Here is a 115343-nt window from a genome sequence, read left to right on the forward strand (position 1 = left end):
CGTCGTATCCGAAGATGCGACATCAACCGAGCTCGCTGCAAACGCATTTTTCTCCTCTGCATCCGGAAAATACAGCCTTGCCTCATCGCCGATCTCCGGCATGCAGTACCACCCGCTGCCGTCTGGCGACGAATACACGGTCGAATATGGGAACCATGTATCCGCTCCTCCGCCGTCGATTTTCAGCTTCAGCTTTACTTTGTCTTTTTCCACGCCAGCAATGGTCCCGAATAGCGAAATACCCGTAATCTCCTCCAGATAACGGGTGCCGCAGCGAAATCCTTCCCGCTCTCGAAGATCGTAATGGTAGACGAGCAGTCCCTGCTCCGTGCGCGCCTCCACTCGGTATACGAATAAGGAGCGACGCTGAAATTGAACGGCACTGCCCAGTTCAATAGCGGTATGGCTCGTCACCTCATAGATCATCCGGCCCTGCTCGGTAAAGCTCGCTTTGCTATTTTCAGCCAATTGCTTATAGACGCCCATTTCCTTACGGATTGAATAGTTCGTCTCTGTCAGCACGACCTCGCCGCCCGCCTCCGGCACGCCCGCATAAAAACGGATGCCCGGCATCGCGCTAATCGCCAGCAGCGGCATATTAAAATGCGAAGCCAGCCGTTTCGCAAATGCCCAGTCGGTTTCTAGATATTGCATGATTAGGCCGCCTATCGCCTTGCCTTGCGACGCTTCATCCACGACATTCGCTTTCGGATAATCCGACGCCAGCTGGTTCAAAATCTGCTCATACGTTTGCTGCCCGTTTTGGTAGGAGCGCGTTTCCTTTTTGAGATCCATCAGGAACGTGCGACTTTGTGCTTCGATCGTCAGCGTGCGCACGTTTTGCACCACTTGAATGCGGGCGTTCGTAATGATGCCGTGAAAAAGCGTCCGCTTGCCGCTTTCCTCCGTCTGCGTATAGACCTCAATCGGCTCATTGTCCGAGATGCGCTCGATATAGACATCCAGCTTGCTCTCCGGCACAATGCCGCTCAACGTCAGCTGAATATGCTCATTCACTTCTTTTACGATCGTCAAGGCGGTAATTTGCTCATAGGGGCTTTCGGTCATATAGATGTCTGCGAGGGTGTAAATCGGGTGGGCCGTTTGGCTGCTTGCACTCTCGCTTTGTATAGCGGTGGTGGTGGCTGCGGCTGGGTGAATCCTCATACTTTCCGGGCGCTCCGCTCGTCCCCCCGGTCTTTCTGCACGGCCCTTCGCACGCTCCATTAGACCTGACATACCGGTTGCCATGCTTCCCATGCGCGCCATTGCGCCTGCTGGGCGTACTTCTTGGTTCTCCATATGCTTGGCTTCACCTGATGGTCTTGCAGCACGACTCTCCGCACGCTCTGCATGGCCTGACGGCCTTGCCTCACGATGATCCGCACTCCCCATTTGAGCCGATGGTTTAGCTTCGTGTTTTTCCATCCCCTCCGCCTGTTCCTGAGGTCTAGCCGCTCTTCCTTCCACTAGCTCCTTGCGAGCCATCGGCCTTGCCGCAGCATGGCCTGCCATAAAATCCATGCCACCAGCTTCCTGCTTTGCTCCGCGTGCTTCCATACGTCCTACTCGCTCTGCCGGTCTTTCTGTACGTTCACTCATGCTTGCACCTCTTCCTCTGCTTCTTCGTATACCCGGATACTTTGCAGCATTTGGTAAGCAATCTCCCGCCAATCGGCATACAAGCTGTATGGGCATGTGAAAGACCCGATAACCGCCTGGCCGTCCAGCGCGAGGAAGAACATTATCGTATACAGGTAACCGTCGAGCGCCGAGCTTTTGAAATCGAAGAAACCAATGCGTTTCCCATTGATTTCCTCCACCTCTGTCGTGTAGAAAACATTAGACGGATTCGCCCGTTTAACCATTCCCTTCATCCCATTAGTCAGCTCATCTACCCATGGGTCGCTTAAGGACTCATCCACATATTTCAGTGTAAAAGCAATGCTTCCATCCGCATTTGCCTTAATGATCTCAGGACGCTCCTCATACGGATATTTGGCTTTTCGAGATTGCTCATCCATATCCGTAAACTGGCTTGGCAGATGCACCGACAAACGCTCGTTGAAAAAGAAAACAGGCTCAAACACGTAGTTTTCTACCCCGATCCGAATGCTCTCGGCATGAATCGTTTTGGGGTGCTCCAATGTCTCCATCTCTTGCAGCAATTTCAGTATTTTCTCATCAGCATGTTCCAACTTGTCGTCCTCCTTCAAGTCATCTAGCCTATTCTTGGACTAACCTGCTTCTAAGCTTTTATTTTGTTAAAAAAGAGAATTCGTTCCGAAAAAGCATACTCACTCTTTCCCAAAAGGAGCCAACGGTGGCGGCTCTGGCGTATACGCAGGATATGTCGGATACTGCACAAACGGCGGCTGATGCACATCCAGACCAAACTGCTTCGCCAGAAGCAGAACTTTTTTATCCACCACACAGGTTTTTGCCATCTTGTCGTGCAGCCCTTGCTTTTTGCTTGTGAAGGGAATCATAAGAAAACCGATATACAAAATCATTCCAGATACGATTCGTCCAAAAAATCTTCCCGTCGCGCGGCCAAACGTGACACGTTCAAAACGTTCATCGGTCACAATGATGCCAAGGGCCATTTTCCCAAGCGTCCCTTGAGCAGGCGACATTTCCATCAAGGTGAAATAGAGCCAAGTTACGATCAGAATGAAAGGAATCAATAGAAATACCCCAATAAAAAAGCCATCCGTTTCATTGTTATCCGTAAATTCAGAGAACGACAGCCCATTTAAACCACTAAAAAAGAGCATTAAAGCTAGCACACTTATATAGCTAATGATTGTAATAATATAAGCATCAATGTAATACGCGCATAACCTTTTCCAAAAACCTGCATAAACCAAAATATGGCCTCCTGTGTCTGATCTCTCCTGTATTTGAACTTCCTTAATCCACTAGCATCCGCCGCATGCCGCCTGGGCGAAGATCGCCTTTCGCCGCTCCGCCGCGATGCACGCTGCCAAGTATTCGGCGCAAATTGCCATACAGCTGGTCCCGGTCTACTGGAGTCGGGTCATCGAATTTCCCCGTATCGCCCATCCGTTCTCGGCCAGCCGCTGAATGAGCTCCCCCGACCGAGCCGCCTTTCGCTCCCATATGAAAGCCCCGCTGCACGCCTCGGCGCTCCAGCCCCAGCCTTGCGGCTACATAATGCTCAATGACCGGCATCGCCACCGTTCCTTCATTCAGGCACAGCATCGCAAACGAAATGTCATGCGGATCAGAGCAGTTGCGCATCAGCAGCTCTTCTCCGTACAGGCGCATGACGATCGGGTCCATCGTGCTGCGCCCGTAAGCGGCATGCTCCACATGAATGAGCTGCACCGTGTTGTACTCGGTGATCAAATCATGGAACCCCTCATAGCTTTGGCGCAGCCTCGCGCCCGGCTTGAGCTTGTAACGTCCCAGCTCAAGCTCGTTCCCGCGTAGCTGGCCAGCGGGCTCCAGCACGATTTCCGTCTCATAGCTCGTAATATCACTGCGTACACTCGGCTCCGAGGGGAAACGGATTTTAATCAGCGTCTCATTTCCCGATGCCGAATAAGGCAGCTCATAATCCTGCTCCAGGCTGAACAGCCGCCCGTCATGCTTGACGATGCCGCGCTTGATCGTCAGCGTTTCCTCGCCCACCAGCACCTCGGCCCCGCAAATAATGCCATCCGAATAACTGCTGTACTGGATATCGAACATCTGCCGTGGGTAATCCCGCAGATTACTGAGCATCTCCGTCTTTAGAATTCGGCCCTTCTGAAAGCTGGGATAGCGGTCTGCAAACATATCCTCTCACTTCCTTCCTGTCTATTTCACCCTTCTAATCTCCTTGCACTTTCTTTTTATTTTTCTATCTCTATTTCTAGCTCTGTCTCTAGCTCTATCTTTATTTCTAGCTTTGTCTCTATCTCTTCATTGCTATCTATTTCAGCCCGTCAAAGAAATCCAGCTCCGACAGATCATCCTCGAATGTGAACAGCCGCTTCTCGCCCAGCAAGAGCTGCTCCTGCGTCCGTGCGACCGGAACGATGTGGAAGCCCCATTGATTTTCGCCCGTCACGACGAAAAATTTCACTTCCCCGTTCACGATTAAATCCGTTTCCTCCTGCGGAATTTGTTCGCCGTACAAGGCGGCGATTTCTTCATATAACGCGGCATTGTAAACGCTGCGGCTGTTATCATACACGTATTTGCGCTGCAGCTTGTCGTCCCCGCTCTTGAGATAAAAAGCGACCTCCGATACATGCATCGGCCGCGACACCGCGCCCCGCATCCGGCTAAGCTGCTCCATGCTGCTGATGAGCACTTTTTCGCCGCCTTGATGCGTATAGGCCGTCACCGTATACGGCACGACTGGCGCGCTCCGCGTCACCGTCGTCTGAATTTGGCCCAGCTTGCGTGCCGTCAAATACCGAATCGCCCCGCGCAGGCATGCCAGCTTCAGCTCCGGCACCTTGCCCGCCTCATCGGCTTTCAGCCCAAACTCAATGCTGCGCCCCGGCACAAATTCCTTCAGCGCCTCGCGGAACGCCTCGATCCGGCACGATTGCCCAGTCAGCTTAATCATCGCGTACTGCTGCAAACGGCCATCCTCATAAAAATCCTCCAAAAACGCCCGCACAATATTATAAATATCTGCCCTCAGCAGCTTGGACATTTCATTGACCGTGAACACCGCGTCCGGGCTGTCATGTCGATCGGTGAACCTGCCGCCTTCATTCAGCGACAAGCACCAGCCGGCAATCGGCATCACCTCAAGGTCATTGTCCCCGCGATCCATCCGCCCGGAGCGAGCCGTCTGCTCTGCAATTTCGAACTTTCTGCGGAATGTGCTCGTCCGACGGAAGAACGCAACCTTAAGCTCCTCTGCCAGCTCCCATAAAAAATAAAAATTGCGCCGCACCCGCCAATAATCGTCACGCGTCCGGTTCTCATACTGCTTGAAGCGCGTCGGCAGCACCCGCTCCGCTTCCCGATACCTTTGTTCCAGCGGCTCATATACCGCGGCAACGCCATATTCATCCACATGGCGGAACAAGTCCGCGCCGGGTATGCCGATCAGCTCATCGAGATCCGTCAAGACGCGGCCGCGGGCATAATAATCGGCAAAAACGATTTTGATATATTGCATCACCCGGTACGTGAGATTGTTGCCGCCAAAATTCGTGTCGCCATTCTCGTAGGCGGTGCGAATATCGATGTTGTAAGAGATTCGCCCTTCCTCAATGCGGAAGCGGCATGAGGACAGGTCGGTCGTTCCCCCGCCGCAATCGATAACGAGCGCTTCGAACGTCTCGCCTTCCATGTAGCGATCCTGCTCGATTTGGTCAGCTATCGTGTTGTACAGCACCGCCATGCCCTCATCGAGCGCATGCTCTGTTTCGATGACGTAATCATCTTGCAGCACTTCCTGGAACATCGCCATAAACGGTTCTTTCAGCTTCACCGGGCTTGTAAAATGCAAATGCTTGAAGCGGCATTTGAACTGATGCTCTGCCGTTTGAATGACATGCAGCAAATAAGCGCGTATGAGCTCGCTCCGTCTCAGCACGGCGGTATTGCCGCTTGCGTCGCTTACTTCCTCCATTTTGCCGATCCCATTCACCCAGCGCTTCATCCCGAGAAAAACGCTCGTTCTCCCCGCATGCGCATTATGCTTGAGCTGACGCATCGCTTCATATCCATAGGTGTATTTGATATCGCCCATGTCGGCGCAATCTGCCACGCCAATCGCCGTCGGCAGCATTTCGATCCAGCCAGCCGTGGACGCAACGCCCATTCCACTGCCGCCAGAATGGAGGAAGTCCCCGCCAGCCGCATCGCCTTCCGCCGTTTTGGCAAAGGATACATAATTAATCGTTCCCAGCCGCAGCTTGCCGTTCAAAATATCATGGCTGCTCGGCTCGGCAATAAAGCCATAATCGAGAAAAGCGCCAGCCGTCGTATTCGACGTGCCGAAGTCAATCGCGAGCACCGCCTGCGTCTGCTCCACCTCGCGAATGTCCAGCTCGGACACCGGCATGCGCCAGTAATGCAAATTGGCAGGCGGCATCAGCCGATTGCTGTAGTAGGCTTTGTATAAATATTCCGAATCCTGCTTGCGGAACAGCAGCAGGCTGTAATTGCGGTTCGCCGTTCGGCGGTACACCGTATTTTTATCTGCGCACAGCATAAAGACGCCTGGCTCTAATCCATCTTTTACCAGACGCAAAATTCCGCACACTTCCTCCTGCTCATTCACAATAAGCACATTCGATTCGCACACGCTCGGCACATGAGGCGCACGCACCTGATAGCCATCCCGCCGACCCAGCGGCAGGCCGTTGTAGATCGTAATTTTCGCCGGGATGTGGATGCTTGCCGCATCGCGCAGCGGCGTATTTAAATAATGATGCAAAGCATATTCGAGCCGCTCAAAGCCCTGCTCCTCATATTCATCAATAAACAGGCTTTCATCTGCACCGCGATATTTCAGCACAATGCGAACGAGCTCCTCGCGGCTCTGCGCCTCCACAACACCTTTGACGATGCGCTCCTGATGGCAAATGCTGCGCAGCTGATGCGTCGTCATTTGCTCCAGCTCAGCAAGCGAATAGCGTCTTGCTGCTGCACCACGGGCATTTTGCCCCGCTTGCGGGCCGAGACCTTTTGCTCCTGGCGGCGTATAATGCGTTCTCATGCCGGATGGCTGGCGCGATGCTCCCGAAGGTCCCCGCATATCGTCTCTCCCGCCTGCGCCGTTACTCGAATAACGGGCATTACTACTCCCATTTCCGCTCCCATTAGCAGTGTTAGCTGCATCCTCTTTATCCAAGTAGCTGCCGCCGAGCTTTGCCGCCGGACCATTGCCAGCCGCCCTTCCGTTACCGTTAACATTTCCGTTCCCATTTCCGTTCGCACTGCCATTGGCATTGCCATAGCCGCCATCATCCAAGCCGCCATTTCCATAACCGCCTGCTTGCCCACGGCTATTGCCTGCACCGCCTAGATCACGGCCGCCATCTGCCGCTCCACGGCCATAGCCATTTCCGCCTGCCGCCGCTTCATCCATATAGCGATCAGGGTTCCCGCCGCGGCCGCCTTGACCTTGATTTTGCCCGTTTCCACCGTACCCAGCGTTTCCGCCGTATCCACTGTTTCCACCACGATTGCCAGCACCTTGCCCGTTTCCATCCGGATAACCTTGGTTTTGGCTTTGGCTTTGACCATAACCATCGTTGTTTCCCGCGCCTTGACCATACCCGCCTTGATCGCCTTGGGCTGGGCCTTGCCCTTGCACTTTCCCTTGCCCGTAGCCTTTCGGGCCTCCAGCACTTTTGTCCCCGCCAGCCATTGCGGCTCCTTCATCGTAGCTGCCCCGGGACTGCTCCGCTTCGCGGGTCGCCGCCGCTTCGTCGTGGGGCCGTGCTCCTGCGTTATTTTCAGCACCGGGCTTCGTTAATTTATAGGTATAGCTGCGCATAATGACAGCCCTCCTCCTTCGTCTCTAATAGAGCGCAATGCGGTCGATTTGCATCGTCTCTTCCACATCAAGCAGGCCAAAATGATATTCCCAATAAATTTCGGTCACAAACCGTACAGGCAGAAATAGCCGCCGCACCAGCTCAATTCGCGCCTCGACTGCCTCCGTCCGCTTCTGCCCGACGTAAAACACCAGCTCGTCCTTCTCCTCGCAATTCACATATATCGTCGAGCGCTTGAACAGCTTGCGCATCGTATCCTTCAATAGATAAACCGCCTCGCCTGTCTCATAAAGCCGCAGCAGATTGGCCGCAATAACCTCCCGCTCGTCGCGGGTGAACAGCGTCAGCCCATGCTTCACCTCGTCGCCGAACAGGCCGTCCTCAATATCCCGCAAAATAAACCGGATATAATATTCCCTCAGGTTCATCCCCTGCGATAAATCCACATCGGCGAGAAAGTGCATCATAATATCGAACAGCGCCACTCTCAGCTCTGCGCATTCCTCGTAATCCAAATCAAACATGCCGTCAAAAATATCCGTAAAACGGTAATCCGCATTAACCTCAATGTCCCGATCCACAAGCGTCGCATTCAGATCGGGCAAGCTCAGCTCCATATAAGGCGAATACACTTTGGCCGGCGTAAAATAAAGCCCTTTCCGCGCAAGCCCCTTCTGCTCGGTTTTGATGACTAAATCCCATACGTAGTTCAAGCCCATTCTCCTTCACAGCTGTATTCCGGAAAATGCATTTGAATTTCAGATACCATAAAACTCATCACATCATTCAGCACAAAATCAGCTCCAGCCTGCGTCGCCCCGCGCCCCCGAAAGGTCAGCTTCAGCCGCTTCTTGCCCGATTCCGAGCGAATATTATCGCTGATGAAAGGATTCATCCCATACGTCTGCCCGCTGCGGCCGAGCGGCTTGCCATCTACCTCGGCGCTTGCCAGCTCCAGTGCATCCGCGGCCTCGAAGGAATGCACGAGACGCATCAGCTCGCTGACTGCGCGCACCGCCACCGACTGCTGGCGGGCATATTTTCCAATAAAGCCTTCACGCTTGCGGTTGGAGAACAGTGGATAATCAAGCTTGCCAACCTGCGACATAATAGGCTGGGTCAGCTTCCAGACACTCCATACGCCGGATGCCTCCTTCGGGCTGACGACCGTCAAATCCTCGGCGGAACGCTTGATGTAGCGGACATCCTGCTCATCGGCGTCTACCAGGTAGCCGTGACCCGCTCCAGTCTTGTGCAAGGACAGCACATGCTCGTAATTGATGCGGTCCGCAGCCGGAACCGGAAAGCCGCTGTTGCGAATTTCCAGACGCTCAATGTTCCATAGCGGCACAATATCCGGTTTTTTAAAGCGCTCATACTGCTCCAGATCGACGCTAATTTCTACAATCTCCTCGTCTTCCTCCGGAATGCGGTCGCTTCCGGTCAGCACGAGATCAATAAACTTATAGGCGTAAGGATGATTTAGTGTCTTCCACGCTATGCCATTTTTTTGAAAAACATCATACAGCCGCTCGATCTCGCCCGTATACGTCTGGCTCCGCTCCACGCGGGCGCTTATTGCATAGCTCCCCCGATTCGTTTCCATCTTCCCTTGAAAAATACGGCGCCGTGCCAGCAGCTCATTCAGCTCGGGATAGCTGCATTCCATAAACACCGTCAGCAGCTTGCACTCCTGCTTGCGGCTCAGGCCTGCAATAATGTCATGCAGCGGAATTTCCGGCTGTTTGGCGTCTCCTGGCAGCATCGGATACAAAAAATCATGGATCGGATCGATATCCTCCCGCGCGCAGACGGTGACGAAAATATCATTTTTGTCGTCACCCGCTCCCAGCTCTCCGAAGATGCGCTGCTCCAGCTCGCGGTTCATCTTCTCCTGATAATCGACGACCCCGTTGAACATGCTGGTCATGAGCTGCTTTAATATTTTTCGCTGCTCCAAATCCTCCATCCGGCTAAGCCGATCCTGTATGATATCCTTCATTCCGTTCTCCCTCCCTGCTGGCTGCTGTGCTTTGCTTTGGCTTAGCTATTGCAGCTAGCCCGTTGTATTCGCCTGCTCCGTTGCTTCCAGATCTGACGACACCGAAGTAGGCGTTGGCGTTGCCGCCGGGGTAGTTGCCACCGTACCGCCGCTCGTTCCCGCTCCGCTTCCGGCTGACGAACCCGCATCGGCAGTGCTATTCGCGGTGCCGCCTGCACCGCTAGCATCTGCGCCGCTGCCGCTTGCTCCGCTATTGTTGCCCGCGCTGCTGCTCGCATTGCCGCTGCCCGAGCTGCTTCCGCCAGCGTCACTATTCGCTTCGCTGCCGCTTCCCGTTCCGGCACTGCCCGCTCCGCTGCCGCTTCCCGTGCCGGCATCGCCGCCCGCTGCCGGGCTTGGCACCGGGTTCAGCTTATCCTCCGCCTTGCCGATGCTGCGCTCCAGCTTGAGCACCGGCTCCAGCACCGCGATTTCCTGATAAATCGCCTGTGCCTGCGTATAAGCGTCAATCGCCGCCTCATAATTGCCAGCGGCAAAGCTGCGGTCGCCGCGCTTCTCCAAATTCTCGGCCTTCAGCAGCTTCTGCTCCTTCACAAGCTCGGCAATTTTCGCCTCGGCTTCATCCAGCTTCGTCTTGATTTCCTTCTCGCCTTCCACAAACCCCACATTAAGCGCAGCCTTGCGCGCCTGCTTGTAGAGCAGCACCGCTGCCGAATAATCCTGCCCCTCGGCCTTCAAATCCGCCTCCTGCACAATCGCGGCGATGCGGACATATTCATCGATCTGGCTTATTTTCTGATCCAGCTCCTGCTGGTCATAGAGCCCGTCGTTTTTCGTCTCTTCCTTCGCCTTCTTGTATTGCGTCAGCGCCTTCTCGTAATCGCCCTCCTTCAGAAACCCGTCTCCGGCGACGATTAGATCGACCTTCTTGTATTTCACGCCATACAAGGCGATATGTACTTTATCCTTAAGCTTCTTCGCTTCGGCACGGGCTTCGCTGTACGATTTCAGCGCCTGCGCATAATTGCGCTCCTCGACGTAGGTGTCGCCCGTCTGCTCATATTCCAGCATATTGGCAAGGCTTTCCGCCATCCGCGCCGCAGTCCGGCTTTTATAATAAATAGCGAAGCCGGCCGCAATGATGACCGGAATCATCACCAGCGCAATCCGCTTCACCCATTTGCTCCATTTTTTCTTGTCTTCCTTGTACACTTTATCTACGTAGACAGCGGCCGCCGTATAATTGCCAATGACTGGCTGCTGCTTGCTGAGCAGCACTTCCTCAAGCGTATCGACGAGCGCGGTCGGGTCCTCGGTATCCTCCAGCGAATCCAGCATTTCAGGAACGTCCACGCTTTCCCACATGCCGGGCGTAACGAGCAGCAGCACATCGCCGTCATTTAGCGCCGTCTTTTTCGAAATAAACGGCTCTAAGCCCTCCGGCTTGCCGACGTATTGCAGCAAATTGTGGCGCTCCTCGTGACGATCCACCTTATAGGCGGAAATGCTTTCGCGATCGGCCATCGCCTGTGCTAAAGACAAATCCTTGCTTTGCCCAAGCAGCCGTCCCCCGCGAAAATGATAAAGCCGCGCATTGCCCGCTACCGCCCATACGATGCGGGTATAATCCGTAACGACCATAATTAAGCTCACCTTCAGCCGTACGCGCCGGCTTTCGAGGCGAAGCCAATCCTGCGCTTCCTGCAAATAAGACTCCAGCTTGCGCTTTGACATTGTCGGCCTATGCGTGAAATTTTCAAGCAGGCATTGCACTGCCATTTCGGCGCTGCGGACCTCGACATCGTTATCGCAGCCATCCGCGACAATCCAGCATGCTCTGTCATCCAGCTCAACGTAAGCAAAATAATCCCGATTTTCCATAAACGTCCCTGCCTCCGACAGGAAATCCGTTTTGAAGCTGCTGTTTTCCTTTCTCATCTGTACCTCCGCATCCTTGTCGCTTGCCGCCGATCACCAGACCTCCAGCACAATGACGGTGGCATTATCCTGATTGACCAAACGTTTTTTCTCGATCGCTTCAATCATGTATTCGGCTGCTTCATGGGGGCTCTGGCTTTTTTTCAGCGCCTCCTCCATTTCCACCTCCGACAAGGTATTGTATAGACCGTCGCTGCACAGCAGCACTTTATCGCCCTGCCGCAGCTCGAAAGGCTTCTCGCCGATTTCCATCTCCTGATAGCCCTCATAGCCTAAATAGTTAATGAGCTGCTTGCGCTGAGGATTCGCCAGTGCTTCCTCCTTGGAAATCTCGCCGGACAAATAACGTTCCTCCAGCAGCGTTGCATACGTATGCTTCTGGTTAACCGGGATGAAATCGCCATTTCGGTAGATGAGCAAAATGCTGTCGCCCACCGCGCCCCAATACAGCTTCAGGCCGCGCATAACCGCAACGACAAGCGTCGTCCCGCCGCTTGCACCGCCCAGCTGCCGCAAAATCTCACTATTGGCAAGCTTAGCTGCCTTAGAAATAAAAGGGACGATCTCCTTCTCAGCGGAGACATTCATAAATTGCCGCATAAAAGTTGTGACCGCCACCGTACTTGCCATCCGGCCGTTGGAAAGGCCGCTTATCCCATCGGCCAGCACCGCTACAACCCCTTGCGGCGTCTCGGCACTGGCAAAATAATCATCCTGTTCATTTCTTGCGCCAATCGTCTGGCCGTTGCCAATTGGCAGCTCCTGTACGGAATGCGCGGGCTCCGCTTCCGCCGGGCTGTTTACAAGCAGGCGCCGCCGAATGAGCAGCAGCGCTGCTATAACAGCCAGAAAAGCCAGCAATATAATGACCGGAGGAATATCCATCAGCCTCATCATAATCATCGGCTTAACCTGAACTGTCTTCCCATTCAAAATGGGCGCCGCACAGCGGAATGAAAATAAATTTGCTATGGCCAAGCTGGATGACATCGTAGGAGGTCAGCTCGACAGGGGAATAAACCGCTTCATTGTTGTGGTAGGCAAGACCGGAAGCATCGCCCGGAAGCAAATAAAAATTGCGTTTTTTCGGGTCGTAGACGATAACGGCATGATTGCGGCGGGAGACGGTGTTATCCCCAATAATGCGAATATGCATCTCTTCCGAGCGACCGATAAAATTTTTCTCCGCCATAATGCGGTAATCTTGGCCAAGCTGCGGACCTTCAATGCAGACAAGCCAGCCCGTTACCGGATGAATTCCCTTCGTTTCGCCCAAATAAGGCATCGTCTTATCATCCGTCTCTGGCAGCTGGGCCGCCTTGCGATCGCCGCCCTTGGCTGCCGCAGGCTCGACGCTAATACTGCAATAAGGGCATAAATTGCCATGCTTTCTGGTGCTGAACATGTGGCCGTTCGGGCATCTTGTCAAACTCATCTAAGCTCTTCCCCCGTCTATTTAATCGTAAACACACGCCGCTGCCGCTGCTTCCACAGCTGCTTGCACGCGCGTCTCGCGGTATGTTCTTCGTTATGTACAGCTGCCTTTCGTTATTTAACGAGCAGCCTCGTATTCGCAATGACAATCAGATCGCCGCTATCTATGCGGTATGATTGTTCATTGTCAATTCTCGTAATGACGCTATTGTTGTACTTGCGCAATCCCACGCCGTTTGTCGAATCCAAATCCTCCAAATACCAAATGCCTTTAGAGTGGTTCAGCACCGCATGCTGCAGGCTGATAATCGACGCATATTCGGCATCAGAGAGGTCTACATCCACATCGCTGCGGCTTGAGCTTTTGCCGATTAATAGCGAGGTTTCTCCATCTATGTACCATTCCTTCAAACGCTCGCCCTCCTCGTCTATCATGACGAGCCGGGTAATCACTGCTGCCTTGCTTGCACTTTTCCATTGCGGCCTCCATTTGAAAGCCAGCCATACAACGATTAAAATTCCTGCGATTACGCCGGTTGCCCCTTGCAGCATTTTGTCTTCATTGATGAAGAAGGCATAATATAAAGCTTCAATAGCCAGAATGGCGATAATGATATCCAGGGCTATAATGCCTGCCGATCTGCCGCTCGGGTTACGACCTGAAACAGCCGTCGCCTTCACCGTCATTCCTCCGTTCTCCCGCTTCCTTGAACACTTGGCACCGCTTTATTTTTTGCCGAAAAAGCGATTGAATAAATCCGTCGTATCCAGCGGATTGCTTGGTTTGCCGCCAGGCTTCTCCGTCATGCCTTCCTTGCCCTGCGGCTTAAAGCCGAAAAACTGCTCGAATTGCTTCGACAGCGGTGTTCCATCGCCGCCCCCGCCTGCCATGCCAGCCATGCCAGCCATGCCCGCTGCTCCGCCAGCCGATTTCTTGCCCGCATTTGCGCCCATGCCCGCAGCGCTGCCTTTCGCCCCGCTTGCATGCCCTCTGCCGGAAAGCGACTCATCGTAGCTGCTCCGTTTATCCGGATCACCCAGTGTTTCGTAGGCTTTCTGAATTTCTTTGAATTTGCGCTCCGCATCTAAGCTGCCGCCATTCGTATCAGGATGATAGCGCTTGGCGAGCTTGCGATAAGCCTCCTTGATCGCTGCTGCGTCTGCCTCTTTCGGGACGCCTAAAACGTCATAATAGTTGTTCATTCGGCTCCCTCATCACTTTTCAAAATATGGGAAATACCCCTTTAATCAAATTCAAGAGGCATATATGCCTCTTGAATTTGCTAGCCTGCTCTATAGGAAACGGGTCCCGCGAGCGGGCACTGCCGAATTCAGGCCTTATAGCGGGTAACCGCCGTCGATAGCTGTAAATTCGGTTTTGTCTTTCTTTTGCTTGATGTACAGTTCGAAAGTGCCGACGCCTTCTGTGTCGCCAAATCTTTCTGTGTAGTCAACAACGAATGCGTTCGGGAAGTGGATTTTGCGAACCACTTGGTCAGCAGAAATAACTTCCAGCGTTACTTTGCGGTAGCTGTCTGCTTTTTCAGCAGGAACGAGCGACCAGTTAGCAAGTTTGAGCGTGTCGTCAAAAGCGTCGCCGTCTGTTGCTGTAATGATTTTGCCGCTGATGCGAAGCGTTGCGCCTACATCAGTGGAGCGTGCATTGGAATCATCCGGTGTATCTGTGTCATACTTTACGGTTTGGATGTTGTCCAAGCCCAGCTCGATTTTTTCTGCGCCTTCAATCGTCAACTTAAATCCCATATTAAAATTCCTCCTTGAAATGGTGTACCCGCAGGTGCTAGCGCCTGACGAGTTCTATATATGTTGAAAGGGGAGCGCCCGAAGGCGTTCTCCTTTAACACCCGATTGGGGACTTGCTTTAGTGGAAGCGTTACGCCTTAACCGGCGTCGTTCCTTTTGTAATCATCACTTCAAGGTTCTTCACATTGCCGTTGAACACGAGATCAATGTGGCAAAGATTGCTCTTCTCATCAATGATGAAGCTCATATCATCGCCATCGTGAATAATCGAGTTCGTATAGCCGCGCGAACCAAGCCATTTGCTTTTTTGGCTGCTTGGATTGTTGCTGAAGAACTTCACGATATTTTCATGCTTGAAGTCGCCCGTCTGGAAGCGGAGAATACGCTCAACATAAGTACTGACAAGCGTCTTATAGATGGAGTCGAATCCGTCCTCCGAGGTGGCAAGGCTTCTCGCTTTGTATACCGTAATGCGTCTGATGTCCTTCGCTTGCAGCTGCGCGTTCTCCGAGGAGAAAATAAAGCCGAAGTTTTTGCGATTAATCGCATCCTTGATATTGTTGGTGAAGCCGGAAATTTCCTTCGCCATCGTCGTCGGAACGCGAAGCGCATTGTCGCCTGCTTCAATGTCGAAGCGGACGCCTGGATATTCGCGGCTGACCGTTTTGTATTGGTCGCGCAAATATTCCGGACACTGATAAGCGGAAACAAGGCCGGCGGCAACATAAGCTGCGCCTACATAAACGCCTTCAATCCACAGGCGCAAAATGTCTTCCTTCTCCTGCGACAGTTGGACGCCATATTCGGTTTGCAGCATGCGGCTGTCAATGACAACGCCTGACTTGTCTTTCGGAATAATGGTGAAGTTCGGTACGGTAGGAATAGCGAATTCGCTGTAGGATTTGCGGGTCAGCACGCTGCATTTGTCCAAATACTTGTCGATGCCCGCAGTGGCAATGTTGCTGAAGGTCGTCTCTTCGCCCGTCTCGAAGCTGAAGAAAACTTGAATTTTGTATTCGCCCAGCACTTGCAGCAAAGAAGAAAGCGACTCCATGCTGTTGCCATCCTGCTTCACTACCTGCTCGTTGCCTTTGAAGCGTTCACGCGATACTTTTACTTTTCCGGCTGTTTCCAGCTCGACGGAAGGCACGATGCCGAACCAAATCGTATCGGAAAAATCATTTTTCGCATTCACGGTGTTCAGGTACGTTTCCAGCCTTGTAATGCTGCTGCTTTTCACCGTCATGTCGAGCTTATTGTTCGTAATAAGCAGGGACGGCGCCATACCTTTGTTTTTGCTTGTGTATTGGTCGAAAAACATTTTCACGCCCAAAATTTTCTCCACAAGCGGCTTAACCGTTTTGACGAAATCATCCTTCGCCGTTTTGTAAAATTCCAGGTACGTGTTGTAGTTTCTCACTTCTGTCGCTGTATCCACATCTGCTTGAACAGCTGGCAGCGGCGAGAACGTACGCACAACCAAATCCTTTACATAGGCCGACGGCGAATCCGTCACCGAACCGTAATCATCCGCGAACACTTCGGAGAGTGCGCTGCCGCTGCTCTCATCAAGCAGCATCAGCTCCTGGCTGTCGCTTTTCGGTGCTTCAATGATCTTCAGCTCGCCGCTTTCGCCGATCGTAAGCAAGCCGATTTGCACCGCTTCGCTTGCATTTTCTTCCTGCGAGCCGCCAAGGAGCAGCCGCGTCTTAATATCCTCGATTGCAAGTGGAAGCATCGCCATAACATTGTTATAGTTCTTGCTTGCTTCCTCGAAGAGCACATTGAGCTTGTCGCCCATATCCAGCTGCTTCGGATCGCCATCGTCGAGCTTCTCGTACTGGCTGTACAAGTAATGGATTTCCTTACGCACTTGGCGAATATCGTCCATTACCTTCTTCGGGGAAATCATGTCGAGCAAATGCTCGAATTTGAAATCTACGTTGGAGATGCCTTGGCTGCGCTTCGCATCAATGAGCGTAAACAGCATTTTCAGAAAATCGTTGTGCTGGTCGATCTTGATTTCTGAAATTTGATCCTCGGCAAGCCCCTCCGGCTTCTTCAAGGAATAAACGACCTTCTGGTTCGCTGCGTTGAAAAAGGAATAGACGCTAGGCGAGAACTTGTCCAGAAACTCATCGAAGCTGCGAACGAGCAGGTTCGTATTCAGTTCCTTTACCTTGTCGTCGCTTAGGCTATCAATGCCTTTCACGTCGCCTACCAGCGTTATCAAGTCCAGTTTTTCGGGATTAATTTCCTCAAAAAGAATAGTTCGGTTCGTCTGATTAATAATGTCCATTAGGCATGGCGCTTAAGTTTAGGCTGAAACAAGCAAATGCTTGTATTTCTAGCAAAATCGGTGAAGATTCTACCTTTTTCAGCAAAAATAGCGCCCCTCCTTCCTGCAATAGGCTCGATCTTCATACAAATTATTACAAAGTTAGACTTTACACCAATAATACTAAACACTCCAATCCTTGTTTGTCAATAAATACAATTTAGGACTTTTATACTTATTTACAATAATAAATAGAACTAAAGTCTCTATTTTTCGAAATCTATTACTAATTTTTAGATGGATTCCGATAACATTCTTAGGGTAATGCCCAAACAATGTAAATCACTTCGTTTTTCCCATAAGCCGCCCGCCCTATAAGCGCCTCCGCGCCGCCCTGTTCTTCCATATTCGATCAATTATTCAACCCATAAATAACTAGAAAGAAAGGGATTATACATACAATTATGATAAAAAAACCATTTATACGTTCTTTGTTATTTTTATGCATAGGCAGCTTATTGCTAAGTCTCTCTGTTTCCCTCCCACCTTCCGCCGCCGCGGAAGCTGCTCCACCTGCCAACCAATTTGATGCGATGTTTGTTCTTGATACAAGCTACTCCATGACGGAAACCGACCCAGGCAATACGTCTGCGGAAGTTATCCATATGCTGATGGATATGAGCGAGGCCGAGCGTACGCGCATCGGATACGTCGCCTACAACCATTCGATTGTGGACAGCCAGCCGCTAACGGATATGTCGGTCAAGGAGAAGCGCACCCGTTTGAAAAGCTCGATCGAGTCGCTGAAGCGCAAAGGCTATACCGATATCGGACTTGGCCTGCTCAAGGGGACGAATATGCTCGCCGAGCAGCGCAAGGAAGACAGCCAAGCCTATGTTGTGCTTTTGTCAGACGGGGCTACAGATCTCGGCATCTACTCCAGCAATCGCACGGTGCAGGATTCAGGGGAGGATGTAACCGCAGCAATCAATCTTGCGAAAAAAAATGGCTTCCCGATTTATACGATTGGGCTTAATCATGACGGCACGGTCAATAAAGCGGAGCTTGCCCGCATTGCAAAAGAAACCGGCGGCAAATCGTTTATGACGAGCAGCGCCGAGGATTTGCCGGAAATTTTCAATCAAATTTATGCTGATCAGGTGCAGTCGATTTTGCTCCCCGTTGCCGCTCTAACAGCGAAAGGCAGCTTGCAGGAAGTTCCGGTCACGATAGCGAACGGGAGCATGAGCGAGGCCAACATTATTCTCATTTCGGAGAAACCGATCAATGAGACGCAGCTCTTTTATCAATCGAGCAACATTCGGATGTACAATTCGAGCAAATATACGATTTTGAAAATTACGTCGCCGCTCAAAGGCACCTTTAACTTGAAATTCCGCGGCGTCTCAGGCGACTTGGTTAAAATTTATGTTTTGGCCAACTATGAGCTGAATGGTGAGGCAAAGCTGTCTTCTGATAAAGATATTGTGAAGGGCCTGCCTACACCGTTCGAAACACAGCTGTTCCATCCAGACGGCTCGCCGCTGGCAGATGCCGATTTTTATGCAACGGTCAAAGCGGTGCTTACGATTACTAACAAAGATACGAAAAAATCAGAGGAAATTCCGATGACTTTGACAGAGGATAAGCTGGAGGCTGGCTATAGCTTTCCGATCTCGGGCAATTACAGCTGGCGCGTGCGAATGGAAGGACCGGATTTTTACCGCGTTATGCCGGGCGGTCCGTTAACCGTTACTAATTTGCCTCCTGTGGAAGCAGGCGATGGCCGCATCAAGCTCAGCAAGGAAGATGGCGGCTCTGACATTGCGATAAACACATTGTTCACGGATCCGAACAATGATCCCTTAACCTTCAAGCTTGCGTCTACTGCTGCTTCTAACCGTTATGATGCTGCTATTACAGCCGATGGCATTTTGCAGCTGGAGCCGCTCAAAACCGGAACGTCCGACTTGGTTATTGAAGCGGCAGATACGGAAGGCGGAACGCTGACGCGGACGATTAAAGTAGAAGTAACGTCCGTCTGGACGCTGTACCTTCAAATTGCAGTTAGTGTGCTGATACTCGCGATTATTGGAACGGTGCTTTATTTCGTCTTGCGTCCGAAGCCGCCTTTTGCCGGCAGACTGGAAGGCTTCTTCCTGAACACCGCGAGCGGCAATGAAATTCCGGTGACGTATTGGCCGCTGACTTCATTCCCGCAGCATTCCATTACGCTACAGCAGCTGTTCCATTCGCTTGATATTAATGAGCCGCTGCCTGAAGCAGCAGCAATTACCTTTTATGCAGGGAAAAAAGGAACGTTGTTCGTGAAGCATACGTCACGCTGCACGCTCGTACGCGGCAAAACCGCGCTGCGCAAAGACCGCAAAGAGCCGCTGCAATATGGCGACAAGCTGTATATTACGTTCGAGGACGGCATTACGGAGATTGAGCTGCGCTACAAGCCGATTAAGGCGAATACGAATATTTTTACAAGGCCGGATTGAGCTAGAGAATGAGGCTTTACCAATTGATTTTTATAATGAAGCTTATATAACAAGTTCCAAATGAAAAAGCGCCTAAGACAATTCGTTGTCGTAGACGCTTTTTCATGCTGCTGCTTTGCTAATTATAATAGAAGAAACGATGCTATTTTTGCCCGCTAAAGCTGCCTGTCCCGCTTCTTGCCAGCTGTTAACAGGCTTTCCCAGCGGAGTGCCATGGCGAACCAGCCGAGAGAGCGGCATCTTTTTTCCGGCGACATCGCAAGTCCCCAGTGGATCAGCTTATCGAAGGGAGCGCTAATGCGGCGATGGTTATACGATCTTACCGCAGCAAGGTTATCCTCGAACAGGCGCTGCCTGACATCCAGCGGCGCTTTCCCTGCAAAAATATAATAAAGCGTAGCCGCTAAACTATATATATCGGATACCGGCTCCTGCCGCGACGTTTCCGAATAAAACTCCAATGGCGAATAGCCGCTTGAAGTAAAAATAAGCTGCTTTCCAGGATGCCCATAAGGAATCGCCGAGCCAAAATCAATCAGCTTCACCCCGCCACCTTCGTCAATCATAATATTGCCCGGCTTTACATCGCGGTGAATGATGCCCTGATCATGCACATATTTCAGCGCGCCTACTACTCCACCAGCAATCGACAGCAGCTCTGGCTGCGCTCGGGTGACGTCCTCCTGCTGCAAATAATGCTCCAGCGTGAGGCCGCGGCAAAACTCCGTAACTAAATACGCCGTGCCATTTGCTTCTATATAATCCGTGTAGCCTACTATTTGCGGATGGCTCAGCTTCTTCAAAATAATCGCTTCCTGCGCAAAGACGCAAAGCAGCTCGCGAAATTTCTCGGCAAAGGCCGGGCCGCAGCCTACCGTTATATGATCCGCCTTTCGCCTCGCCAGCTGCTGGGGGAAAAACTCTTTAATGAGCTTCAGCTCGCCCGTCTCCGTCTGCCGCGCTTTATAGACAATGGAAAGCTCGCTTTGATGAATGGCCTGCTTCACCTGATAAACGTCGCCAATTCGCGTATTGCGAACTAACGCTTCCGTCGTTTTTTCCTGCTCCATAACCTCGTCCCCATCTTACAAAAGTTTTATTTCGCCTCTTATATATGTTATCGGCTGCGCATACAGTTATTGTCACAAGGAGAAGGAAATTTTCTATAAAAAAGAGCAGCCGATTAGCTGCTCCCTGTTTATCGCCTATAAGATGGCTTACTTCATTATTAATGAAGCTTTATTTCATTCATGATTTAAAAAATGGTTTAGCACTCGCCAGCTTCAGCAGGCTTGCCCGCGTCGGTCGCTGTGCGGAAGCTGCTTCCACAGCCGCATGTAGCGCTCGCATTCGGATTTTCGATCGTAAACCCTCCGCCCATAGCAGATTCCTTCCAATCGATCTCCAGGCCGTTCAGATAGCGCAGGCTGCTTTGGTCAACGACGACTCTCAGACCCGTCATATCCATTTCCTGATCGTCCGCGGACTGTTCATCATCAAAACCCATGCTGTAGGAAAAGCCGCTGCAGCCGCCTTCCTTCACACCGATGCGCAGGAACATTTCCGGAGTTCCCTCCGATTCCAGCATTTCTTTTATTTTATCAGTTGCCGATTCACTGATTGTAATCATCATTCATTACCTCCCTGCAAAATACGATTCTAATGCATGCTTATACGTCTAGTATACTCCTCTTCACGAAACAGCTCAAGAGTCCTTTGCCCGCTTTCATATATGGCAAAGCTATGACTTAATAGTTGCCGCTGCAACAATAGAGGTTTATAATAATGTCATCTCAAGCGTAAACGACTGATGCTATACTTAACCAGTAAAGCTTCGTTGCGCGTAGAAATATAAGCCTGACATAAACGAATCACTTATACCAGTCTTATATTTTTAACAAAATCGGATCAGCAAGTTATTTTTTTCACAATTAGCCCAATCAGTACCGACAGTGATGTCCTTATCTGAGGTTGACCCGATTGTGGCTGACGATCGCATTCGCCGGCCTTTATGTCTTTTTAATAGCAATACCACTTGGAAAAAATGAAGGAGGATGCCGATATGTTTATCGCGGTACCTACAGAACAGAAGCGCATGCAGGAAATTATTGACAAAGTTCGAAATGGGCAACGGCTGACGCTGGAGGATGGCGTATTTCTCTATGAGTCAGACGATTTGCTGACGATTGGCCAACTCGCGAACGAAGCGAATTTGCGCAAAAATGGCAATAAGGTTTATTTTATTGAAAATATGAGCCTTTATTTCACGAATGTATGTGAAGCGCATTGCGCATTTTGCAACTTCCGCAAAGATGAAGGCGAGCCTGGCTCCTACACGCTGACTGGGGAGCAAATGATTGAATACGTCGAGCAGCATATTCACCCGGGCGTACGCGAATTCCACATTGTTGGCGGTCATAACCAGCATGTGCCTTTTCAATATTATGTCGATTCTCTAAAAGCTTTGCATAAGAAATATCCAGATGTCACGCTGAAAGCTTATACAGCGGCGGAAATTGATTTTTTCTCGCGGATTAGCGGCTTGACGTATAAAGAAGTGCTGCAGGAATTGATGAATGCAGGACTGAAATCCCTGACAGGCGGCGGTGCCGAAATTTTATCTGACCAATACCGCAAAAAAATGCGCGTAACGAAAGCCGACGTGTCGCAGTATCTTGATGTTCACCGCACGGCGCACAACCTAGGGTTAAAAACACATACAACGATGCTGTACGGCTCCATTGAGAGCAAAGAGGACCGCGTAAGGCATATGATTCAAATCCGCGAGCTGCAGGATGAAACAAATGGCTTCTTGGTATTCATTCCTTTGTCCATGCAGCCGATAAATCCTAAAGCGGGCATTAGACGCCGCAACTCCGCTTTCGAGGATTTAAAGACGATCGCGATTAGCCGTCTCATGCTCGATAACTTCCAGCATATCAAAGCTTATTTTATAAATATTGGCACACAGCTGACGCAAGTCGCACTGACGATGGGCGCTTCCGATGCTCACGGTACAATTGTGAAGGAGCGCATTAGCCACGCCGCAGGCGCACTTACGCCAGAAGGCATTACTCGTGAGGATTTAATTTGGCTGATTAAAGGTGCAGGACGCGTTCCGGTTGAACGCGATACCTTCTACAACGAAGTTAAGGTTTATGAGTAATCATCTGACCAATCACATATATTAAGGCGTGTATGCATAGCGCAGGACTGGCTTCCGGTTTACATGCACACCCTTGCAGCATCCATGACTGATCAGATTAATAATAATGCGGGGTTGAGGCGTAAATGAGAAAATTAGTTATTTTAGGAGGCGGCTACGGCGGCCTCGCCATTGTTGAAGAACTGATCGAGAAGCATATTCCACTGGATGTGTCTATCGTTCTTATTGACCGCATGCCGTTCCAAGGCCTGAAGACAGAATATTATGCTCTAGCTGCCGGTACCGTGTCCGACCTTGAGCTGCGCGTCAAGTTCCCGGTGGACTCGCGAGTCAGTACCGTATATGGCGAAGTTGACAATCTTGATCTTGAAAATAAGCTGGTTTATCTGGAGCAGCAAGACCCGATCTCCTACGATTGGCTCGTCATTGGCCTTGGCTGTACGGACAAATACCATGGCATTGAAGGAGCAGAGACGTTCTCTACGAGCATTCAAACGTTTTCTGCGGCACGCAAAACGTATCAGCAGCTTAATGACGTCAAGCCTTACGGACAGGTGTCAATCGTAGGCGGCGGACTCAGCGGCGTTGAAGTAGCTGCCGAGCTGCGCGAGAGCCGTCCCGATTTGAACATTCGCATTATTGACCGCGGTGCAGGCGTCATGTCCGCTTTCCCAGGCAAGCTGCAATTGTTCGTCGCGGAATGGTTTAAAGGCCATGAAGTGGAAATGCTCGGCAATGTGTCCCTTTCCAAGCTTGAGCAGGGCGTCCTGCACGACCACAATTCCAGCAAGCCGCTGCTGAGCGATGTAACAGTATGGACAGCAGGCATTCAGCCGGTGCCGATCGTACAGCGCCTGGATTTGCCGAAGGATAATCAAGGAAGGCTGATTATCGATGAGCATCATCAGCTCCCTTCCCACAGCGGCGTATTCATTGTCGGAGATTGTGCTGCACTGCCCTTCTCCCCAAGCGGACAGGCGGCTGGCGCGCAAGGCAAACAAATTGCTGAAGTGATGCAGGCCATTTGGCATGACAAAACGCCCCGGCTTGGCAAAATCAAGCTCAAGGGCGTTCTCGGTTCGCTCGGCAAAAAGAGCGGCTTCGGCATTATGGGCGGCACACCGCTTATGGGCCGTGTACCACGCCTCGTAAAAAGCGGCATTTTATGGCGGTCCAAGCGGCACTTCGGTTAAAGATCGTCCAGCAGCTTGTCTAGTGCGTCACGATCGGTCTCTTGGCGAATAATAGCTTCATGAATTTTGCCATATAATTCATCAATGGTATCGGCGGCGACAATTTCCCCCTCGACGAGGGCAAACGGCTTTAAGTAGCATTCGCCGCAGTTGCCGAGACAGCCATATTCTGTAATTTCGTAGAGATCTTCTTGCTCAAATTTCTGCATAATGTCCACGGTTCCATGGTGGGCATTGCTTGTACAATATTCAATCATTGTCTTAAACATAAGCTTTACACCTTACCTTGCTGTAGGTATCCATTTTCAATTGCACGACTTTGTACTATAATAAGACAGAAAGGAGATGATTGCAATGAGTGAACAAGCACAAAGCACAATGTACGATGAAGTATTGGACGTACTGGATAAATTGCGTCCGTTCCTGCAGCGCGATGGAGGAGACGTTGAGCTCGTAGACGTTGAGGACGGCATCATTAAGCTTCGCCTGATGGGTGCATGCGGCAGCTGCCCAAGCTCCACCATCACGCTGAAAGCTGGTATTGAGCGCGCACTGCTTGAAGAGGTTGAGGGCGTAGTCGAAGTCGTTCAAGTATTCTAAGCGTACACTAAAGCAAAGCTATAGCGAAAGCCCGGTGTCCTCAGAGGACAACCGGGCTTTCGTTCTTTGCATGTACTATTCATGTTCTATTCAGCTGCGGGCAAGCACTTGCATCTATTTTATTCACAGTCCTTTAATATTAGGTCGAATCGGATCAAATCCGCCCGTCACATTAATAATATTCCCCGTTAAAAAATCCGACCGCCGTTCGCATAGAAAGGTGATCACCCGTGCAACATCTTCCCCTGTTCCGGGTCTGCCAAGCGGCGATTCCTCATCCTCCTGGCCTTCGACCTCTGCAATCGTCCGTTCCTTGTTCGCTCCGCGAATATCGCCAGGCCCAATCATGTTGACGGTAATGCCATGAGCAGCTTCTTCAACGGCAAGCGATTTCGTAAAGGAGACGAGTCCGGTTTTGGCTGCCGCATATACTGCTCGGTGGGGCCATGACCGTGCTTCACCCGCGTGTCCAAAGCCGAAATGAATGATCCTTCCCCAGCCACGGCTGCGCATGCCTGAAAGCAGCTTATGATCGAGCAGCATAACGCTGAGCAAATTGCTGTTAAGCATGTCCGATATAGCGGCAAAATCATAATCGGCAAACAGCCGCCGCTCCCTAACAAACGGTCCCGCATTGTTGACCAAAATATCAATGCCGCCTCTCCAGCTTGCCGCTTCATCGGCCAGCTTCGTCGCGCCTTCCGGCGTTGAAAGATCCGCCTGCACAATGGTAGCGCTTACGCCGAGTTGTTCGATCTCTTTTTTCGTTTGCTGGGCTTCCTGTTCGCTCTTAAAATAATTAATGACGATATGACTTCCCTGCTGCGCAAGCTGCAATGCGGTTCTTTTGCCAAGCCCTTTGGCGCTTCCTGTGACAAGCGCCGTTTTCCCGTTCAACTCCAATTGTGCTTCCTCCTTGCGATTACGAATCGACTATCTTTTTCGTATATAACCGCAAGCGTACTGGAACGTAAGATATAATGTGTCGGTCACCATTGCTACTCCAGCCGCCAGGTCCTGTGACTGCGCCATGATGTTTTCAAGCTTTACTTCGAGTCCATAGCCTTTATGGCTTTGAACAAGATCATCGAGCATTTCAGAATTCATATAATGGATTTCGGCATTGCGCCGTTTCCTCAGGCGGGCCATTGGCTCCTGCGTTAAGCCTTTGACCTCATCAAGTCCACCTGTCAGCGTCCGATGGACACCGCGATCCCGCATATTCCGCAGCACCGTAAAATAGGAAAAATGCGGTTTAATCCGCTCTGTCTTCATGGCGAGCAAATCGTTGAGCAAAATGCCTATTTTATCGAGCAAAGCAAATACGCGAATGAAAGCATTTTTGTCAAAATAAACATAACGCTGATACATAAGGTACTCATCAGATTGCATTTGGCTGACTGAGCTGGATTTGATTTTCTGCTTGAAGCGAATGGTTGCATAATGGCTTTGCTCCAGCTCATTCAAGGAAGAAATCAAACCGCGCGTCCATATCTCATACGTCCGAAGCTTATGATCCACATCCTTGCCCGCCTCTACCTTGCCCTGAAGCTGCGATATAAACTGCTCCATTAAACGCACCGTCTCACCGTGTCGTCCCTCTAATGCCCGCTCTGGCTCGTCAAACAGAAATCGCAACATCGTGTGCCTCCGTCCCTTCCCCTGGCTATCTAGCGCCTTCCCGCAGCCTCCAAGAACGCACCAACATATCCATTATAACGCCGAATAGTGCACTAACAATGAGATTATGCAATAAATTTGTAAAAACAAACCAGTTTGAATTTGTAATCGTCAATGTGAGCAGAGCCCCGCTTAACACTTGCGTCAGCACGAGAATGAGCGCAAGCTTAGCCATTGGTGCAAGTCCCTTATTTGCTCCGCTTTTCCTGCGAATGTGCACGAATACGCCAGCAATTGCAAGAGACAATATAACTGCACCTATCCGATGGATGAATACGATCGTCTCGGCACCTTCAAAATCAGGAATGACTTTCCCGTTGCAAAGCGGCCAGTCCAGACAGCCGCCACCGGAATCCGTATGACGAATATAAGCGCCTAAATAAATAACAACATAAATGTATACCGCTAGCCCCAAGAGCCGTGGAAAAAACGATCTTGGCACTGAAAACTCGACTGCTTGTCCATCACGATTGCGATATGCCCAAAAGACGAGCAGCAGCGTCGAGGCGAATGCCATAAGCGATATGCCAAAATGAATCGCCATTACCCATGGCGATTGCGGCCATTTGACAGCAGCAGCGCCCATCAAAGCTTGCAGGATGGTGAAAAACAAGGAGCTGCTTGCGAAAACGAGCGGCTGCTTGAAGGCGATTTTGTCGCGTTTAAACAAAAGAAACGATGCAATAAACATGCCCACGACCAAAATTCCTTCAATACCCGTTGTAAGCCTGTGCGTGTATTCGATAAGCGATTCTAATGTATAAGCAGGTATAAATTTCCCATGGCATAATGGCCAGTCATCTCCACAGCCTCTGCCAGCCTCCATGTTCGTCACCAGTGCACCGTTCAGCAGTATGATAAGCATGCCTACAGATGTTGCAACTGAAAATTTGCGAAAACGGCTTGAAACCATTCGTACAATCACCTTTTTTCGTTTGAATTACCACTCATTATAGCCATAAAATATGCCAAAAGCCATGTTGAAAATGTGACACTTGTCCATCAAAGCTCTAATTATGATGCTTCTGTGACCATAAAAAAATCCGTGCGACGGCGCCGCACGGACTTTGCAAATTGTGCTTATTGGTTTTCCGCCAAAGCATCGCTTACTTGCAAGGCGCGATCGACAAACTGTTCGATCTCCTCACGCGACTTCCGAAGCTTATTGACGAACCGCACAACTTCCTGGCCTTTGCGAAAAGCAAGGAAGCTTGGAATGCCGAGAATGTTCAGCTCGGAGGACAGATCCGGCAAATCATCGCGGTCGATTTCATAAAAAACAGCTTTGCCCGCATATTGCTGTTCAAGCTCCGGCATAAACGGCTCAATGTAATGGCAGTCTTTGCACCAAGTTGTTTTGAATACGATAACCGTCAATTCATCGGCCTGTACAGCTTCCCGAAAGGAAGCATCAGTCGTTAATTTAATCATTTGTTCCTTCCTCCTTCTTATCCAACTTCACGTTCAATGACTAAATATTTCTCTGTATCATAATAAGATTCCCATTTCAAAGATGCGCCAAGCGACTTTGCAAGGTTGCGGGCAGGAACATAAACCGCACCTCTTACCGTAGTTGCCGGATACGACCATTTCACCGACTTGCCATTCACAATGGCGGTATCGCTGCCATTTTTCACTGTAATCGTCGTATCAGTCGCCTTGTCAAATAGCGTCAGCTGCTTCGTCTTCTTGTTGTAAGAAATCGTAGCTCCAAGCTGCTCCGCCACATCGCGCAAAGGCACAAGCGTAATATTCGTAGGGGTTATGATCGGCGGATTGCCATAATCCTGTGTATATAACGTAGCCGTCTGGACACCTACATGGAACGTATTTTTGAGCAGATCATAAGCATATGAGCTTTTGTCAAACCATTGCAGCGTTTCGTAGCCGTTCAGGTCGTACATATCATCCAAATTAATGGCATTGTTGCTCACGACTGGAGCTTCCGCCTTCACCGCTTCGTTCACATTCCATTTTTGGCTTTCGGAGCGAATGACGATGCTCATTTGCGACTCAGGCTCGATATCGCCAAGCGTAATGGTTGCCTCGACTACTTGCTTGCGAATGTCCAGCTTGCTGTCCACATAAACATCTGTCTTGAGCGATGTATTCTTGTTGAAGAAAGATTCCAGGAAATAGCCGTCCTCCTCTTCCTCCAACGCTTGCAGCTCCTCCTGCAAGTATGCAAGCTCTTCTGCAAGGCTGTCTGCCATTTCTTTAATCGTATCCTCTTGTGTAGGGCCATCAAGCACAACCGGTTGGTCAAAAGGATTTACTTCTCCGATCGCTTCCCATACTTCTGGATGACTGGAAAGCACTTCAACGAAGCCTTTAACCATATTGTCCAGTCCCGCACGATCGTTTACGAGAACATCGACATATTTTTTAATCCAAGTCCAAATAGCCGGACCATCCAGCTCCGTATGAACTTTCATCAAGGATACCGATTGGCCATTAATCGATTCCTGCACCGCATTTACAGAAATTTGATCGGGATTAGGCAAATTATTAATAAAATAGCCGCTTATGGCATCGATCACTTCTTTGCCCAGCTCTACGAGCGAAGCGTCTGCCGGACCACCCGTTACGGACTGTCCAATCGCGCCGGAAACGCCCATTAACGAAGGCAAGCCGGCTTCACTCATATCCAGAGCAAAGGGCTGCTTCGCCCCTTCAATTTCTACGACCGCCGTTGTATCGGACATTTTGAGTGAAAAGCCAATGGAAATCGTGTCAGCCAGCAGAAGCTTACCGCTGTAAGATACATGTGTGTCGTCCTGTACCTTGATGTTTGTAAGCTCAAGCTTTGCGCTGTTGATCAATTTCATAATCGCCAATTCATCTTCGTCCATGTATTCAAGGTCTTCCTCGCTCAAATTCAATTGCAGAGACAACGTCTGCTCGCCCTCATAAGAAGTAACCTTAAGCGAGTTCGTAATCGCCTTATTTAGATCGACACCGCTAATAGCCTGACAGCCTGCGACAAACACAAGCACCAATGCCAGCAGCAGGGCGCCCCCTTTTTTTATGCTCCCCAGCTTTTTCAATGTACGTGACCCCTCTCGCCAACAAAATAAAAATGAATAAATTCCTCTTCATTGTACAGGAGCCTAGGACCCATGTAAATGTATGGAAACTTACGTTTTACACCGCAGCGCGGCCAGTCAGCCTGAACAGCTTGGCAAACAGCTTGCGAAGCGGTCCTGGGAATGTTTTCACATCTTCCGCTGTCACGACGCGCAGCAAGATAAGCAGACCCAAATACAAACCGCCAATTACGACGCCCGCCACAATGAGAGAAATCAGATAGGCCAGCCTAGCCGGCAGCTCAGAGCCTTCTAACAGCCATCTGAGTCCTTTGTCCACTCCCCAGCCTGCTGCCATGGAAAGGAGTACGGCAGCGATATAAGGCATCCAGCGGCGACCGAGCACGTTGAATTGCACATAGGTGCGAATCGATTGCAAATTAAACCAAGTAATAAAAATAAAACAAAGCGTTGATGCAGCAATAAGCCCGTAAATACCGAATATCGGAGCCAATACGAAGCTGGCCACCAGCTTGAGTCCAATGCCAATTAAGGTGTTATACATCGCTAACCGCGGCCTGCCAAGCCCCGACAATACCGAGTTGCTAATCATCATCGTCGCCTGGAAGATCGTACCCGCTGTCAATGCCGCCACAATGCCGCTGCCTTGCGGTCCTGTGAACAGCAGCCCTGTAACTGAATAGGCCAGAACCGCAAGCGTCAGCGCTGCTGGAATGCCGGTAAACAGCACAATACGCATAACGAGCGACGTTTGGCGATTCACCTCTGACATATTTCGCACGGAAAAGGCAGAAGATATAACCGGAATAATCGAAGTGCTTAGCGCTATCGCCAAAATCGGTGGAATGCCGGCAATGGATTGCGCTTTTCCCCCAAAATCCGCCAATATCTCGATTGCCTGATCATAGCTGTAAACTCCCGCTCTCAATTTCATGAGCAGGTAATTATCAACCATATAAATGAGTTGTACCGTTATAGCGGTAACGACAATCGGGATTGAAATTGAAAATATTTCCCGGTAAATGGCGCGAAAAGGAATACGGGACGCTTCCGCTTTTTGTAAAGCGATCGTTTTTGCAGCTTCGCTCTCCGCTGGCCATGTATCCATTTCCAGCTTGTCGGTCCGGCGCAGCTTGACTGCGTACCACACCATGACCAGAATAGCACCTATCGCACCAAAAAAGTTGCCGAAGGACGCTGCTGCTGCTGCCAGCTGATCTCCCCAGCCCCAGGCGAGTACGAGAATCGCCAGGCCGACGCCGACCACAACGCGCATAATTTGCTCCATAATTTGCGAGAGCCCGCCCGCCATCATCAGCTGCCGGCCTTGAAAATAACCACGCATCATGGCGATTAGAGGAAATAGGAGCAGCGTTGGCGCGATCGCCCGAATAGCAAATACCGCGTCAGGCAAATCTTGAGAAACGGCCAGCTGCTCTGCAAAAACATACAACAACGTAGACAAGATGAGTCCTGTTACCAAACCGAACAAAAGCGCCGCCTTATAAATGCGCTGCGCTTCCTGCTGGCGGCCGAGCGCGTAACGCTCGGATACCATTTTGCTAATGGCGCTTGGGATACCGCCTGTTGCTACAATAAGTAAAGTTAAATATAAATTGTTGGAGACGGTAAAGCTCGCCAAGCCTTCTTTGCTCAGCATATGCTCCAGCGGCACACGCTGGAAAATACCGAGCATACGGGCAACCAGCGCAGCCATAGCTAAAATCAGCGTTCCTTTAATAAGTGAATCTTTCTTCATAGCAGGTATGTCTCTCTTTCTTTCGAATGCAGGATTATGGTTTCACGATCGGTTCAAGCGGCTGGTGATTGCCACGGAATGGTACACCGGCGTTTGAGGGCTTCGCCCAATGAACCGCATTTTTGATCACTTGGAGCACTTGTTCATTGTAATACGTCGGATGCGTTTCATGACCGGGACGGAAGTAAAAAATCTTTCCTTGGCCGCGATAGAAGGTGCAGCCGCTGCGGAACACCTCGCCGCCCTCGAACCAGCTCAAGAAGATGAGCTCATCCGGTGCGGGAATATCGAAATGCTCGCCGTACATTTCCTCATGCTCGATGGTAATGTACTCAGGCAATCCAGCGGCAATCGGATGGGCTGGACTCACGGTCCAGATACGTTCTTTCTCGCCTGCTTCGCGCCATTTCAGATCACAGGTAGTGCCCATCAATTTTTTGAAAATTTTCGAAAAATGGCCGGAATGCAAAACAATGAGTCCCATGCCTTGCATGACCCGCCCATGCACACGTTCAACAATCGCATCATCGACTTGATCATGGCCCATATGTCCCCACCAGATCAGGACATCTGTGTTGTTCAGGCGTTCTTCGGTCAGCCCGTGTTCTGGCTGATCGAGTGTAGCCGTAGCGATTTCAAATGAATCGGTGGCGATGCCGGCTGCCAGAGCGTTATGTATCCCATCCGGATAAATGCGCTGCACCTCTTCGTGCACCTTCTCATGCAAAAACTCATTCCAGACCGTCACCTTAATCATTGATTGTCAGCTCCCCCAATTATAATAAAACGATTTCAAAACGTTGTTGACCATGTTTATCTTAATAGTTTATGGTTTTGTCTTTTGTACGATCTTTTAAAGTTTTTGATTTCCCCCTTAAAACAGCGAAGGATTGTCCGAGCTGTTTTGAGTGAAGGTTGTTGATGAAAAGGGCGGAGCGGAGTAAAAGGTTTGGATTTGAGAAGCGGAGCGTTCGCCTTTGCCCCAGAAATTATACCGCTGAGCGGATATATTCAAAATTTCTGGGGCAACAGCGATCGAAAACCAAATCTTTTACGCAGCGCAGCACTATTTTCATCAATCGCCCTTTAAACAACCAGCCAAACAATAAAGAGCACAATCATGATGAATTGCAAAATAACCTTCACCACAACGCTCGACAGCAGCCCGACCAGCGAGCCGATGCCGACCTTCGTTACATGCTTCCATTCCTGAACGACGAACAGCTCGCCGATAACCGCGCCCACGAACGGACCGATAATTAGACCGAATGCTGGAATAACGAATGGTCCCAAAATAAGGCCGATGGTGCTGCCGATTATAGAGGCTTTGGAGCCGCCATATCGCTTGACGCCCCAGGCGCTGACCGCATAATCCGCTACGAACAAGGCAACGACGATGAGCGTCTGCAGCGTCCAAAAGACCCAGCCGAACGGCTCAAACGTAATGCACAGCCCGTACGCAAAAAAAGCGGCGTAAATGGCAAGCGCCCCCGGCAAAATCGGATAAACCGTACCCGCCATGCCGACAATAAATAAAATAATAACGAGCGACCAGCCTAAGATGTCCAAGCTGTTTTCATCCCTTCAATACGTATTTCTTAATAATTTCGGCAACGCCATGCTCATTATTCGACAATGTAATGACGTCAGCTGCTTCCTTAACTGCATCTTGGGCATTGCCCATTGCCACGCCAAGACCAGCATCGCGAATAGCTGCGATGTCGTTCAAGCTGTCGCCAACCGCAACGACCTGTGACATTTCGATGCCCATAACTTCACAAAGCTCGCTCAGCGCGCTTGCTTTCGTAATGCCTTTCGGATTCATCTCCCAGTTGCTCGTGGAGGAGTTCGTAATTTCAAGCGCATCCCACTCGCTGACTTCCTCGTAAATCTTCTTAAGCACGACATCATCTTCGGTGTAGTAACCGAATTTGAGCCAATGATGAGCTTCATAATCATCCGCTGGCGTAATCCATTTTTCCAAATTATAAATGTCCTTCGTGCTGTACGCCCAAAACCAGGTGCCTGCGTGCTTTTGGGCAATTTTATGCAGCCTTTGCACATAATCTGGATCAAGCAGCGCTCTGCGGTGCAGCACATGCGGCTTCTTCCAGATCTCTCCACCATTTACCGTAATCATCGGCGTTTCAAGCTGTAATTGCTCAGCAAACGGCAAGGCGCTGCGGAAGCCGCGTCCCGTCGAGAAGCTGACCGTTATACCCGCATCAAGCGCCTTTCTAATCCACAAAGCATTTTCATCGCTAATTTCACTCAGTTCATTCAGCAGCGTCCCATCCATATCGAGTGCTACTAATTTATAATCTGCCATCGTTACCTCCTGCATTTGCTGCATAACATCATATCTTGATGCAATACAGCCATTTTATCATATTTTAAGCGTAAGCCAAACGATCCTGCTCCACTTCAAAAAAATAAAGGCCAACCGCAAAATTCCGGTTGACCTTCATCCCCGCTGCGTTTTTAAACGCAGCTTCAGAAAAGTTCGCATATCGCGTACTACTGTGCTAAACGGCGCAAACGCCATTTTTTCCAGATGACGCCATGGCTAGGCGAGAACAGCAGTGCCAAGATGAACAGCACACCGGCAGCACTAACGATACAGCCTGCAATCGAGGCATCGAGCACAGTCGCCACGCCATATCCAATGAACGTGCTGGCAATGCCCACACCTGCGCTCATGGCGATCATGACGCTCAGCCGTTCCGTTAATAAATAAGCGGTCGCAGCAGGAATAACCAGCAGCCCGACAACGAGGATAGCCCCTACGCTCTCGAAGGAGCTGACCGTCGCCATCGACACGAGTCCCATCAATAAATAATGGAACAAGGCAACGGGAATGCCGCAAGCTGCCGCAAGCGCAGGATCAAAGGCGCATAATTTGAACTGCTTATAGAACAGCCCAATGACGACTAAAATGACCGTTAACGTAATGCCAAGCAGCCATACTGCTATCGGCCCCATACTGACGCCGTTCAGCGTCCACGTATTCCAATGCACATAGGCAATTTCACCATATAAAATCGCATCCTGATCGAGATGCACCTGGCGGGCATACAAGCTCACCAGCAGCACCCCGGTAGCAAACATCGCGGTAAATACAACACCAATGGAGGCATCCGATTGAATGCCGCTTTGCTGAAACAGCTGAATAAGGAACACAGCGAGCAAGCCGCAGGCCATAGCAGCCAGCATCATGACGAGCGAATCCCGTGAGCCGCTGATCAGAAAAGCAATAACGATACCCGGCATAACCGAGTGGCTAATCGCATCGCCGATCATCGCCATTTTTCGCAAAACGAGAAAAGCCCCCAATATGCCGCAGCAGCTGGCGACAAGCGAGCCCGTTAGCAGTATCCAAAAATCGCTCATAGCGTCGCTCCCCCTTCTAGCTGCCGCTCCTTATGTCCCTGCTCCTCATGGATGCTCCGTGCAACCTTGAGCCGCAGCATCCGTTTCGCGAGCAATCCTCTACGAGGGCCAAACAAAATCGAAATAAGAAATAATGCCGTTGCCGCAAGCACCGTCAGCGGGCCCGTTGGCAAATTCGAGCCAAGCGAGCTAATAATCGTGCCGATTCCGCCGCTTAAAGCGCCGAACACGCCAGAGATGACAACCATGAAGCCAAGCTTATCCGTCCAATAACGAGCCGACACCGCCGGTGTAATAATCAGCGCGGCCACTAGCACAACACCGACCGCTTGAATGCCCACTACTACAGCCACGACCATCAAAAACATAAGCAATTGCTCGATTAAAGCAACCGGATAGCCAAGTCCGCGCGCAAAGCCGGGATCGAATGATACAAGCTTGAATTGCTTGAAAAATAACGTACAGACCGCGATGAGCGATAAGCTCACAATCGACATCGTAAGTACATCGGAGCCAACCATCGCGGCCGCCTGACCAAATAAAAACTTATCCAGTCCTGATTGATTGCCATATTCGCCATGCTGAATAATCGTTAATAATACGATACCGAAGCCGAAAAAGCTGGATAGCACAATCCCCATTGCCGCATCATGCTTAATCCGCGAATTTCGCGTAATCCAGCCGATGCCGAACGTCGCGACAAGGCCAGCTGCCCCTGCTCCAAGCAGAAAAAACAGCAGTGATTTTGTGCCTGTCAGCATAAAAGCAATACAAATGCCGGGCAGTGCCGCATGGGCAAGCGTATCGCCCATCAAGCTTTGCTTGCGCAAATAAGAGAAGCAGCCGATGACGCCACTGCTTAAGCCAAGCAGCGTACAGCTTAGAAAAATCCACTGCATATTCGGATCTTGAATCAGTCTCCACAACGTTTCCATCTCAGCCTCACCCTTTCGTGACAGCAAGCCGGGCATTTCCGCCACGCTCAAGAAAGGCAAGCCGCCCGCCATAGGTTTGCTGGAGCATTTGCTGTGTAAATACTTGCTCGGTTTTGCCGTATGCCTGAAGCTCTACATTAAGCAGCAGCACGGAGTCAAAATATTCCTCGACCGTCGCCAAATCATGATGAACGACGATAACGGTCTTGCCCTGCCGTTTCAGCTCTTGGAGCAAAGTAATAATCGCTTTCTCGGTTGCAGCATCGACGCCTGCAAATGGCTCATCCATGAAATACAGCTTGGCGTCCTGCACAAGCGCCCGCGCCAGAAATACCCGCTGCTGCTGGCCGCCGGACAGCTGGCTGATTTGCCTTGTGGCGAAATCCGCCATGCCGACCTTCGCCAAACATTCCATCGCAAGCCTGCGCTCCTTCACTCCAGGGCGGCCGAACAGGCCCAGATGGCCGTAACGGCCCATCATGACCACATCCAGCGCATTCGTCGGGAAATCCCAATCGACCGACTCGCGCTGCGGCACATATCCGATCAGCCTGCGCTGCTGGCGGTACGGCTTGCCATAGATCAGCACTTCCCCGCTGAGGCGAGGAATGAGGCCGAGCGCCGCTTTCATGAGCGTGGACTTGCCCGCTCCGTTCGGCCCGATTACGCCAATCAGCTCTCCTTCCTCTATGGAGAAAGATACGCCGCGCAGCACCGGTTTTTTCTGGTAAGCTACGCTTAAGCCTTCAATGGTCAAAGGAGCTGCCGTTTTCAAATGATTTTTCATAGTAGCCATCGCCTCTCACTGCGTCTTGTTATTTGAGTGCATTTACAATTGTATCTACGTTATGTTTGACCATACCGATATAAGTACCTTCTTCCGTTCCCGGATCGCCCATGGCGTCGGAGAACAATTCGCCGCCAATCGTCACTTCATGTCCCAATTGACGAGCACCCTCGATAACGGAATCGATGGATTTGCGCGGAACGCTGGATTCGATGAAGACCGCTTTGATTTGTTTCTCAACGAGAAAATCCCTCAGCTCGCTCACATCTTTCGACCCATACTCAGACATCGTATTCATTCCCTGTAGGCCTGTGACCTCTAGGCCATAAGCTGCGCCGAAATATCCGAAGGCGTCATGCGCCGTTACGAGAATTCTTCCCTTTTCAGGAATCGTTGCGATTTGCTCACGGGCATATTGGTCAAGCTCCTCAAGCTTCGCCAGGTAAGCCTCCGCCCGTTCCTTGTAGGCCGCCTCGTTCGCTGGGTCCTTCTCCACTAGCGTATCGCGCATAACCTCGGTTGCAGACATCCACAGCTTTACATTAAACCAGATATGCGGATCATGCGATGTCGAATCGCCGCTTGGATTGCCATGCAGCTCCGACTCTGGAATTTGCGAGGATACCGCAACCGTTGGCTTTTGCTTCTCCAGCTTCTCGAACATCTCTCCCATTTTCCCCTCCAAGTGCAAGCCGTTATAAAAAATAATATCCGCTTCATCCAGCTTCTTCACATCGCCTTGGGATGCTTTGTATAAATGCGGGTCAATGCCTGACCCCATAAGTCCTGTTACAACTACGTCGTCTCCTCCAACCTCTGCCGCCACATTAGCGATCATTCCGGTCGTCGCCGTGATTTTTAATTTCCCATCTCCACTTGCCGTCTCGCTGCCACCGCCGCTTGCGCACCCTGCCAGTACAACTGCCGATAAAGCCAAAAACATTAACGTCATAATTAACCTCTTTAATGCCGAATTCATTTTACGCTGCTTCTTCATGCTTTCAATCTCCTATCCATCTAATTGTTTTAATTGATTTGATTTTATTTTGCCTATGCGAATGTAAGTTAGCTAAGCGCCTCTTTGTTTATATTATACAAAAAAGTTTCTCTAGTGCAACATTTTTTTTTAAAAAAAGACCTTTTCCCCAGCAGCGCTGTTGAAAAAGTCTTTTAAAATAAGCTATTAATCTCGATTATTGCACCGTTGTTTCCGTTCCGGCAGCATCTGTCTCGGTCGAAGCCGCGACATCCTTTGCCTTTCCAGGAGTGCCGTTCAGACCAACTTCATAATCATAGGCATCAAAAATTTTACGGGCAACCGGCGCTGCTGACCAGCCTCCAAAGCCGCCATCTGGCATAACAACCGCTACCGCAAGCTTAGGCTTATCTGCTGGAGCATAAGCGATAAATATACCGTTATCTGCTCTTCTGCCTTTTACATCAGACTGGGCAGTACCTGTTTTCCGATTAAACGTGTAACTTACCCCATCAAATCCCTGAACGCCTACTTTCCCCATACCAGTCTCGATCTCTTTCCAATATTCTTCTGGAAAATCTACTGTGTTCAAAACTTCAGGAGTGAAGGATTGAACAACGTTTCCAGCAGAATCTTTGATCTCATTGACAAATTGCGGTTTCAACCGTTTTCCGTGATTAGCAAGCATAGAAGCATACACAGCTAATTGTAAAGTCGTATAGCGTGCCTGTTGTCCAAATGATGCACGAATAAGAGCAGATTGCGCACTCGCTGTTTCCAGTTCATGATAGTAGTCGACAACACCTTTTTTCTCCATGTAAAGTCCGCTCTCAGTAGAAACCCCAAGACCAAATTCTTTCATATATTTATCCCAGATATCTACACCTTCAGCTCCTGGATATTTCTGATTCAACCTGCTACCAACCATAGCTGCCATAAATGGATTTGAAGATTTCTCAATTGCTCTTGCTGGATCAAGGGCCCCATAGACGTGACCACCAGCATTTATAATAGGCACTTCATGACCAGCTTTACCAAACTTAAAAACACCTGTATCGTTATAAACATCTGTCGTCTTAAACAAGCCTTCATTCAACCCAATTAGAACTGAGAGTGGTTTCATAGTAGAACCAAGAGGAACAAGAGAAGAAGGATGTTTGGCTCGTTCTTCATCAGAATCATACTTCGGATATACTTCAGTAATCGTACCGTTATTTACAACATTTTTTATATTGTCATAATCCTCTTGATTTATTCTTCCTCCTGACCAAATGTTCGGATCATAATCGGGCATACTGGCCATTGCAATAACTTTACCTGTATCGACTTCAATAGCAACTGCAAAACCTATTTTTGCATACGACGCCCGTTCAGCGGATAAGGAAGATGTACTGATCTTTTTGATTTGATCTGTAATCGCCTGCTCCGTCGTCTGCTGAACACCACGATTAATCGTCAGATATAGGTCATCGCCTTTCTGCGGATTGGTAATTTGTACAGGACCTACAATAACCTCCTGATTATTGACCGGATAGCTTTTTAATCCGTTTTTACCACGGAGCGCATCCTGATACAGCATTTCCAATCCGTCCACGCCAACCTCTTCGTCTTCCAAATACTGCAATTCTGGCTCTGTTTCTTTGGCCTTATCTGCATAGAAGCTAAAGTTCTCTCGCACACCGCCCTTAAATTTCTTTAAGTAACCAACAAGCTGTACGGCTGTCGTGTCTTGGCTATAATGACGCACGCTTTCTTCCATAATGTCGATTCCAACAAATTTGCTTCGATTACCAAGAAAATAAGCAATTTCGTCATTTGTAAGACCAGATTTGATCCTTCTCGGTGTTGAAATATTATTAAGCTTAAACCCTAAATCCATCTGTTTGATGACATCATCAACCGTCATCTTAAGCTCAGGATCTCCATACTTATCAAAAATTTCAACGAGATTTGCCGCTTCTTCTCTAGCCATCTTCTCCAAGTCAGCCGTTTTATAATTCGGCGGAATGCTGAAATAAAGCGACTGCGTCGAAGTCGAATACGCAATGGCTTTCCCTTCGGAGTCATAAATATTGCCGCGAATCGGCGCGATTTTCACATTGCGTGTGCTTTTCTTGCTGCCCGCCGCACTAAGCGTCGGTCCTTCAACAAACTGCAAAATAGCCAATTGAATAATCAATACGCTGAACAAACCGAAGACGATAAAGAAAAATAAGTTCAGGCGAAAGGAGAAATGGCGTTTATTATTAATTTCCCTTTTCTGTGGATCATCCGTCAACATGCTCACCTCAATTATGAATTAAATACTCAGCTGCTTATCCCGAATATGCGTCTGGTCAAAATCCGGCGAATTAAACCAATCGCGCGAAGAAGCCCAAGTGGCATCCAGCGGCAGCCATTTCCCGTTGATCAACACTTCATTCCATGCATGGGGGCCGAAGCCGCCCTTCCCATCTGCGCCAAGCCCCGTTACGACCCGTACCTCGACGTCTACCGCTCGCGCCATCATGTCATACAATCTCGCAACATCAATGCAAACACCTTTTCTCGTATCAAATGTGTTTTGCGGAGATTGCTCCTGCCAAATGCCCTGTTCCTCGTAATTGCGGGCCTTGTCCCAATCATAAGCAATTCGCGTACCTAGCCACGCATACAGCGCTCTTGCCTTCTCCTCATCGGTCGCTGCATCCTTGACGACCTGTACCGCCGCCTGCTCAATGTCTGCAGGAATGGCATAATCGATCACTTCGTATTTTCGCTGTAAAATATTTTGGAATTCCGCCTGCATCGCCTCGGCTAAAACAGGCCCGCGTCCAGCTAGCATATCGCCCGCCACCGGCTCAAGCAGCACTGCTGCCTGCGTATACAGAGGCGATTGCTTAATCGTCTGTGCGCCAACGCCATTAGGCAGCAAGGACACATACACGAACAGGACGCCAATGATTATGAAGGCACGGCCTGCGCCATGGATGCCTCCTAACACAGCTCCAAAAACGCGGCTTGCCGCCCGCTGCCTAGGAAGCGCCATTCGCCGCTCCTGCTGCTGCCCGTCCCCGTCTAGGTGAACCCTTCGCCTAAACATGAGCTCAAACAACGGGTTCAGCCCGGAGGCAGCTACTCGCAGCAGCAAATAAATGAACAAAAACAGCACGACATAACGCAGCAGCGCAAAATCCCTTATACTCGTTATCAACGTGTACCAAACCTGCTCAATTGACCCCATCGCTCTGCTAGGGACGATGACATGCTTCCTCAGCATATCAGCTGCGACTGGAGAAAGCTTTCCCGCCCAATGCGACGCGAGGACAAGACAAGCCACGATGACGATGCTTTCCCACACAAAAAAGAAAAGACGCCTCGCCGATCCCGATGCGCCTCTAATCAAACCCTGAATGAGCGAGACGAGAAGCACCAGGAGAACGGCAGCAGTGACAGGCTCCATCATGATTTTGCCGCCTGTCTGAATCCATTCCGTCATTCCGATAATCCCCCTCATTCATTGCTCAAAAACTTTATTTATAGTAAAAGTGCTTATTGTTTGTTTTGTTTGGCTTGATCAATAATCGATTGAATCGTCTCGTCAATTTGCAGTTTAAACAAGTCATTACCGCGGTAAGATACGGAAACCTCATTCGTTCCCGGCACGCCAGTCAGTGCTACGCTATCTGTAGCGACCGCATAGGAGCCGTCTTCATTTGTCGTAAACTTGGCGTTCTTCGCTTCGCCGATCATAGCCGAAATCGCTTCCTGCTTAAGGCTTCCCGTTGTTTCCTCCAGCTTTGTGCCAAATGCCTTCAAATCCTCCATCGTATACCCGCTGTAGACGATAACGCCAAACACAATGACGGCGACTAAAGCCCATTTCACAACGGTTTTGACGATACGGATAACAAGCAGCAGCACAACAAGGGCAATAGCAAGCACAAACCAATGGTCCTTCAGAAAATCGCTCCAAGTATTCCAATCATAACTTGAAAAATCCAAAAACTCCAACCTGACCCCTCCTATTATAACGTGCGGACACTGCTATTATCAAACATTATACCCCAGCTGCAATCCAGCGTAAACGCTAGACGCCTTGCTTTATGCAGACATATCCTGTCCGACCTTGGCGTACAAGTAAATTATATGGCTCAGGGGCATGGCCTATGAATGGAACGAGCGTGACCGTCATCGATGCACTCCCTGCTAAGCTGATAACAATCTGGAGGTGAAGCCTGATGAAAACCGCCATCTGGCTCTATTTTTTTCTGTTCGTCGCCTTTTTTGATTTGCATGCTCAATATCCGATTTTGACGCCCTTCGCCATCTCGCTTGGCGCAGCGCCTTCGTTCATTGGGCTGATGATGGGCATGTATTCCATTACGCATCTGCCTGGCAATCTCATTGCCGGCTATGGCGTGGACCGCTTTGGCAGCAGGCTGTTTATCGTCTTCAGCTTGCTTGGAGCCGGCGTCATCCTCTTGTTTCAAGCCCAAGTGACGAATCCTTGGCAGCTGCTTGTCCTTCGGTCCATTAGCGGCTTCGTGCTCGCCTTCCTTTCGCCAGCATGCCTTGCCCTGCTCGCCCGCATGACTAGCAATCGCACCGAGCAGGGCAAGCTCATGGCCGGCAACGGGCTCGTGCATACGCTGGCAACCGTCGTTTCCCCAGCAGCAGGCGCTTATATGGTGGCCAAAATCGGCTTCGCCACCGCATTTTATATGCTGGGCTGGATATTAATCGTTACTGCGATATGCGCGCTGTTTTTCATTCGCGACATCCCGGCTGCTGCCGTTCCTGTCACTTCTGCCGGAGCACAGCATCAGAAGCTGCCGTCCCCAGCGGCCGCCGATTCAAAGTCGGTTTCTTGGCTGATTTATGTATTGCCGGTTGGCATCAGCTGCGCGCAGGGCATCCTGTCCTTTGAGCTGCCGCTCATGGCGACAACGACCGCTGGCATGATGACAACAGGCTTGCTTTTTTCCGTGGTCAGCATCGGCGCATTGATTACGCTCAGCATGCTGTTTCTCAACCGTCTCTCCGCCTATCGCCGTACTTTATGGGGGGCGCTCGCGCTGGCTTTAATTTATTTCACAATAGCCGCTGATTCGCCGCTGCCCTTCGCCGTTATGCTGCTGCTGGTAGGCATGGCAAAAGGCATCGTCATTCCCGCCATCTCAATATTGCTTATTGAGCTAAGTGGCGGAGCACGCTACGGCCGCACCTTCTCTACTCTGTCCATTGCCTATTCGATTGGAGCCTTTCTCGGCCCGATGCTTGCTGGTCAGCTGCGCAACTATATGTCGCCGTACTATATCGCATTTCTAGTCCTGATGCTTGCTGTGTCGATTCTCCCTTTCCACCGCCGCAGCCCGCTCGTCACACGAACCCATTTTTCATCATGACCGCTGCAAGCTTTTCCCCTTGTAATTTGATACACTGGATGCAAGGTGAAACGGCTGTCGCCGTCTTTTGGCGGCGCGGCGCGTTTCAGTCCGAGAAATATAAGCCTAATTATAAAGGGGAAACTTATAAATTCTTATATTTCAAGCGTAAACGGCTGAAGCCTTCCTTTGGTGGTAAAGCTGCCGTTTCGCGTTGAAATATAAACCCATTTATAGTGTGAAGCTTATAAATTGTTATATTTTAAAAAAACAAGGTGATCAGCATGATAGACATTGCGATTATTGTGGAAGGCAAAAATGATAAAAGCCGCGTCAGGCGCGTGCTTGACGAAAGCATTCCGATCTATTGTACCTACGGCACCCCGGGAACGGAGCAGCTTGAGAAGCTGCGCAAGCAAATCGCTGAGCGTCACGTTTATATTTTCACAGACAATGATTCCTCAGGAAAACGCATTCGGGGCATGCTGCGCGATGTGTTCCCTGATGCCGAACATATGTATACGCGGCGCGGCTATTCAGGCGTTGAGCATACACCCGAGGAATACGTTATCGCCCAATTGGAAAAAGCGGGATTAGAGGAACATATTCTGTATCCTCCTCCCGCTCCTGCCCCGCAAGATTAAATATGAAGTATAAAAATAACGAATGATACCGTCACAATACTGAACACCGTTGACAAAAATACCGCCTGTGAAGCAAATTCCGGCTCATTGTCGAATTCCACCGCCAGCAGCACGCTGCTCAGCGAGGTCGGCACCGAGGCCGAAACGATTAGCGCCGCTGTCGTCAGCCTGTCGAATACGAACAGTCCTGTGGCGCTGATCAACCAAATAGCAAGTGCTGCCAGCAGCGGGCCTCCTATTAGACGAAGCCCGTTCGACAGCAGCACATTGCCAAGCAGGCGCTTGTCAAACCGCCACTTCATGCTGCCCAGCTGGACGCCGAGCGTAATGAGCGCTGTTCCAATAAAACCGTTTGCCAAATATTCAATCGGCGTTTGCAGCGGCTGCGGCATCTCTACGTCCAGCCCTTTTAATAAAAAAGCGAGCGGAATGACATAAATAATCGGCATCGAAAAAATCGTCTTCAGCGTATCGCGCCATGACAGCTTATGAGCATTCACGCTGTAAATGCCGAACGTATTCGGCAAAAAGGACTGCGTCGTCATGACCAATATTTGCACCGCCAGCGTCACCGGGTTCCCCGCAAACGCCAGCTGATTGAGCGGTATGCCGTAATTGGCACTATTGTAGAACAGTACGCTGTTGCGCATGGAGCCGCGCATGCCACCTTGCAGCCCTCGCATTTTCACAACGACCTCTACCGCTAAAGCCTGCAGCAGCATGAAAATAACGACAAACAGCAGCACCTTCCATATTAGACTCATTTCTAGCTCCGTCGTACGCAGCAGCTGAAAAATGACCGCCGGCGAAAAAACATAAAAATTCAGCTTGGATAAGGTTTTGATGTCCAAAGAAAAAAGCCGCTGCATTGAGAAGCCAATAGCTATCATCAATGTAAGCGGCGCAACATTACTCCATAAAATATGATAAAAGATAGCCATCGCTATTCCTTCGCAAGCCGCTTCATATCCGCAACGATGCTTTCCGGCGTCAAATCCTCATTGCTTCCAGCAATCCATTTGCGAATTTGGCCTGTTTTGTCCACCAGAGTAATGACATTCATATGCGTAAAGCCGGTTCCTTCTTTGTCCTTAATGGCACTGGCGCCAAAATCCTGGGCGAGCTTGATGGCCGCCTGCGGATCATCCCCACGCAAAAACGTCCAGCCTTCATTGAGCTTGGCATAATTGCGCTCCGCGAACGCCTTAATAACCTCTGTTGTATCACGCTCGGGATCGAACGTAATCGAGATCATTTCGGCATCTGTGCCAAGTATGCCCTCCTTCTCCAAACCTTCCTGCACCTGTGACAACAGAAACGTCGTTGGCGGACATACATCCGGGCAATTGGCAAAATAAAAATAAACCAATCTCGCTTTGCCATTCGTCGATTCCTTCGACACGATGTTGCCGTCCAAATCCGTAAGCTCAAAGGCCGGCGCTTCTTGCAGAACCGGCATCGGCGCTTCCGGCTTAAATACATTGGTCATTAATAAATAAATGCCCATCCCCAGGCAAAGTGCCAGCACAGCGATTTTGAAGCTATGCTTTTTCAAAAAATCCATGATCCCCATCCTCCCATGAAGCTTGTCCAGAAATGATGCGCTATTTCACCGTATTAACAATCATGACGATGAAAATAACCATTAGATAATTAACCGAAATGAGAAAATTCGTTTTCGCCCATTTCTCCGTATCCTTCGCCTTCAAGCCGCGAATCGTATGTACGGCCCACAGTACACTGCCTGCAATGGACAGGATTAGAAAGACATATCCAGTGTATCCATAATAAAACATGAGAAAGCAAGTAGGTATAAGCAGTGCCACATAAGGAATCATCTGCAGCTTTGTCCGTCTAATCCCTTTCACAACCGGCAGCAGCGGGAAGCCAGCTGTGCGGTATTCCTCCACCCGTCTAATGCCAAGCGACCAGAAATGAGCGGGCTGCCATAAAAATAATAAAGCGAACATGAGCCAAGCTCCTGCATCTACTTCATTCGTTACTGCGCAATAACCGATAACTGGAGGCATCGCACCGGAAATTCCGCCAACCGACGTGCTCCATGTGGAGCTGCGCTTCAACCAAATCGTATAAATCACGATATATACGAACCATCCTAAAAGTCCAAGCCAGCCTGTAAGCGGATTGACCGCTATAAACAGCACCAATTCCCCTATGATGCCAAGCACAAGGCCATAACCAAGCACAAACATCGGGCTCATTCTGCCTGTTGGCAAGGCGCGTCCTTTCGTTCTTTCCATCTTCTGATCCAGCTCACGATCCCAATAATTATTAATGACGCATGCAGACGCCATTGTGAGCGTGGAGCCAATCAGCATCCAAAGCAGATCAAACCAGGCAATATGCCATTTGGAAGCTACCCAAAAGCCGCCAACAGCTGCAAACATATTGAGCCGGAGCAACCCTGGTTTTGTCAATGCTATCAAGTCTTTAAACACGAAGCGAGCCTCCCAGGTATGTGACACGGCGCACGTTGCGCCCATACATTCATTGGTCAATCGTTCTTAATCATACAGAAAAAACCACGTTATGACAACGCTCAAGCTTATAATTCATCAATTTGCCACTCAAAATGTGACAATAATTTTGGAACCCTTTCTCTGGGCTCACAATACACTAAGTATGTAGTTTAACGCCCATGATCATTCGCCTATCGATCGGCGGAGCGTCATTGAGGGTTGAAAGGAGCCTGCCTGTGGCAGTCATCAAGACAAATGCAGAGGATACGAAAATGCTGGCTAGGCTGATGCGCGCAGAAGCGGAAGGGGAAGGCGAGCTTGGCATGCTGATGGTAGGCAACGTTGGCGTCAACCGCGTTCTGGGCAACTGTCTCGACTTTAGAAATATTCGTTCCATTCCGCAGATGGTGTTTCAAAGCCCCGGAGGCTTTGAGGCTACACAGAAGGGATATTTCTATCAAAAAGCGCGCGATCGCGACATCCGGCTCGCCGAGCGCGTCATTGGCGGGGAACGGCAGCATCCGGCGTCGAATGCGCTGTGGTTTTTTAGGCCGGCCGCAGGCTGTCCTGGCACCTGGTACAATCAATCGAACAGCGGCCGCTTCAAAGCCCACTGCTTCTTCGTACCTACAGCAGCTGATTGTCCAAGTGTGTATTAGCATCATCGCAAATGCAGCAACTGATTTTTTATTTGGAGAGCGAGGAATTTCACATGACGAATGGTTATGGTTACAAAACAGCGGTTAGTCCGGCAAACACAGGGGGCTACGGCTACCCTTATCAGATGGGCGCGCAGCCGATGCCAATGCCAACGCCGATGCCAACACCGATGCCGGCAATGATGGGTGGCCAAATGCCTGCCATGCAGCAGGTAGCGGGCATGCAGGCGATGCAGCCAATGCCGGTTAACGTTCCTAGCGGTTCCTTCGTAACACCATCCGGAGGCAATGTGGTTACTGTTCCGATCGTAGAGGAATCATACGTAGAAAATATTTTACGGCTTAACCGCGGCAAAATGGCTACCTTCTATATGACATATGAGAACAACCGCGAGTGGAACGCCAAAACGTTCCGCGGCATTATAGAGGCAGCTGGCCGTGACCATATTATTATTAGCGATCCAACAACAGGCATGCGTTATCTGCTGCTTTCCATTAATCTTGATTATGTCACCTTTGATGGCCCAATCAATTATGAATATCCATTCCAAGGCGGCAAAATTACAAACACTACACCGCTGAGCACCAGCCGCGAATAAGGCTAACAAGCCGCCGCTAATGGCAGTCATCTATTATCACGCTTCTTTTATTGCGGCGCAGCGACTGGCTTAAACGTCCACACATGCACCTTCGCTGCGCCTCCCGGCACCCAATCGGCCATCTGGCCCCAAGAAGAACGCTCATTCAGGCGTTCTTTTTTTATTTGCTCCGCCTCCTCTGCGCTTTCTGCCTGCCATACCTCAACGAATAAATCAGGCTGATCTGTTCCTTCATAAACACGGAGTTCGGCATTTGCTGCTTTCATTTGCTCTATATAATGTAAATACTCGATTTTGTTTTCGGATTTTATGCGATATTCCGCAAAGCAAATATACATCGTTACGTCCCCTTTTCATTTCCTAAACTCTCCTTCATAAATCAGCTTTCAGCCGTCGATACTACCGTATACGGACGCTTGAATGAAGATACAGGAGGTTGCTACCGTGGATACAGGAACACATCTAGTTATAGGCATTGGCCTTGCGGGCCTTGCCACCATTGACCCCGTTATTGCAGCTGATCAAACGCTGCATACGGCAGTCTTGATTGGAACGGTTGTTGGGTCGCAAGCACCTGACTCCGATACGCTGCTGCGGCTGAAGGGCAATGCCAGCTATATCCGCAATCATCGCGGCCTTTCCCACTCGATTCCAGCCATAGCCATTTGGACTGTCGTTATTACCGGATTATTGGAGCTATTTTATCGTGGCAGCCTGCCATGGCTCCATGTAGGAGGCTGGGTACTGCTTGCCGTATGCGTCCATGTGCTAAGCGATCTATTTAATGCATATGGCACACAAGCGATGCGGCCATTCACGGAAAAATGGATTTCATGGAACATTATACACATTTTTGACCCCGTAATCTTCATTACCCACATCATTGCTATTTTATTATGGGCAATCGGGGCCTTCAGCCCAACCATCATTTTTCCGATTCTTTATTTATTTACGGCCGCTTATTTTGTATGGCGGACGCTTGCCCAGCGGACAATCATGCGGAAGCTGCCTACGCTGGATAAAGAAAATCTTTCGGCAGACGGATATTTGCTCATTCCGACCGTATCGCTCAGCATATGGAATGTGGTCAAGCTGATGAAGGATGGCAGCTTCGCAGTTGGCGATTTGCGTAATAGCTCGCTCCGCTGGGTCGATCGGGTCAAATGCTCGGATCATCCCGCAGCTGCCAGGTCCAAAAGCGATCCCGCCATTCGCTCCTTCCTTTATTTAACCAAGTTTGCCTGTGCCGATGTTACTGAGCATGAGTGGGGCTATGAGGTGCGCTGGTCCGATGTCCGCTACAGGCATCGCAAGCAATACCCTTTTCTCGGCGTCTTATTAATGGACAAGGAGTACAAAACCTTAGGCTCTTACGTTGGCTGGCTAAGCGACGAACGGCTAATGAAGCGGCTGCGAATGAATACTTATTAACAGCCCAGTCTTTATGGGTTGACGGCGGAAAGCTCCTTCCTTCACAATAGAAGGAAAGAGCTTTTCTTTGTTTTGTGCCCGCTTGTCAAATGGACGAAGAAGAAGCCCAGGGTTTCCCCTGAGCTCCTGTTTGTATTGCTTTGTGTATAGAAAAAACGATTAACGGTAACCGCCAGACAATTGTTGTTCGGCAATTTGAACTAGTTTTTTCGTAATATATCCACCCAACGAACCTGCATCGCGAGTAGAAATATTGCCGTAGTAACCGTCTGCCGGAAGTTGTACACCAAGCTCTTGAGCTGCTTCTAGTTTCAATTGATTCAGAGCTTGCGTTGCTTGTGGTACCACCAATGTGTTACTTGACATGAGGAATTTCTCCTTTCAGTATGGGCACTGTGATATGTTGCAAGCTTGCAAGCTTATTATGTGCACGAGTCAAGAAACTATTCGGATTTTCAAAAAAATATTATCGGGCGGTTACTGCCCTAGAGGAGACCCTCATTATGTCCAAGCCTTTATCGCTGCTTTTTGCCGTCGTTGCTGTACTTTTGATGAGCGCTACCGCCATTTCCATGAGCTATAATGCTTGGCTAGCCCTGCTATTTGCTGTCCTTACGTTATTTTCAATCGGCGCAGGCTTCATTGTGAAAGCGAGACTTAGACGGCTCAAGCAGCAAAACAACTAGCGCTTCGGCGCTAGGAAGCCCATTCTTTCTTTTACATCGGCTAGTGTACGATCTGCAATTTCCGCTGCTCGTTCAGCACCCTGCTTCAAAATATCATGGATTTCGCCCGAAGCGCGAATTTCTTGGTATCTCGTTTGCAGCGGCTCCAGCACGGAGACAACTTGCTCGGCCAACGCTTTTTTGAACGGTCCATAGCCTTGCCCTTCGTAACGCGCCTCAACCTCTTCAATCGTCAAGCCTGCACAATTGGCATAGATGCTCATGAGATTGCTGATTTCAGGCTTGCTGGCTACATCATATTTCACTTCTCGGCCAGAATCCGTTGTCGCACGGCTGATTTTTTTGCGAACGACATCTGGCGGATCAAGCAGGGCAATGAAGCTTCCGGCATTCGGATTGCTCTTGCTCATTTTTTTGCTGCCGTCGTCCAGTGACATAATGCGCGAGCCATGCTTCGGCATGTAAGGCTCTGGAATGGTGAAATATTCGCCGAAACGGTTATTGAATCTGCCCGCAAGATCGCGCGTCAGCTCCAAATGCTGCTTCTGATCGTCACCTACTGGAACTAGATCAGCGTTATACAGCAAAATATCCGCAGCCATCAAGGATGGGTATACGAACAGCCCTGCCGGAATCGACTCCTTGCCTTGGGACTTATCTTTAAACTGCGTCATGCGCTCCAGCTCGCCCATATAAGAAAGCGTTGTGAAAATCCATCCCAGCTCAGCATGTGACCGCACATGCGACTGGACGAAGATGCTCGCTTTCGCCGGATCGATGCCGGCAGCAATATAACAAGCGGCTACCGCTTCTGTCTGCTCGCGCAGCGCGGCTGGATCTGGCAGCTGCGTAGCAGCATGCAGGTCAACAATCATGAAGAAACATTGCTCGGAATGCTGCAATTTGACGAAGTTTTTCATCGCGCCAATGTAATTGCCCAGTGTCAGCTGACCGCTTGGCTGAATGCCTGATAATACTTTTTTCATCTTCAATCTTCCTCTCCAATTTAAAAATCAACGCAAAAAATCCCCCGCCGCAAGGGACGAGGGACCGTGGTGCCACCCTAATTCGCTATCCGCAGCCGCCATTATAGGGCGACTTAACAATCGGACTAGCCTTCAATATTCCATAACGGGGAATTTCCGGAGAAGCATCGGCAGCGCGAGTCGCTACGTTCCGCTTTCGGCTCGGGGGCCCATTCGGCTTCAGGCTTGCACCGGTTCACACCAACCACCGGCTCTCTGGACGCAATTTACCTGCACGTACTTGTTCCCGTCATCGCATTTACAATGATTATACAGCCCTAACAGCCAATGTCAAGCTGCAGGGCATCCGCTTTTGGCTCATAAAGTTGTCCTATTCTGCTTTTCGGGCGCATAAACTGTGATATAATCGTAATTATTACTATAAGAAAAGCGGGTGTGGTTTTTTTATGCCGATTATTAGATTTCGCTACATAACCGTGCTATTGGCGCTTGGCTGTGCCGGAATATTCGCCGTCCTTGCTTTTAATCGCCCATCAGCTTTCACCTTTCTCGATTATGCCCATGCCCAGTCGTTCAAAATTACATTTCTGAGCATTATTTTAGAGGCGATACCGTTTATTCTGCTTGGCGTGCTGTTCTCCGGTCTGCTTCAAGTATTCGTGACAGATGAGATGATTCGTAAATTTACGCCTAAAAATCCCATTGCCGGTGTGCTGTTCGGCGGCTTGCTCGGGCTTGCTTTTCCGCTGTGCGAATGCGGCATGATTCCCGTCGTCAGGCGGCTTATCCGCAAAGGCATGCCCGCTTACATTGGCATTGTTTATTTGCTTGCCGGACCCGTCGTCAACCCGATTGTGTTCACGGCTACCTTTACCGCTTTTCGCTCAGCTCCGGAAATGGCCTATGCCCGCCTTATTCTTGCGTTTGCGGTAGCAGTCATTATTGGGCTGATTATGCATTTATTTATGCGCAAAAGCCCTCTTCGCGACGAACACACGCCGCAGCTTGCTGTACATTCCAGTCATGGAGATCATCACGGGCATCACACACATAAGCATGATCACAGCCACTCTCACGAACATCATCATCAGGAGCAACGAGGCAGTCTCGGCAGCCGATTGTCCGCCATGCTTGGACATGCTTCGGATGAATTTTTTGAGATGGGAAAATATTTAATTTTCGGCGCTCTGATTACTGCGGCAATTCAAACCATTATGGACAGAAGCGTACTTGCTTCTGTAGCTGATCAGCCTATGCTTTCTTATATAGCTATGATGGCCTTTGCCTTTATTTTATCAATTTGCTCTACATCGGATGCCTTTATCGCCGCTTCCTTCGGCAATGTGTTTACAAGCGGCCCGCTGCTTGCCTTTCTCGTATTTGGCCCGATGATTGATTTCAAAAATATGCTCATGCTGCTATCCGCTTTTCGGCTCAAAATTGTACTGGCGCTCGCCCTTCTCTGCTTCATTTTAATTGGGCTTGGCTCCTGGATTATGGAGGTATCGTTATGAAGCATCACCTGCTTAGAGCTTTCATTTTGACTGCATTTGCTCTACTTATCGTTTATTTATCCCGTTCCAATCAGCTCTCCTTGTATATTGCGCCAAGGATGGAGCTCTATGTAAAGCTGTCTGCTCTCGGATTGTATGCTGCAGCCATCCATCAGCTGTTTCTAGCCTTGAAAATACGGCGCCAGCAGCATCAGCATACGGCTGAATGCGGCTGTGTGCACGCTCCATCGCCATCCGTATTCAAAAACACGGTCATCTACAGCCTTTTTATTTTGCCGCTAGCGCTCGGCTTCCTCTCTCCTGCTGGTGCTTTGGGCAGTACGGCCGCATCGAAAAAGGGCGTAAGCTTTGCCGCTTCTACTACGGTTCAGCCGCTCGGCACCGAGCCTAGTCAGCTCGCCGTCTCCTTGCCTGAACCGCCTTCTTCCCTTGCACCGAAGCCGCTGACTTTGGAGGAGCGTTTCCCTTACGATGAATACACGAAGGCTCACGCCGAATACGGCATGAAGCTGTATCAGAAGCAGAAAATTGCCGTCCCGGAAACGACCTACATCGAGACGCTGACAACACTCGATTTGTATCGCGATAATTTTATGGACAAAACAATTGACATTAGCGGGTTTATTTACAAAGAGGATGACATGGGAGAACAGCGTTTTGCCGTTAGCCGTTTCGCCATGACCTGCTGCTCGGCGGATGCCGTGCCGTATGGATTAATGGTTCAAGTCAGCCATGCAGACGATTATAAGGATTTTGCCGCGGATGATTGGGTAAGCGTCTCGGGCAAGCTGATGACCTCCATGTATAACGGCAACGAAATATTGACCTTAAAGCTGAACACGATTAAACGTATTGAAGCGCCCGAGTCGCCTTATGTCTATGCGAATTTTGATTTTTAGCCATCCAGCATGCGAATAATATCAAAAGAAGCCTCCGGCTCATTCCGCTACACGAACAGCGGTTCCGGAGGCTTCTTCAAGCTATCGCCATCAGCTGCTTCAATTTCAGCGCTACACCCTGCTTTATTCGGCACCTGGGTACAGCTCGCGCAAATTCGATTGGCGCGGCTGCTTGTAGCGGTAGCTCCAGTTCGACGTATTGTAATTTGACTCATAGCAGACGCTTGCCGACCATGATCCCGCCCCTTGCTTTACGGCAAAATCGTACATAATCTCGCCATGCGTCCAATTGCGTCTATATTTAAGGCCTTCGATCGCCATCTTTCTGAAATCCTGCACCTGCTTAGCGGTCATGCCTGAGTTCAACTTTTCAAATTGGCCGTTTCTCGTCTCTAGAGGATTATGCCTCATGCCAAATTTCCCAACCGCATTGTTGCGGATATGTATACATACCGTTCCTGCAATCGCATTCATTAATTCCTCTTCCAATTGCCGAAATACAAAATCAACTTGTCTTGCTAGTGACATTGATTCCAATTCCATACCCATACTCCTCCTGGTTGTAAAATAGTCATTATATATAAGCGTTTCCCTAAATATCTCTATATGTGTAGTTCTTGGGACTCATTATAGTTCAAAAATCATGAAGTTACAATAAGAAAATTCGCAATTTTCAGTTAATTAAATTTAACCAAAAAGATCATTGCGGGCCCTTTATGAAAGGGCAGCAATGATCCTTCAAAATCAAATTGTTCGATTCAGCTTTGCCCGATGCTCCATGCGGCGCTGAACCCGCTCCGTCTCGCTGCTGCGCGGACACGTATAGCAATAACGGCCGCCTTCAACTTTATAATAGTGGCAGCAGGCATATTTAATGCGCATCTGTTTCTCTGGGTCATCAATAGCTTCCGTATATTGGAATTTAACATCCAAAGGATTTCTTTTGCGATGAAAAATCGCAGGATCAAGCGCCTTCGCCGTTTTATACAGCGAGTCAATGGATTCCTTCACCGCTTCGCTTTCCGAGGAAGCCATGATGACGCCATACTCATATTCCAGCGAAGTGGGCAGCTGCCCCCATAACAAGCTTGCTTTGGCCGATCCAGCACGCTCTATGCTATGAAAAAACGGAGCGATCGTCTCATGAAAAAACGTTTCAAGCTGTGCGCGCACCCATTCGCCAGCCGCCTCCTCCGTAGACGGAGATTGGAGCAGCTCAGCCTTATTTAACCTGAAATACACATTATAATAACCGTCCGCTTTGCACACATAAAGCGTTAAATTATCCAGCGACATATTTGGTGCCATACGGTATTTCGCCAGCATATAAATGAGGGCCAGCATCGGCCTGCGAAACCAGGAGGCTGCATAAACTTCAGCCACTATCTGCTCCTTCCCCATCACAAGCGGCTGGTATACGGCAAGCAGCTCCTCCATCACAGGCTGTTCAAGCAAGGCAGCAGCAGCACTTGTGTAAACCACTTCATCAGGCTCAACTACGCAAAGATTAAACCGCTCCTTTAACAGCCGATATATGTCTTCATCCATTTGTTGAACCCGGAACGAAGAAATTCATAATTTGATCATGCAGTCCTGGCAAACCCTCGTGGCCAAAATCCGGATAAATTTCCACCCGCTTCGGTGACTGAATTTTATTATAGACCGCAAACTGGGTCGAAGGCGGGCAAATCGAATCACTGAGGCCTACGCCAAGCAGCACTTCTCCGCGAATCCGCTCCGCAAGAAATTGAATATCAATATAACCGAGCTTTGTAAAAATCTCTTCCTCGCGCTTATGCTGCGGATCGAAATGGCGGAAATACGTACGCAGTTCAGCATAGGCATCAATCGCCAAGTCCATCTCATACACGCGGCGATAGTCGCTGAGGAATGGATAAACAGGAGCAAGCTTCTTCACGCGCGGCTCCAGTGCGGCGCAAGCAATCGTGAGCGCACCGCCTTGCGACCAGCCCGTTGCATATACCTCATTTGCATCCACCTCTGGCAAATCCATGGCGATACGAGCGAGCTGTGCCGTGTCCAGAAAAATATGACGGAACAGCATATTATCCGCTTCGCCATCAAGCCCGCGAACAATATGCCCATTATGCGTCGTTCCTTTGACGCCGCCTGTATCCTCCGAGCAGCCGCCTTGTCCACGTACGTCCATCGCCAGCACCGAGTAGCCAAGCGATACGAAGCTCAGCTTATCTGCCCAGTCTCCTGAAGAACCCGAGTAGCCGTGGAACATAACGACTGCTGGGTGAGGCTGCTGAGCGCCTTGTCTAGGGCGAAGATATTTGGCATGAATTCTCGCGCCGCGCACCCCTGTAAAATACAGGTCAAAGCATTCCGCTGAAGCTGGCTGGAATGCGCTCGGAACCATTTCAACATTCGCATCTGCTGCATTGAGCTCGGCAAGCGCGCGATCCCAATAAGCCTCGAAATCCGCTGGCTTTGGACTTCTGCCTTGATATTTATGTAATTCATGAACAGGCATATCTAATAGCGGCATTATTTCATCCTCCATCTTATCTTCTTATCCCGTTAATTTTAAGCCTGTGCCCTTCACTTGTAAAGCGGATGAAAGGCGTTATTTAGGGGAAAATAACGTTTATTCCGGCTGTTGCCAGACCGAATGGAGGACGTCATGTAATGCTCCAACGCCTGAACAAATTGTTGATTTTGCTGCTGGTTATCGCCACCTTCCTGACATCTGCGGAAGAGCTGAACGCCAGCTCCAAGGCAAGCGTACAGACGGCGGCCATAACAGACAGCAGCGGCAGCCTTAGTCAGGCGGATAAAGCCAAAACAGGCAAAAAACGCCGCTCTGACAGCGTGTCATGGGTTAAGCTGCAGCAGCGCTATCCCGGCGCCTATTTTCTCAATGGGCCGCGGCATAAAAAAGAGGTCGCGTTAACCTTTGATGATGCTCCTGATCCGCGCTTTACCCCTGCAATACTGGATATATTGGCGAAGCATCACGTACAGGCAACTTTTTTTCTTGTAGGCACGCGAGCTGATAAACATCCCGAAATCGTAAAAAGAATTCATCGCGAAGGCCATATCATCGGCAACCACTCTTATAATCATGAGGTGATGTCGAAGCTTTCACCGAATGATTTTCACCGTCAAGTGTGGCGTACCGATACGATCATTAGTCGAATCATCCCGTATCATCCGCACTTTTTCCGGCCCCCCTATGGCGAGATGCAGCCTAGTCAAGTCGCTTGGGCCAAAAACAACGGCTATATTGTTGTGAATTGGGATGTTGATTCAGCGGATTGGAAAAACAATCCGACCAGCACGGCCATTTTACGGAATATGCATAAAACGCTGCGCTCAGGCTCCATCATCTTGCAGCATGCCGGCGGCGGCGTCAAGCAAAGCCTCTCTGGCACTATCGAGGCGCTTCCACAGCTCATTGCCTCCCTCCAGCAGAAGGGCTATCGCATCGTCACGCTGCCAGAGCTGCTCGAACAAAGTGCGGAGAGACACATCCGTTAGCCCTGTGTTGTAATTGCAATACAAACAAGCCCAGCGCTCCTCGGGTGCGAGGAACACTGGGCTTGTACATAGGGTTATTGGAGTCAGCGTTAAACTAAATAACGCAACAGACCTATTTCAAAATAACGCTCTACTTTACCATATATACTTTAACGTCTTGAATGCCGAAGCTTTGAGCAGTGGCTGTGCTGCCAGGTACAAAAATATCGATGCGATTGCCTTTGATCGCTCCACCCATGTCGTTTGCTACAGCAATCATGCCGCCATCAGGCAATCCATCATAATCGTAGCCTGTCACATAAAGCTTCGTTCCAAGCGGAATAACCGAGGAATCTACCGCCACTGTTCCTACTTTAAGCGGATTGCCAAAATAATCGACGGCGCCCCATTTTCCATTTTCCGACGCTGCCGCTGTGTAAGCGGTCGCTTTTACATTCAGCTGCTTGCTGAACGTATAGCTGTTGCCGTTGCTTGCAATAATGCTTTTTGCAGATAGGCTTTCAGCCTTAATCGTTGCTGCTGCTTTTGGCTGCGCTTGAGCGCTTGCTTTAGCTGCATTGTCGGCATTTTTCGCTGCCTTGGCATTCGTTTTCACCGCTGCTGCTGCAACTGGAACATTTAATTTCATGCCTACCATTATGTTCAGCGGATTAATTTTGGAATTAGCTGCAAGCAGTTTATCTAAATCAACCTTATACTGCTGGGAGAGCTTCCAGAACGTATCGCCTTCTGCCGCTTTATGTGTTTGGGTTGCCGCGTTAGCGGGAGCTGCTGCCAACGCGCAGGAAAGCACGAGAGCAGCAGCTGTAATACTTAGTTTTTTCATCACAAATATCCTCCAAAATCGATTAAGTCCATAGTTTACTAAGCCGCGCGGGCAAGGAGCTGCGCGGCGTGAAAGATTTAGCTAACGATCGCCTGTTTCTGTTCACTTCTAGTTCGTAAATTCTTGTACCCATTGGCCGTTGTAGTAGCCAACACCGATTTTGCCGAAGTTTTTGCTCAAAATATTTTCACGGTGACCTGTGCTGTTCATCCATGCTGTCATTACTTCAGACGGGTTGCGTTGTCCGGCAGCAATGTTCTCGCCAGCGTAAGAGTAGCTAACACCGAAGCTCTTCATCATATCAAACGGCGATCCATAAGTTGGGGACGTATGGCTGAAATATTTGTTGTCCGCCATATCCTTCGCTTTGGCTACCGCGACTTTTGTCAGCAGCGCATCGACCGTCAAAGCTGGAAGACCAGCGCTTGCACGCTCTTGGTTTACGATTTTGACGACTTCGCTTTGATAAGCGCTTTGATCGACAGTTGTACCGCTGCCCGAATTCGAAGAACCAGAGCCTGTTCCTGTCGTTGGCTTCGTGCTGCCAGTGGAACCAGAGCCTGTGCTTGGCTTCGTTGTGCCTGTGCTTGGCTTCGTTGTGCCTGTGCTTGGCTTAGTCGTGCCTGTGCTTGGTTTGCTTGTACCAGTACCCGTTGGCGTTCCGTTAGGGAAGCTGATTGTAATGCCGTTAAAATTAATTTTGCTCAAATCAATTCCGTATTGCTCCGCAATTTGCTTCAACAAGTCTTGGTCAATGCTATAAGCCGTAATCTTGGAGTTCGCCTTCACTGCTGGTGCTGCTCCCACCGTCGATGGTGCTGCTACGCCTGCTCCGATTAATGCGGCTGCGGCTACGGCAGCGACACCTACTTTAAATGGTTGCTTCTTCATTATGAAATCTCCTCCTCGAAGTTGTGTGTAATTTGTGTGTGCCGGTCATCCCGACGCAAACTATCGTAACATGGCATTTGGGCGGTTACACGGCTCAAAAAATGGTAAAACAAGCGTTTTTCACGCGAAATAAACCGTTTTCAGACGTTTATGAGAATCATCTCACTTTGGAAATCCGGGTGAAAGAATAGCCGCAACTGCCTTTTTTCACTCTTCGCCAGCTTGTCATCCAAATGAATGCTCCGCCATATTAGAATCCGCTCATAAACCCCTCATTTTCCAAGCGCAAACCGTTTAAAAAACAGAAAAAAGCCCCGCTGCGCTTGGCTTTGCGGGACTTTCAGCTTGCTGCTTATTTTGCACACGCTATTTGAGCGTAATATTGCCCGAGCTTGTTTTCAAATCAATTGAAAGGTCCGATCCAGTCCCAATTGTGCCAGCAAAGGAACGATCATCCTCTTTTTCCGTTTGAACATTGTCCCATTCGACCTTCTGGCTGCCGGATGTTGTTTTCAGCTTAATTTCGGCAGACTGTGGCGGCTGCTTAGCTTCAACGACGATATTGCCAGAGGTAACGTCAAGCTTCATGCTATGAGTAATGGTTTCCGATTCAACTCTTATTTTCCCACTGCTCGCTTGGCCATTCAGCTCTCCCGTACCATTAATAAAACTTGCATTGCCGCTTGTCGTGTTGAATTCGACCGTTTCTGCCTTATAGTCTTCTATCTTGATGCTGCCGGAGCTGACATCCAGCTTCATGCTCTCACCAGTTACGCCAAGCAGCTCAATTTTTCCGCTTGTCGTTTCAAAATCCATCTCGTCCGCAGACAAATCCTCCCCCTTCACACGTCCTGATGAGGTTAGCATCGCCAAGGTGCGGCTGTTCATATCGGATGCGCTGACGTTGCCACTGTTCGCCTTCAGCGTCACCTCATCCCATTTGCGCTCCGGCAGCTTTACCGTCAGCTTAAATGAAGAATAGTTGATACCGATGGTAAAACCCGTATTAAAGCTGCTTTTAATGACTAACCTGTCGCCATCCTGCTCCGTCTCAAGCTTTAGCTTGTTTAAATATTTCGAGCTTGCCCGGCCTTCCAAGTGTACAACAATCTTATCCGAGCTCCCTGGCACCACTTCTATATCCATCGAGCCAGCTTCTACCGTCAAGCTGCTTACGCCAGCTGCATCAACTGTTTTCTCCTGCGATACAGGCTTCGTTCCGAAGGACAGCAGCTCATCCCAGCTAAAAGAATATATCGCTCCGGCCAAGCCGATTCCAATTAATATAAGCGCAACTGCAATTGCCTTTCTCATTGTTTTTTCCCCCTGATGATTTTCGTATTGAACTTCAAATATTTAATCGTTGCAGCGAAAAATCCTTTTGTCAGAGCATTAACGCCTATGCCCAGCAAAATGCTCAATCCAATGCAGACGAGCCCAATAGAGGCTGCTTGGGTTAGTGTAAACATGCCGCTCCACGTGCTCTCCAGCACCGTTGTGACGCCTGCCAATCCAAGCGCTAGAGTAGTCGCCCATAGGGCAATAAGCACGCCAACTGCAGCCACATAAGGCCCCAGTACAAATACGATATTGAAAAATCCCAAGCTCACTGTTGCAAGCACCGCCTTAGACGTATTGCCGAAGCTTTTCTCCGCTTCAGCCCGTTGTACTTTATAACCAAGCAGCAGTTCGCTCGCAATCTGCCTTGGGTCGCCTAGCTCCAATGCAGCCTCATGCTCGCTCTGCCCATTTTCCTCTGCCTGCTGAAAATGACTGTAATAATCGAACAGCCACTCGCGGCGCTGCTTATCCGGCACTTTCGCGAGCAGCCTCTCCAGCTCGCTCATATAATTGTGTTTCGTCATCATCATGGACGGATTCCTTCCTCAATAATTTCATTTACGGCTGTCGAGAAGCTCGACCATTCATGAATGAGCCCTCGCATATGCTGCCAGCCCGCCTCCGTCAGTTGATAATATTTCCGCGGAGGTCCTTCATTCGATTCTTTAAGGTAAGTCGAGAAGTAGCCTTCCAGCGTTAGGCGATTGAGCAGCGGATATACACTCCCAACGGCCACCTCGAATTTGGACGATATTTTCACTGCCAGTTCATATCCGTAACGGTCTCCCTCAGACGTCAAGACGAGAACGCATAGCTCCAGCACACCTTTCTTGAACTGCACATTCATACACGACGCTCCCTGCTTTGCTTAAAATGCAAAAGCCTCAGCTATTCGATATTATCGAATAGTGAATTAAACTTCCTTGCTGTTAAGCTAAATTTACCACATGCTATTCTATAATGCTATATACTAAGCTAAAAACAATACCAGCGCCCGAGTGTCTCTCCTCCTTAAGACGGAGAGACGTTAAATAGGATGGTGAAATAGGAGCTGCGCTGTTGCGTGAAAGGCTTGGCCTACGATCGTCATTGCCTTTGCATTTCTTGAATTAAACCTCTCTGAGGTTGAAATGAAAAGGCAAAAACGAACGCTATCGCTTCTCCAGCTCAAACCTTTCTCTCCACCACTTGCCACTTTTCACCTCCAAATTTAAAAGCCTCCACCATTTAACTCGGCGAAGGCAGTTTTTTGAGGGATAACGCGCTTGGCTCGTTATCCCTACCATATAGTGAGTAAAATCATGTAACACATACTTAATTAAAACCCTTATATAGATGGAGATTAGTTGATGTCGATGAATTTGCCTGTTGCTTGGGATTCGAAGGCGCTCAAAATGACTTTAAGCGATTTGCGGCCCTCTTCGCCTGTTACAGGTGGAGTCGTGTCATTGACGATGGAGTCAATGAATTTATCGATAACAAAGCTCGACAGCTGCTTCTCATTTGTGGAGATTTCGCCTGTTTTGTAGCGCTCTACTGTACCGTCGCGCAGTTCAATGATGACTTGATCTTCCGGGTGCGTACCGATTTTCATAACGCCTTTGGAGCCCCACAAAATCGTGCTGTTGTCTTCGCCTTTGTAATAAGTCCAGCTCGCTACAAGCGAACCCATCGCGCCGCTCTTCATACGAAGCACGCAGTTTGCATTGTCGTCTACATCGCTGTCTTTATCTACTGTGCCAACGAAGCCAGCAATTTGCGCCACTTCATCGTCAAGCAGCCAGCGGATCAAGTCGGATTTGTGCACGCCAAGGTCGCCCATTGCGCCCATGATTGCTTCCGGCTTGCGGAAAAACCAGCTTTCCGCGCCATCAATGCTCCATGCATCCGGGCCCGGGTGGCCGAACGACGTACGGAATGTCAAAACTTTGCCGATAATGCCCGTTTTCAGCAAATCTTTCGCTTTTACATGCGGCGGCATGAAGCGTTGGTTATGTCCAACCATCAGCTTAACGCCGTTTTTCGCTGCCGCTTCAATCATTGCTGCCGCTTCTTCATCCGTAGCTGCCATTGGCTTCTCAACCAATACATGTGCGCCAGCGTTTGCTGCTGCAATCGCTACTGGTGCATGAAGCGCGTTCGGTGTACATACGCTAACGGCATCGGGCTTAATTTCAGCCAGCATCGTCTTATAATCTGCAAAAGCTTTGCCGCCATGCTTCTCGGCATATCCTTCTGCACGCTCAATAATCGGGTCAACGAATGCGACTAATTCTACATTTGCATTGTCTGCATACTCCGGAATGTGACGATATTTCGAAATGGAACCGCAACCTACTACTGCTACTCTAATTTTGCTCATTATTAATGTATCCCTGCCTTTTCAATAAATAATGGATAAAGTCATTCCCTATTTGCGAATTAAGCGTTCAGAAAATTGTTTTTCAGCCAGTCCATGCTTTCCGCTACTGCTTCAAGCGGAGGATTTGCGCAAGTGTCCTGCTCAACGATCAACCATTCTGCACCCGCTTCAACCGCACTATTAATGATAGGAAGCAGCGGAAGATCGCCACGGCCAAGTTCTACCGTATCAATTGGCAATTGGCCATTGTTGTCGCGGTAGTCCTTCAAATGAAGCAAAGGCAGACGTCCTGCATATTTCGCAATGTAAGCGAGTGGATCTTTGCCGGAAAATTGTACCCAGCCGATATCCATTTCCACTTTCAGCAGCTCAGGGCTGATTCGCTCATAAAGCGCATCAAATACTTCTTTGCCGTCGATCTCCACTTTAAATTCAAAATCGTGGTTATGGTAGGCAAAATCAATACCCGCTTCGCGGAAACGTTTACCATACTCCTCAAAAGCTACAAAATGCTTCGCCCAAGCTTCAGCACTGCGCTGATCATCCAGCAAATAAGGACAGATCGCATATTTTGCGCCGATCGTTTTCAAGTAAGCGATTTCTTCATCCAGTTGGCTTTCCAGCAAATGCAGGCCGATATGGCTTCCGATTGCTTTAAGTCCAAGCTCTTGGAGCAAGTCACGCATTTTTTCCGCTTCAATACCGCCGTAGCCTGCAAACTCCACGCCTTCATATCCCATTGCCGCAACCTTGCGCAGCGTGCCCTCGAAGTCTTCCGCTGTTGCGTCACGGAGCGTATACAATTGTAAACCAATTCCGATTTGTCCCACTTTGGCCGCACTCCTTTATATTGTGAATTTAGTTTCTCAAGTCTTGTACCTTACATTTCAAATTATATAGAAGGAGCGCTGCAAAAAACAGCTGTCTTATTAGTCTTTTTATATGTTATTTTGTTGAATGCTGTCTTTTACTCTAAGAAAAAAACGCCCTGCGACGGCTGTTGATGCGGTCGTCACAAGGCGTTGGTCTGTTTTTAAAAGCACATCCGGCATTATGCCGTTTGTTTCTTTCAATATTTATTTCAGTTTTTATTTCAATTACTTCAGCGTAATCGTAAATGCTGTTTCTTTCGCACCAGCAGCAATTGATACCGTGCCGTCTTGAAGCGAAGCAGCGCCATCCACTTTAGCAATTTCGCCAATACCGTGTAGAGCCAGGCTGAGCGCTTTACCGCTGCCTTGTACCTTAACGGCTACTTCCTTGCCTTCGCGCTTCATAGTAACGAGCAGCTCGGCAGCGCCTTTAATGTCGCGAACGGTGGATGATGCAGATGCTCCATCAGCGAGGCTGTAAGCCGTCAGCTTCACGCCGTCAGCAAAGTCATAATCCGGCTTCGTATCATTCGCACCGATTGCGATGATTGAATTCGGACGAACGAACAATGGAAGCGAGAGGAAGTCATGCGTTTCCTTAAGCCATTTTCCGCCTTCTACGATTTCGCCAGTCAGAAGATGCGTCCAGCTGCCTTCCGGCAAATAATATTGTACAAAGCCATTTTCGTCGAATACAGGGGCAACCATGATGGAATCACCCAGCATGTACTGGCGATCAAGGAACTCGGAAGTTGGATCTTCCGGAAATTCCAGCACCATCGCACGCATCGACGGCAAACCTTGCTCCACCGCTTGCGCAGCTGTATTAAACAGGTAAGGCATCAGGCTGCATTTGAGCTTCGTGAAGAAGCGGGTAACATCAACCGCCTCTGTATCATACGCCCAAGGCACCCGGTACGATCTGCTGCCGTGCAGGCGGCTGTGGCTGGAAAGCAAGCCAAACGCAAGCCAGCGTTTGAAGACATGGGCTGGAGCTGTACTCTCAAAGCCGCCGATATCGTGGCTCCAGAAGCCAAAGCCGGACAAGCCCAGCGACAGGCCGCCGCGCAGCGATTCAGCCATTGACTCGTAATCCGCGTAGCAATCGCCGCCCCAGTGAACGGGGAACTTTTGACCGCCAACGGTAGCGGAACGCGCGAACAGCGCAGCTTCATTTTTGCCCAGCTTCTCTTCCAATACCTCAAATACAACCTTGTTATATTGGTACGTGTAGAAATTGTGCATTTTCTCAGGGTCAGAGCCGTCATGGTACACCACATCGGTCGGAATGCGCTCGCCGAAGTCCGTTTTGAAGCTGTCAACGCCCATATCTACAAGCTCACGCAGATAGCCTTTGTACCATTCGCATGCCGCAGGATTCGTGAAGTCCACGATAGCCATGCCCGGCTGCCACATATCCCATTGCCATACGTCGCCATTTGGCTTTTTGATCAAATAGCCATTGTCTCTGCCCTCTTCAAACAGACGGGAGCGCTGCGCGATGTAAGGGTTAATCCATACGCAGATTTTAAGCCCCTTCTCTTTCAGGCGTTTGAGCATGCCGACAGGGTCCGGGAATATCCGCTCATCCCATTTGAAATCCGTCCAATGGAAATCGCGCATCCAGAAACAGTCGAAGTGGAATACATGCAGCGGCAAACCGCGCTCTTCCATGCCATCGACGAAGGAATTAACCGTTGCTTCATCATAATTTGTTGTAAAAGAGGTCGACAGCCACAGGCCGAACGTCCATGCCGGCGGCAAAGAAGGCTTGCCTGTCAGTGCGGTATATTTTCCAAGCACCTCTTTAATCGTTGGACCATCAATGACGAAATATTCAAGGGATTCGCCAGGCACATGGAATTGAACCTTCTTCACTTTCTCCGAAGCAATTTCGAAGGAAACGAGATCCGGCTGGTTGACGAATACGCCATAACCTTTGTTCGTTACATAGAACGGAATATTTTTGTACGCTTGCTCGGAGCTTGTGCCACCGTCCTGGTTCCAAATATCGACGACCTGGCCGTTGCGCACGAAAGGCGTAAAACGCTCGCCGAGGCCATAAACCCATTCGCCTACACCAAGATCCAGTTCTTCACGCATATAGGCTTGCTCTTTGCCTTCCGTAATATACGCCATCGACTTCTGCCTGCTTCCGGTAATGCGCTCGGAGCCGCGGTAGAAATCCACTGACCACTCGGGACCTTTACGAATATGAACGCTCAGGCTGCCGCTTGTCAGGATCGCTGCTTCTTCTGTTTCTTCTATAGTAACGAAAGTTCCCGTTTCCTTCGTCAGCTCGAATACAGGACCGCGCTCACGCACGCCCATGTGATGAATCAGCTTAACGCCGACAACGCCCGGCATCGGAGAATGAAACCGAACCGTAAGCAGCATCGTATCTAACATATTGGAACGTGACAAAATAGGACGCGGAGACGCATATGCCGTAAGCACGCCATCCTTTTGCTCGAAATCATGGGCTTGTACCGCGCCCAGAAGGTCATACTGTTTACGCAGCATCCAGTTGCCGTCAGTAAATTTCATAATAGAACCGACCTTTCTGCTTTTATATCGATTATTTGACTTTAAAATCGTTCTATTTTGCATTATACTGATAAGCAAAGCAACAAACTAACAGAATTATGCCCGTTTATAACACCATTCTGATTTCTTCATCACCGGAGGTTGACTGCAATGGATTTGACGCTGCGTCATTCGCTCAGGGAAGACCGCATGCATGGCGATGTTACCTTTCCTCTTGCTGCTTACTGGATGGAATATGCACCTGGCGAGGTAAATGTAGATTGTCACTGGCATGACGAGGCTGAGTTTCTAGTTGTGCTGGAGGGCGAGATGCTCTTCCAGATTGACACCGAGTATTTTCCCGTTCGCGCTGGCGAAGCCGTCTTCATCGACAGCGGAGATATTCATGCCGGACACTCTTTAAATGGCTCCTCCTGCACCTATTGCGCCATCGTATTTGACGTTCGCTGGCTGGATAGCACTAGCTACGATGCTGTACAGGAAACCTGCGTTCGTCCGTTCCAGGAGAAGAAAAAGACGTTTCCGAGACATATATCACCGGACAGTGGTTGGAAGCGGCAGCTGCTCTTCCTGCTCCGTTCTATGATTAACTGCTGCAGAGCACCCTATGCCGGATTCGAGGCTGCGGTGAAAGGGTATTTCTACTTAATGCTGCATGAGATCGCTATTGAGAACCGGGCATGCAATCGCAGCGAAGCAAGAACAGACGACAGAACCCGAATAGAGCGGCTTAAGAAAAGCATACTCTATATCCAGCTGCATTATCGCAGACCAATACGCATAGGCGAGCTGGCGGAGCAAATTCCGATGAGCGAAGGACAGTTTTTCCGTTTTTTCAAATCAATGACGAGGCAGACGCCGGTTGAGTATTTGAACGCCTATCGGGTAAACCAGGCGGCCGAGCTGCTGCTGCACACAGAACGCAAAATTTCAGACATCGCGCTGGAGGTCGGTTTCGACCATATCAGCTATTTTGTTAAAGTGTTTCGCAAGACGTTGAACTGCACCCCGTCCGATTTTCGCAAGCAAAAGCGGAATCCGGTCCAAAATGGCGCATTACAAGGTGAAACGGCTGTCGCTGCTCTTTGGCGGCAAGGCGCGTTTCAGTCCGAGAAATAGAAGCCTATTATAGGTGCAAACTTATACATTCTTATGTTTTTAGAAAAAATTACGATTTTGTAACCTTTTCATAACTTTTTTTTAAGATTCGCTTAAGATTCATCAAGTAAAGTAAAATTAAAATTAACCAATGAGCGGAGGAATTCCTTTATGAAAACAATGCTGTTGTTTCAAAATAAAACGATTCCCGTCTATATAACGGATACGAATAAAAAAGCTGTCGAGAAACTTACCGATGTACTGAACCGCAAGCTGAACACTGGCAAAAATGCGCTCAAGCTCTGTATCAAGTCGCTGATCAGCGTCGAAATCGTCGGCAGCGAAGCTACGCTGCATTCGTATCATGAGAAGGATACGTTAACGATTTCCCTTTACTAAGCTAGAGTATGCTGCTGCAAGCTGAGTCCTTGCTGCTCCAGCAATTGGACAAGCTGTGATTTTAGGTTTTGATTGTGTACGGTTCAGGCAGGCGATCTGGCATCGCCTGCTTTGCTGCGTTTAGACGACTACTAGGCCATTGCTGAAATTTCGATACATGTTATACTAGATTCAATGACTACATGGAGGCTGTTAAATGAGCGAACAAATTAACCGTATTGAACAGTTATTGATCCAATTTGCGCAGCAAACGAACGAACGGCTTGATCAGTTTGATAAGCGTCTTGACCAAATGGACAAGCGTTTTGACCATGTGGATAATCGCCTTGACCAAACAGACACGCGTCTTGATCAAATTCAAATCCAGCTGGGGCGCATGGAACAATCGCAAAATGACGATGTCATTAGCATACTTCGTCATACGCATGACAAAGTTTCGCATTTGAATCAAAATGTTACCAGCCTTAAACAAGATGTGGAATACATCGTTAAGGAGCAATCCATTATTAAGCTCGAAATTGAACGTTTAAAACATAAACAACCGCTATTTTCCAGTCAATATAAAAATGTGCTCGATGATCACTAATTCATCCCATACCAAAAAGCAGCCTTCAAATTGCCCGCGACGCGAGCTTGAAGACTGCTTTTTTTCATGTAAATCATAGATTCTATTCACGGTTAAAATTACGGCGTCGTCACAGTCGCCTTATGAAGCTGCTGCTGCTCCGAGATGAGCAAGCTAACCTTCCACTTCTCATAGAGCTCCCATGCCACCCCATTGTCGATCAAGTCCTTGCACGTGTACAAGCCCTCTTCAATGGAATCGACTCGCTCTGCCAAATGAAGCCGGACCGCAGCGTTAAGCAGCACCTGATTCATAAAAGCGAGATGCCCGCCTCCATTAAGCACGGCCTCCGTCACAGCCATTTGCTCCGCGGGCGTCCAGTCCACGTCGGGTACAGGCAGCTCCAGTCCATAGGCATCTGGGTCAATCATTTGCAGGCTGGCTTCGCCATTTTCTACCTGATACGTTCTAGTTGGCCGCTCGATGAACAAATCCTCCGAGCCCTCCGTCCCTTGCACAATGAGCGCCTTCTTATAATTCAAATTCGTCAATAGCTTCGACATGCGGTCAAATACCGTATTGTGATAAACGCCGAATGCGAGATAAGGCGAATGTCCATAATCCACAAGCTTCTCAGCTGTGTTCAATACCGTTCGCATGCCCAATTCCTCGCGCAGCCCGTGCAGCCGCTTAAGCGGCGGGCACCACTCTTCTGCGGGAACGAACAGAATGCCCGTCTCCCTTGCAGCTTCAAGCGATGCCTCCTGCGAAAGCAGCTTCGGATTTATGCCCATTTCGAGCAGCAGATCCTGCAGCGTAATGCCCCATTTTGGAGGAAGGGAAGCTGTACCGTGCAGCGTGACCGGCAATCCGGCAGCCGCTAAGACGAAGGAGGTGGCGAATGTGGCGTAAAATGATTTTTTCCTACCGTCGTATGGCCCTGCGCAGTCAATTCCCTCCTGCACATGCTCGCGGCGGGCCTGGCTCCGGCACACGTTGACGAAAGCTTCAAGCTCCTCAACGCTTTCCATCTTAATTCGCTCCGCCATAAAAAAAGCACCGATCTGCGCCTGAGTCGCCTCCAGATTCACAATCCATTCGGCTGCTTGCACCGCTTCATCATAGGTCAAATCACGCGCGCCCCTCTTCCCGCGCCCGACTTCCTTCAATAGATTGGTAATCATCGGTACTCCCCCTTATTTCTGCTCCTGCAGCAGCTGATATACCTTTACAATGGACGTCGCTACATCCACAAGGCGTTTGCGCTCATTCATAGCCTGCTTGCGCAGCAAATCATAAGCCTCCGCTTCGGAAACTTTTTTAATGTCACATAAAATGCCCTTCGCCATATCAATCCATTTTCGTTCTTCCAGACGGCCCTCCAGCTGCTGGCGTTCCAAATGCCACTGTTGCCGCTCACTGCATTGCTTGGCTCCAAAATGGAATGCCCAATGCAGCTCCTGCTCGCTCATAAGCGGCGTTATGATGCCATCCACCGGAAGATCATCCTCGCAAAAAGCATTCGAAAGCGTCGCGGTTTCGGCACTGCACCACCAAAGCATCGGAATTTTTTTCCAGCCCAGCAGTTTAGTGCCCCAGTACTTTACCTCGTTTAATGGGAGATTCAATACAACTGCATCCGATTGGGCGATATGCTTGCGCGCAAGCTCCTCGCTGCCGCCATGCAATACAAAATAACCGCCGGACTCCAATATAACTTCGGGCAAAAGCCTGCTTAAATCGCGGTCTGCCTGGTTTTTCGGTCTTACAGGCTCCCAATCGGCAGCTTTATGTTCAATAAGTAATAAAGAACGCATTCAGGAGCGCCCCCTCCTATTTGACTGTTGTGAATATTTATAACACAAACTCCTTTAATTTGTCGACACTTCAATTTATGCAACAATTTACGTAAGGTATATTGACATGATATAAAAATCCAGTGTATAGTAGCACTATCAACTATAACGTTTTTCACGAGTACAATGGCGTATTCGATTGAACCGGCAATGGAGCCTGGTTTCGTTCTACCAAGGAAGCACAACTGTGTCCTTGGGAGCGAAATCAGGCTTTTTATATTTATCCAGACAGAGCTGCCCTATTTGAGAGGAGAGAACCATGATGACAATCCCTAAAAAATTAGTACTTATCGGCAACGGCATGGCAGGCGTTCGTGCAATCGAGCATTTGCTCAAGCTGGCCCCAGACACTTATGAGATTACGATTTTCGGTGCGGAGCCGCACCCTAACTATAATCGTATTATGCTGTCCACCGTCTTGGCAGGCAGCACCGAGCTTAAAGATATCATTATTAATGATTGGGATTGGTACAAGGACAACCACATTACGCTTCATACGAATCAAGCGATCAAAAAAATTGATACGCAGCGCAAAGTCGTCATTTCCGAAAGCGGCATGGAGGCCCCTTATGATGAAGTCGTTATCGCAACAGGCTCCAAGCCGTTTATGCTCCCTATTCCCGGCGCAGATAAAGAAGGCGTCATTGCCTTCCGCGATATTCAAGATTGCGAGAAAATGTTCAGCGCAGCCAAATCGTATAAAAAAGCAGCCGTTATCGGCGCAGGCCTGCTCGGCTTAGAAGCTGCCCGCGGCTTGCTCAATCTCGGTATGGAAGTCACCGTCATTCATAAGCATCCTTATATTATGGAACGCCAGCTCGATGAGGCAGCCTCGCTCATGCTGAGAAAGGAACTTGAAGCTCAAGGCATGAAATTTCTGCTCAGCAAGCACTCCGCTTCAATTACAGGCCGCGGCAGAGTCAAGGAGCTGCAATTTACCGATGGCAGCCATTTGGCTACCGACCTGATCGTGATGGCCGTCGGCATACGCCCGAATGTGGATTTGGCGAAAAGCTCCGGTATTGACTATAACAACGGCATACTCGTCGATGATTTTATGAATACGAATATGGCCCATGTATCGGCACTTGGCGAATGTGTAGAGCATAGGGGCGTTGCTTACGGCCTTGTGGCTCCCTTGTATGAGCAAGGCGCGGTGCTCGCTAAACGTCTTGCAGGCGTCGAAACGACTGGTTATGCCGGATCGGTCACTTCCACCAAACTAAAAGTATCTGGCGTCGATGTCTTTTCAGCGGGGCGCTTTATTGAGACGGAAGGCTCGCGGGCGCTGCGGATTCAAGATGATATGGCGGGCACTTATAAAAAAATCGTTATCCGGGGCGGCAAGCTGATTGGTGCGGTATTGTTCGGCGATACAGCGGACGGCGCCTCGTTGTTTGCTTCCATAAAAAGCGGAGAATCGATTGAAGGCCGCGAGAAGGAGCTGCTGCTCGGCATTTCGAACGATTTGCTTGGCAAATCAGGCGGCAGTGCTAGCCGGCTGGAAAACATGCCCGACGATGAAATCGTCTGCGGCTGCAACGGCGTCACTAAAGGTGCCATCGGCGATGCAGTCCTTAACAAAGGCTGCCATACATTCGGTGAGCTGAAAGCCTGCACGAAAGCATCCGCATCCTGCGGCGGCTGCAAGGCCGATATCGAAGGATTGCTGCACTTGTTCGCAGGTGACGCAGTAGGCGAATCCGCGAAGGAAGGCATTTGCGGCTGCACATCGCTTAGCCGTGACGAAATCGTAGAACAAATCCAAAGCATGCGCCTGATGACGATCAAAGAAGTGATGCATGTGCTCGACTGGAATAACAAAGAAGGCTGCTCGAAGTGCCGCCCTTCCCTCAACTACTACCTGGGCATGCTGTTCCCAGAAGATTATGTGGATGAGAAGGAATCCCGCTTCACGAATGAGCGTTATCACGCCAACATTCAGAAGGACGGTACTTATTCCGTCGTCCCACGTATTTATGGCGGAGTCACAACTCCAGCAGACTTGATTAAAATCGCTTCGGTAGCCGAAAAATTCAATGTGCCGCTAGTGAAATTTACAGGCGGCCAGCGCCTAGACCTGTTCGGTGTTAAAAAAGAGGATTTGCCCAAAATGTGGGAGGAGCTCGAGATGGCTTCGGGCCACGCCTACGGCAAAACGCTCCGGACCGTAAAAACATGCGTCGGCAATACGTTCTGCCGCTTCGGTACACAGGATGCCATGGCCATGGGCATTAAGATGGAAAAGGCTTTCGAGCGTCTGAACGCTCCGGCAAAATTCAAGCTGGCGGTCTCCGGCTGTCCCCGCAACTGTGCGGAAGCAACGATTAAAGATTTGGGTGTTGTAGCGATTGACGGGGCATGGGAAATTCATGTTGGCGGCAATGCTGGTGTGAAGGTAAGGGCCTGCGACTTGCTGACAACGGTGAAAACAGAAGACGAGGTAATGGAATGGACGGGTGCTTACCTGCAATACTACCGCGAAACAGCCCAGTGGAATGAGCGTACCGCCCACTGGATCGACCGTGTTGGCCTTGATACGGTCAAAAAAGCGTTGGAGAAGCAAGAAGACCGCCTCGCGCTCGTTGAACGTGTACAGAAAACGCTCAGCCTGACGACAGACCCTTGGAAAGAAATTGTGGATAACGATGAATTGCGTAAAAACTTCGAACCGATTGCCGGCCCACTGCCGGTTTAACATCAGGAGGGATTAAATATGAGCAAACTGCTGATTGGCAAATTATCTGATATTGATGTTCGCGGCTCGCGCACCGTGCGCGTGAAGGAGACGGAAATTGCTTTATTCCGTCTTGAGGACGGCAGCGTACTCGCTATTGAAAATCGTTGTCCGCATAAAGGCGGACTTTTATCCGAAGGCATGGTATGCGGTACGGTTGTCCATTGTCCGCTGCATGATTGGAAGGTTGACCTCCATAGCGGTTTGGTGAAGGACCCGGATGACGGCTGCGTAACGACTTTTGCTACTGAAATTGATCCAGATAACGGCGCCATTTACGTGGTTATATAATTTATATCTTTTATAAATATTACTTATTTCCAATTCTCATCGCTTTACTTCTATAATAAAGAGCATGTTAGGCGATTCCTAATCTTAAGGAGACATCATTATGTCCTATATCAAACCCGCAGAAGTAATAAATACAATGATTGATACTGGGACTGCGAAAGCTAATGCGAGCACGCTGCAAATGGTCATCCGCGGTTTTCTCGGAGGCGCAATTTTGGCCTTTGCCACAACGCTTGCGTTTACGGCTGCCAGCCAAACCTCGCTTGGCCTTGCAGGCGCTCTCGTATTTCCCGCTGGGTTCGTGATCATCGTCCTCCTTGGATTGGAGCTTGTGACTGGCAGCTTTGCACTAAGCCCTCTATCTGTCGTTGCCCGCAAGACGACCGCAGCCCGCATGCTGTCCAATTATTTCTGGGTCATTGTCGGTCATTTAATTGGCTGCGCTGCATATGCGCTGCTGTACGGCTTAGTCATAACAAAAATGTTCACCGATATGAGCAATCCGCTCATTCAAATGATTATTCAGCTTAGCGAAACGAAAACACTCGGCTACAAGCATATGGGGTCTGAAGGCATGATGCTTGTTGTCATTAAAGCGATTTTGTGCAACTGGATGGTGACACTCGGCGTCGTAATGGCGATGACGTCCAAATCAACGGGCGGCAAAATCATTGCGATGTGGCTGCCCATCGTTATTTTCTTCGCCCAAGGCTTTGAGCATGCGGTCGTCAATATGTTCGTCATTCCCGCAGGCATGCTGCTTGGCGCTGACGTCAGCTTTGCTGATTGGTGGGTATGGAATCAAATTCCGGTACTCATCGGCAACTTTATTGGCGGTGCAGTATTTACGGGGATGCTGCTGTATTTGTCCCATCATTCGCCGACAAGCCAAGCTTTGAACGCTAAAGCAACGATAAAATCCGAACCGGCAGCAGCTGGAGCAGTAACCTCCAAAGGAGGTGGACTATGATGAAGCAGTCAGCAGGCACGGTTTACATTGTCGGAGCAGGTCCGGGCGATCCCGAGCTCATTACCGTTAAAGCAATGCGGCGCATCCAGTCGGCTGATGTTATTTTGTATGACAGGCTCGCTACCACTGAGCTGCTCGATTATGCCAGCAAAAACGTCGAGCTCATCTATTGCGGCAAAGCACCAAACGCCCACGCCATGCCACAGGATAAAATTAATCAACTGCTTATACAATACGCTAGCCAAGGAAAAAATGTCGTTCGCCTGAAAGGCGGCGACCCCTTCGTCTTCGGACGCGGCGGCGAGGAGACGCTGGAGCTTGCCAAGCATGGCATTCCTTATGAGGTGATACCCGGCATTACGTCGGCGATCGGAGCTGCGGCAGCGGCGAATATTCCGCTGACTCACCGCGAGCATGCTTCATCCTTCGCCTGCGTCACAGGCACCCGCTGCCATGGCGATAAAGCGCCTGTACGCTGGGATCTGCTGGCACATAGCGTGGATACATTAGCCATCTATATGGGAGTCAGCCAGCTTGGCGCCATCCGCGAAGAACTGCTGAAGCATGGAAAAGCCGCTTCGACGCCCGTTGCACTTATTGAGCGAGGCACCACCTCGAGGCAGCGTACCTTTACTGGCACACTTGAGCATATTCATCATCTGGCCGCTTCCGTACAGCTCAGCAACCCTGCGTTAATTATTATCGGTGAGGTTGTCAAAGTGCGAGAGCAGCTGCTTATGGCAGAGCAGCAAGCGGCACAGCAAGTGAAGCAACAAGAAGAGCAGCAAGCAGAGCAATTGATTGGCTGACAGAAAAGTTTAAATGATTGAGGCCTCGGGGAGCATTGCTCTCCGGGGCCTCATGTGCATTTAGAGCAGCGCCTGCTGCCACTTACTAGGTTGGTATTGCAAACGATAATCGGAGTTTCAGAAACTTGGCGGACACAGCATCCGCTATTTCAACAGGATAACGGTTATGAAGAATCCTGCGGACTCAGGAGCCGCTAATGCGCCAGCAATCGCCATTTTGACACAATTATGAGGGCAATAGCGGATCTCCTGTCCGCGTGCAGGCTGAAATCGAAAAAAAAGCGGAAATAGCGGAACCTCTGTCCTTCAAAAATGAGAGAGGGTACCTGTCTGTGTGGTCAACGAAATGTGCTTGGGGATGCATACAGATGCTAAATAACAAATTTAGCGTTATGCAAAATATTGATTAAAAATCTTTTCGGCCGTTCGTGTGGCCAGCGCTTGTGTGGTAAGGGTCGGATTCGGACCGCCGATTCCGTTGAAATGCACGCTGTTATCAGCGATGAATAATCGTTTGACTTGCATCGCCTCGCAGTTCGTATCCGTAACGTATCCCATTCGCATGGTGCTTTCAATATGGAGCATAAAGCTGAAGGGCGTATCCGAGCGAATAATCGTTTTGGCTCCTGCTTGCTTTAGCGTCTCGGAAGCATATCTGGCCAATTTGTCGCGTCTTTGCAGCGTTTTTTTGCTCGGAGTATAATAAACAACAGGAATTGGGCCGTTCTCGTCCTTCAGCAGCGGATCCACCTCAACCCTGTTGTGGTAAAGCGTTTCGTCATCCGTGAGAAGCAGCATCGTCATCGTTCGAGTATAGTTCATCATCAGCTCTTTCAATTGAGGACCAACGACCCGGCCGTGAATATCCCAAGGCGCTCCCGGCTCGGGAGGGTTAAGGGCATTATAGCCTGCCTCGCTGAAGCCATAAGTCAAAAAAGACATTAAACCCGGGCTCAAACAGGACACTTGGAAAATCCCTGTTCCCGGAATATCAACTCTGGCTCCCGAAGTGTGCCCCACATACGGATAAACGGCAGGCATGCCCAGTATGTTCATTAGTTCCTTTTCATCAAAAACGCCTGAAACCCAGTCAAAACAATGATTGGTCAAGCCTCTTCCTACCCAAGCATTATGGGGCAGTCCAGAATTTAGCCACAGACGTGGAGATTCGATGCAGCCTGCAGCCATGACGACCGTTTTTGCATGAAGCTCTCCGATTTCTCCTGTCCACGTATCTCGAAATTGCACACCTGTTGCACGAAGCCCTTCTTTCGGGTCCTGCTCGGTTAAAATTTTAATCGCGAAGGAATTGGGACGAATGGCTACGTTTCCGGTTTTGAGCGCAAGAGGAATGTAGCTGACGAGGGTACTTCTCTTGGCGATTTTATCGACGGACGGTCCGACCGAGCAGCCGTTGACACAGTTCCCCTTCAAGGTGCACCCTTCCATGTGGGATAATTGCTCCAATGAATAATTGGGGTCCATCAGATGCTCATTTGTCGGGAGTATAGCGTTTGGATTCGGGCGATAACCTGGCGTCGTCACATTGAGCGTAGGTATGAGCTGCCAGCCCGCTTTTTTAGCCCCGTAGTAAAAAAGCTCTTCTTTCGGAGTCGTCGGTGCAAACTGGACAGGCAATGTGGCTTCAGCTTTCTCGTAATAAGGAATCAGCTCCTTATAGCTAATGGGCCATATCCCATCAACTGCAATCGGAAAAGCCCGCGGCGACTGCGTCCAATAATGCTGGGTCGTTCCTCCAACTCCTGAAAGCTGCCAGATGTCTCCCTTCTGGCGCATAACCCTATGCCAAGGTGTACGCCGGCGGTCTGCCGGACCGAAGCGGAACATGCCGGACACCACATCATTCATGTTGTTCTCATACCCATTGTACAGCTTCTTATAGAGAGCTACATCCAGATCATTGTAGCTGGAGCTCCATTCCCCTCCACGCTCGCTGTTCGGGTTTTGCCAGTTTTTATTTCCATACCATGGGCCAGCTTCCAGCACCAATACTTGCAGTCCAGCCTCTGCGAGCTCCTTGGCAGCAACGGCACCTCCGCCGCCGGATCCGATTACGATTACATCCGCATCATACAATGGTAGATTCCCCTCCCTCACGAACGATGGTCAACTTATAACCGAGCAGCGCCCGGTAACCCGGAACGACGCCTGGGTAACCGACCTGCTTCCAGCTGATCGGGAAATATTCCAATCTTCGCTCGGTAGGCGTAGCGAGCCGAGTCGTACCATACGCGGACCACTCCGAGTAATTGCCAAACATCGTCTGCCTGTTGAGAAAGTCAACCATAAAGCGGACAATGCCTCCATCATACTGGTACGGAGGGGGCAAGCTCCAAAGATCAACATCAAGCTGCTCAAGCATTGCTAGAACCCGAATCCTATCGATAGGAGAAAGTGCGGCATAGGGGCTGCTTTCCCAAACCGCATGATTTGGAGCATGCTGCGCACGCCCAGAGGTGACGAGTTGAACCGCACCCGCATTGAGCATTTGGGCCGTTGGGGCAGCTAACGGAACGACCGTAAGATGTGTGCCTAAAAAAAGCGAAAGACTATGATCCAATTCCCATATCATATACTCATGAATGTGCAAATCTACTGCTCCAGCCGTTTGCTCCGCTCCGTAAACGGCAAGCGCAGGTGTGTTTGGCACAATGGCTTCGACCAGCGCCCGAAACGTTGCAACCGTAGAAAGATCAATGGAATTAATATATGATTTTGTTCGATGCATGTCGGATTCCACCCTTTGCAAGCAGAGATGTTAGCATTTGGACTCAATATAACAAAATCTATTCCATTAGTTTGTCTATTATTCTTTCACAAGCAAAAAGGAAAGAGCAGCCATTAGGGCCGCTCTTTCCTTTTTGCGATTTCAATATCGTTATGAAGCTGCTGCCTCGGATGCGTCAGCAGCTGTATCCGAGCCTTGGCCCGCCGTACCGCCACCGCTGCCTTGGCCGCCGGGACGGCCGCCGCCCATTCCGATTTGAATCGTTGCCGCATCCTGGGTGCCGTCGGTTAACGTGTAAGTGACAATGTCATCGGCTTTCAAGTCGGCAAGCGTCTTGGCCGTCTCCACACGCTGATCGTTTTCGAAAGAAACGGCTGTAATCGTTGTCGCATCGGTCACCGTCACTTCCACCGTCTCCTCGGTGAACATATTCTCCATATTCATCCGGCCACCGCCCTGACCCTCAGCAGCTTGTCCACCATCCTGAGCCGGCGGCTCCGGCTGTGTTCCATCTGGCGCCGCTCCCGCTTCACCTTGCTGTGCATCGCCTTGCGCTGGAGGCTCGCCGCCTCCTTGGCGGTCACCTGGCGTGAAGGAAGATTTGTAGAGCGTAATGGTCTGCCCATCAATGGATTTGATCTTGCCCATTGTGCCTCCCATCATCATGCCGCCTTGGCCCGGACCGCGTTGCGCTTGTCCAGCACCAGCATCCGCTTGTGTGCCACTCTGCGCAGCGGCCGCTTCCGTGCCTGCAGCAGCAGTCGTATTCGTTGCTGTCTGATTGGCGCTGCATGCAGCCAAAGTGGCTGTTATGACAATCGTACTTAGTAGTGTTTTCCAATTCTTCATAAGGGTTCGCTTCCTTTCAATAAGCCTTGCTTGATTGTACAAGCACAGCTTATCAAACCATTATGAACACCGTATGAATGCCGCCTGAACGTCCGCTGAATGTGCGGCGCACACTTAGTGACAACAAAGCTTAGCGGAATGCGACTTGAATTGCCCCTAACCTCAATTGCTTCAGCTGCTCCACAACAAGGCTGGCAACTTGCAGCGCTCCGCGCTCCTGAAAATGCGTATTGTCCTCTACGCCATTGGGAAAGTTCATAAACTCGCCGGGCGCCGCCCACATAAATACCGATTGGGTCGCTTCCGGCCCAAGCTCCTCGAACAGCTTGCGGCTTTCCTCTGCCAAATCGATTAACGGTACATTTTCCTCCTCGGCAAGCTCCCTCATCGCAATTAAATAATCGCCATGCGTATCGACGAGACTACCATCTGCTTCATAAAATCGCCGCTGTACGGACGTCACCAGCACGGGAATCGCCTCGCGATGCCGAGCCCCGTCTATGTACTGTTTTAAATATTCCTTATAAGTGGTAAAAGGCTCCGTCCGCCGCTCCTCATCCGGCTTCTGGTCATTATGTCCGAACTGGATCATCAGCACGTCCCGCGGCTTCATCCATTGTAAGATTTCATCAAGGCGGCCCTCTCCGATAAAGCTTTTGGAGCTCCGCCCGGAAACCGCCCTATTCTCAATAGCTACATCCTGCTTGAACCATTTGGGCAGCATTTGGCCCCAGCCAGCATAGGGATAGCCATCCTCGCGCTGATCCGTAACGGTTGAATCTCCGGCAAGAAAAAGGGTCGGCGTTTGGCTGGAAGGCAGCACCTCAAGCGCATTAATGCGCGGCGCCAATCCCGTAAAGGCCAGGCGGATTTGACCATCTCTTATGGACAAGGAAAAGCTGTAGCGAATAAACTCGCCTGCTACCGTCCTCACACGCTGTGCCATGAGCCGGCCACAGCCGGCTTTAATCGTCGTCTCCGTTGCGGTTATGGCATCGCCGATTAACAAATTCACGGTGTAGACACCATTTTCTACATCAAGCAAAAAGGACGTTTCCATCGGAATGCAGAAGTCGCTGCCCATGCCCTCCGCTTCCACACGACTCTTCGCCGCTACCTTCGTGACCGAGCTGAATCCGTAGCCTTTGCCTGGCTCGTACAACGTTGAGTCCGTTACCTTCACATGCCCGTCCCTCGCAGCTCCAACACCAAAATCAAATCGAAAAACATCCGTCATCTTTGTTTTCCTCCCTCAAATGATCATCAGCCGTTTCCCATGCTGGTTGTAAGCGTTCTCTAAGTTGTATGCAAGGCAGCGTTTCTGCTGCCCCTTTACTCTCCTAGCGTAGTGCCGTTTGAAAGCCGCGTCCCCGCCCGCTTGCGGTTGCCGATTACAAACAGCAGCGTGCCGACCCAGCCAAAAATAGCAGCCCCGATAAGCAGCGTACTCAGCGGCACACTGTCCGAAAAGCCCGCGCTCAGCAATGGTCCAAGCGTGCCCCTCACGCCAAACAGCATCAGATGGATACCGAACACGACCGCCTCACGCCCAGGAGCAAGCCTGAAAATATAAGAAAGGATGCCAATATCCCAAATCGCTTCGCCAATCCCCTGAATCCCATTGCCGAGTATGACCGCCGGGTAGGTGCCTATCAGCCCATAAAGCATCGGAACGATAGCATATGCTGCAATCCCGCCCAATATCGTATAGCGGATATCAAAACGATCAATCATCCAGCCCGCTATAAAATAAGTGACCAGCAGTCCGATAAAATAAGCGACGCGCGCATAACCAATTTGCACATTGCTTAGTTCAAGCACCTGTACCTGAATAATCTGGTATAGCGGAATTGACAGCATATTGCCGAAGCCAGCAAGCGACGTTGCGGCCAGCAGCACAGCCAGCTTCTTGTTGCCCGACACGAGCTTCCACTGATCGCGCAGCGAGAAGCGGGTGACCGAAGCGCCGGGAGCCACCAGCTTTTTCAGCGGAATTTTCGGCAGACGCAGCGTCTGGAACAGCAATATAGACAATGTGCCTGCTGCTGCTGCACAGACGAGCGGCCAGGCCGTACCGGACGTATCGGCCCATTTTCCGACCAAATAGGCGAGCGGGATCATAATGGCTCCCATGGCCACTCGCACATACCCCATCAGCCTGCCTCTTACATCGGGCGGATACATGCGGGACACGAGTGCCGCATAAGCCGGAGCTTGAATACCCATCAAAATTTGAAAAACGAGCGCCGTTGCCACAAACACCGAAGGATGAGCAAACAACGCCGGAAGCAGCAGAAGCAGCCTGCCAATTAAGTTTGGAATGACCACAAATGGTTTTGGATTGTTGCTTTTCTCGATCCAGTTCGCCCACAGCGGCGAGAAAATAAGGCCAATTGCCGGGGCTGCCGACAATAGCCCTACCTGAAAGTTCGTCGCCCCCTGCTGTATTGCAAACGGCATGTAAAACTGATTAAGCACCACATTAAACAAGCTGAACAATAATGAAGCGCCCACATCAATTTTGGCGTTATACCAGACGCGAGGAGTCATTTGCATGCCAAATTTTTGCAATCGGGCTTTTGTTTCCATCTTCTGCTGCTTCCTTTCGAATCTCTTCCTTTTCCCGAAGAGTACTCATTCATTTACGTTACTTTCATTAGAGCAAAATTCAACCAGAAGCGCAACAGAAGATTTTTGCATAAAAAAGAGAAAGCTCCGGCCGCTGCTTGGCTTTGAGCCTTCCCTATTGCCTTATAATGTTGCGGCGATGAGCACAAAGCAGACAACGGAAATGCCCGTGTACAGCCATGCGTTCGTTCTGCTGCAGGTTTTGCTGGTCCAAATTCGGTATAAATAAATGATGGTAACGATGACCGAGATAGCCGTAATGCCGCTTAGCAGCAAGCCCACCCAATCTGTTCCCGAGCCGGCCGCTTCGCCGTGATGCCTATGCATGCTGCTTTCCACTGCTATACTCCCTGTCAACAGCAGTGGAAGCAGCAAATGAATGCCGTGAATGACAAGGGGAAGCAGCATCCCTCCAATAGACAATAGCGAGCTTCGCGGCAGCTGTTGCTTCGTAATGGGCAGCCCTCTCCCTTCTGGCAAAATAGGTTCCTCCCTCATAATTACAACCGGGAAAACTGTTTTATGCCAAAAGAGCATTATTTTTCAACCTTTATTCTCGTGGTTAACAAAAATGGTTTCCAATGAAGTATGTTCAACCTCTATTCGAAATAGGTCTAAATGATAGCGAACCGCTCCATTGACTATATGAGGAATTACGCCTTCGTTTGCTATGTTTAATTCCACCCATTCATTGTTCCATGCTGCAATTTCTGCGAATTGGCTCATTTCATTCATCCATAGTTGAAATTCATTCTCGGTATTCGATTGATATTTAATTTTTAGTCGAACACGCTCATCATGAGACTGCTGCAGCTCCTTCATACTCCCTATTTTCTCAATTTTCCCTTTATGAAGTATAGCGATGCGACTGCACACTCTTTCCACCTCATCAAGGTTATGCGAGGTCATAAACACAGTGGTTCCTTGTGAGGCCCATTTTATAATTAAATCTCGAATTATAATAGATGACTCAATATCAAGCGTTGAGGTCGGTTCGTCAAGAAAGAGCAATTCAGGAGAGCCAATTAAGGCTTGAGCGATACCTAATTTCTTCTTCATTCCTAACGAGAATTTACCTACTTTCTTATTCGCATGCTCTCCTAAGCCAACTTCCTCTAACAATTCGAGCATCGCTTTCTTATTTGCCCCAAAGCCTTTAATGCGAGCGAAAAAAAACATATGCTGCAGGGCAGTCATGTCATTATAATAATTGCTGTTATCAGGCAGAACACCCATACGCGATTTAATTCGATTTAAATATTCGTAAGGTTGGTCAAAGATTTCTATACTTCCACGAGTAGGTTTTAAAATTCCTGTCAACATATTTATCGTAGTGCTCTTCCCGGCCCCATTCCTGCCTAGAAAGGCAAAAATCTCACCCTTATTTAGTGAAAAGCTAATTTCATCCACTACCTTATGATTTCTATATTCCTTGGTTAATCCGTCCACTTTTAGTATAGTCATCTGAACTAGAGTTCCTTTCTTTCAAAAACGATAATTGAGATTATTAACATAATAGCAATCTCAACAACTGTTAAAGCAATAAAACGATAATCATCCATTGCAATATAATAAGGCAGCGCATAATTTAAAACTTTGGCTATAACTGATTTGTTAAATAAACTCCATATCCCTATACCTGGAATTACAAGCCCGGCAATTAAACTGATAAGTACCGTATAGCTATGTTTCGTAATAATAGTGGACATCATTATCGCTACTCCAGAATGAAATGCTATGAAAACCCACAATAAAATTAATGGAGCAATATAAAAAGTTTGAGTACTGATAGAAATACAAACAAAGGTGATTAGAGTAACGCTTGCCCAAAAAGAAAATACTGATATAAACTTGCCAACTATTACGTTTTTCCGAGATGTTTTTGTAATGAGAAGTCTTATTCTTTGCAATTCAATATCCCGGTTTACAATATCATGGGATAATATATAGATAAACAATGCCCCGAACAAAATAAAAATAAAAGATAACCCCGCAAGCTCCGTTCCTTGAGAATCTCCGGATGCCTCTGTCAAAAATGTACTGCTTGAAGCATACTGAGCGGCCCAAATAGATACGGATGTTACAAATAGAATGACAAGAAAAGATTTCACACCTTTTATTAGCCCCAGATACTCTTTCAAAACAATACCAAACATAATGTCCTCCTATATTATATTTACTTCATCAAATCTATTTTAAACGTTTTCATTCATTTCCTCGGAAGTGATAATTTGATTTTGCAAAGCAAATACAGCAGCTCCTACCCGTGTTGCTACGTTAAACTTTCCAAGTATGGACGTAACATGATAATCGACCATTCGCTTTGAGATATACAAAATTGAGGCGATCTCTTTATTAGGCTTTTCCTTGCAAATGAGCAACAATATCTTCTTTTCCGTTGCGTTCAATTCCATGTTTAGCTAGTTTTCCTTTCTCTCAAAAATACTCTGCCTATGAAACCTAATAATGCCGCGCCTCCAAATAGGTATCTCATCGTCTCCGTCTCTTCATAAAAAAAGATTCGGCATAAAAGATAGCCTAGTATCCCAACAAAACTTAGCACTTCAAAAATTCTTCTCATTTTTCCACTCCTTTCATAATTCAGACAATCAATACATAACTAATTAATACCATATTTTTATTTCAATTTCAATCTTTGAGTATTTATTACATTTCACAAAATTTTCACTTTCTATAAAAAATCCGGCGTTAATTTCTACGGAAACTTAACTTTTTTGGGTATGGCGATAAATCCCACAAGTCAAAAACTTACTATATTACCCATATTAAAAATATAAATTACAGTCTAATAAATGTATATTTTTTAAATTTTTAACCAAATAATTGCGCATATGCGAAATTTACTAATTTGTAAAATAAGTATAATATTGTATTCAGGTGAAGTCAGAGGGGAAAATTAGAGGAGATGATTTAATTGATCGCAAAGATTATTGCTTATATTATTAAATATGGTTCAAAAGCTTGGGATGTAATCAAAGTGGCTATTGGGTCAGCATGGAGCAGCTTTAAAGCAGCATGGGATGCTGGCGTGTGGAAAGCCACCCAATGGCTGGTGGAAAGATCTGTATACGTTGAAATCATATATGAAGCATTAAAAGCTGTTTTCGGAGATAACTAAAAAAGCCCAGCGCCACGAACGCTGAGCAAAAAAAGTGATGAGATAAGACCCAGAAAACTCCCTCTGGCTTACCTTTAATAAATCATTATAAGGATTGGTATAAAATATGTCAATGAATACAACATCCCCTCCTCCTCTTATTGATGTAAGAAATGTATCTAAAAGCTTTGGAAAAAAACTTGTATTAAACAAAATCAATTTTGCTATGCCAGCGCCCTCCATTTATGTACTAAAAGGAGCAAATGGTGTTGGAAAAAGTGTGTTCCTAAAATGCTTGCTTCATTATGAGCGAATTGACGCTGGAATTATAGAAATTGCCGGCAATCCTTTATCTGACCGTATAAGTCTAAGAACAAATACTTTTTTCATCTCATCAGACCATCAGCAATTTATCGAGCTGTTGACTCCAAACGAATTTTTTCAGTTTCTTAAAGAAATTTATATGATCCCTTTTGAACGAATAGAACAAGTGAGCCATCTTGCAGAAGATTTAAATGTCTTAACCGAACTGAATACCCTTTTCTCAAAACTTTCCTTTGGAACTAAAAAGAAAATCCAGTTCATAGCAGCAATGCTTATTTGTCCAAAGCTTCTCATCTGTGATGAGATTTATGAGGGCTTAGATACTGATGCAGTGCTTTTTATTCAACAAGCTTATCAGCATAGAAAATTACAAGGTATGGGAACACTTCTCACTACACATATTCGTGATTATGGTGAAGAGGTTGCCGATCTTATTTTCGAACTTTTCAATAATGGTATTCATGTTGTGAAAGAGGATATTACATGAATCTGTCTGCTTTTAGAAAACTTTTATCGATTGCTTATGACGATCGTATTTCAAATGTGACTAAACAAGCCATCATTGATTTTTGCAGCCTCGGCTTTTTAATGAGTCTTATCCTTTTAGGCATCAAAAATTTTGGCACAGCAATAACTATGGAATATTACATCGGTATCTATTTGGCTCTAAATTTAATTCTTTTATTTTTCACTGCTGCCGTTTTGAAAAGTATCCCTACGCTAAGCAAATTTGTTGGTTCTATGCCAATTAAGCCTACTGCTTATTTTTATAAGGTTTATTTAGTTAGTTCCTTAAAGTTTTTTATTTTATTAGAGTATCTTATTGCAGCTTTAATTTTACTTTGGAATGATACCAGTTTAAAAACTGTAATTATATTCGTTATATTGTTGGAAGCAATACGATTTTTACGACTTTATTTCGAGTTTTTATTTGGATTTTTAAAAAGTTTACCTGGTTTGAGCATTTGGTTTTCAATGTTGTTTTTTTCATGTTCCGCACTACTGTATGTACTAAACAAAAAGCAAATGCTTAGTCTATCTATTTTTCAATATTCACCTTCAGTTGCTGCTTATATTATTATAATTTTAACCATTTTAGGCTTACTCACAGGTCCGCTACTCGCTGCTCAACAAATGAATCAATTCAGCAGAAACGCAATGCTTTATTTCTATTTCACCAGTAAACTTATGAAACTCTCTACCCGTATTCTCTATTTAAATAAACATACAAAAGCAATGTTAACTACTCACATAACCCGCTTGCTTAGAAATTCTGACTATATGGGTAGAATTATTCGTATTTTTACTGTTGTAACTCTTTTATCATGTTTTAATGATGTAGTTCTAGCTCCTTTTTTTAATATGCCCAAGGCTGCATTTGTAGATATTCCTTACATGATATGTCTTGTTACTTTTCTAACGCTACAATTAGAATATCCTATATTTAAAAATTCTTATTTAGATGAGTTCCCCATCACAAACAGGAAAATAAATCTTATTATTGATTTAATCGATGCTTTTATTTTAGTTTTATTTTTAATATTTTTAATGCTTATCGAATTTGCCACAGGAAATAGTGCCATTCAAATGACAGGTGTTATTTTCTTATCTTTTTTCAGTTTTTACTTCATCAGCAGAAGTATATCCATCCCGCAAAAAAAATTATCTAACATAAATAAATTATTTTATTACTTTCAATTTTTCATCCTTTCTATTCCCTTAAAAATAGTTATGGATAATGTCCCTGCTTCAAAATGGCATGTACACTTGACTGTATTTTTCGCATGTTTATCCTTATATTGTATAAGGAAGAAAATATTTATTCGGAAGCGAAATTAAATAGACATGCTGCGATTAGATTAAAGATGTTACTCTTCTATACACATTTGTTGAATACCCGACAAATACGTTTGCAGCACAAGCTGCATCGATTCGTCCAACTGGTAGGGCAAGCCGAAGCCGCCTTTCTGCTCGATGGAGCTAAATCCATGCAGCAGGCTGCGCAAGCCGCGGACGATATGAATCGCTATCTCCTGCTTTAATTTGTAGCTATCCAGCAAATTAATAATGAGCCCCATCAGCTGCTCGCTAACCGCTTTAAATTCATCATTATCCTGGGATTGGGACGGAATTGTTGCCTCGTAAACACCCGGATTCGAGCGGGCAAAAGCAACATAGGCTTTGCCCGCCGCATAAACGGCGTCTTCCCCTGTCAGTCCTTCTACCGCTTTACTCATCTGCTCGTTCATTTCGCGCAAGCCATAAATCGCAAGCGCCAGCTTCACCCCACTCAAACCGTCTATATGGTTGTATAAAGAGGGAGAGCGAATACCCAGCTTCTGCGAAAGCGAAGCCATCGTCACTGCTTCCAGCCCTTGCGTATTGGCAATTTCTGCGGCTGTCCGAACTATCGTCGGTACATCCAAGCCTATTCTTGGCGACATGTCATCTTCTCCTTGCTGTTGTGAAATCCATACAGATTATATCAGCGTGCTTTTCCTTTAATGTGCCGCAGCAGCAGCGAGCTTGCGTTCAGCCGCTATGATGGCCTGCTCCATTGCGGCCACCGGGTCAACAAGCAGGTTGCCATGTCCGACTGCCAGCAAGGACGGCTTCAGTGCAAGCAGGCGCCTCGCACTAATCAGCGACTGCTGCTTATTCCAGGTTGCCCATGCCGGAAATGGAAACAACGGCCGAACTTGTCCGCTTACCGCAACGCCTCCACGCAGTTGAAAAGCATCACCGACGATCAACTCGCCGCCTCTCGTATCGAGAAAGGCCATGGAACCGGGCGTATGTCCCGGTGCTGCAACCGCCAGCAGAGAGCCGATACGGTCGCCGTCCTGCAGAAGCAGATCCGGCTTCGTGGCTACCTTTTTCGGCACACCGCCTCTGATTGGGGTAGCCGGCTCTCCCGGTTCCAAGGAGCGGTCTCCCCGCAGCAATCGCGCATCCCTCGCCGAGATTGCTACGACTGCATCCGGCAGCTGTGCTTTGAGCGCATCCAGCGCTCCGATATGATCATCATGCGCATGCGTCAGCACGATTCGTACAATCGGCTTGCCCAGCTTGCGTGCTGCCTGTATAATCGCTTCGACATTATTCGGCAGTGCTGCATCGATCAGCGTCAAGCCGTCCTCTTCTTCGACCAAATAGCAATTAACAGGAAATACATGGGGCAAATAGGTCAACTGATAAATATGCTGATGTTTGGTCATTCTCACAATGCATCGCTCCTCGGTATTTTGCGCTTGCTGCGCAAAAACTAATATCATTAGTTTTATAATAACTAATGATATTAGTTTTTGCAATACGTTTATTCGTCTACTTTCATCATCTACGATCATCATGCACTCATATGGACGGCTTATGCGGCATTAAAATCAAAAAAAAGCCTATCCTCGACGGATAAGCTTTTCACCCACTTTTATTTCGTCCAATCGAAATCCATAGCCTGCAAAAAAGCTCTCGCCAGCACCATATGGCCTGCCGCCGTCGGATGCACGCGATCCCACGCCAAAGTAGCGGAATAGAGATGGGCCAGCACTTTATTAAATGCCGCCTGTGTATCAATGAACAGACAGCCCGTCTCATCTGCTATTCGGCGTACAACTGCACCATATTCGTCCATCGTCCGGCGCATCGCATCCTGCTCATTGCTTTCCAGAAAGAAAGGCGTCATCAGCACGATACCGCTTCCGGCCACCGGCTTCGCCAGTGCGACCAGTTCGCGCAGCGTTTGCTCGTACTCCTCGATATAGACATGCCACTCCGTAATGAACGGCGTATCATATTGGCGCCATACGTCATTGATGCCGATCATGATCGAAAGCACATCCGGTTTTTTATCCGTCACATCTTCCTGCCATCTCGCTTTTAAATCACGGACCGTATGCCCGCCCGTTCCCATGTTCACTACGCGAATACCGAGCTCCGGATAAACCGCCTGCAGCAGCGCATCCACCTGCGCTACGTAACCTCTGCCAAGCGCGCCGAACAGCCCCTCGCCATTCTGCTTGTTCCGATCGCAATCCGTAATCGAGTCTCCAATAAACAGCAGCTTCTGCCCACGTTCCAGCTTCACCCGAATCATTCCCCCTATTTATACGATTAGCCTTGCGTCTCGCGCCGCTTGAACTGCTCTGGCGATACACCGACAAACTGCTTGAACATTCTGCTGAAATGGGCCAGATGCTTGAAGCCCAGACGATAGCATGCTTCTGTAACCGTGACGGACGGCTCCATCAAAAACATGATTTTCGCCTCATTGATTCGCCTTCTATACACATAGTGAAATACCGTTACACCCGTCACATCCTTAAACAGCCTGGCAATGTACGACTTGCTTAAATGCAGCCGTTCTTCCAGCTGCTCCATATGCAAATCGTCCATGTAGCTGTGCTCCAGCAAGGAAATGATGCGCTGCACCGTCTGCTCCTTATCCGAGGAAAATTCTTGCCGGTCCCTTAGCGGCTGTTCGCACAAGCCAAAAATAAAATACAATAAATCAACAAAGGCAAGCAGCAGACGGTTGCTGCCGATGGCATCGCCCCGCTGCTGATGCACATGCATTTGAGCCAATAGCCGCTCCGCCTCTTCCTTATGCTCGCCTCTGAGCCGCAGGCGGTGATTGCGCAGCTCCTCAAACGGCTCCATAACATTGAGCGCCTGCGGCAGCTCCAGCAGCGGACGCAGCAGCGAAGGCTCAAAATGGACAATCGTCCGGACATAAGGAACGGAAGGATCGATTTTGGCACAATGCAGCGTCATGCCGAACAAAATCATCATATCACCCGGCTGCATATGGTAAATTTGATCGCCAATCAAATAGTTGCATTTTCCTTCATGAAAATAATAAACCTCGTAATTCGTATGTGAATGAAAAATCGCTTCAAGCGGCGTCTGAATTCGGTAGCCGAAATCGAGCATTTTAACCTTGCGACTGCAATCCGTTAATATAGCGGACAAAATGCCGCAGCATGTCTGGAGACTCCGCAAATTCTTTGCTGAAATCTTCAATGCCGAGATAGCCGTCATAGCCGACCGCTTGCAAATCCTCGATGATTTGCTTCCACGGCACTATCCCTTTAGCGAGTCCCGTCCAATCCGCCTTCCAGTTGATGCTGCCATCCGCCTCTTCCGGTCCAGCCTGCCAGCCCGCATTTTTCACATGCACATGGGCCAAATACGGACCTAGCAGCTCAAGTCCCATCCGGTAGTTTTCGAAGCCTTCGTAAACCATATTGCCGGGATCGTACAGCACGCCAATACAATCCGGGTCCAGCCCTTCGCAGAGCCGATAAGCTGCGGAAGCGCTTGCCGCAATCGTCTGATGATGGGTCTCGACTAAGCCTTTAACGCCATACTTTCGGCACAGCTCCTGCACTTGCTGCAAATACGTTCTTGCCAGCGTGAACAGCTCGCCGAACGGACGGCTGCGATCATAATTTGGAACACCAACCCGGATAAAGGAAGCCCCTACCCGCTTCGCCGCTTTCAGCACCTGCTCGGTCGCCTCCAAATCGCCAGCGGTGAGATATGGCGTCAGGCTGAGCGATGTCAGTCCATGATCAGCCGCAGCCTTGCCAAAGCGATCCAGCATTTCATCTCCGCCTGAGGGAAAAATCGTACAGCGGTTGTTGCCCCAGAAAGAAGGCTCCTGGCTCGCCACAGCTGCATCCGGTGCTTCCTTGTAACGCCATTCTACAGCATGAATTCCTGCCTCTTGCGCGGCGGCTGCCAGTTCCTCAGGCCCCAGCTCCGGTGTTGCTACCGTAAATACAGACAACTTCATCATCGATTCACGCTTCTCCCTTCCTCTATCCGTATTATATGTTTCGCTTCCTCTGCTCTTTCCCTACTCGACCCGTACAGCCTGTAATTGCGCCTGCAAGCACAGCTCTGCCGCTTTAAACGTATGCGCCTGCGGCATCGCAAGCTCCGTGCCATTCAAGCAATCAAGAATGAGCGCTCCAAAATAAGGGAAACCCACCTTGTCTTTCACATCTATTTTTTGCTCGCCGTCTCCATTCACGAGGAACAGATGGTCGCTGCCGCCTCTCGTCAAATCGACATATTTGCGCAGCTCGATATAGCCTTTTGTCCCGAGAATAATCGTCCGGCCATCGCCCCAAGTAGACAAGCCATCCGGCGTAAACCAGTCCACGCGAAAATAATGCGTAGCCCCGTTGTCGCCAATAAGCGTAGCGTCGCCAAAGTCCTCAAGCTCCGGGTATTGCTTGTTATTGTAATTGGCTATTTTGCTGGATTGCACCGTAGCATCTTTGCAGCCGGCGAAATAAAGAAACTGCTCAATTTGATGACTGCCAATATCGCAAATGATGCCGCCGTACTGCTCCTTATTGAAAAACCAGTCTGGCCTAGCCGCTGCATTCAAACGATGAGGCCCCAATCCCATTACATTCAGCACGCGGCCGATAGCCCCGTCCTTCACGAGCTGCCCTGCGTATTCCGCGCATTCTACATGAAGGCGCTCGCTGTAATAGACCGCATAAATTTTGCCTGTAGCTGCCGTTACTTTACGCGCCTCAGCCAGCTGCTCAAGCGTCGTAAACGGCGCTTTGTCCGTAAAATAATGCTTGCCATGCTTCATGACCTCGACGCCAAGCGGGCCGCGCAAATTCGTTATCGCTGCTGCTGCAACGAGCACCACTTCCGCATCCTGCAAAATTTGCTGCTTCGATTCCGCTGGGCGAACCTCAGGATAAGTGCGCACAAATGCTTCTACCTTCTTCGGGTCTGGATCATAAACCCACTTGAGCGTGCCGCCCGCTTCCCGAAGACCGTTGCACATGCCATAAATATGCCCATGATCCAGCGACAAAGCAGCGAATACAAACTCTCCTTCTTTGACAACTGGTTTGGGCTTGCCTTTCGGGGCATAATTCATTCCATTTGCTGTTGACATAAATGTTGCCTCCCTCTCGCTTGCTCATCAGTGGTTATTGATTAGTGGGTACCTCTCACATCCAGCGTCTCATAACTGTTCGCATCCTTGTGCTTCTCCGAGCTGCGTATTCTCTCTTGCAGCTTCTCATAAAATAAATCCTCGTTAATCGGAAGATCGACCCATCCATCTGTCCATGTAGAGAGCAGCATCGCGTTGGACAGCTCCAGTCCCCTAATCCCCTCTTCGCCTGGAGCAAGCAATGGCGTGCCATGCAGAATCGCATTTACCCAGTCCTGAGTAATGCCCATGTGATTGCCGCCATCGCTGACCGGAATTTCGAATTTCCAGCATTCCGGCTGGCCGAAGCCGCCTTTAAAGCTCGCATTAAATTCGGTTTCAGATACGCGCAGCCGCCAAAACGTCATTTTGTCATTTTCAATGACGATTTTGCCGCGTTCACCCGAAATTTCAAAACGGTTCGTTCCCGGCGACTCAAAGGTCGAGGTGACAAACACACCCGTTGCTCCGTTTTCATATTCCACGTAAGCCGTCACATCGTTTTCCACTTCAATATCACGGTGTTTTCCAAAGGAGCAAAAAGCGCGCACGCGCTTCGGCATCATTCCTGTCGTCCACTGCCACAGGTCAAGCTGATGCGGGTCCTGATTCAGCAGTACGCCGCCGCCTTCGCCAGCCCACGTTGCACGCCAGCCGCCCGAATCGTAATAGCTCTGTGAGCGGTACCAGTTCGTAATAATCCAGTTCGTGCGGCGAACTTCCCCGAGCTCCCCGGATGTAATTAAATCGCGAAGCTTCGCGTACAGCGGATTCGTGCGTTGATTATACATAATGCCGAACACTTTATTGCTTTGAGCCGCCGCTTCATTCATCTCGCGAACCTGCTTCGTATAAACGCCAGCTGGCTTCTCAATCAATACATGCAGCCCGGCCTTCAACGCTGCGGCTGCCTGCTGCGGATGATCATAATGCGGGGTGCAGATGAGCACTCCGTCCACCTCGCCTGAGTAGAATAGTTCCTCAGCCGTCGAATACAGCTTTAGTTCTGTCCCCCATTCCTGCGCTGCCAGCTCCAAACGTTCGGAACGCACATCCGACACCGCAGCAAGCACGGCGCCCTCTACTCTTCCTTCAATCAAATAACGGGCATGTCCCGTTCCCATATTCCCAAGGCCTAATATGCCGATTCTGACTTTATCCAATGATTAACATCCTCTCTAAACCTGTTATAAGAAGGATCACTATAGCTATATTGTAGCATAGATCATTATGTAAGCGTTTGATTCAAAAGGCCGAATATCCGCTTATCATTTGACTGTCATTGTACTCAAGCATCCGCACCTAATCGCTTTCTTATTGCATAAGAAAAGCGGCGGTTATGTCCCTCAGGGACACACCACCGCTTTTCCGCCTTTACCTCGAGCTGCCTCTGGTACGGCTTTGTCGCTTATTTAATATTTTTCTCAGTTACATAAGCTTGCCATTGTTTCATGTACTCGGCTTGAATTTTCTCAAGTCCAGCTTGCTTCGCTTTGTCCATGAACGTTTTCAAGCCTTCTTCGATATTGTCCACGAGACCAGCTTGCAGCGGGAACAGGTACTGCTTCTCCACTTGCTCAAGCGCTGCTCTCTCGGCTTGGTAAGAGCTGTAGTCTTCGGCAAAGCCGTTGAATTTGTCTGGAACTTGGATTTTGTCCAGCTCGTCGAAGATCGCTTTTACGCCGTCATAGTTTTTGTCAAACAGCATGAACTCTGGATTTCTCCATGCCCAGCCATTCATGCCTTCACGAGCAAAGCCGTTGGAGCTTGCATCGCCGATCATTTGGTAGTAGCCATCTTTAACTTCATAGTTTTTGCCTTCAACACCGTACTCTGTCAACTGATTGTAACGTTTGTCCGTTACCATTTTCTCATAGAATGCCAGTGCGCGCTCTGCGTTTTTGCTGCTTGTTGGAATCGCAAAGCCGTTGTGAATCGCATGTACTGGTGTTGCAATGCCTGTTGTAAGCGGGAATGGGTAGTATTTCAGCTCCCAATCCGGGTGAGCCGCTTGTACTTTAATAACCGAATCATTGAAACGAGTTGGGTTGTCTCCGAAAATCGTTGCTGCTTTGCCGCTTGTCAGCTGCTCCTGAATAACGTCGTTGATGTTCAGTACGTTTTTCGGGATGTAGCCGTTTTGCTGCCAGCGCTTGATCAGCTCCAAATCCGCTTTTTGCTCATCCGAGCCCCAGTATGTGTAGATGTTGCCTGGCTCGAAGTAGTTCACGCCAAGACCGTAAGGCAGCGCGCCGATTGCTTTGTGCTCGATATCGCGAATTTGGTTCACAAGGCTGCCGCGAACGTCTGCACCAAGTGCGATTGGACGCATGCTCGGCTCATTGGCTTTAATGCCCGCCAAATACTCTTCATACGTTTTCAAATCCTTTGGCTCAGGCAGGTTGTATTTTTTACGAAGATCTTCACGCCATACGAAGCCATTCGTTACATACTCTTTGTACGTTGCTGGAACGGTAAAGATTTGGTTGTCGATTTTAACCGCTTCCCACATATCTTTCGGCACGAACTCATTCAGCTTCGGCGCAGCTACAGGTAGCAGCTTGTCGAGCGGCTGGAATGCGCCTTTTTTCGCATAGGACTGGTATTGCGTCCATTCTGCTGTAAAGATCAGGTCGACCTGTTGGCCGGAGCCAAGCAGCAATTTATATTTTTGCTCCCAATCGGTCCATGACGTGTAGTTGAATTTGACGGTTGCATTCAAATCCTGAAGCGCCATTTCGTTGATTTTGTCTTGAATGGTAGCGAGATCCTTCGGCGCATCGCCTAGCATATAAAATTGCAATTCTACTTTTTTGGAAGTATCGATACCCGTTTTCTCGCCTGCTTGCGCATTGTCCGGCGATGCGGTAGCTGCTCCGCTATCTGCTGGACTGCTGGATGCTGCCGTATTTCCGCCACCATTGCCGCTGCAAGCTGCGATCATGCTCATAAGCAGCATTACGGTGAGAAGCATGACTAAACCTTTGCTCTTTTTCTTCATCATGTGAATCCTCCCTTTTATAAGTTGAACCTATATATGTTAGCTGGACCCTAGTAGCAAGCTTGCCGCTATGCACTCTGGTACAGTTCTAACCTTTGACAGCCCCAATCGTCAAGCCTTTTACAAAATAACGCTGAACGAAAGGGTAAAGGAACAAAATCGGGCCGGTTACAATAATCGCCATCGCCATCTTGGTCGACTCCATCGGCATATCGCCGCCAAGTGAAACGCCTGTACCTGCTCCCATCTGGGACAGGAAGCTCATCGCATTGATAATGTTGTAGAGATAATATTGAAGCTGGTACATCGTCGTGTCATTGATGAACAGCGAGGATGTAAACCAGTCATTCCAGTAAGCCAGCGCCAGAAACAATCCGACGGTTGCGATGCCCGGCATCGACAATTGCAGCACGATGCGAGCGTAGATTGTAAAATCATTCGCGCCATCGATTTTAGCCGATTCCGTTACCTCATCGGGAACGGCGGAGCGGATGAAGTTTTTCATCAATATAATGAGGAACGGCGTCATAAGTCCTGGAAGAATGAGCACCGCATACGTATCGGTGAGCTGCAAATATTTCGTCAGCATAATGTACCACGGCACAAGTCCGCCCCCGAACAGCGTCGTGAAATAAATAAAGAAGGAGAAAAAATTCCGATATTTAAAATCTCTGCGCTGCAGGACGTAACCGGCCATCGTAATGAAAAACAGACCGAGAAATGTGCCGACAACTGTCGTTATGATCGTTACGGTATAGGCATTGATGACCTGCTGCGGGAATCGCAGCACCGTTGTGTAGCCTTCGAGTGAAAACACCTGCGGGATCAAATGATACCCGTCGCGGAGAATCGATTCGTTCTGGGTGAACGATGCTGACACAATGAGCAGAAACGGAAACAGGCAAGCGACGGACGTGAGCAAAATAACTACGAAAGCAATAATGCGGAACAGCAGCATATAGCTGTCGTCTTTGATTTTCATAAAGTAACCTCCATGTTCTCTTTGTGTCGGTGATTAGAATAAGTGCGCTTGGTGAGGTAGGTTCGTCGCTGCGCAAAAGGTTTGGCCTCCGATCGCCATTGCCCGTGGAAATTCTTAACTATACCGCCAGCGGTAAATTTCCACGGACAAAAGCGAACGCGTTCGCTTCTCCAGCTCAAACCTTTTACTCCGCTCAGGCCCCCTTCACCAACACCCTCCTTCTAAAACACGAACCACAAAGTTCGAATTCATACAGCAGAAAACAATTGATTTGACGCTTATAAATGTCTACATCTCTGTGGTTAAGGCTTCTTCGCTCCCATGCTTAAGCACAAGTCTGTGCACTAAAGCAAGCGTAATGCCTTGCTCTAGCTCCAGCTCACGAAGGTATAATGCAAACGCGAATGCAGCAAAGGATTTGTTACTGGTCTTGCTTTTGGCTTTTGACTCTTGGCTCTTGGCTCTTAAAGGTACGCCGCAAGTGCGAATGCGCTAATGATTTGGTTCTTGGTTTTGGTTCTTGGTTTTGAACTTAAAGGTACAGCGCAAGCGCAAAAGCGGCTAAGCTTCCTTTTTCCTCCCTTTTAGGAGGGAGATGAAAAAGGCGTAGTGAAATGGAAAGGTTGAGCTGGAGAAGCGTTAGCGTTCGCTTTTACCCTTGAATTTCCCCCTATGGGGGTATTTCATAGAAATTCAAGGGTAATGGCGATCGGAAGCCAAGCTTTTCATGCAACACAGCCTCTTTTTCATCGCGCTCCTAAAACAGCGCGTATTCGTCGTTGATTTTTCGAATAATATAGTTGACCGTCATAATCAGGATAAAGCCGAACAACGATTGGTAAAGACCCGCAGCAGTCGACATCCCAATATCAAACGTTACTTTCAGCGAGCGGTACACATACGTATCCAGAATGTCCGTCGCATCATACAGCACGCCGTTGTTGCCGATTAATTGATAGAACAAGTCGAACTGTCCTTTCATTATGCTGCCGAGAGCGAACAGCAGCAGGACGACGAATGTCGTTTTCAGCATCGGAACCGTAATGTACCAAATCCGTTGGAAAATGTTGGCGCCGTCAATTTTGGCCGCTTCGTAATATTCATCGCTGATGCCTGTAATAGCAGCCAGATAGATAACCATGCTGTAACCGAGGTTTTTCCATAGATAGAACAAAATAATGAGCGGTACCCATACCCAAGGCGTGTTGTACACATCAACCGGCTCAATGCTGAGCTGCTTGAGCAGCGTGTTCAAGAATCCGCTTTCATAGTTGAACAAATTGTACACAATAACGCTCAGGATAACGAACGATACGAAATAAGGCAAAAACATAACGGATTGCGTCAGCTTCTTGAACCATTTCGATTTAAGCTCGCTTAGCAGAATAGCCAGCGCGATGGCGAGCACATTGCCAAGCCCGATGAAGGCTATATTATAGCCAATCGTATTTAAGGTCAGTTTAGTCAAAATGCCGGATTGCCATAAAAACTTGAAGTTTTCCAGCCCAACGAATTCACTATTGAATAAGCTCGTATTATAATCGAACCTCGTGAAAGCGTAATAGATGCCGACCATCGGTAAATAGGAATTGATGATGAAAAATAAAATCGTCGGCAGCAGCATGAGAAATAAAATGCGGTTGGTGATCAGCTCGTGAAAAAAACCTCTTCTCGTATTCATGCAGGCTATGTCTCCCCTTTCAGCTTTCAGCTTTGCTTTTTCTTTTTTCATTTGTACGATGCCAGCTGCAATGCCCTCAGGCTCACTTGCTCAATTCTAGGCGACTGCTGCTGCTTACGTCGTTCGTTGTGCCCTCAGTGTATAGCAGGCTCGAAACGCTCAGCTAGAGCAACATCAGGCAATTAGTGAAAAATGCTGCGAAAACACAGGTGAACGAATTGCACCACTATGCATTTTTCAGCTTTTCACAGGCTGTCCACTAACGCTGCAAGATGTTAAAAACATAGAGAAAAAGCCGCTTTTCCCAGTGTGAACAGGAAAAACGGCTCTTCTATACCAGCCCCGCCTATGTCGATATCTGCAAGATCATGACGCCATATGGTTCAATTGATACTGTGCCAGACAAGTGTTCACTGGTCAGCAAATCGGTGTATGCTACTTCTCCCAACTCAAGCTTGGACTCAAAAGGATTATGATTCAGCACGAAAGTGTAAGCTTCCTCCCCTTTATGACGCTGCACAAGCTCGACTCCGGCATCCGCCAGAAGCGGTGCCCCGATGCCATGCTTCTCGCAAAGCGTCTGCACGAGCCCGCTGAGCAGCTTCTGCTCAGGAACCGTCGCCACATAATAGGCTTCGCCTTCCCCGTAGCGATTGACGGTTAGCGCTGGCATCCCCGCATAAAAATCGGCCCCATAGCTGCCAATGGCCTCTGCGCCCTCCAAATGAAGCAAATCGCATAGCAGCTCACACTCATAAGAGCCCCCAGCTATATGCCCAAACTGCTCTCCTACTTCGATTGTGTTGCGCATATCCGGCGTCAAGCTGTCGATTTCTTCGACCCATACGCCAAGCAGCTTTCTTAATGCGCCTGGATAGCCGCCCAGCGTGACCAGATCATTTTCATTGACGATACCGCTGAAAAAGGTCGTTATAAACGTGCCGCCAGCCTGCACGAACGCTTCGATGCGTTCGGCTACGCCTGGCTTCAGCATATACATGACGGGAGCGACGACGATTTTGTACTTGGAGAAGTCGCTGAGCGGGCTGATGACATCCATTTGAATGTTTTGGTCATAAAAAGCTTTATAATAGCGCTGCGCCTGCTCCAAATAGTTCAAGTCCACGCTTGGCCCGCTCGTGATCTCAACCGCATTCCAGTTGTCGATATCAAACAGCAGCGCCGCTTCCGCCTGTACCGTGGCATCCAGCAGCTTGTCGCCCAGCTTCTCCAACTCGCGCCCCAGCTGCGCGCATTCGCGGAATACGCGCGTATGCTCATGCCCGACATGCTCGATGAGCGCGCCATGATATTTCTCGCAAGCGCCGATCGAGCGGCGCAGCTGGAAGAACATCACCGTGTCGGCGCCATGCGCGACCGCCTGGTAGCTCCACAGCCGCATGACGCCCGGGCGCTTGAGGCTGTTGTAGGGCTGCCAGTTTTGCTGGCTTGGCGTCTGCTCCATCAGCATGAACGGCTTGCCCTGCTTGAGGCCCCGCATATAATCATGGCGCATCGCCACATTGCCCATCGGCTCATTCATTTGCGGATAGCTGTCCCAGGATACGACATCCATCGCATCGCCCCATTTTTGCAAATCAAGGCCGTTGAACAGCCCCCAAATATTTGTCGTAATCGGCAAATCCGGGGTAATACGCTTCAGCTCCTCATACTCCCCCTTGTAGCAGGCTAGAAGGGAATCGGACATAAACCTTTTATAATCGAGTGCCATCGGCTGAAAATGGCGGTTGTCTCCGTTGAGGTTAGATGGCGGTACAATATCTTCCCAGTCATACACCGTATGGCCCCAGAAGCTCATGTTCCACTCTGCATTCAAGCGCTCGGTGGTGCCGAACTTCGCCTGCAGCCAGACACGGAAAGCTTCCGCACAATGATTGCAATAGCAATGTGTGCCATACTCATTGTTAATATGCCAAATGAGCAGCGCGGGATGCTCTTTGTAGCGCTCAGCTAGCTTCGCCGCAAGAGCACGGGAGAAACGGCGGTATGTCTTGCTATTCGGACAAAAATTAGTACGGGAGCCATGCGTCCGCTTCCGTCCATCTACATCAACCGGCAAAATATCGTCATACTTGCGTGACATCCATGCAGGCTGTGCAGCCGTCGAGGTGGCGAGGCAGGCGTAAATCCCATTTTCAGCAATGAGATCCAGCAGCTTATCCAGCCATTCAAACTGATAAACGTCCTCGGAAGGCTGCAGCTTCGCCCAGCTAAATACCGGAAGTGTGACGACATTAATGCCCGCCTCCTTAAATAAACGCATATCCTCCTGCCAGATCGCCTCTGGCCATTGATCAGGGTTATAGTCACCGCCATACCAAATTTTTGGAAGCTTGGAATGAATCATTTTGTCACTTTCCCTTCGACTTATCCATATTGCACTGCGAATTCGAGGAAAAGTCTAAAGGAAAGCATTAGCTTTGTCATCTGAACGTATTGGTTTTGCCAAAAAGTTCACTCCAGTTCGGTTTGTTCACAGCGTTCAGAGCAAGGTCGTTCAATTTTATGCATAGAATACATTGTACGGTTGGCAAAGTGAAGTTTATAATATGAACAGAGATGCATGGGGGATCAGGTGAACAAACTGACATATGCGCATAATCAGGCAACCGATATCTAAACCAATTAGAGACTTATAAAAAGTAAGCGCTTACTAAGAAAAGAGGGGGACAGCTATGAAAGCCAACGCATGGAAAAATAACGGAAAGCTCTACAGCAGGTTTCTGCTCAGCATTACATTATGTATCGTATTGACGCTGCTTATTTCGTCCTTCTTCTATTATCTTGCTTATACAAGGCTGGATCTAAAGCAAGCCTATTTATCCGACGTCAGCAGCCTGACCCGAACGAGCCATGAAGTGAACAACATGACGGAGAGCGCCCAGTCGCTCACCTTCCAGCTGTATCGGACGTTTACGATTTCCAAGCTGCTTTTTTATACGAAGCCTAATATTTATGATGTGACGGCAGCTATGAATGACTTGACCAACTACTTGAGCTCCATGCCGTTTATTGAGTCGATATATGTATACAATTCAGCCAACAATCAATTTTACATTGCTAATCGTTCGGGGCAAAGCGGGATTTTTACCAAGGAGGAAATTTCCGATAAAGGCATTTTACAGACGTTAGAAGATTTCCAGACGTATAAGCCGTTTACGCCGATTCCACGCTCCTATGTGCCAGAGGATGCAGACAGTCCAGTATTGCCTGGACAGCCGTCACCCGTGCATCATGTATATACTTATTTAGGCTATGATGCGGTCGGTAAAAATCAAACGATAAACTCGGCAGTCATCGTCAATATTTCATCGTCGTGGATTAATAAAGATATTGGAACCGCTTCCAGCGAGTCACTCGGCAAATCGTTTATTATCGATGATCGCCAGCGCATGCTTTCGCGCGATACACTCGCCCTCAAATCGCTGAATAAGCAAGATAATGATATGCTTTTATCGCAAATTTTCGGACAGCAGCAGCCGGGTTATATTGTGGCGCGATTTGACGGCCAGAAATCGCTCATTTCCTATACGTCCTCGGATGCGCTCGAATGGCAATATGTTCGTGTCACGCCTTATGGCGAAATTACAGGAAAAGTAAGTGCGATTCGCAATACGACGCTTGCCATTGCCGCTGCCATTCTAGCCATCGGCCTGCTTATTTCCTGGCTGCTGTCACGTATGCTCTACCGCCCGATCCATCATATTATGGATAAAATGAATATGCTCGAAACAGAGCGGCGCAACAGCTCCTATACGATTAGACAAAATTTTTTACGCAACTTGCTGGAAGGAGCGCAGCAATTGCAGACGAAAACCCAGCTCGACAAGCTTGAGCAAAACGGCATTACATTTGATTTCACAAACCATTACCGCGTCGTATTAATTAAAATTGATGACCTAGAAGCGCTCAGGGAAACGCGGGGCAATGATCTGCTCGCTTATAAATTCGCCATTATGAACATTAGCTGGGAAATTGGGCTGAAGCATTACCGTGTCGAAACGGTTGATATGAATGAAGACAGCGTTGTGCTCATGCTTGGGCGCCTCGAATCGACGGAACAGCCGGATGATGAGCTGCTGCGGACGATGCTGCTGCAAATTCAGCATTCGAGCCTGGAATATTTGCGGATAGGCATTTCTATGACGTACAGCCCGGAGGCGAACCAGCCTCAGCAGCTTGCCTCCCTCTATAAACAGGCGAAGGAAGCTTCGCTGCACCGCTTATTTTATGGGCAGGGCTGCTTGATCTATTCGCAACAGATTATGGAGCTGAAAGCGAAGGAATATAAATTCCCCGTCGATAAAGAGAAAAAACTGACCGATGCGCTGATGGCTTCCAAAAATATCGATGCAAAACAGATTTTCGCCTCTATTGTAGAGGAGACGGCTGACTATCCGATTCACGTCGTGCAGCTTGCTATCTCGCATTTAACGATGACGGTCAATACGATTTTGTACACGATTCATAAAAATAACAGTCTCGAGGTCGAAACCGGGCTGAATACGAACATCCCTTCACTCGATAAATTCGAGACGGTGGAGGAAATGAACGCCTTATTTTTCACCTTATTTGATGATATTCAGGCTAGGCTTATGGAGAAACGCACGGTCAAGCAAAGCGATCTCATTCGTAAAATCAATGAGCTGATTGAGCGCGACTTCGCGAACTCCAATCTATGCTTGAATTGGATTGCTGAGGAGCTGGATATGTCCTCCATCTATATTAGCCGGGTTTACAAGCAGCAGACGCTGACCGCTGTCGTCGACGTCATTAATCAGGTGCGGCTGGAGCATGCCAAAGATTATTTGGAAAATACGGATTGGTCCGTCGTCGATATTGCCGACAAAAGCGGCTATACGAGCAGCTCTTATTTCCATCGCATGTTCAAGAAAAGCTTTGGCGTCACCCCCGCCGACTATCGCAAAACGAGACTCGCCCAGCATGGCTGATCGACATAGGTGAAAACTATAAGCTTTATCTCTATTATATATTAGACCAATAAGTGAATTTGTCCTATGATGGGTTGTATAGCGCCGAAGGGAGCGATCAACTTGTCCATCTATGACTTTCAAGTTAAAACGATAAACGGAGAATGGCTAGATTGGGCAGCCTATCAGGGGAAGGTTGTCCTCATTGTTAATACGGCGAGTAAATGCGGTTATTCCAGCCAATTTGCCGCGCTCCAGCAGCTTTACGAAACCCATCACCAACAGGGATTGGAGATACTCGCTTTCCCCTGCAATCAATTTAATGACAAAGAACCGGGCAGCGATGCTGAAGTAAAAGCCTATTGCGAACAAAACTTTGGCGTTACGTTCCCCCTGCTTAGCAAGGGGGACGTTCGAGGCGAAACAGCTCATCCTTTATTTCACTATTTAGTGAGCGAAGCTCCGTTTCACGGTTTCGATATGCGAACCCCGAACGGCAAGTGGCTGGACCAGTTTTTACGTGAAAAATACCCCGAGCTCCATGCTGGAGATGGAATCAAGTGGAATTTTTCTAAGTTTCTCATTGATCGCAGAGGTCAAGTAGCAGGCCGTTTTGAGCCGACTGTACTACCGCAAGAGCTTGATTCAGCGATAAGAGCATTGCTTTAAAAAAATGAAAAGCAAGGCGCTTAGCTCGTCCATCCGAGCTAAATGCCTTGCTTTTTCACAATCCTGCGACCTTCGAGCCGATTCGTCTATGTACCATTGTTTCATCACTTTGGAATAAACTGATTAATCCAGCCGCCGAAGCTTTTCGGATTTCTCGTTTGAATCAGGACGACGCCTTCGCCACGGAACCGGCACACAATGCCTTCGCCACTTGTAATGCTGGACAACCAGCCGTTAGCAGCCTTCTCGATCCGGTAATCCATATAATCAGGCCATGCAACCAGATGTCCGTTATCAATGATAACTTCCTCGCCTGCAGCAAGCTGCACGGCATGAATCGTGCCGTAGGAGGAAAGAAACACCGTTCCTTTGCCGCTAATTTCAACAATAAAGAAGCCCTCGCCCGACAAAAAACCTTTCGCCAGGTTTTGCATCTTCGTGTTAACCTCAATGCCTGGCGTTCCAGCCAAGAAACCATCCTTCTGCACATACAGCTTGTACGACCCATCAAGCTCAATCGATTCAATATCGCCAATCGCTGAAGAAGCAAGCAATGCTTCGCCTGGGCCCCGTGTGGCAGACAGCTCTTGAAAGAAAAACTTCTCGCCGCTCAGCATCCGTCCAAGGCCGCGCAAAATGCCGCCATCGAGCGTACCTTTCAGCTCCAGGTTTGGCGACATCGATACCATCGCACCCGACTCTGCTTTAATCGTCTCGCCGCGCTCCAACTGCACCTTCAATAAGGGAAAAGCGCCGCGATATAAAATTTCATGTCTCATTTCAATTTATTCCTCCGATCATTCGTACTGCCTCAAGCTTGCCGATGTTGGGCCGCTTTCTAAAAAAGCGGCCCACTCATCATCATGCTGCTAAGAAATTTCAAGGAAGCACCACGCAAATTTAGTATGCTCCATTTTTTCTTCAATAGCTGACGCACGCGAAATAACCGTGACTTAATAGTGCCGACAGGAACCTGTGTTTCTTGGCTAATTTCATCCAGCGACATATCGTAAAAATATCGCTTCACAACCAGCTCGCGATCCTTGTCAGACAGTCCCTTCATCACTTCGGATAGCTCCTCGGACAGCTCCTGCTCCAAATACACATGCTCCGGCCCTTTATCCAAGCTCGGCAGCGTTTCCTTGAGCGGCCATTGCGACATAAAATAATCCGGCTCTGCATCCAAAGAGACGCTTCGGCGCGTCTTGCGTTTTCTGAGCGTATCAATACATAAGTTAATCGTAATTTGAAAAATCCAGGTCGTGAAGTTTTTCGAAGGGTCGAACTTATCGATATTCGTCAAGAGGCGAATAAACGTCTCTTGCAGAACATCCTCGCTTTCCTGACGGCTGCCAAGCATCCTATAAGCAGTTGAAAACAGCCTATCATAATAGACCTTTGTAATTTCCGCGAAAACCAACGGGTCCTTCTCTTTGATCCGAACCGCTAACTGGGAAGCATCCATAATTTCTCTCCAAACTTAAATAGGATAATAGACTTTAACATTGGCATTACCGAATTTTGGCGATATCCTCGCCCGCCCTCTTATACGCCTTCACAAGCTCCTGAATTTGATTAAATTCACTGTCTCCCGGCCCAAGGCCATCCATAAACATTTTCTGCAGCACCGATTTGAAAAGGGTTGTCCGCTCCTCAATGAAGCTGCGCTCCAGCTCCAAAATTTCATCCAGTGTGTGGCTGTTAATGAAATCATCCAGCTCGCTCCGCTCGGCGCGGCCGCCGCCCCCATCACCGCCGTAACGCTCACCCCGCAGCCTTTCCGGCTCTGGCACTTCCTCCTCTTCCTCGTAAGGATTCAGATTAACCGAGGAACGAATCGACGATAAAATAATATTTTCTTTCGCGAGCATAATTTGGAACGACTTGTTTTGAAATAAATCGCTCATAACGCTGCGACACAAATCTCGATTTTTAAGTAAGATGCCATCGAAGGGATGTATGGTCCAATTATCATTCGAATAAAATAAATTAAATATAAATTTCTCGCTGCCAAAAACGTATTCTACGTTTATTGTATGTTCATCCAGCATCTCAAATGAAAAATCCAACATTATCGTTCCCTCCATACGAGCAGCAGGCCCGAATTCTTCCGATAAGTCAATTTTACCAAATGATCCGCCATTACGCTAATATTATATAAAATTCGACTCTATTCTCGTTTTCCATAGAACGATAACAATGGCCGCATCTTCCTGTACTACAGAAAATACGGCCCTGCCCACGATTATAATTGGTTATGCTGCTCTAAAATGGCCTCTACCCGTTCGCTTGTGGCAACGATAATCAACGTTACAATCAATAAGCCGAGCGTGCCTACTGCAATCAAAGACAACCATCCTCTCATTCCATCGCTTTTGTTAAGCCTATGAAAGAGTGGCGCCATCTATGTGTATCGTTGTTAAAATAGAACGAGCCTCTTGCTATATTTAGCTGAGCAGCCTGTCTATGTCGTTTCCGCCAGCAGCTCCGCTGCTAATGGCCGCTTGCGATTGTCCGCCTGTTTCCAAGCCGAGACGCTTCGACATGCTTTGGTTAATTTGCGCCAGCTTCTCCGTGTGGGTTTTGCAGGTCGCGATAATGTCGCGATTGGATTTCTCCGATGTGTCGAGCGCTGTAATCAGGTCGGCAATCGCCGTGTTGACAGCCTCCAGCGACATCGCTGGTTTTTTGAGCAGCTCCGCCGACTTTTCCGTTGACGTTTTGAGCAGCTCTGCGTTGCGCTTGAACTGGTCTTCAATCGTGCTGTTTACACTCTCGACTGCATTTGCGATTTTTAACTGATCCTCGATAGCGAGCGTGATCATCGCCGACACCGTAATCAGATTAGACGCTTTATAGATGCTGTTGTTGACCGCATCAATCAGCTTGTCGCTGTTGTCATTGACGATGTCCGTCGCAGCAACCGCCTGATTGAACAGCAGTATATCCTCGGTCATCGACTGGATGCGGGTGACGACTTTACGCAAGCCACGCTCCAGATACGTTTTGCGCTGCTCATTTTCCGGCTTGGCGATTTCCGCTTCGAATAGCTCCTTGAGCTTGTTGCCCATGGCGATCTTCTCTTGCAGCGAATAAATTTCCTCAAGCGAGCTGCGCTTGAGCGTACGCATATTCACAATGCTCTCCTCAAGGCCATCCTTGCCGTCCCGCAGCCCCTGCACAATCGCATCAATATTCGTCCGCACGGACTGATATTTATAAACGTAGTTTTTCACGGGCGACTTGCGGATCAGCTTGCCGATAAAGCCGACGTTTTTACTTTGCTGCAAAGATTCGCATTCATTACGCAGAGACAAAATCAGATTCGATACTTGGCTGGACCCGCCTGACATGAGGGTGGCGACCGGACGTTCCAACTGCTTAAGTGTCGCGCCCGCACGCTCCTGCGTCTTGGCGCCCAGCTTGCCCATCTCGTCCATTAAGCCATCGAGTGAGAGCGTATCGGCCTGCGCTACCTTCTGAATAATGACGGCCGCTTCCTGGACGGCCTTCTGCTCGTCTTCTTTTTTCAATTGAATCGTTTGTATGGACACTCAAGTTCCCTCCCCACGGATTTTCAATCTAATAGGCCATTAAAACTCCGAGTAGTTGTAGCGTTTGTGAATAACCTCCGCCTTGGTTTGCAGCTCCATCAAATCCTTGTGTTCAATCGTTGCAACAATTTCCGAAATTTTTGTATTAATATCCCTCAGACCATTTAGCAAAATACGGCGGTTTTTCGTTTTGGCGTCGCCGCTCAGCCTTAAGAAAGGATTGATGACGCTGTTCAGCTCCTTGAGCACCAGCCGTCTGACCGTATGATTAATTTCATCATTATTCAGTTCAGTCAAGAGCGGCAATACCCGGTGCAAACGGAGAAAAAGCGAACAGGACTTTTCCACAATTTCATTGTCCAGCGTATTTTTCTGCCCTTCGGATATAACCATATCCTCCAGCACTTCCAAATACTCCAGCACGGGATCAAATATCGGGCTAATCGCCGGTGCTGGTGCAGATGCAAATGCCCCGCCTCCGCCAGAGGAAGAAGGCTGCAATGCTTCTGGCAGCTGCCCAGGCTCAGAAGAAGCACGGGCTGGCGACGGAATTGCATCGATAATATTGGTTTTGCGCAGCAGCCGCTTCTCATCGAGCACGACACCTACGAGTGTAGCTGCGACAGGGATAAGCACCGTTATAAATTCTGGCAGCAGCCAGCTTGTTGCAGCGGCAATAACAAGTCCCATTGCCGCTCCGATAATCGAGCGTTTTTGAATCACTCTCTCACCCTCCAACCTGCTGTGCCACTCGCTTCTATTCGAATGCTGTCAAACGCAACGGCTGCTCAACGTGGCTCGCCAGTACGCCATACTCAGGCGTCAGCTTGCCCACCTCTCCCCCAAGCGCCAGCTTGACCGCCAGATAAGGAAAGTTGATGCCGCTCAGACAGGAAACATGGAGACCGCCAGACATCCGCGGATTAATCTCCAGAAGCTTGGGCACTCCATTTTTGTATTTCATTTGTATATTATAATTGTAAGGGATTTTGTACGTTTCTGAAACCCTCTGGGCAATTTCCATTAATTCCGGCACATTGTCCAGCAGACGCAGACGGCCGCCCGCTTTACGGCGCGGAACTGCGGCAAGCAGCTCCCCATTTGGCGCAGCTAGGCAATCAATACTGTATTCAAACCCGTCAAGCAGCTCCATCACCATTAAATCACCAAACTGCGGGACGGTCGCTAAGGTACGGTACACCTCTTCAAACGGCAGCGCACGCGACACGGAACCGAATAAATCCGCCAGCTTGTCGCGCTCATTGTCAATGATGCGGAAGCCTTGTCCACCTTCGCCATCCGTTGGCTTAAAGCAAACGCGATGCCCTTTTGATACCAAATCGTCGTAGGCCGCCTTAAACTGCTCTGCCGTTGAAACGACATGATAATCAGGAATGACCATAATGCCGCTCTCGCTCACCGATTCATAAAACTGATCCTTGACCATCAGCTTGCCGAGCAGCTCCTCATCCTGGCAGACGACGACTTTAACGCCTATTTCATCAAAACGCTTGATGCTCTTCACAATATCCAGCATATTCAGTCTTGGGACGAACACATCTATTTTATACCTCAAACAGAAATCAATGCAAAAATCAACATAAGCCTCGCCTTTAAAGGGCGGCTCAACCTCCGCCACATCGCAAGCTTGCAGCGACATATGCTTCGGATCGGAATGCGTGCCGTACAGCTCAAAGGCTGCTCCGTCGCTATTGTTACGAATCGCATTCATATAATGATAAGCGACCGAAAACCAACGGTTGAACCATACTTTTGTTACGTTGCTCATACGTTTGCCTTCCTTTCGACTGCTGCTGCTGTCTTAAATTCAGCCATGACAGTGGACACAAAGTCCAAAATTTGCTGCGAAGCCATAATGCCCGAATGCGTTGTAAACGTGTAAGCCAAATTTCCCGGTTCGCGCTGCTCCTGGCGAAACAGCTCGCCGTGCCTTGGGGCAATCGCATGACTTGCCGCATCTAGCAGGCACTGGTCCAGCAAGGAATCACCGGAGGCAGCAACGACCGTCGCTCCAAGCTGCTGCTTCAAATGCAAGAGCGCCGCGCTTTTGCTCACCTCATTTGGCACGAGATAAATTTTGCGTCCTTGTACCGACACTTTCCAGCCAAGCGCCGTAATTCGTTCCACAGCACGGCTCACCTGCTCGGTTGGCATCCGCTCGCGATCAATGACGTAGGCGAAAAAAAGCTCATCGCAATAACGCTCGCCATGAATCCAATCCGTACTCGCCACCTCATCGAAGATCGCTTTAATTTCTTCCGCCGGAGCCGCACTAGCCGCAATAAGCTTCTGGATATGCGTGCTCCATTCTTCGTTCCTTACGCCATTCACCAAAATATTGCCGCCATTGCTCGTCACCGCATAGGTTGGCGCTATATGTATATGGTCGCGGAACAGCTCAATTCGGTTGTACTGCTCCATCGTCCGGGTCGTTACTGGAATAAAATGAACCTCCTGCGCAATAGCTTGCAGCAGCGGCAGCATTTCCGTCAAAAAATACGACAGCACTTGACCATCCTTCGTTTCTGCGGGCATCACAAGCCCCGAGCCCTCCGCACCATCCAGTCCCATCGATCTCGTGGAATAAATGAGCGTCTGATCAAGATCACTGGCGAAAATCATACAGCTTCCTCCTCGGCGGAAGCAGCAATATCCGCCTTTTTATTTTTCGATTTAATAATGCCGCAGCAGGAATACGTCAGTTCAGGAAATACTTCCACTGGAACGCCGCGATCGCTTGCCAGCAGCAAAATATGCTGGAGCCCCGGGTTGTCCAGGCGGTCAACGAGAATTTTCCAAGGCACGCGCCGCAGCAGCACCCGTGTCGTCTCCCCAACGCCCGGCTTCACCAAATTAATATCCTCGATGCCGTAAAGCTTTTGAATCGCTTTAATATCCTTCAGCCCCTGCCAAGTTACCTCAGCCTTCTCGTTCATCAGCTTCACAGCTTCCTGCTTCGCCTGCTGTGAGATTTGGCTGAAATACGCGGATACCGTATCGATGAAATGATTGGATAGATCCTCCTTCATCCATTCCTTATAAAACTTCGCCCCGTGAAAATCATCCGGCCCAATGATATCGCCGCGCAGTACCGTGCGGCTCATCAGCCCGGACACGGTAGAATTAAGGCAAGCACTCGGAATGAGGAAATCCTCGCGGGTGCCGAATATGCTTGAGCTGCAAGCAGGATCTGCCAGTACCGCAAGCTCCGCATCCAGCTGGGTGCCGTACTTCTGCTTGAATGTCTTGCAAGCTTCAATCAACACTTGAGTAATGGCGCCTTTTCCCGTCCAGCCATCCACGAATTGAAGCTTTGCCTCCGGACCATGCTGCTGCAAAATATAAAGCAGCGCATTTTCATCAATGCCCTTGCCGCGAATGATCGAGATGCTGTAGTGCGGCACATCAAGCCCACATCGCTCTGCTATGTAGCGCTTCATCAGAATGCCGATTGGCGTGCCCGCTCTCGCTAAAGAAACGAGCACCGTGTGCTTGCCGCTGCGCGCCACTACCTGTTCGGCTACGATGCCAGCAGCCAATGCTACCCGCTTTGCAGATTCCGTCAATGTCTGGTGAAACAGCTGGATGTATTCCGGCGTCGGCTGGTATTCTACAGGCAGCATTTCCGAATAATGCACGCCGGATTGGATCGCTTCCTCACGATCCTCGGTTCCCCGCTCCAGCTGCACATCACTCAAATCCTTCAATAGAAAAACGACGTCGGACGGCTTATAGCTGCCAAGCGGCTTCGGAGCCCCGATCGGTTTTTGCAACCGTTGTTCAAGCAAGCTTCTGCTCATGCCTTTTCCTCCTTATGACTGCCCTTTGATGGACCGCAAATAATGACATTGATTTGCTGGAATCCGCATGCTTGCAGCGCCGACAGCAATGGAGCAAGACGATCCTCCGGCCAGTCGCGCTCTGCAAAAATAAAGCAATCGTCGTATTGCAAGGCACCGACATTATAAAAAAAGTTCCTCACCTGCTCATCTTCCGGTGATGGAAACGCTTGTCCCGATTTAATCGCATAATCTGGCTTGTCAATGGGATGAACCGGGCTTCTCGTCGTTGAGTGGTAGCATACACCTTGCCCCAGCTCCGCCGCTATTCGCATCGGTATATACATAAACTCGCCTGTGCCTAGGCATAATGTACGCTCACCCACTCTAAAGCTTCTCAGCTTAGCCCCAGCCTCTGCAATGCTTGCATCCAGCGTCCCATTCTCGCTGGAGCGAACGCCGAAGCGTCCCGTTCCTGCCAAATAAGGCGAAGCATTCACAGCTCCTGCTGAATCAACCGAGCTGTAGGATGCGAGCTCGAACAGCTCGTCCAAATACACTTTATTCAAGCGACCGCTCGCAAATGTTACAGCCTGAGTCTGAGCGCTGGCCGCTACCTGCTCGGGCGAGCTGCCTTCCGCCCTAATTACGCCTTTCATCAGCGACAATACTTCAATCGATACGCCAAGCTCCTGTGCGGCTTCCACAAAACGCTGCTCATCCGCTTCAGTTCTCCAATCGAGCAGCGATGCTACTATATATTGTTGACGGGGAAATTGCCTTTGGATATCCCGTATTATGTTCAAGGCTGTTTTACCAGTCGTGAGCTCATCATCGACGAGAACGATCGGCTCGTTACCGTTAAAAAAGGCCGCATCCAAAGCGTAGCAGCGATGTGCAACCGCGTGGGAATGCTCCTCTTCAAAGCTAATGAGCGATTCTATCGCCGGAATCTGCTCCCTAGTCGTATGAAGATAGGTACAGTCCTCACTGAACACGCGATACATGCTATGCCCAAGTGCTGTTGCTGTTTCTGCAAAACCGATAAACAGCGCTTGCTCAGGCAGCTTTAGATTAGCTTCAATCACTTGATGATACACCTGCTCTGAACGTCCCGGTTTAGTCAATCCTTCGATAGCGGCATCCAGCAGTTCATTAGCCAGAGCATGCTGCTGTTCATCCGCAGCGTACCTTTTATAAAGCAGCAGGGACAATGCTGCGCCGCTAAGCAGCGAAGTATAAGGATTAACAGGAAGATGCTTGCCCAGTACTTTGCTGACAAACAGAAAGGCCCGCTTCTTGTTCATGCGCGCTGCCATGGCAAACAGCGTATCCGGGGATAATCCGAATGGATTTGCTGTTACCGTTACCGATACCTTAAGATCATCTACAATGTTATACGTATGCTTGCTCCTGGCTTGCGAGTAAGGCGATAAAATGTTGTTCTTCATGCAGCACCCCGTATATTTTTGATCTTGCCATTACGCGATTAGCCCAATTCATATGGGGTTTCACTTCATTCATCTTATTAGCATAATCGCTCTTGAGTACGCCGACATAGCCGTTATGGCTGGCAATAATGCTTTGTGCATCAATATATTCTTCATACGTCACCGCATAGAGCGATTGCACCGGCCGAATATGCGACGGGTGGATAATCGTTTTGCCAATAATGCCGTTTTCCTTGTCCATCATGACTTCGCGCAGCAGGCCATCCGTTTCTAGTGCTGCCGAATGCCGCAGGGGCCAGCGCTCTCCTTTTCCAGACAGCTGCTCCGGCTGTAGAGGAAACAATGAAGGGACAGAAGCCTGCTTGCTGCTCGAAAAGTATTCCCATACGGGTCCCGAGATGACATAAGAGGCATCCATTCGCCCAAATATATTTATAATATCCGCCATACAATCGCGAACAGGAAGAATATCGTATATGGTCATGGTTTTGCTGCGGCGCAGGCCAAATAAACTGGAGAAGTCTGTCGCTCCAATACGCACATTGAGCACATAACGCTGATAACGATCGAGAAGCTGCTTAATGGCCAGCAATTCCTCCAGGCGTGTCTCACGATAAATGATAGCAGGCGTTTCTAGTATGGGCAGCCCATAAAGCACCGGCGAACCAACACTTTGCTGACGGTTAAATGCAGCGATTTGACTAAAATAGGCTTCACCGTTTGCTGCTGTAAATTTTGGGAAAATAAAGCCGGTAATCAGGCTGATCTTTTCTTCCAGCCGCTCAATCATACGGGCAAGCTGCTGCGCGCTGCGAATGCGAATGAATAGTAGAGGAAGATGATCGCGCGATAAAGAGCCAATTTTCAAAAAAGAGGATAAACGAAAAATTTGCTGCAGCAGAGACTCCTCTGCCATCTCCACCAAATGGTCGCCAACCGCATCCTCCAGGTCAATGACCATCGTCGTCAAACCTTCATGCTTGCGGTTTAAAATATCTTCGGAAATCGTTGGTCGGGTAGCCGGACAATACAAAGCAGCTCCGACGGCATAAGCGAGAAGCTCCCGCTCCGTCGTATGATCGAATGGGGTAGGCGCCGAGAAGAAAACCGCTTCTTCTTCCTCCCAGGTAAAATAATCAAAGTATCGCATTCCGGTTTCCTCCTGATTCATTCCAGTAATCGACACTGTTCCAATTACTCGGCCCCGATCGCCAAATACGCGATCTACTCATAAAAAAAATAATCCCCCCTTTAACCAGGAGGGATTAAGGGATCATTACCCGCATAAACCGCTATTTAAACAAGCTTTAGTTGCTGTTTGAAGTACCCTTCTTTTGTCTCATCAGGCTTAGTACGATCGTACCGCCAAACAATAGGCCAATTAGGGCAAAGAAGTAGATGTGAGGGATTTCGATATGGAAGGCCCCCAAAATCATTTTAACTGCGATTAACGCAATGAGGAAAAATGCCGTTTTTTCCAGCTCAGGAATTTTCTCAATCAGCTTGAGGAATACTTGGGCCACGCCGCGCATCATCAGAACGCCGAGAATACCGCCAAGGAACAATACCCATACTTCCTTGCTGACGCCAAATGCCGCGATAACGCTATCGATACTGAATGCAATATCCATTAATTCTACAGCGATAACCGTTCTCCAGAACGATTGCCCTTTGTTTTCAACACTGTCTTCGCCGCCGCCCTTGAACAATCCTTTATAAGCGATGTACAAGAGATAAGCCGCGCCTAGGAATTTGACGGCTGTGAACGTAACCAAATACGTACCGAAACCAATCGCCAGAAACCTGAAAATATAAGCGCCCAAAATACCGTAAAACAACGCTCTCTTTTGCTGTTCCTTTGGTAAATGCTTAACCATAACAGCGAGCACGAGCGCATTATCGGCGGACAAAAGTCCTTCCAATATAATCAGTGTTCCAATAATTCCCCAGCTGACAGGGTCGGAGAGGGTAGTTACTACTGCATCCCAATCAAAGAAATGTCCGTAGTTCTCCACAATGCTTGTGAAAAAATTCGTTAGCCAGTCCACTTCATTCTAACCTCCATTTTATTTGCTTCCTGCAACCCAGCTGAGACCCCAATCGAAAGCACTATCAAGCTTCCGATGCCCTTCAAAATACCGAACAATCCGCTCAATGCTGAACGTTTCATTGTTCACATTCGTAATCATAGCAATTGCACACATCGCCTGTCCATTGTCGTATTCATCCAGCTTAACGACAATGTCCGGGCCGCCTTGCTGGCTAAGCGTGACGACTCCATCAGCCTCAGACCAGCGCGTCACCCCTTTGTAAATAAAGGTGAAAATGAGCAATCGCTTGATTTCCTTAATTTTCTCTCCGTTAATCCGGATATTTTCACCCGTCGTCACTGAGCCTGTCCGATCATCGCCATCCAGCATCACATATGGCGCTCTGTTCAGGGAACCGAAGCTGTTGCCAAGTGCCTGAATAACGCCTTTGCTGCCATCTTTCAACTCATACATGCAAGCGAGGTCAAGATCAATACCCGTACGTTTGAACAAGCCGCCGCCGGCTTTCTGGTTCCAATTGAGGTTAACCAAAATTTCGCCCAAGCCGCCGCTTTGCTTCGTCAAATTAATGACGTCGCCCTTCTTCTTCAGCTCAATTTTGGAAAAATTGATTTTCGGCGCTTCTGAAGTCGGCTGCTGCGAAGCAGCAGGAGCAGATGGTGCAGGAGCTGGCGTAGAGCCAGGCCTTGGCGGAATGACGATGCGCGAGCCTTGCGTCTCCTGTGGTTTAGGAGGCGCTGGCGGAATCAGCGGATTCCGTGGTGCAGAAGACGTCTGCGGTGCAGGCGGTACTGGCGGCGCAGGAGGAGGCGTAGGAGCAGCAGGAGCTTTGGGCTCGTCCTTCACTTCAATGCCGTAGCTTCCGCATAAGTCTTTCAGCCCGCCAGAATAGCCGGCCCCAATCGCATTAAATTTCCACTCCTGATTGTACCTGTAAAGCTCGCCGATAACAATTGCATTTTCCACCGAAAAAGGCTCACGCAGATCATAACGAATGAGTTCCTGGCCCGTACTTTCATTCAGAAAACGTATGTATAGGCCGTTTACCCCGCTGAACTGCTGATTCCGTTTTTCCCCATCGTAAATGGTCAACGTAATGGCGATTTTCTCAACTGCAGCGTCGGTACGGGAAAGATCAATCTTGAACTGCTTGCGGTCATTGCCGCCCGGCGATTCGATATAGGATAAAAAAGCGTTCGATGGATTGCCGTAAAACAGCAAATCATTGTCACTTCGCACCTTGCCGCCTGCAGCTAGCAAAAAAGCAGAAGTATCGATTTCGAAGGAGGAAGGGGCTGACCATCCCAGAGCAGCCGTAATCCGGGTCAAACCCGGATTTGACTTGGTTACATCAGCTTTCTGCCCCTTTACGAGCGCTACCGTCATACCTCTAGGCCGTAATTGCGGCAAAGATCGGCTAGACCGCCAGCGAAGCCACTTCCAATCGCCTGGAACTTCCAATCGTTCTCATGGCGGTAAAATTCGCAAAATACAACTGCTGTTTCCGTCGAAAATTCTTCACCAAGGTCAAAACGAAGCACTTCATTGTTATTCGCCTCATTGACTACTCTTACGAAAGCGCTGCTCACTTGACCGAAGTTTTGTTGGCGAACAGGAGCATCATGTATCGTAACTGTTATGCCGATACGCACGATATGTGCTGGAACTTTGCTGAAGTCGATAATGACTTGCTCATCGTCGCCTTCACCTTCGCCGGTACGGTTGTCGCCAGTATGCAGCACAGCCCCGCCGTATGTTTCTCTATTATTGTAGAAAATAAAATCTTCGGCTCCCTTGGCCTTTCCATCAGCATGGAGCAAAAATGCAGAAGCGTCAAGGTCAAATTCGCTGCCGCCTGCATATTTATTCGTATCCCAGCCCAGACCGACAACTACTTTGGTCAATCCTGGATTTGTTTTTGTGAGATCAATACGTTGGCCTTTAGACAAGTTAATAGACATATGATTTCCCCGCTTTCTAGAAGAGTGATGTTATAGAGGTTGGATAGGTAGAAAAAAAGCTGTAAAGGGGCCTGCCCTCCCCTCCCGCCATACGCACGCGAGAAAAGAGGACTTGCCCCTGCTTCTATGCTTTTAAATGTTAGTTCAAGCCGAAGTCGCGTGCCAGACCGCCAAGGCCATCTTTATAGCCGCTGCCGACTGCGCTGAATTTCCATTCGCCGCTGTGACGATACAATTCGCCGACAACAACGCCGGTTTCGATCGAGAAATCTTCGCCCAGATCGAATTTGATTAATTCTTCGCTGCTCGCTTCGTTCACAATGCGGATGTACGCATTGGAAACTTGTCCAAAGTTCTGGTTGCGAGTCTCTGCATCGTAGATCGTAATAGCGAAAGCTATTTTTTCTACATCAGCAGGCACAGTTGCCAGTTCTACTTTGATTTGCTCATCGTCTCCGTCGCCTTCTCCTGTACGATTGTCGCCTGTATGTACGACGGAACCGTTCTCATTGGAAGTATTGTTGTAGAATACGAAGTTTTTCTCGCCTTCTACTTTACCCGAAGCTGCCAAAAGAAATACCGATACGTCGAGGTCAAATTGGCCGCCGCCGTCATATTTATTCGTATCCCAGCCTAGACCTACCAAAATTTTGGAAAGTCCTGGGTTTGTTTTCGTCAAGTCTACTTTTTGACCTTTGGATAAGTTAATTGCCATTGTCAAAAACCTCTTTTCATTTTATGGGATTGGGTATTACTTGTATCGCGCCGCCAAAATATCAATATGTGGCGCTTGGGCTCCTTCACCGATAGCGTTGAATTTCCATTCGCCATTGTGACGGTAGAGCTCACCTGTAATCAGAGCGGTCATGCCGGAGTAATTATCCGTCAAATTAAACTTAACCAGCTCTTGCATATTATTCGCATTTAAGACCCGTATATAAGCCGAGCGGATCATGCCGAAATCCTGCTTTCTTGCTTCCGCTTCATAGATGTTGACAACGACTAAAATTTTCTCCACATCGGCTGGCACTTTCGCCAAATCGATACCAATTTGCTCGTCATCGCCATCCCCTTCACCCGTAATGTTGTCACCCGAGTGAATGACCGAGTTGCAGGCACTCTGTTTATTATAGAAGCAGATGAGGCTTTCGCGGCTTGCCAGCTTTCCGCTCGCATTCAGCATTAGAGCCGAAGCGTCACAGTCAATGTTAGCCGCCTGCTTCCGTCCCATTCCGAAGAAGCTTTTCTTCTCTTCCACCGCTGGGTCCCAGCCAAGACCAACCATCAGCTTGGTAAGACCGGAGGTTCCTTTAGTCAAATCAATCTTCTGTCCC

At 49.0% G+C, this 115343-nt stretch carries 112 protein-coding genes (1 of these 112 running past the window's edge); 25 read left to right on the forward strand and 87 right to left on the reverse strand.

Translation table 11 applies throughout. The features are described from left to right. The 14 genes from AC6B99_RS02585 to AC6B99_RS02650 form a co-directional block, all read right to left on the reverse strand. On the reverse strand, positions 1-1602 hold a 1602-nt coding region (locus AC6B99_RS02585), incomplete at its 3' end, for a contractile injection system protein, VgrG/Pvc8 family (RefSeq protein WP_496662699.1). Further along, on the reverse strand, positions 1599-2198 hold the full coding sequence (locus AC6B99_RS02590; RefSeq protein ID WP_496662700.1) for a hypothetical protein: 600 nt from the start codon (positions 2196-2198) through the stop codon (positions 1599-1601). The genes AC6B99_RS02590 and AC6B99_RS02585, both read right to left, overlap by 4 nt. Positions 2199-2297: 99 nt before the next feature. Next, positions 2298-2870 (reverse strand): RDD family protein, encoded by a 573-nt coding sequence (locus AC6B99_RS02595; RefSeq protein WP_496662701.1) that lies wholly within the window; start codon positions 2868-2870, stop codon positions 2298-2300. Between the two features lie 43 nt (positions 2871-2913). Then, entirely contained in the window at positions 2914-3804 is an 891-nt protein-coding gene (locus AC6B99_RS02600) for a DNA and RNA helicase (RefSeq protein WP_496662702.1), read from the reverse strand. Positions 3805-3940: 136 nt separating this feature from the next. Then, positions 3941-6697, reverse strand: a complete 2757-nt coding sequence (locus AC6B99_RS02605; protein WP_496662849.1) for a molecular chaperone — start codon at positions 6695-6697, stop codon at positions 3941-3943. Between the two features lie 807 nt (positions 6698-7504). Further along, positions 7505-8200 carry a hypothetical protein gene (locus AC6B99_RS02610; RefSeq protein WP_056039312.1) on the reverse strand — a complete coding sequence of 232 codons (696 nt, stop codon included), beginning with the start codon at positions 8198-8200 and terminating at the stop codon, positions 7505-7507. Further along, positions 8191-9483 (reverse strand): normocyte-binding protein, encoded by a 1293-nt coding sequence (locus AC6B99_RS02615; protein WP_494859678.1) that lies wholly within the window; start codon positions 9481-9483, stop codon positions 8191-8193. The genes AC6B99_RS02610 and AC6B99_RS02615 overlap by 10 nt, the downstream gene beginning before the upstream one ends. Positions 9484-9537: 54 nt before the next feature. Beyond that, positions 9538-11421, reverse strand: coding sequence for a PP2C family protein-serine/threonine phosphatase (locus AC6B99_RS02620; RefSeq protein WP_496662703.1), 1884 nt, complete (start codon positions 11419-11421; stop codon positions 9538-9540). 33 nt (positions 11422-11454) lie between these two features. Beyond that, on the reverse strand, positions 11455-12315 hold the full coding sequence (locus tag AC6B99_RS02625) for a protein phosphatase 2C domain-containing protein (RefSeq protein WP_494880001.1): 861 nt from the start codon (positions 12313-12315) through the stop codon (positions 11455-11457). 13 nt (positions 12316-12328) lie between these two features. After that, positions 12329-12856, reverse strand: a complete 528-nt coding sequence (locus AC6B99_RS02630; RefSeq protein WP_494859674.1) for an FHA domain-containing protein — start codon at positions 12854-12856, stop codon at positions 12329-12331. Positions 12857-12969: 113 nt separating this feature from the next. Further along, the gene (locus AC6B99_RS02635) at positions 12970-13542 is read right to left on the reverse strand and encodes an FHA domain-containing protein (RefSeq protein WP_099516651.1); all 573 of its coding nucleotides are present in this window, start codon (positions 13540-13542) and stop codon (positions 12970-12972) included. A gap of 39 nt (positions 13543-13581) precedes the next feature. Further along, entirely contained in the window at positions 13582-14058 is a 477-nt protein-coding gene (locus tag AC6B99_RS02640) for a DnaJ domain-containing protein (RefSeq protein WP_494859672.1), read from the reverse strand. A 135-nt stretch (positions 14059-14193) separates the two neighbouring features. Continuing rightward, the gene (locus tag AC6B99_RS02645; RefSeq protein ID WP_056039302.1) at positions 14194-14619 is read right to left on the reverse strand and encodes a hypothetical protein; all 426 of its coding nucleotides are present in this window, start codon (positions 14617-14619) and stop codon (positions 14194-14196) included. Positions 14620-14749: 130 nt separating this feature from the next. Beyond that, a complete protein-coding gene (locus AC6B99_RS02650; protein ID WP_099516653.1) occupies positions 14750-16918 on the reverse strand; it encodes a transcriptional regulator in 2169 nt (722 codons plus the stop codon). A gap of 443 nt (positions 16919-17361) precedes the next feature. On the opposite strand from AC6B99_RS02650, the gene AC6B99_RS02655 reads away from it, so the two are divergent. Then, positions 17362-19404 (forward strand): vWA domain-containing protein, encoded by a 2043-nt coding sequence (locus AC6B99_RS02655; protein WP_496662704.1) that lies wholly within the window; start codon positions 17362-17364, stop codon positions 19402-19404. A gap of 155 nt (positions 19405-19559) precedes the next feature. On the opposite strand, the gene AC6B99_RS02660 is transcribed toward AC6B99_RS02655, so the two are convergent. Both AC6B99_RS02660 and AC6B99_RS02665 read right to left on the reverse strand, forming a co-directional pair. After that, entirely contained in the window at positions 19560-20474 is a 915-nt protein-coding gene (locus AC6B99_RS02660) for a protein kinase domain-containing protein (protein ID WP_494859667.1), read from the reverse strand. A 197-nt stretch (positions 20475-20671) separates the two neighbouring features. Further along, positions 20672-21034 carry a HesB/IscA family protein gene (locus tag AC6B99_RS02665; protein WP_056039292.1) on the reverse strand — a complete coding sequence of 121 codons (363 nt, stop codon included), beginning with the start codon at positions 21032-21034 and terminating at the stop codon, positions 20672-20674. Positions 21035-21466: 432 nt separating this feature from the next. On the opposite strand from AC6B99_RS02665, the gene mqnE reads away from it, so the two are divergent. Further along, positions 21467-22570: an aminofutalosine synthase MqnE gene (mqnE, locus tag AC6B99_RS02670; protein ID WP_494859665.1), complete on the forward strand. Its 1104-nt coding sequence runs from the start codon at positions 21467-21469 to the stop codon at positions 22568-22570. A 125-nt stretch (positions 22571-22695) separates the two neighbouring features. Further along, positions 22696-23763 carry an NAD(P)/FAD-dependent oxidoreductase gene (locus AC6B99_RS02675; protein ID WP_056039286.1) on the forward strand — a complete coding sequence of 356 codons (1068 nt, stop codon included), beginning with the start codon at positions 22696-22698 and terminating at the stop codon, positions 23761-23763. On the opposite strand, the gene AC6B99_RS02680 is transcribed toward AC6B99_RS02675, so the two are convergent. Continuing rightward, positions 23760-24032: a YuzB family protein gene (locus tag AC6B99_RS02680; RefSeq protein ID WP_056039283.1), complete on the reverse strand. Its 273-nt coding sequence runs from the start codon at positions 24030-24032 to the stop codon at positions 23760-23762. The two genes, AC6B99_RS02675 and AC6B99_RS02680, sit on opposite strands and share 4 nt — an antisense overlap. Positions 24033-24117: 85 nt before the next feature. On the opposite strand from AC6B99_RS02680, the gene AC6B99_RS02685 reads away from it, so the two are divergent. Then, on the forward strand, positions 24118-24363 hold the full coding sequence (locus AC6B99_RS02685; protein ID WP_046228577.1) for a NifU family protein: 246 nt from the start codon (positions 24118-24120) through the stop codon (positions 24361-24363). Between the two features lie 123 nt (positions 24364-24486). On the opposite strand, the gene AC6B99_RS02690 is transcribed toward AC6B99_RS02685, so the two are convergent. The 16 genes from AC6B99_RS02690 to AC6B99_RS02765 form a co-directional block, all read right to left on the reverse strand. After that, positions 24487-25260 carry an SDR family oxidoreductase gene (locus AC6B99_RS02690; protein WP_494859748.1) on the reverse strand — a complete coding sequence of 258 codons (774 nt, stop codon included), beginning with the start codon at positions 25258-25260 and terminating at the stop codon, positions 24487-24489. A gap of 36 nt (positions 25261-25296) precedes the next feature. Then, positions 25297-26004 (reverse strand): Cthe_2314 family HEPN domain-containing protein, encoded by a 708-nt coding sequence (locus AC6B99_RS02695; RefSeq protein WP_056039277.1) that lies wholly within the window; start codon positions 26002-26004, stop codon positions 25297-25299. 25 nt (positions 26005-26029) lie between these two features. Then, the gene (locus tag AC6B99_RS02700; protein ID WP_056039274.1) at positions 26030-26956 is read right to left on the reverse strand and encodes a COX15/CtaA family protein; all 927 of its coding nucleotides are present in this window, start codon (positions 26954-26956) and stop codon (positions 26030-26032) included. A gap of 167 nt (positions 26957-27123) precedes the next feature. Further along, complete coding sequence (locus AC6B99_RS02705; RefSeq protein WP_494859661.1) at positions 27124-27474, reverse strand: thioredoxin domain-containing protein; 351 nt, start codon at positions 27472-27474, stop codon at positions 27124-27126. A 17-nt stretch (positions 27475-27491) separates the two neighbouring features. Next, a complete protein-coding gene (locus AC6B99_RS02710; RefSeq protein WP_496662705.1) occupies positions 27492-29090 on the reverse strand; it encodes a copper amine oxidase N-terminal domain-containing protein in 1599 nt (532 codons plus the stop codon). Positions 29091-29187: 97 nt separating this feature from the next. After that, a complete protein-coding gene (locus AC6B99_RS02715) occupies positions 29188-30849 on the reverse strand; it encodes an oligosaccharide flippase family protein (RefSeq protein WP_494859657.1) in 1662 nt (553 codons plus the stop codon). Between the two features lie 34 nt (positions 30850-30883). Continuing rightward, the gene (locus AC6B99_RS02720; protein ID WP_056039263.1) at positions 30884-31606 is read right to left on the reverse strand and encodes a ThuA domain-containing protein; all 723 of its coding nucleotides are present in this window, start codon (positions 31604-31606) and stop codon (positions 30884-30886) included. 329 nt (positions 31607-31935) lie between these two features. Then, positions 31936-32418 (reverse strand): DUF456 domain-containing protein, encoded by a 483-nt coding sequence (locus AC6B99_RS02725; RefSeq protein ID WP_496662706.1) that lies wholly within the window; start codon positions 32416-32418, stop codon positions 31936-31938. A 7-nt stretch (positions 32419-32425) separates the two neighbouring features. Further along, positions 32426-33178 carry a Cof-type HAD-IIB family hydrolase gene (locus AC6B99_RS02730; protein ID WP_056039255.1) on the reverse strand — a complete coding sequence of 251 codons (753 nt, stop codon included), beginning with the start codon at positions 33176-33178 and terminating at the stop codon, positions 32426-32428. 188 nt (positions 33179-33366) lie between these two features. Further along, positions 33367-34239 (reverse strand): metal ABC transporter permease, encoded by an 873-nt coding sequence (locus AC6B99_RS02735; RefSeq protein ID WP_046228568.1) that lies wholly within the window; start codon positions 34237-34239, stop codon positions 33367-33369. Continuing rightward, on the reverse strand, positions 34236-35174 hold the full coding sequence (locus AC6B99_RS02740; RefSeq protein WP_056039253.1) for a metal ABC transporter permease: 939 nt from the start codon (positions 35172-35174) through the stop codon (positions 34236-34238). Before AC6B99_RS02740 ends, AC6B99_RS02735 begins: the two co-directional genes overlap by 4 nt. Before the next feature lie 7 nt (positions 35175-35181). Then, entirely contained in the window at positions 35182-35961 is a 780-nt protein-coding gene (locus tag AC6B99_RS02745; protein WP_056039250.1) for a metal ABC transporter ATP-binding protein, read from the reverse strand. A gap of 28 nt (positions 35962-35989) precedes the next feature. Beyond that, the gene (locus tag AC6B99_RS02750) at positions 35990-36958 is read right to left on the reverse strand and encodes a metal ABC transporter solute-binding protein, Zn/Mn family (protein ID WP_046228565.1); all 969 of its coding nucleotides are present in this window, start codon (positions 36956-36958) and stop codon (positions 35990-35992) included. Positions 36959-37154: 196 nt separating this feature from the next. Next, on the reverse strand, positions 37155-39218 hold the full coding sequence (locus AC6B99_RS02755; RefSeq protein ID WP_056039246.1) for a peptidoglycan D,D-transpeptidase FtsI family protein: 2064 nt from the start codon (positions 39216-39218) through the stop codon (positions 37155-37157). Positions 39219-39236: 18 nt separating this feature from the next. After that, positions 39237-40415, reverse strand: coding sequence for a transglutaminase domain-containing protein (locus AC6B99_RS02760; RefSeq protein ID WP_496662707.1), 1179 nt, complete (start codon positions 40413-40415; stop codon positions 39237-39239). Positions 40416-40468: 53 nt separating this feature from the next. Beyond that, positions 40469-40930 (reverse strand): hypothetical protein, encoded by a 462-nt coding sequence (locus AC6B99_RS02765; RefSeq protein WP_496662708.1) that lies wholly within the window; start codon positions 40928-40930, stop codon positions 40469-40471. Between the two features lie 227 nt (positions 40931-41157). Here AC6B99_RS02765 and AC6B99_RS02770 point away from each other — a divergent pair, with 227 nt between their 5' ends. Next, positions 41158-42324, forward strand: coding sequence for an MFS transporter (locus AC6B99_RS02770; protein WP_496662709.1), 1167 nt, complete (start codon positions 41158-41160; stop codon positions 42322-42324). A 266-nt stretch (positions 42325-42590) separates the two neighbouring features. Next, positions 42591-42947 carry a ribonuclease M5 gene (locus tag AC6B99_RS02775; protein WP_056040085.1) on the forward strand — a complete coding sequence of 119 codons (357 nt, stop codon included), beginning with the start codon at positions 42591-42593 and terminating at the stop codon, positions 42945-42947. Here AC6B99_RS02775 and AC6B99_RS02780 read toward each other — a convergent pair. From AC6B99_RS02780 to cyoE, 3 genes are read right to left on the reverse strand one after another with little or no spacing between them, the layout of a single operon-like run. Then, positions 42944-43888, reverse strand: coding sequence for an AEC family transporter (locus AC6B99_RS02780; RefSeq protein ID WP_056039239.1), 945 nt, complete (start codon positions 43886-43888; stop codon positions 42944-42946). The genes AC6B99_RS02775 and AC6B99_RS02780 overlap by 4 nt on opposite strands. Positions 43889-43890: 2 nt before the next feature. Further along, the gene (locus tag AC6B99_RS02785; protein ID WP_056039236.1) at positions 43891-44511 is read right to left on the reverse strand and encodes an SCO family protein; all 621 of its coding nucleotides are present in this window, start codon (positions 44509-44511) and stop codon (positions 43891-43893) included. 40 nt (positions 44512-44551) lie between these two features. Continuing rightward, positions 44552-45451 (reverse strand): heme o synthase, encoded by a 900-nt coding sequence (gene cyoE / locus AC6B99_RS02790; protein ID WP_081418958.1) that lies wholly within the window; start codon positions 45449-45451, stop codon positions 44552-44554. Between the two features lie 212 nt (positions 45452-45663). Here cyoE and AC6B99_RS02795 point away from each other — a divergent pair, with 212 nt between their 5' ends. Beyond that, positions 45664-46086: a cell wall hydrolase gene (locus AC6B99_RS02795; protein WP_056039230.1), complete on the forward strand. Its 423-nt coding sequence runs from the start codon at positions 45664-45666 to the stop codon at positions 46084-46086. Positions 46087-46139: 53 nt separating this feature from the next. Continuing rightward, on the forward strand, positions 46140-46685 hold the full coding sequence (gene gerQ / locus AC6B99_RS02800) for a spore coat protein GerQ (protein ID WP_494859745.1): 546 nt from the start codon (positions 46140-46142) through the stop codon (positions 46683-46685). A 47-nt stretch (positions 46686-46732) separates the two neighbouring features. Here gerQ and AC6B99_RS02805 read toward each other — a convergent pair whose 3' ends face one another. Next, positions 46733-47023, reverse strand: a complete 291-nt coding sequence (locus tag AC6B99_RS02805; RefSeq protein ID WP_496662710.1) for a hypothetical protein — start codon at positions 47021-47023, stop codon at positions 46733-46735. 106 nt (positions 47024-47129) lie between these two features. Here AC6B99_RS02805 and AC6B99_RS02810 point away from each other — a divergent pair, with 106 nt between their 5' ends. Beyond that, positions 47130-48116, forward strand: coding sequence for a metal-dependent hydrolase (locus tag AC6B99_RS02810; protein WP_056039224.1), 987 nt, complete (start codon positions 47130-47132; stop codon positions 48114-48116). A gap of 159 nt (positions 48117-48275) precedes the next feature. On the opposite strand, the gene AC6B99_RS02815 is transcribed toward AC6B99_RS02810, so the two are convergent. Then, positions 48276-48482, reverse strand: coding sequence for an alpha/beta-type small acid-soluble spore protein (locus AC6B99_RS02815; RefSeq protein ID WP_056039221.1), 207 nt, complete (start codon positions 48480-48482; stop codon positions 48276-48278). Between the two features lie 137 nt (positions 48483-48619). On the opposite strand from AC6B99_RS02815, the gene AC6B99_RS02820 reads away from it, so the two are divergent. Further along, complete coding sequence (locus AC6B99_RS02820; protein ID WP_046228554.1) at positions 48620-48802, forward strand: DUF5325 family protein; 183 nt, start codon at positions 48620-48622, stop codon at positions 48800-48802. Here AC6B99_RS02820 and trpS read toward each other — a convergent pair. Continuing rightward, a complete protein-coding gene (gene trpS, locus AC6B99_RS02825) occupies positions 48799-49788 on the reverse strand; it encodes a tryptophan--tRNA ligase (RefSeq protein ID WP_056039218.1) in 990 nt (329 codons plus the stop codon). The genes AC6B99_RS02820 and trpS overlap by 4 nt on opposite strands. A gap of 446 nt (positions 49789-50234) precedes the next feature. Here trpS and AC6B99_RS02830 point away from each other — a divergent pair, with 446 nt between their 5' ends. Continuing rightward, positions 50235-51302 (forward strand): permease, encoded by a 1068-nt coding sequence (locus AC6B99_RS02830; protein ID WP_056039214.1) that lies wholly within the window; start codon positions 50235-50237, stop codon positions 51300-51302. Continuing rightward, the gene (locus AC6B99_RS02835) at positions 51299-52201 is read left to right on the forward strand and encodes a TIGR03943 family putative permease subunit (protein WP_496662711.1); all 903 of its coding nucleotides are present in this window, start codon (positions 51299-51301) and stop codon (positions 52199-52201) included. The genes AC6B99_RS02830 and AC6B99_RS02835 overlap by 4 nt, the downstream gene beginning before the upstream one ends. A 123-nt stretch (positions 52202-52324) precedes the next feature. On the opposite strand, the gene AC6B99_RS02840 is transcribed toward AC6B99_RS02835, so the two are convergent. The 3 genes from AC6B99_RS02840 to AC6B99_RS02850 all read right to left on the reverse strand — a co-directional run bounded on the left by AC6B99_RS02840 (position 52325) and on the right by AC6B99_RS02850 (position 54716). Beyond that, positions 52325-52744 carry a hypothetical protein gene (locus tag AC6B99_RS02840; RefSeq protein ID WP_056039207.1) on the reverse strand — a complete coding sequence of 140 codons (420 nt, stop codon included), beginning with the start codon at positions 52742-52744 and terminating at the stop codon, positions 52325-52327. A gap of 201 nt (positions 52745-52945) precedes the next feature. Beyond that, positions 52946-53749, reverse strand: coding sequence for a (2Fe-2S)-binding protein (locus AC6B99_RS02845; protein ID WP_496662712.1), 804 nt, complete (start codon positions 53747-53749; stop codon positions 52946-52948). Beyond that, positions 53742-54716 carry an alpha/beta fold hydrolase gene (locus tag AC6B99_RS02850; RefSeq protein ID WP_496662713.1) on the reverse strand — a complete coding sequence of 325 codons (975 nt, stop codon included), beginning with the start codon at positions 54714-54716 and terminating at the stop codon, positions 53742-53744. Before AC6B99_RS02850 ends, AC6B99_RS02845 begins: the two co-directional genes overlap by 8 nt. A 140-nt stretch (positions 54717-54856) precedes the next feature. Here AC6B99_RS02850 and AC6B99_RS02855 point away from each other — a divergent pair, with 140 nt between their 5' ends. Next, complete coding sequence (locus AC6B99_RS02855) at positions 54857-55708, forward strand: polysaccharide deacetylase family protein (RefSeq protein ID WP_494879897.1); 852 nt, start codon at positions 54857-54859, stop codon at positions 55706-55708. A gap of 130 nt (positions 55709-55838) precedes the next feature. Here the strand turns inward: AC6B99_RS02855 and AC6B99_RS02860 are convergent, their stop codons facing one another. The 8 genes from AC6B99_RS02860 to yicI form a co-directional block, all read right to left on the reverse strand. Further along, positions 55839-56534, reverse strand: a complete 696-nt coding sequence (locus tag AC6B99_RS02860; protein WP_056039193.1) for a 3D domain-containing protein — start codon at positions 56532-56534, stop codon at positions 55839-55841. Positions 56535-56642: 108 nt separating this feature from the next. Continuing rightward, a complete protein-coding gene (locus tag AC6B99_RS02865; RefSeq protein WP_056039190.1) occupies positions 56643-57425 on the reverse strand; it encodes a CAP domain-containing protein in 783 nt (260 codons plus the stop codon). 366 nt (positions 57426-57791) lie between these two features. Beyond that, positions 57792-58739 carry a DUF4097 family beta strand repeat-containing protein gene (locus AC6B99_RS02870; RefSeq protein ID WP_496662714.1) on the reverse strand — a complete coding sequence of 316 codons (948 nt, stop codon included), beginning with the start codon at positions 58737-58739 and terminating at the stop codon, positions 57792-57794. Further along, positions 58736-59296, reverse strand: a complete 561-nt coding sequence (locus AC6B99_RS02875) for an HAAS signaling domain-containing protein (RefSeq protein ID WP_496662715.1) — start codon at positions 59294-59296, stop codon at positions 58736-58738. Before AC6B99_RS02875 ends, AC6B99_RS02870 begins: the two co-directional genes overlap by 4 nt. Then, positions 59293-59613, reverse strand: a complete 321-nt coding sequence (locus AC6B99_RS02880; RefSeq protein ID WP_046228543.1) for a PadR family transcriptional regulator — start codon at positions 59611-59613, stop codon at positions 59293-59295. The genes AC6B99_RS02875 and AC6B99_RS02880 overlap by 4 nt, the downstream gene beginning before the upstream one ends. Positions 59614-60108: 495 nt before the next feature. Next, a complete protein-coding gene (locus AC6B99_RS02885; RefSeq protein WP_046228542.1) occupies positions 60109-61128 on the reverse strand; it encodes a Gfo/Idh/MocA family protein in 1020 nt (339 codons plus the stop codon). Positions 61129-61187: 59 nt separating this feature from the next. Next, positions 61188-61958, reverse strand: a complete 771-nt coding sequence (locus AC6B99_RS02890) for a sugar phosphate isomerase/epimerase family protein (RefSeq protein ID WP_056039181.1) — start codon at positions 61956-61958, stop codon at positions 61188-61190. Between the two features lie 267 nt (positions 61959-62225). Beyond that, the gene (yicI, locus tag AC6B99_RS02895; RefSeq protein ID WP_056039180.1) at positions 62226-64547 is read right to left on the reverse strand and encodes an alpha-xylosidase; all 2322 of its coding nucleotides are present in this window, start codon (positions 64545-64547) and stop codon (positions 62226-62228) included. Positions 64548-64697: 150 nt separating this feature from the next. Here yicI and AC6B99_RS02900 point away from each other — a divergent pair, with 150 nt between their 5' ends. The 3 genes from AC6B99_RS02900 (at position 64698) to AC6B99_RS02910 (ending at position 66630) form a co-directional block, all read left to right on the forward strand. Beyond that, positions 64698-65666, forward strand: a complete 969-nt coding sequence (locus AC6B99_RS02900; protein ID WP_494879890.1) for a helix-turn-helix domain-containing protein — start codon at positions 64698-64700, stop codon at positions 65664-65666. A 150-nt stretch (positions 65667-65816) separates the two neighbouring features. Then, positions 65817-66044 carry a hypothetical protein gene (locus AC6B99_RS02905; RefSeq protein WP_046228538.1) on the forward strand — a complete coding sequence of 76 codons (228 nt, stop codon included), beginning with the start codon at positions 65817-65819 and terminating at the stop codon, positions 66042-66044. 196 nt (positions 66045-66240) lie between these two features. After that, the gene (locus tag AC6B99_RS02910) at positions 66241-66630 is read left to right on the forward strand and encodes a hypothetical protein (RefSeq protein WP_496662716.1); all 390 of its coding nucleotides are present in this window, start codon (positions 66241-66243) and stop codon (positions 66628-66630) included. Positions 66631-66728: 98 nt separating this feature from the next. On the opposite strand, the gene AC6B99_RS02915 is transcribed toward AC6B99_RS02910, so the two are convergent. Both AC6B99_RS02915 and AC6B99_RS02920 read right to left on the reverse strand, forming a co-directional pair. Next, complete coding sequence (locus AC6B99_RS02915) at positions 66729-67793, reverse strand: anthranilate phosphoribosyltransferase (protein ID WP_056039173.1); 1065 nt, start codon at positions 67791-67793, stop codon at positions 66729-66731. A 12-nt stretch (positions 67794-67805) separates the two neighbouring features. Continuing rightward, positions 67806-68426, reverse strand: a complete 621-nt coding sequence (locus AC6B99_RS02920) for an ANTAR domain-containing response regulator (protein ID WP_056039171.1) — start codon at positions 68424-68426, stop codon at positions 67806-67808. Positions 68427-68727: 301 nt separating this feature from the next. Here AC6B99_RS02920 and nirB point away from each other — a divergent pair, with 301 nt between their 5' ends. The 4 genes from nirB (at position 68728) to cobA (ending at position 73272) form a co-directional block, all read left to right on the forward strand. Then, the gene (gene nirB / locus AC6B99_RS02925; RefSeq protein WP_056039168.1) at positions 68728-71163 is read left to right on the forward strand and encodes a nitrite reductase large subunit NirB; all 2436 of its coding nucleotides are present in this window, start codon (positions 68728-68730) and stop codon (positions 71161-71163) included. Positions 71164-71181: 18 nt separating this feature from the next. Further along, the gene (gene nirD / locus AC6B99_RS02930) at positions 71182-71493 is read left to right on the forward strand and encodes a nitrite reductase small subunit NirD (RefSeq protein WP_056039167.1); all 312 of its coding nucleotides are present in this window, start codon (positions 71182-71184) and stop codon (positions 71491-71493) included. A 100-nt stretch (positions 71494-71593) separates the two neighbouring features. Beyond that, positions 71594-72463, forward strand: a complete 870-nt coding sequence (locus AC6B99_RS02935; protein ID WP_496662717.1) for a formate/nitrite transporter family protein — start codon at positions 71594-71596, stop codon at positions 72461-72463. After that, positions 72463-73272: a uroporphyrinogen-III C-methyltransferase gene (gene cobA, locus AC6B99_RS02940; protein ID WP_442952550.1), complete on the forward strand. Its 810-nt coding sequence runs from the start codon at positions 72463-72465 to the stop codon at positions 73270-73272. Before AC6B99_RS02935 ends, cobA begins: the two co-directional genes overlap by 1 nt. Before the next feature lie 390 nt (positions 73273-73662). Here cobA and AC6B99_RS02945 read toward each other — a convergent pair whose 3' ends face one another. The 9 genes from AC6B99_RS02945 to AC6B99_RS02985 all read right to left on the reverse strand — a co-directional run bounded on the left by AC6B99_RS02945 (position 73663) and on the right by AC6B99_RS02985 (position 81912). Beyond that, positions 73663-75369, reverse strand: coding sequence for a GMC family oxidoreductase N-terminal domain-containing protein (locus AC6B99_RS02945; protein ID WP_056033945.1), 1707 nt, complete (start codon positions 75367-75369; stop codon positions 73663-73665). Continuing rightward, positions 75362-76021 carry a hypothetical protein gene (locus AC6B99_RS02950; protein WP_056033948.1) on the reverse strand — a complete coding sequence of 220 codons (660 nt, stop codon included), beginning with the start codon at positions 76019-76021 and terminating at the stop codon, positions 75362-75364. Before AC6B99_RS02950 ends, AC6B99_RS02945 begins: the two co-directional genes overlap by 8 nt. Positions 76022-76171: 150 nt before the next feature. Further along, complete coding sequence (locus AC6B99_RS02955) at positions 76172-76870, reverse strand: hypothetical protein (RefSeq protein WP_496662718.1); 699 nt, start codon at positions 76868-76870, stop codon at positions 76172-76174. A gap of 130 nt (positions 76871-77000) precedes the next feature. Further along, positions 77001-78107, reverse strand: coding sequence for a rhamnogalacturonan acetylesterase (locus tag AC6B99_RS02960; RefSeq protein WP_056033954.1), 1107 nt, complete (start codon positions 78105-78107; stop codon positions 77001-77003). 95 nt (positions 78108-78202) lie between these two features. Further along, positions 78203-79459 (reverse strand): MFS transporter, encoded by a 1257-nt coding sequence (locus AC6B99_RS02965; RefSeq protein WP_056033957.1) that lies wholly within the window; start codon positions 79457-79459, stop codon positions 78203-78205. 162 nt (positions 79460-79621) lie between these two features. Further along, positions 79622-79978, reverse strand: a complete 357-nt coding sequence (locus AC6B99_RS02970) for a hypothetical protein (RefSeq protein ID WP_496662719.1) — start codon at positions 79976-79978, stop codon at positions 79622-79624. 63 nt (positions 79979-80041) lie between these two features. Beyond that, complete coding sequence (locus AC6B99_RS02975; protein ID WP_496662720.1) at positions 80042-80962, reverse strand: ABC transporter ATP-binding protein; 921 nt, start codon at positions 80960-80962, stop codon at positions 80042-80044. 5 nt (positions 80963-80967) lie between these two features. Beyond that, positions 80968-81654: an ABC transporter permease gene (locus AC6B99_RS02980; RefSeq protein ID WP_056033966.1), complete on the reverse strand. Its 687-nt coding sequence runs from the start codon at positions 81652-81654 to the stop codon at positions 80968-80970. 39 nt (positions 81655-81693) lie between these two features. Continuing rightward, complete coding sequence (locus tag AC6B99_RS02985; protein ID WP_046228807.1) at positions 81694-81912, reverse strand: response regulator transcription factor; 219 nt, start codon at positions 81910-81912, stop codon at positions 81694-81696. A 521-nt stretch (positions 81913-82433) separates the two neighbouring features. On the opposite strand from AC6B99_RS02985, the gene AC6B99_RS02990 reads away from it, so the two are divergent. From AC6B99_RS02990 to AC6B99_RS03000, 3 genes are all read left to right on the forward strand, one after another. Next, positions 82434-82637 carry a hypothetical protein gene (locus AC6B99_RS02990; RefSeq protein ID WP_056033970.1) on the forward strand — a complete coding sequence of 68 codons (204 nt, stop codon included), beginning with the start codon at positions 82434-82436 and terminating at the stop codon, positions 82635-82637. Positions 82638-82743: 106 nt separating this feature from the next. Then, positions 82744-83427 (forward strand): ATP-binding cassette domain-containing protein, encoded by a 684-nt coding sequence (locus tag AC6B99_RS02995; RefSeq protein ID WP_056033973.1) that lies wholly within the window; start codon positions 82744-82746, stop codon positions 83425-83427. Beyond that, a complete protein-coding gene (locus AC6B99_RS03000; RefSeq protein WP_494879875.1) occupies positions 83424-84779 on the forward strand; it encodes a hypothetical protein in 1356 nt (451 codons plus the stop codon). The genes AC6B99_RS02995 and AC6B99_RS03000 overlap by 4 nt, the downstream gene beginning before the upstream one ends. Positions 84780-84808: 29 nt before the next feature. On the opposite strand, the gene AC6B99_RS03005 is transcribed toward AC6B99_RS03000, so the two are convergent. The 11 genes from AC6B99_RS03005 to AC6B99_RS03055 form a co-directional block, all read right to left on the reverse strand. Next, the gene (locus tag AC6B99_RS03005) at positions 84809-85384 is read right to left on the reverse strand and encodes a TetR/AcrR family transcriptional regulator (protein ID WP_056033977.1); all 576 of its coding nucleotides are present in this window, start codon (positions 85382-85384) and stop codon (positions 84809-84811) included. A 57-nt stretch (positions 85385-85441) separates the two neighbouring features. Further along, positions 85442-86164, reverse strand: a complete 723-nt coding sequence (locus AC6B99_RS03010; protein WP_496662721.1) for an MBL fold metallo-hydrolase — start codon at positions 86162-86164, stop codon at positions 85442-85444. 203 nt (positions 86165-86367) lie between these two features. Then, positions 86368-87024 carry an SGNH/GDSL hydrolase family protein gene (locus AC6B99_RS03015; RefSeq protein WP_056033983.1) on the reverse strand — a complete coding sequence of 219 codons (657 nt, stop codon included), beginning with the start codon at positions 87022-87024 and terminating at the stop codon, positions 86368-86370. Positions 87025-87050: 26 nt separating this feature from the next. Further along, positions 87051-87908, reverse strand: a complete 858-nt coding sequence (locus AC6B99_RS03020) for an AraC family transcriptional regulator (protein ID WP_496662722.1) — start codon at positions 87906-87908, stop codon at positions 87051-87053. Next, positions 87871-88734, reverse strand: coding sequence for a TIM barrel protein (locus tag AC6B99_RS03025; RefSeq protein WP_494880000.1), 864 nt, complete (start codon positions 88732-88734; stop codon positions 87871-87873). The genes AC6B99_RS03020 and AC6B99_RS03025 overlap by 38 nt, the downstream gene beginning before the upstream one ends. Positions 88735-88797: 63 nt before the next feature. After that, on the reverse strand, positions 88798-89868 hold the full coding sequence (locus AC6B99_RS03030) for a Gfo/Idh/MocA family protein (RefSeq protein ID WP_046228814.1): 1071 nt from the start codon (positions 89866-89868) through the stop codon (positions 88798-88800). 41 nt (positions 89869-89909) lie between these two features. Then, on the reverse strand, positions 89910-91070 hold the full coding sequence (locus AC6B99_RS03035; RefSeq protein ID WP_494859598.1) for a Gfo/Idh/MocA family protein: 1161 nt from the start codon (positions 91068-91070) through the stop codon (positions 89910-89912). A 245-nt stretch (positions 91071-91315) separates the two neighbouring features. After that, complete coding sequence (locus AC6B99_RS03040) at positions 91316-92911, reverse strand: extracellular solute-binding protein (protein WP_056033992.1); 1596 nt, start codon at positions 92909-92911, stop codon at positions 91316-91318. Between the two features lie 85 nt (positions 92912-92996). Continuing rightward, positions 92997-93890, reverse strand: coding sequence for a carbohydrate ABC transporter permease (locus AC6B99_RS03045; protein ID WP_056033995.1), 894 nt, complete (start codon positions 93888-93890; stop codon positions 92997-92999). Between the two features lie 757 nt (positions 93891-94647). Next, on the reverse strand, positions 94648-95571 hold the full coding sequence (locus AC6B99_RS03050) for an ABC transporter permease (protein WP_200931609.1): 924 nt from the start codon (positions 95569-95571) through the stop codon (positions 94648-94650). Between the two features lie 346 nt (positions 95572-95917). Then, positions 95918-97939, reverse strand: coding sequence for a beta-galactosidase (locus AC6B99_RS03055; RefSeq protein ID WP_496662723.1), 2022 nt, complete (start codon positions 97937-97939; stop codon positions 95918-95920). A 328-nt stretch (positions 97940-98267) separates the two neighbouring features. On the opposite strand from AC6B99_RS03055, the gene AC6B99_RS03060 reads away from it, so the two are divergent. Further along, positions 98268-100544 (forward strand): helix-turn-helix domain-containing protein, encoded by a 2277-nt coding sequence (locus AC6B99_RS03060; protein ID WP_496662724.1) that lies wholly within the window; start codon positions 98268-98270, stop codon positions 100542-100544. A 102-nt stretch (positions 100545-100646) separates the two neighbouring features. Next, positions 100647-101192 carry a glutathione peroxidase gene (locus tag AC6B99_RS03065; RefSeq protein ID WP_496662850.1) on the forward strand — a complete coding sequence of 182 codons (546 nt, stop codon included), beginning with the start codon at positions 100647-100649 and terminating at the stop codon, positions 101190-101192. A gap of 104 nt (positions 101193-101296) precedes the next feature. Here AC6B99_RS03065 and AC6B99_RS03070 read toward each other — a convergent pair whose 3' ends face one another. From AC6B99_RS03070 to AC6B99_RS03140, 15 genes are all read right to left on the reverse strand, one after another. Next, entirely contained in the window at positions 101297-101971 is a 675-nt protein-coding gene (locus tag AC6B99_RS03070) for a TIGR00266 family protein (RefSeq protein WP_496662725.1), read from the reverse strand. 59 nt (positions 101972-102030) lie between these two features. After that, entirely contained in the window at positions 102031-102657 is a 627-nt protein-coding gene (locus AC6B99_RS03075) for an RNA polymerase sigma factor (protein ID WP_056034011.1), read from the reverse strand. Positions 102658-102703: 46 nt separating this feature from the next. Continuing rightward, positions 102704-103264, reverse strand: coding sequence for a hypothetical protein (locus tag AC6B99_RS03080; RefSeq protein WP_056034014.1), 561 nt, complete (start codon positions 103262-103264; stop codon positions 102704-102706). A gap of 375 nt (positions 103265-103639) precedes the next feature. Continuing rightward, entirely contained in the window at positions 103640-104746 is a 1107-nt protein-coding gene (locus AC6B99_RS03085) for a toxic anion resistance protein (RefSeq protein ID WP_056034017.1), read from the reverse strand. Positions 104747-104785: 39 nt separating this feature from the next. Next, a complete protein-coding gene (locus AC6B99_RS03090) occupies positions 104786-105466 on the reverse strand; it encodes a hypothetical protein (protein WP_442952527.1) in 681 nt (226 codons plus the stop codon). Positions 105467-105503: 37 nt separating this feature from the next. Then, positions 105504-106535 carry an ATP-grasp domain-containing protein gene (locus tag AC6B99_RS03095; RefSeq protein ID WP_056034020.1) on the reverse strand — a complete coding sequence of 344 codons (1032 nt, stop codon included), beginning with the start codon at positions 106533-106535 and terminating at the stop codon, positions 105504-105506. Then, positions 106532-107389 carry an HAD family hydrolase gene (locus tag AC6B99_RS03100; protein ID WP_496662726.1) on the reverse strand — a complete coding sequence of 286 codons (858 nt, stop codon included), beginning with the start codon at positions 107387-107389 and terminating at the stop codon, positions 106532-106534. The genes AC6B99_RS03095 and AC6B99_RS03100 overlap by 4 nt, the downstream gene beginning before the upstream one ends. Beyond that, positions 107386-108567 carry a cysteine protease StiP family protein gene (locus AC6B99_RS03105; RefSeq protein ID WP_056034024.1) on the reverse strand — a complete coding sequence of 394 codons (1182 nt, stop codon included), beginning with the start codon at positions 108565-108567 and terminating at the stop codon, positions 107386-107388. The genes AC6B99_RS03100 and AC6B99_RS03105 overlap by 4 nt, the downstream gene beginning before the upstream one ends. Then, positions 108564-109997, reverse strand: a complete 1434-nt coding sequence (locus tag AC6B99_RS03110; RefSeq protein ID WP_496662727.1) for a phosphoribosyltransferase family protein — start codon at positions 109995-109997, stop codon at positions 108564-108566. The genes AC6B99_RS03105 and AC6B99_RS03110 overlap by 4 nt, the downstream gene beginning before the upstream one ends. Further along, entirely contained in the window at positions 109942-111147 is a 1206-nt protein-coding gene (locus AC6B99_RS03115; protein WP_494879861.1) for an HpcH/HpaI aldolase/citrate lyase family protein, read from the reverse strand. The genes AC6B99_RS03110 and AC6B99_RS03115 overlap by 56 nt, the downstream gene beginning before the upstream one ends. 157 nt (positions 111148-111304) lie before the next feature. Next, positions 111305-112045, reverse strand: coding sequence for a TerC family protein (locus AC6B99_RS03120; RefSeq protein ID WP_056034027.1), 741 nt, complete (start codon positions 112043-112045; stop codon positions 111305-111307). A gap of 18 nt (positions 112046-112063) precedes the next feature. Then, positions 112064-113434: a TerD family protein gene (locus tag AC6B99_RS03125; RefSeq protein WP_056034030.1), complete on the reverse strand. Its 1371-nt coding sequence runs from the start codon at positions 113432-113434 to the stop codon at positions 112064-112066. Next, positions 113431-114009, reverse strand: coding sequence for a TerD family protein (locus AC6B99_RS03130; protein ID WP_056034033.1), 579 nt, complete (start codon positions 114007-114009; stop codon positions 113431-113433). The genes AC6B99_RS03125 and AC6B99_RS03130 overlap by 4 nt, the downstream gene beginning before the upstream one ends. A 139-nt stretch (positions 114010-114148) precedes the next feature. Next, a complete protein-coding gene (locus tag AC6B99_RS03135) occupies positions 114149-114724 on the reverse strand; it encodes a TerD family protein (RefSeq protein ID WP_056034038.1) in 576 nt (191 codons plus the stop codon). Positions 114725-114760: 36 nt separating this feature from the next. Then, on the reverse strand, positions 114761-115343 hold the 3' portion of the coding sequence (locus tag AC6B99_RS03140; protein ID WP_056034039.1) for a TerD family protein. 20 nt of this gene lie beyond the right edge of the window; only the last 583 of its 603 coding nucleotides appear in the window; its start codon lies beyond the right edge, outside the window — the gene reads right to left on this strand; the stop codon is at positions 114761-114763.

This window comes from Paenibacillus liaoningensis (assembly GCF_059609455.1).

What these genes read in the sequence shown, in the direction of transcription:
- AC6B99_RS02600 (WP_496662702.1), bottom strand. Translation starts at nt 3,804, where the DNA reads ATGTTTGCAGACCGCTATCCCAGCTTTCAGAAGGGCCGAATTCTAAAG.
- AC6B99_RS02605 (WP_496662849.1), bottom strand. Translation starts at nt 6,697, where the DNA reads ATGAGAACGCATTATACGCCGCCAGGAGCAAAAGGTCTCGGCCCGCAA.
- AC6B99_RS02610 (WP_056039312.1), bottom strand. Translation starts at nt 8,200, where the DNA reads ATGGGCTTGAACTACGTATGGGATTTAGTCATCAAAACCGAGCAGAAG.
- AC6B99_RS02615 (WP_494859678.1), bottom strand. Translation starts at nt 9,483, where the DNA reads ATGAAGGATATCATACAGGATCGGCTTAGCCGGATGGAGGATTTGGAG.
- AC6B99_RS02620 (WP_496662703.1), bottom strand. Translation starts at nt 11,421, where the DNA reads ATGAGAAAGGAAAACAGCAGCTTCAAAACGGATTTCCTGTCGGAGGCA.
- AC6B99_RS02625 (WP_494880001.1), bottom strand. Translation starts at nt 12,315, where the DNA reads ATGAGGCTGATGGATATTCCTCCGGTCATTATATTGCTGGCTTTTCTG.
- AC6B99_RS02630 (WP_494859674.1), bottom strand. Translation starts at nt 12,856, where the DNA reads ATGAGTTTGACAAGATGCCCGAACGGCCACATGTTCAGCACCAGAAAG.
- AC6B99_RS02635 (WP_099516651.1), bottom strand. Translation starts at nt 13,542, where the DNA reads ATGACGGTGAAGGCGACGGCTGTTTCAGGTCGTAACCCGAGCGGCAGA.
- AC6B99_RS02640 (WP_494859672.1), bottom strand. Translation starts at nt 14,058, where the DNA reads ATGAACAACTATTATGACGTTTTAGGCGTCCCGAAAGAGGCAGACGCA.
- AC6B99_RS02645 (WP_056039302.1), bottom strand. Translation starts at nt 14,619, where the DNA reads ATGGGATTTAAGTTGACGATTGAAGGCGCAGAAAAAATCGAGCTGGGC.
- AC6B99_RS02650 (WP_099516653.1), bottom strand. Translation starts at nt 16,918, where the DNA reads ATGGACATTATTAATCAGACGAACCGAACTATTCTTTTTGAGGAAATT.
- AC6B99_RS02655 (WP_496662704.1), top strand. Translation starts at nt 17,362, where the DNA reads ATGATAAAAAAACCATTTATACGTTCTTTGTTATTTTTATGCATAGGC.
- AC6B99_RS02660 (WP_494859667.1), bottom strand. Translation starts at nt 20,474, where the DNA reads ATGGAGCAGGAAAAAACGACGGAAGCGTTAGTTCGCAATACGCGAATT.
- AC6B99_RS02665 (WP_056039292.1), bottom strand. Translation starts at nt 21,034, where the DNA reads ATGATTACAATCAGTGAATCGGCAACTGATAAAATAAAAGAAATGCTG.
- mqnE (WP_494859665.1), top strand. Translation starts at nt 21,467, where the DNA reads ATGTTTATCGCGGTACCTACAGAACAGAAGCGCATGCAGGAAATTATT.
- AC6B99_RS02675 (WP_056039286.1), top strand. Translation starts at nt 22,696, where the DNA reads ATGAGAAAATTAGTTATTTTAGGAGGCGGCTACGGCGGCCTCGCCATT.
- AC6B99_RS02680 (WP_056039283.1), bottom strand. Translation starts at nt 24,032, where the DNA reads ATGTTTAAGACAATGATTGAATATTGTACAAGCAATGCCCACCATGGA.
- AC6B99_RS02685 (WP_046228577.1), top strand. Translation starts at nt 24,118, where the DNA reads ATGAGTGAACAAGCACAAAGCACAATGTACGATGAAGTATTGGACGTA.
- AC6B99_RS02695 (WP_056039277.1), bottom strand. Translation starts at nt 26,004, where the DNA reads ATGTTGCGATTTCTGTTTGACGAGCCAGAGCGGGCATTAGAGGGACGA.
- AC6B99_RS02700 (WP_056039274.1), bottom strand. Translation starts at nt 26,956, where the DNA reads ATGGTTTCAAGCCGTTTTCGCAAATTTTCAGTTGCAACATCTGTAGGC.
- AC6B99_RS02705 (WP_494859661.1), bottom strand. Translation starts at nt 27,474, where the DNA reads ATGATTAAATTAACGACTGATGCTTCCTTTCGGGAAGCTGTACAGGCC.
- AC6B99_RS02715 (WP_494859657.1), bottom strand. Translation starts at nt 30,849, where the DNA reads ATGAAGAAAGATTCACTTATTAAAGGAACGCTGATTTTAGCTATGGCT.
- AC6B99_RS02720 (WP_056039263.1), bottom strand. Translation starts at nt 31,606, where the DNA reads ATGATTAAGGTGACGGTCTGGAATGAGTTTTTGCATGAGAAGGTGCAC.
- AC6B99_RS02730 (WP_056039255.1), bottom strand. Translation starts at nt 33,178, where the DNA reads ATGGCAGATTATAAATTAGTAGCACTCGATATGGATGGGACGCTGCTG.
- AC6B99_RS02735 (WP_046228568.1), bottom strand. Translation starts at nt 34,239, where the DNA reads ATGAGCGATTTTTGGATACTGCTAACGGGCTCGCTTGTCGCCAGCTGC.
- AC6B99_RS02740 (WP_056039253.1), bottom strand. Translation starts at nt 35,174, where the DNA reads ATGGAAACGTTGTGGAGACTGATTCAAGATCCGAATATGCAGTGGATT.
- AC6B99_RS02745 (WP_056039250.1), bottom strand. Translation starts at nt 35,961, where the DNA reads ATGAAAAATCATTTGAAAACGGCAGCTCCTTTGACCATTGAAGGCTTA.
- AC6B99_RS02750 (WP_046228565.1), bottom strand. Translation starts at nt 36,958, where the DNA reads ATGAAGAAGCAGCGTAAAATGAATTCGGCATTAAAGAGGTTAATTATG.
- AC6B99_RS02755 (WP_056039246.1), bottom strand. Translation starts at nt 39,218, where the DNA reads ATGTTGACGGATGATCCACAGAAAAGGGAAATTAATAATAAACGCCAT.
- AC6B99_RS02760 (WP_496662707.1), bottom strand. Translation starts at nt 40,415, where the DNA reads ATGACGGAATGGATTCAGACAGGCGGCAAAATCATGATGGAGCCTGTC.
- AC6B99_RS02770 (WP_496662709.1), top strand. Translation starts at nt 41,158, where the DNA reads ATGAAAACCGCCATCTGGCTCTATTTTTTTCTGTTCGTCGCCTTTTTT.
- AC6B99_RS02780 (WP_056039239.1), bottom strand. Translation starts at nt 43,888, where the DNA reads ATGGCTATCTTTTATCATATTTTATGGAGTAATGTTGCGCCGCTTACA.
- AC6B99_RS02785 (WP_056039236.1), bottom strand. Translation starts at nt 44,511, where the DNA reads ATGGATTTTTTGAAAAAGCATAGCTTCAAAATCGCTGTGCTGGCACTT.
- cyoE (WP_081418958.1), bottom strand. Translation starts at nt 45,451, where the DNA reads ATGGGCGCAACGTGCGCCGTGTCACATACCTGGGAGGCTCGCTTCGTG.
- gerQ (WP_494859745.1), top strand. Translation starts at nt 46,140, where the DNA reads ATGACGAATGGTTATGGTTACAAAACAGCGGTTAGTCCGGCAAACACA.
- AC6B99_RS02805 (WP_496662710.1), bottom strand. Translation starts at nt 47,023, where the DNA reads ATGTATATTTGCTTTGCGGAATATCGCATAAAATCCGAAAACAAAATC.
- AC6B99_RS02815 (WP_056039221.1), bottom strand. Translation starts at nt 48,482, where the DNA reads ATGTCAAGTAACACATTGGTGGTACCACAAGCAACGCAAGCTCTGAAT.
- AC6B99_RS02820 (WP_046228554.1), top strand. Translation starts at nt 48,620, where the DNA reads ATGTCCAAGCCTTTATCGCTGCTTTTTGCCGTCGTTGCTGTACTTTTG.
- trpS (WP_056039218.1), bottom strand. Translation starts at nt 49,788, where the DNA reads ATGAAAAAAGTATTATCAGGCATTCAGCCAAGCGGTCAGCTGACACTG.
- AC6B99_RS02830 (WP_056039214.1), top strand. Translation starts at nt 50,235, where the DNA reads ATGCCGATTATTAGATTTCGCTACATAACCGTGCTATTGGCGCTTGGC.
- AC6B99_RS02835 (WP_496662711.1), top strand. Translation starts at nt 51,299, where the DNA reads ATGAAGCATCACCTGCTTAGAGCTTTCATTTTGACTGCATTTGCTCTA.
- AC6B99_RS02840 (WP_056039207.1), bottom strand. Translation starts at nt 52,744, where the DNA reads ATGGAATTGGAATCAATGTCACTAGCAAGACAAGTTGATTTTGTATTT.
- AC6B99_RS02845 (WP_496662712.1), bottom strand. Translation starts at nt 53,749, where the DNA reads ATGGATGAAGACATATATCGGCTGTTAAAGGAGCGGTTTAATCTTTGC.
- AC6B99_RS02850 (WP_496662713.1), bottom strand. Translation starts at nt 54,716, where the DNA reads ATGCCGCTATTAGATATGCCTGTTCATGAATTACATAAATATCAAGGC.
- AC6B99_RS02855 (WP_494879897.1), top strand. Translation starts at nt 54,857, where the DNA reads ATGCTCCAACGCCTGAACAAATTGTTGATTTTGCTGCTGGTTATCGCC.
- AC6B99_RS02860 (WP_056039193.1), bottom strand. Translation starts at nt 56,534, where the DNA reads ATGAAAAAACTAAGTATTACAGCTGCTGCTCTCGTGCTTTCCTGCGCG.
- AC6B99_RS02865 (WP_056039190.1), bottom strand. Translation starts at nt 57,425, where the DNA reads ATGAAGAAGCAACCATTTAAAGTAGGTGTCGCTGCCGTAGCCGCAGCC.
- AC6B99_RS02870 (WP_496662714.1), bottom strand. Translation starts at nt 58,739, where the DNA reads ATGAGAAAGGCAATTGCAGTTGCGCTTATATTAATTGGAATCGGCTTG.
- AC6B99_RS02875 (WP_496662715.1), bottom strand. Translation starts at nt 59,296, where the DNA reads ATGATGATGACGAAACACAATTATATGAGCGAGCTGGAGAGGCTGCTC.
- AC6B99_RS02880 (WP_046228543.1), bottom strand. Translation starts at nt 59,613, where the DNA reads ATGAATGTGCAGTTCAAGAAAGGTGTGCTGGAGCTATGCGTTCTCGTC.
- AC6B99_RS02885 (WP_046228542.1), bottom strand. Translation starts at nt 61,128, where the DNA reads ATGAGCAAAATTAGAGTAGCAGTAGTAGGTTGCGGTTCCATTTCGAAA.
- yicI (WP_056039180.1), bottom strand. Translation starts at nt 64,547, where the DNA reads ATGAAATTTACTGACGGCAACTGGATGCTGCGTAAACAGTATGACCTT.
- AC6B99_RS02900 (WP_494879890.1), top strand. Translation starts at nt 64,698, where the DNA reads ATGGATTTGACGCTGCGTCATTCGCTCAGGGAAGACCGCATGCATGGC.
- AC6B99_RS02905 (WP_046228538.1), top strand. Translation starts at nt 65,817, where the DNA reads ATGAAAACAATGCTGTTGTTTCAAAATAAAACGATTCCCGTCTATATA.
- AC6B99_RS02910 (WP_496662716.1), top strand. Translation starts at nt 66,241, where the DNA reads ATGAGCGAACAAATTAACCGTATTGAACAGTTATTGATCCAATTTGCG.
- AC6B99_RS02915 (WP_056039173.1), bottom strand. Translation starts at nt 67,793, where the DNA reads ATGATTACCAATCTATTGAAGGAAGTCGGGCGCGGGAAGAGGGGCGCG.
- AC6B99_RS02920 (WP_056039171.1), bottom strand. Translation starts at nt 68,426, where the DNA reads ATGCGTTCTTTATTACTTATTGAACATAAAGCTGCCGATTGGGAGCCT.
- nirB (WP_056039168.1), top strand. Translation starts at nt 68,728, where the DNA reads ATGACAATCCCTAAAAAATTAGTACTTATCGGCAACGGCATGGCAGGC.
- nirD (WP_056039167.1), top strand. Translation starts at nt 71,182, where the DNA reads ATGAGCAAACTGCTGATTGGCAAATTATCTGATATTGATGTTCGCGGC.
- AC6B99_RS02935 (WP_496662717.1), top strand. Translation starts at nt 71,594, where the DNA reads ATGTCCTATATCAAACCCGCAGAAGTAATAAATACAATGATTGATACT.
- cobA (WP_442952550.1), top strand. Translation starts at nt 72,463, where the DNA reads ATGAAGCAGTCAGCAGGCACGGTTTACATTGTCGGAGCAGGTCCGGGC.
- AC6B99_RS02950 (WP_056033948.1), bottom strand. Translation starts at nt 76,021, where the DNA reads ATGCATCGAACAAAATCATATATTAATTCCATTGATCTTTCTACGGTT.
- AC6B99_RS02955 (WP_496662718.1), bottom strand. Translation starts at nt 76,870, where the DNA reads ATGAAGAATTGGAAAACACTACTAAGTACGATTGTCATAACAGCCACT.
- AC6B99_RS02960 (WP_056033954.1), bottom strand. Translation starts at nt 78,107, where the DNA reads ATGACGGATGTTTTTCGATTTGATTTTGGTGTTGGAGCTGCGAGGGAC.
- AC6B99_RS02965 (WP_056033957.1), bottom strand. Translation starts at nt 79,459, where the DNA reads ATGGAAACAAAAGCCCGATTGCAAAAATTTGGCATGCAAATGACTCCT.
- AC6B99_RS02975 (WP_496662720.1), bottom strand. Translation starts at nt 80,962, where the DNA reads ATGACTATACTAAAAGTGGACGGATTAACCAAGGAATATAGAAATCAT.
- AC6B99_RS02980 (WP_056033966.1), bottom strand. Translation starts at nt 81,654, where the DNA reads ATGTTTGGTATTGTTTTGAAAGAGTATCTGGGGCTAATAAAAGGTGTG.
- AC6B99_RS02985 (WP_046228807.1), bottom strand. Translation starts at nt 81,912, where the DNA reads ATGGAATTGAACGCAACGGAAAAGAAGATATTGTTGCTCATTTGCAAG.
- AC6B99_RS02995 (WP_056033973.1), top strand. Translation starts at nt 82,744, where the DNA reads ATGTCAATGAATACAACATCCCCTCCTCCTCTTATTGATGTAAGAAAT.
- AC6B99_RS03000 (WP_494879875.1), top strand. Translation starts at nt 83,424, where the DNA reads ATGAATCTGTCTGCTTTTAGAAAACTTTTATCGATTGCTTATGACGAT.
- AC6B99_RS03005 (WP_056033977.1), bottom strand. Translation starts at nt 85,384, where the DNA reads ATGTCGCCAAGAATAGGCTTGGATGTACCGACGATAGTTCGGACAGCC.
- AC6B99_RS03025 (WP_494880000.1), bottom strand. Translation starts at nt 88,734, where the DNA reads ATGAAGTTGTCTGTATTTACGGTAGCAACACCGGAGCTGGGGCCTGAG.
- AC6B99_RS03030 (WP_046228814.1), bottom strand. Translation starts at nt 89,868, where the DNA reads ATGTCAACAGCAAATGGAATGAATTATGCCCCGAAAGGCAAGCCCAAA.
- AC6B99_RS03040 (WP_056033992.1), bottom strand. Translation starts at nt 92,911, where the DNA reads ATGATGAAGAAAAAGAGCAAAGGTTTAGTCATGCTTCTCACCGTAATG.
- AC6B99_RS03045 (WP_056033995.1), bottom strand. Translation starts at nt 93,890, where the DNA reads ATGAAAATCAAAGACGACAGCTATATGCTGCTGTTCCGCATTATTGCT.
- AC6B99_RS03050 (WP_200931609.1), bottom strand. Translation starts at nt 95,571, where the DNA reads ATGAATACGAGAAGAGGTTTTTTTCACGAGCTGATCACCAACCGCATT.
- AC6B99_RS03055 (WP_496662723.1), bottom strand. Translation starts at nt 97,939, where the DNA reads ATGATTCATTCCAAGCTTCCAAAAATTTGGTATGGCGGTGACTATAAC.
- AC6B99_RS03060 (WP_496662724.1), top strand. Translation starts at nt 98,268, where the DNA reads ATGAAAGCCAACGCATGGAAAAATAACGGAAAGCTCTACAGCAGGTTT.
- AC6B99_RS03070 (WP_496662725.1), bottom strand. Translation starts at nt 101,971, where the DNA reads ATGAGACATGAAATTTTATATCGCGGCGCTTTTCCCTTATTGAAGGTG.
- AC6B99_RS03075 (WP_056034011.1), bottom strand. Translation starts at nt 102,657, where the DNA reads ATGGATGCTTCCCAGTTAGCGGTTCGGATCAAAGAGAAGGACCCGTTG.
- AC6B99_RS03080 (WP_056034014.1), bottom strand. Translation starts at nt 103,264, where the DNA reads ATGTTGGATTTTTCATTTGAGATGCTGGATGAACATACAATAAACGTA.
- AC6B99_RS03095 (WP_056034020.1), bottom strand. Translation starts at nt 106,535, where the DNA reads ATGAGCAACGTAACAAAAGTATGGTTCAACCGTTGGTTTTCGGTCGCT.
- AC6B99_RS03100 (WP_496662726.1), bottom strand. Translation starts at nt 107,389, where the DNA reads ATGATTTTCGCCAGTGATCTTGATCAGACGCTCATTTATTCCACGAGA.
- AC6B99_RS03105 (WP_056034024.1), bottom strand. Translation starts at nt 108,567, where the DNA reads ATGAGCAGAAGCTTGCTTGAACAACGGTTGCAAAAACCGATCGGGGCT.
- AC6B99_RS03110 (WP_496662727.1), bottom strand. Translation starts at nt 109,997, where the DNA reads ATGAAGAACAACATTTTATCGCCTTACTCGCAAGCCAGGAGCAAGCAT.
- AC6B99_RS03115 (WP_494879861.1), bottom strand. Translation starts at nt 111,147, where the DNA reads ATGCGATACTTTGATTATTTTACCTGGGAGGAAGAAGAAGCGGTTTTC.
- AC6B99_RS03125 (WP_056034030.1), bottom strand. Translation starts at nt 113,434, where the DNA reads ATGACGGTAGCGCTCGTAAAGGGGCAGAAAGCTGATGTAACCAAGTCA.
- AC6B99_RS03130 (WP_056034033.1), bottom strand. Translation starts at nt 114,009, where the DNA reads ATGTCTATTAACTTGTCTAAAGGCCAACGTATTGATCTCACAAAAACA.
- AC6B99_RS03135 (WP_056034038.1), bottom strand. Translation starts at nt 114,724, where the DNA reads ATGGCAATTAACTTATCCAAAGGTCAAAAAGTAGACTTGACGAAAACA.